This is a genomic window from Lacibacter sp. (genome assembly GCF_035299325.1).
Lineage (GTDB): Bacteria > Bacteroidota > Bacteroidia > Chitinophagales > Chitinophagaceae > Lacibacter.
The window spans coordinates 1-96136 of sequence record NZ_DATGWT010000020.1 but is presented as its reverse complement, the minus strand read 5'-3'; the positions used below and the strand labels follow the sequence as shown (position 1 = coordinate 96136).

The 96136-nt window shown below is 40.8% G+C and carries 72 protein-coding genes, 1 tRNA gene and 1 riboswitch; of the genes, 51 read left to right on the top strand and 22 right to left on the bottom strand.

Annotated elements, in window-relative coordinates; genetic code table 11:
- The coding region (locus VK159_RS11940) for a DUF5703 domain-containing protein (RefSeq protein ID WP_324230366.1) at positions 1 to 2052 on the top strand (2052 nt) is incomplete at its 5' end.
- Between the two features lie 220 nt (positions 2053 to 2272).
- Here the strand turns inward: VK159_RS11940 and VK159_RS11935 are convergent.
- Entirely contained in the window at positions 2273 to 3706 is a 1434-nt protein-coding gene (locus VK159_RS11935; RefSeq protein ID WP_324230365.1) for a sialate O-acetylesterase, read from the bottom strand.
- A gap of 143 nt (positions 3707 to 3849) precedes the next feature.
- Here VK159_RS11935 and VK159_RS11930 point away from each other — a divergent pair, with 143 nt between their 5' ends.
- Positions 3850 to 4785 carry an AraC family transcriptional regulator gene (locus tag VK159_RS11930; protein ID WP_324230364.1) on the top strand — a complete coding sequence of 312 codons (936 nt, stop codon included), beginning with the start codon at positions 3850 to 3852 and terminating at the stop codon, positions 4783 to 4785.
- A 9-nt stretch (positions 4786 to 4794) separates the two neighbouring features.
- On the opposite strand, the gene recN is transcribed toward VK159_RS11930, so the two are convergent.
- Positions 4795 to 6441, bottom strand: a complete 1647-nt coding sequence (gene recN, locus VK159_RS11925) for a DNA repair protein RecN (RefSeq protein WP_324230363.1) — start codon at positions 6439 to 6441, stop codon at positions 4795 to 4797.
- 615 nt (positions 6442 to 7056) lie between these two features.
- On the opposite strand from recN, the gene VK159_RS11920 reads away from it, so the two are divergent.
- From VK159_RS11920 to VK159_RS11870, 11 genes are read left to right on the top strand one after another with little or no spacing between them, the layout of a single operon-like run.
- Positions 7057 to 9963 (top strand): SusC/RagA family TonB-linked outer membrane protein, encoded by a 2907-nt coding sequence (locus tag VK159_RS11920; RefSeq protein WP_324230362.1) that lies wholly within the window; start codon positions 7057 to 7059, stop codon positions 9961 to 9963.
- Between the two features lie 30 nt (positions 9964 to 9993).
- Positions 9994 to 11571, top strand: coding sequence for a RagB/SusD family nutrient uptake outer membrane protein (locus VK159_RS11915; protein WP_324230361.1), 1578 nt, complete (start codon positions 9994 to 9996; stop codon positions 11569 to 11571).
- 52 nt (positions 11572 to 11623) lie between these two features.
- Positions 11624 to 12310 carry a hypothetical protein gene (locus tag VK159_RS11910; protein WP_324230360.1) on the top strand — a complete coding sequence of 229 codons (687 nt, stop codon included), beginning with the start codon at positions 11624 to 11626 and terminating at the stop codon, positions 12308 to 12310.
- Positions 12311 to 12350: 40 nt separating this feature from the next.
- A complete protein-coding gene (locus tag VK159_RS11905) occupies positions 12351 to 13403 on the top strand; it encodes a DUF5007 domain-containing protein (RefSeq protein ID WP_324230359.1) in 1053 nt (350 codons plus the stop codon).
- Between the two features lie 44 nt (positions 13404 to 13447).
- Complete coding sequence (locus tag VK159_RS11900) at positions 13448 to 16618, top strand: SusC/RagA family TonB-linked outer membrane protein (protein WP_324230358.1); 3171 nt, start codon at positions 13448 to 13450, stop codon at positions 16616 to 16618.
- A 24-nt stretch (positions 16619 to 16642) separates the two neighbouring features.
- A complete protein-coding gene (locus VK159_RS11895; protein WP_324230357.1) occupies positions 16643 to 18199 on the top strand; it encodes a RagB/SusD family nutrient uptake outer membrane protein in 1557 nt (518 codons plus the stop codon).
- A 19-nt stretch (positions 18200 to 18218) separates the two neighbouring features.
- The gene (locus VK159_RS11890) at positions 18219 to 18932 is read left to right on the top strand and encodes a hypothetical protein (RefSeq protein ID WP_324230356.1); all 714 of its coding nucleotides are present in this window, start codon (positions 18219 to 18221) and stop codon (positions 18930 to 18932) included.
- 57 nt (positions 18933 to 18989) lie between these two features.
- Positions 18990 to 20657, top strand: a complete 1668-nt coding sequence (locus VK159_RS11885; protein WP_324230355.1) for a DUF5008 domain-containing protein — start codon at positions 18990 to 18992, stop codon at positions 20655 to 20657.
- Positions 20658 to 20688: 31 nt separating this feature from the next.
- Complete coding sequence (locus VK159_RS11880) at positions 20689 to 22446, top strand: DUF4983 domain-containing protein (RefSeq protein WP_324230354.1); 1758 nt, start codon at positions 20689 to 20691, stop codon at positions 22444 to 22446.
- A 47-nt stretch (positions 22447 to 22493) separates the two neighbouring features.
- The gene (locus tag VK159_RS11875) at positions 22494 to 24521 is read left to right on the top strand and encodes a M60 family metallopeptidase (protein WP_324230353.1); all 2028 of its coding nucleotides are present in this window, start codon (positions 22494 to 22496) and stop codon (positions 24519 to 24521) included.
- A 26-nt stretch (positions 24522 to 24547) separates the two neighbouring features.
- Positions 24548 to 26272: an alkaline phosphatase family protein gene (locus tag VK159_RS11870; protein ID WP_324230352.1), complete on the top strand. Its 1725-nt coding sequence runs from the start codon at positions 24548 to 24550 to the stop codon at positions 26270 to 26272.
- Positions 26273 to 26395: 123 nt separating this feature from the next.
- On the opposite strand, the gene VK159_RS11865 is transcribed toward VK159_RS11870, so the two are convergent.
- Positions 26396 to 27148 (bottom strand): zinc ribbon domain-containing protein, encoded by a 753-nt coding sequence (locus VK159_RS11865; RefSeq protein WP_182805032.1) that lies wholly within the window; start codon positions 27146 to 27148, stop codon positions 26396 to 26398.
- Positions 27149 to 27239: 91 nt separating this feature from the next.
- Positions 27240 to 28337: a Nif3-like dinuclear metal center hexameric protein gene (locus VK159_RS11860; protein WP_324230351.1), complete on the bottom strand. Its 1098-nt coding sequence runs from the start codon at positions 28335 to 28337 to the stop codon at positions 27240 to 27242.
- Between the two features lie 144 nt (positions 28338 to 28481).
- On the opposite strand from VK159_RS11860, the gene VK159_RS11855 reads away from it, so the two are divergent.
- Positions 28482 to 28907 (top strand): hypothetical protein, encoded by a 426-nt coding sequence (locus VK159_RS11855; RefSeq protein ID WP_324230350.1) that lies wholly within the window; start codon positions 28482 to 28484, stop codon positions 28905 to 28907.
- 78 nt (positions 28908 to 28985) lie between these two features.
- Here VK159_RS11855 and VK159_RS11850 read toward each other — a convergent pair whose 3' ends face one another.
- Positions 28986 to 29861: a LysR substrate-binding domain-containing protein gene (locus tag VK159_RS11850; protein WP_324230349.1), complete on the bottom strand. Its 876-nt coding sequence runs from the start codon at positions 29859 to 29861 to the stop codon at positions 28986 to 28988.
- Between the two features lie 150 nt (positions 29862 to 30011).
- Here VK159_RS11850 and leuC point away from each other — a divergent pair, with 150 nt between their 5' ends.
- The 6 genes from leuC to VK159_RS11820 all read left to right on the top strand — a co-directional run bounded on the left by leuC (position 30012) and on the right by VK159_RS11820 (position 35844).
- Complete coding sequence (leuC, locus tag VK159_RS11845; protein WP_324230348.1) at positions 30012 to 31418, top strand: 3-isopropylmalate dehydratase large subunit; 1407 nt, start codon at positions 30012 to 30014, stop codon at positions 31416 to 31418.
- Between the two features lie 113 nt (positions 31419 to 31531).
- Positions 31532 to 32128: a 3-isopropylmalate dehydratase small subunit gene (gene leuD / locus VK159_RS11840; protein WP_324230347.1), complete on the top strand. Its 597-nt coding sequence runs from the start codon at positions 31532 to 31534 to the stop codon at positions 32126 to 32128.
- A gap of 15 nt (positions 32129 to 32143) precedes the next feature.
- Positions 32144 to 33667, top strand: a complete 1524-nt coding sequence (locus VK159_RS11835) for an alpha-isopropylmalate synthase regulatory domain-containing protein (RefSeq protein ID WP_324230346.1) — start codon at positions 32144 to 32146, stop codon at positions 33665 to 33667.
- A 70-nt stretch (positions 33668 to 33737) separates the two neighbouring features.
- Positions 33738 to 34811, top strand: a complete 1074-nt coding sequence (gene leuB / locus VK159_RS11830) for a 3-isopropylmalate dehydrogenase (RefSeq protein ID WP_324230345.1) — start codon at positions 33738 to 33740, stop codon at positions 34809 to 34811.
- 106 nt (positions 34812 to 34917) lie between these two features.
- Positions 34918 to 35388, top strand: coding sequence for a redoxin domain-containing protein (locus tag VK159_RS11825; RefSeq protein ID WP_324230344.1), 471 nt, complete (start codon positions 34918 to 34920; stop codon positions 35386 to 35388).
- A gap of 204 nt (positions 35389 to 35592) precedes the next feature.
- Positions 35593 to 35844 carry a T9SS type A sorting domain-containing protein gene (locus VK159_RS11820; protein WP_324230343.1) on the top strand — a complete coding sequence of 84 codons (252 nt, stop codon included), beginning with the start codon at positions 35593 to 35595 and terminating at the stop codon, positions 35842 to 35844.
- A 159-nt stretch (positions 35845 to 36003) separates the two neighbouring features.
- On the opposite strand, the gene VK159_RS11815 is transcribed toward VK159_RS11820, so the two are convergent.
- A complete protein-coding gene (locus tag VK159_RS11815) occupies positions 36004 to 37176 on the bottom strand; it encodes a class I SAM-dependent rRNA methyltransferase (protein ID WP_324230342.1) in 1173 nt (390 codons plus the stop codon).
- A gap of 52 nt (positions 37177 to 37228) precedes the next feature.
- Between VK159_RS11815 and VK159_RS11810 the strand changes: the two genes are divergently transcribed.
- The 12 genes from VK159_RS11810 (at position 37229) to VK159_RS11755 (ending at position 48473) form a co-directional block, all read left to right on the top strand.
- Entirely contained in the window at positions 37229 to 37618 is a 390-nt protein-coding gene (locus VK159_RS11810) for a hypothetical protein (protein WP_324230341.1), read from the top strand.
- A gap of 151 nt (positions 37619 to 37769) precedes the next feature.
- Complete coding sequence (locus VK159_RS11805) at positions 37770 to 38339, top strand: nucleotide exchange factor GrpE (protein ID WP_324230340.1); 570 nt, start codon at positions 37770 to 37772, stop codon at positions 38337 to 38339.
- 78 nt (positions 38340 to 38417) lie between these two features.
- A complete protein-coding gene (gene dnaJ / locus VK159_RS11800) occupies positions 38418 to 39590 on the top strand; it encodes a molecular chaperone DnaJ (protein WP_324230339.1) in 1173 nt (390 codons plus the stop codon).
- A gap of 220 nt (positions 39591 to 39810) precedes the next feature.
- Entirely contained in the window at positions 39811 to 40257 is a 447-nt protein-coding gene (locus VK159_RS11795; RefSeq protein WP_324230338.1) for a hypothetical protein, read from the top strand.
- A 121-nt stretch (positions 40258 to 40378) separates the two neighbouring features.
- Complete coding sequence (gene aspS / locus VK159_RS11790; RefSeq protein ID WP_324230337.1) at positions 40379 to 42223, top strand: aspartate--tRNA ligase; 1845 nt, start codon at positions 40379 to 40381, stop codon at positions 42221 to 42223.
- The gene (locus VK159_RS11785) at positions 42224 to 42748 is read left to right on the top strand and encodes a hypothetical protein (RefSeq protein WP_324230336.1); all 525 of its coding nucleotides are present in this window, start codon (positions 42224 to 42226) and stop codon (positions 42746 to 42748) included.
- A gap of 1 nt (position 42749) precedes the next feature.
- Positions 42750 to 43274 (top strand): hypothetical protein, encoded by a 525-nt coding sequence (locus tag VK159_RS11780; RefSeq protein WP_324230335.1) that lies wholly within the window; start codon positions 42750 to 42752, stop codon positions 43272 to 43274.
- 46 nt (positions 43275 to 43320) lie between these two features.
- The gene (locus tag VK159_RS11775) at positions 43321 to 44166 is read left to right on the top strand and encodes an alpha/beta hydrolase (protein WP_324230334.1); all 846 of its coding nucleotides are present in this window, start codon (positions 43321 to 43323) and stop codon (positions 44164 to 44166) included.
- Positions 44167 to 44229: 63 nt separating this feature from the next.
- Entirely contained in the window at positions 44230 to 45492 is a 1263-nt protein-coding gene (locus tag VK159_RS11770) for a replication-associated recombination protein A (RefSeq protein WP_324230333.1), read from the top strand.
- Positions 45493 to 45504: 12 nt separating this feature from the next.
- Positions 45505 to 46857 carry a M28 family metallopeptidase gene (locus VK159_RS11765; protein ID WP_324230332.1) on the top strand — a complete coding sequence of 451 codons (1353 nt, stop codon included), beginning with the start codon at positions 45505 to 45507 and terminating at the stop codon, positions 46855 to 46857.
- Positions 46857 to 47321, top strand: a complete 465-nt coding sequence (locus VK159_RS11760; protein WP_324230331.1) for a GNAT family N-acetyltransferase — start codon at positions 46857 to 46859, stop codon at positions 47319 to 47321. Before VK159_RS11765 ends, VK159_RS11760 begins: the two co-directional genes overlap by 1 nt.
- Positions 47322 to 47477: 156 nt before the next feature.
- On the top strand, positions 47478 to 48473 hold the full coding sequence (locus tag VK159_RS11755) for a hypothetical protein (protein WP_324230330.1): 996 nt from the start codon (positions 47478 to 47480) through the stop codon (positions 48471 to 48473).
- Positions 48474 to 49127: 654 nt separating this feature from the next.
- On the opposite strand, the gene uvrA is transcribed toward VK159_RS11755, so the two are convergent.
- Complete coding sequence (uvrA, locus tag VK159_RS11750) at positions 49128 to 51962, bottom strand: excinuclease ABC subunit UvrA (protein WP_324230329.1); 2835 nt, start codon at positions 51960 to 51962, stop codon at positions 49128 to 49130.
- Positions 51963 to 52247: 285 nt separating this feature from the next.
- On the opposite strand from uvrA, the gene VK159_RS11745 reads away from it, so the two are divergent.
- Positions 52248 to 52706 carry a hypothetical protein gene (locus VK159_RS11745; RefSeq protein ID WP_324230328.1) on the top strand — a complete coding sequence of 153 codons (459 nt, stop codon included), beginning with the start codon at positions 52248 to 52250 and terminating at the stop codon, positions 52704 to 52706.
- A gap of 88 nt (positions 52707 to 52794) precedes the next feature.
- Positions 52795 to 52908, top strand: a riboswitch (SAM riboswitch).
- A 21-nt stretch (positions 52909 to 52929) separates the two neighbouring features.
- On the opposite strand, the gene VK159_RS11740 is transcribed toward VK159_RS11745, so the two are convergent.
- The gene (locus VK159_RS11740) at positions 52930 to 53211 is read right to left on the bottom strand and encodes a hypothetical protein (protein WP_324230327.1); all 282 of its coding nucleotides are present in this window, start codon (positions 53209 to 53211) and stop codon (positions 52930 to 52932) included.
- A gap of 121 nt (positions 53212 to 53332) precedes the next feature.
- Here VK159_RS11740 and VK159_RS11735 point away from each other — a divergent pair, with 121 nt between their 5' ends.
- The 15 genes from VK159_RS11735 to VK159_RS11665 all read left to right on the top strand — a co-directional run bounded on the left by VK159_RS11735 (position 53333) and on the right by VK159_RS11665 (position 71906).
- Positions 53333 to 54658: an O-acetylhomoserine aminocarboxypropyltransferase/cysteine synthase gene (locus tag VK159_RS11735; RefSeq protein WP_324230326.1), complete on the top strand. Its 1326-nt coding sequence runs from the start codon at positions 53333 to 53335 to the stop codon at positions 54656 to 54658.
- A 151-nt stretch (positions 54659 to 54809) separates the two neighbouring features.
- Positions 54810 to 55862 (top strand): homoserine O-acetyltransferase family protein, encoded by a 1053-nt coding sequence (locus VK159_RS11730; protein ID WP_324230325.1) that lies wholly within the window; start codon positions 54810 to 54812, stop codon positions 55860 to 55862.
- A 1-nt stretch (position 55863) separates the two neighbouring features.
- On the top strand, positions 55864 to 57126 hold the full coding sequence (locus VK159_RS11725) for a homoserine dehydrogenase (protein ID WP_324230324.1): 1263 nt from the start codon (positions 55864 to 55866) through the stop codon (positions 57124 to 57126).
- Positions 57127 to 57128: 2 nt separating this feature from the next.
- A complete protein-coding gene (locus VK159_RS11720; protein WP_324230323.1) occupies positions 57129 to 57863 on the top strand; it encodes a phosphoadenylyl-sulfate reductase in 735 nt (244 codons plus the stop codon).
- A gap of 99 nt (positions 57864 to 57962) precedes the next feature.
- Positions 57963 to 58871, top strand: a complete 909-nt coding sequence (cysD, locus tag VK159_RS11715; RefSeq protein ID WP_324230322.1) for a sulfate adenylyltransferase subunit CysD — start codon at positions 57963 to 57965, stop codon at positions 58869 to 58871.
- Positions 58872 to 58962: 91 nt separating this feature from the next.
- Positions 58963 to 60204 carry a sulfate adenylyltransferase subunit 1 gene (locus VK159_RS11710; protein ID WP_324230321.1) on the top strand — a complete coding sequence of 414 codons (1242 nt, stop codon included), beginning with the start codon at positions 58963 to 58965 and terminating at the stop codon, positions 60202 to 60204.
- Between the two features lie 70 nt (positions 60205 to 60274).
- Positions 60275 to 61084 (top strand): uroporphyrinogen-III C-methyltransferase, encoded by an 810-nt coding sequence (cobA, locus tag VK159_RS11705; RefSeq protein ID WP_324230320.1) that lies wholly within the window; start codon positions 60275 to 60277, stop codon positions 61082 to 61084.
- A gap of 8 nt (positions 61085 to 61092) precedes the next feature.
- Entirely contained in the window at positions 61093 to 62811 is a 1719-nt protein-coding gene (locus VK159_RS11700) for a diflavin oxidoreductase (RefSeq protein WP_324230319.1), read from the top strand.
- Positions 62812 to 63019: 208 nt separating this feature from the next.
- Entirely contained in the window at positions 63020 to 64702 is a 1683-nt protein-coding gene (gene cysI / locus VK159_RS11695) for an assimilatory sulfite reductase (NADPH) hemoprotein subunit (protein WP_324230318.1), read from the top strand.
- Between the two features lie 4 nt (positions 64703 to 64706).
- Positions 64707 to 65387, top strand: a complete 681-nt coding sequence (locus VK159_RS11690) for a DUF2490 domain-containing protein (RefSeq protein ID WP_324230317.1) — start codon at positions 64707 to 64709, stop codon at positions 65385 to 65387.
- Positions 65371 to 66858 (top strand): TSUP family transporter, encoded by a 1488-nt coding sequence (locus VK159_RS11685; RefSeq protein WP_324230316.1) that lies wholly within the window; start codon positions 65371 to 65373, stop codon positions 66856 to 66858. Before VK159_RS11690 ends, VK159_RS11685 begins: the two co-directional genes overlap by 17 nt.
- A gap of 229 nt (positions 66859 to 67087) precedes the next feature.
- On the top strand, positions 67088 to 69670 hold the full coding sequence (locus VK159_RS11680; protein ID WP_324230315.1) for a TonB-dependent receptor: 2583 nt from the start codon (positions 67088 to 67090) through the stop codon (positions 69668 to 69670).
- Positions 69671 to 69758: 88 nt separating this feature from the next.
- Positions 69759 to 69829 (top strand) — tRNA-Cys (locus VK159_RS11675).
- 19 nt (positions 69830 to 69848) lie between these two features.
- Positions 69849 to 70604 carry a DUF2490 domain-containing protein gene (locus VK159_RS11670; protein WP_324230314.1) on the top strand — a complete coding sequence of 252 codons (756 nt, stop codon included), beginning with the start codon at positions 69849 to 69851 and terminating at the stop codon, positions 70602 to 70604.
- A gap of 126 nt (positions 70605 to 70730) precedes the next feature.
- Positions 70731 to 71906, top strand: coding sequence for an O-succinylhomoserine sulfhydrylase (locus VK159_RS11665; protein WP_324230313.1), 1176 nt, complete (start codon positions 70731 to 70733; stop codon positions 71904 to 71906).
- A gap of 134 nt (positions 71907 to 72040) precedes the next feature.
- Here the strand turns inward: VK159_RS11665 and VK159_RS11660 are convergent, their stop codons facing one another.
- From VK159_RS11660 to VK159_RS11595, 14 genes are all read right to left on the bottom strand, one after another.
- Positions 72041 to 72529: a hypothetical protein gene (locus tag VK159_RS11660; protein ID WP_324230312.1), complete on the bottom strand. Its 489-nt coding sequence runs from the start codon at positions 72527 to 72529 to the stop codon at positions 72041 to 72043.
- Between the two features lie 190 nt (positions 72530 to 72719).
- Complete coding sequence (locus VK159_RS11655) at positions 72720 to 73481, bottom strand: SDR family NAD(P)-dependent oxidoreductase (RefSeq protein WP_324230311.1); 762 nt, start codon at positions 73479 to 73481, stop codon at positions 72720 to 72722.
- Positions 73482 to 73533: 52 nt separating this feature from the next.
- A complete protein-coding gene (locus VK159_RS11650; protein ID WP_324230310.1) occupies positions 73534 to 74910 on the bottom strand; it encodes a Gfo/Idh/MocA family oxidoreductase in 1377 nt (458 codons plus the stop codon).
- A gap of 86 nt (positions 74911 to 74996) precedes the next feature.
- Positions 74997 to 76304 carry a glycerate kinase type-2 family protein gene (locus VK159_RS11645; protein ID WP_324230309.1) on the bottom strand — a complete coding sequence of 436 codons (1308 nt, stop codon included), beginning with the start codon at positions 76302 to 76304 and terminating at the stop codon, positions 74997 to 74999.
- A gap of 128 nt (positions 76305 to 76432) precedes the next feature.
- Positions 76433 to 77764 carry a Gfo/Idh/MocA family oxidoreductase gene (locus tag VK159_RS11640; protein WP_324230308.1) on the bottom strand — a complete coding sequence of 444 codons (1332 nt, stop codon included), beginning with the start codon at positions 77762 to 77764 and terminating at the stop codon, positions 76433 to 76435.
- Between the two features lie 506 nt (positions 77765 to 78270).
- Positions 78271 to 78801 carry a hypothetical protein gene (locus VK159_RS11635; RefSeq protein ID WP_324230307.1) on the bottom strand — a complete coding sequence of 177 codons (531 nt, stop codon included), beginning with the start codon at positions 78799 to 78801 and terminating at the stop codon, positions 78271 to 78273.
- 120 nt (positions 78802 to 78921) lie between these two features.
- Complete coding sequence (locus tag VK159_RS11630) at positions 78922 to 81570, bottom strand: PKD domain-containing protein (RefSeq protein ID WP_324230306.1); 2649 nt, start codon at positions 81568 to 81570, stop codon at positions 78922 to 78924.
- Positions 81567 to 82397 (bottom strand): alpha/beta hydrolase, encoded by an 831-nt coding sequence (locus VK159_RS11625; RefSeq protein WP_324230305.1) that lies wholly within the window; start codon positions 82395 to 82397, stop codon positions 81567 to 81569. The genes VK159_RS11630 and VK159_RS11625 overlap by 4 nt, the downstream gene beginning before the upstream one ends.
- A gap of 72 nt (positions 82398 to 82469) precedes the next feature.
- Complete coding sequence (gene lnt, locus VK159_RS11620; RefSeq protein WP_324230304.1) at positions 82470 to 84098, bottom strand: apolipoprotein N-acyltransferase; 1629 nt, start codon at positions 84096 to 84098, stop codon at positions 82470 to 82472.
- Positions 84099 to 84389: 291 nt separating this feature from the next.
- A complete protein-coding gene (gene guaB, locus VK159_RS11615) occupies positions 84390 to 85886 on the bottom strand; it encodes an IMP dehydrogenase (RefSeq protein ID WP_324230303.1) in 1497 nt (498 codons plus the stop codon).
- A gap of 47 nt (positions 85887 to 85933) precedes the next feature.
- Complete coding sequence (gene dprA, locus VK159_RS11610) at positions 85934 to 87034, bottom strand: DNA-processing protein DprA (protein ID WP_324230302.1); 1101 nt, start codon at positions 87032 to 87034, stop codon at positions 85934 to 85936.
- 24 nt (positions 87035 to 87058) lie between these two features.
- On the bottom strand, positions 87059 to 88981 hold the full coding sequence (locus VK159_RS11605) for an OmpA family protein (RefSeq protein WP_324230301.1): 1923 nt from the start codon (positions 88979 to 88981) through the stop codon (positions 87059 to 87061).
- Positions 88982 to 89067: 86 nt separating this feature from the next.
- Entirely contained in the window at positions 89068 to 89748 is a 681-nt protein-coding gene (locus VK159_RS11600; protein ID WP_324230300.1) for a 7-carboxy-7-deazaguanine synthase QueE, read from the bottom strand.
- Between the two features lie 22 nt (positions 89749 to 89770).
- Positions 89771 to 90646, bottom strand: coding sequence for a bifunctional 5,10-methylenetetrahydrofolate dehydrogenase/5,10-methenyltetrahydrofolate cyclohydrolase (locus VK159_RS11595; protein ID WP_324230299.1), 876 nt, complete (start codon positions 90644 to 90646; stop codon positions 89771 to 89773).
- Between the two features lie 113 nt (positions 90647 to 90759).
- On the opposite strand from VK159_RS11595, the gene VK159_RS11590 reads away from it, so the two are divergent.
- The 3 genes from VK159_RS11590 to VK159_RS11580 all read left to right on the top strand — a co-directional run.
- Positions 90760 to 91590 carry a hypothetical protein gene (locus VK159_RS11590; protein ID WP_324230298.1) on the top strand — a complete coding sequence of 277 codons (831 nt, stop codon included), beginning with the start codon at positions 90760 to 90762 and terminating at the stop codon, positions 91588 to 91590.
- Complete coding sequence (locus tag VK159_RS11585; RefSeq protein ID WP_324230297.1) at positions 91587 to 93635, top strand: helix-hairpin-helix domain-containing protein; 2049 nt, start codon at positions 91587 to 91589, stop codon at positions 93633 to 93635. The genes VK159_RS11590 and VK159_RS11585 overlap by 4 nt, the downstream gene beginning before the upstream one ends.
- Before the next feature lie 137 nt (positions 93636 to 93772).
- A partial coding sequence (locus VK159_RS11580; protein WP_324230296.1) for a SusC/RagA family TonB-linked outer membrane protein occupies positions 93773 to 96136 on the top strand: 2364 nt, incomplete at its 3' end.

The following is a 96136-nucleotide window of genomic DNA, read 5'->3' as shown; positions in this document are numbered from 1 at the left end:
TTTCCCAATCCGTTAACAGGTAAAAATTTTAAACAACAGCTCCATGTCGATAAAGGTTATGTAAGTATTGAGGCACGGGATAATGGCATTAATACATCTATAAAAATATGGGCCGATGTTTATAAGCCGGTCGCTCATATCAATATCAGCAGTAAGCAAATCATCAACGTTGAGGCTTCGTACGAAAGCTGGCGCTATCGTGATCGTACCGTAACCACTCGTGAAAATTGGGGCAACTCATGGAAGTGGGGAGCACCGAAAAACAATGTGTACAAAAAAGATGTGATCGATTTTCACAACAATGAAGTATTTTTTTATCATCACAACAGCAGCGAAACAATTTTTGATGCAGTGGTGAAGCAGCAGGGAATGCAAGCTGTGAAAGAGCAATTGTACAATCCCATTAAGCAGTTGGCATTCGGTGGTTTATTCAGCGGAAAGAATTATATCTCAGCCGGAACAGATACAGGCAAATATGCACAAACCGATTTCAAATCATGGAAACTGAAAAGCAAAACAGCAGCAAAGCAACATGCGCTGCAATTAACATTGCATAATGCACAGGTAAATGACATTACTGTATGGAAGCAATCGCTTGATTCCTTGCAGCAAAAAGTAAAAGCAGATAAAACAGCTTTTCAACAAACACAGCAATGGTGGAAACAATTCTGGAGCAGAAGTTTTATTGTTGTTGACCCGTTACAAAAAGATAAACGTTCATGGGAAGTTGGCCGTAATTATCAACTCTTCCGTTACATGCTCGCCTGTAATGCAAAAGGCGATTGGCCAACGAAATTTAACGGTGGATTGTTTACGGTTGATCCGATCTATACCGATACCATCAACAAAGGTCTTACACCTGATTACCGCAATTGGGGTGGTGGTTTACATACTGCACAAAACCAACGTTTGGTTTATTTTCCTATGATCAAGAACGGTGATTGGGATCTGTTGCAACCACAACTCAATTTTTATTTACGTCTTCAAAAAAATGCTGAGTTAAGAACGAAAGTTTACTGGAATCACAACGGTGCCTGTTTTACGGAGCAGATGGAAAATTTTGGTCTGCCCAATTATGCTGAGTACGGCACCAAGCGTCCCGACTATTTTGATAAAGGTGTTGAGTACAACGCCTGGCTTGAATACGAATGGGATACAGTTTTTGAATTTTGTTTGATGATGTTGCAGGAAGCTGAATATACAAGTAAAGACATTAGCGATAAAATTCCTTTCATCATCAGTTGTCTGCAGTTTTTTGATGAACATTATCAATATCTCGCCAGACAAAGAGGAGTAAAGGCATTGGATGGAAATGGTCAACTGGTATTGTTTCCCGGCAGTGCAGCAGAAACATTTAAGATGGCGACTAACTCAGTAACAACAGTTGCCGCAATGCAAACCATCATCAAACAAATACTTTCAACAAAAACTTCAAATCTTACTGTCGAACAAAAACAATATGTTGAATCATTGTTGAAACGTGTTCCCTCTTTAAGCTATCAGCAATTCAATGGTCACACAAGCATTGCTCCTGCAAAAACATGGGAACGTATCAACAATACAGAATCACCACAATTATATCCTGTATTTCCTTGGGGGATATTTGGCGTTGGTAAACCCAGGTTGGATACAGCACTTAACACATGGCATTACGACACATCTGTAATCAAATTCCGCAGTCATGTTGGCTGGAAGCAGGATAATATCTGGGCTGCTCGGTTAGGCCTATCAGAAGAAGCATGGCGCTTAACTTCTCTAAAATTACAAAACAGCGAACGTCGTTTCCCTGCTTTCTGGGGACCGGGTTTCGATTGGGTACCCGATCATAACTGGGGCGGTAGTGGCATGATCGGCTTGCAGGAAATGTTATTGCAGACAGATGGGCAACGCATTCTTTTATTTCCTGCATGGCCAAAAGAAAAAGATGTACACTTTAAATTACATGCACCATCTAATACAGCTGTTGAAGCTGAGTTGAAAGATGGGAAGCTGGTAAAGTTGATTGTATTGCCGGAAGAGCGGAAGAAAGATGTAGAGTTGATGCTGAAATGAAAGCAGCAACTGACACCCTCGTTTGATTCGTTGTTATAAATAAAAAACGCTGACAAGTTTAGAAATCTGTCGGCGTTTTATTTTATTCGTCAGACTAGGAAGGGAAGACCTGACAGGTTGAGCAAACAGGTTGAGCAAAATTATTCTGTCAGTCTTTAATCAAACCTATAACATATATAGGCTTAACCTGTCAGGTCAAAAAAGTTTCTCCCTGCTCAACTCACCAATCATCACTTCTAAAACTACTCACCGGAAACCCTTCCGTACTAAATAAGTCACCAATTACAAAATCCTTAAACGCATAACGAACAGCAACAGGCTCTTTCACATCAGGCGATGAAACAATAATTGTTCCTCCACTGATCAATGCTTTTGCCGGACGAAAAATTTTATTGGCACCTGCAACTTCAAACAACGATAATGTTTTGCCGTACGCAGTTAAACCGTTTGGTGCACCACTGAATTTAATGGTAACTGTACTCCCACTTACCGTCATAGATTCATAAGCCGGGCTTTCGTAACCAAAACCTTTCAGCCCATAGGTTTTTGCCAATGCCATATATGCTAAGCGTTTGCTGCCGGTTAATTTATCCATCGGGTGAATACCAAACTCTTCGCCAATATCCATCAATACAACCATGCCGCTGTTTGGAATTTTTGCTAATGCTTTTCGTTGTGCATCTCTTAAATAAGCCGAGTTGTTATTCACCACATTTACCGCTGCGTTGTTGTTATAGTTATAGGGAGCTATCTGGCAATAGTAAAATGGAAAATCACCTTGTCCGCTCTCATCACGAATTTGTTTTACAAACGCAGGGAACAATGTTTCATATTGTGCCGGACGATCATTGTTGCTTTCTCCCTGGTACCAAAGACAACCTTTAATAGCATAACCAAGAAAAGGTTTCAGCATGCCGTTGTATAATACAGTTGGCGTACGGTTATTCAATCGTGCAGTGTCGGTTGGTGATGGCACTTTTAATTCTGGAAATTGTTTTAATGTTTCTGCATCCATAAATGCTTCAACCGGTGATCCGCCATAGCTGATGTTTATCAAGCCAATTGGCACTTTTAATTTTTCATAAAGCATCTTCCCAAAATAATAAGCAGTTGCGCTGAAGTTGTTTACAGCTTCAGGTTCTGCCAATTTCCAGGGAGAAGCTTTTGTTGTATCCTGTGGGGTACGTTGTACTGAACGTGGTACAGTATACAAACGTATCTGGTCATTTGCTGAATTAAAAACAGCATCATTAGCGCCAAGTATAGGTTGGTCACGGAAACCTTTCATCGGCATTTCCATATTACTCTGTCCGCTGCATAACCACACTTCGCCTAGTAATACATTCTTCAATGTAACAGTTTCGCCATCACTGATGGTAATAGTATATGGTCCGCCGGCCTGGATCGTTTTTACTTTTACTTTCCATTTTCCATTGGCATCTGCCTTTGTATTATAGCTGGCTTTATTCCACGAAGTGTTCACTTTTACTGTACTTCCTGCTTTTGCCCAACCCCATATAGCTGCATCGGTTTGTTGCTGCAAAACCATGTTATCGCTAAAGAAATAAGGAAGTTTAATAGTGGCATTAGCGAAGGATTGCAACAATACTATTGCTGCAAAAACAAAGGCAAAACGAAGGATATTTTTTATCATGGCAAATAGAAGATTAAGGAAAACGAATATACTGTTTTCGATTCTTTGCCCATCATGCACTTACATGATAATCGTTAGCTTTATAAACGGTTGTTGCGGAACCTATCTTTTTTAGTAATTTCCCTTCCAGTTACAGCTTGCACATGAAGGAGATCAAGGAAAATAAAGAAGGCTCACATAAGAATATCTGGTACGGTCTTGGCCGTCAGCGTATTGAAATCCCCAAAACCATTCTAAAGTCGAGGGTGCTGGGTAATTCCCTGCTCAAGCATTTACATGTTTGTTCCATTGGTTATTATCCTAAAGCAAAAGATCATTATACCTACAGGAAGAAAGGATTGCCTGAGAACTTTTTATTTTACTGTGTTGATGGGCATGGCTTTTTCCAGATCGGGAAGCAACGACATGAAGTTGGCCCAAATGAATTTTTTATTCTTCCACAGAATGTTGAACATTCTTACGGCAGCAGTGCCGATCATCCATGGACCATATACTGGATCCATTTTGGAGGAGATTCATTGCCGCAGTTTAATGAGGTGCAGGAAGTGCAGAAACATTTTAAACCGGTGTATGTAAAAAACAACGGCGACATCCTTCCCATCTTCACTAAAATTTACAAAACACTTGAGTTAGGTTACAGTATCGATAACCTGTTGTTTGCAAATATGTGCTTATCACATTTTCTAACCTTGTTTGTTTACAATTCAAGACACTATGCAGGTACAAATACTGATAAGATCGATTGTGTAGATAGCGCCATCCTCTTCATGCAGGAGCATATCAACAATAATATTTCGCTGAACGATCTGAGCAAGCAATACAATTATTCTGTATCGAGATTTTCAAACCTGTTCAAACAGAAAACAGGGTATGCGCCAATCGATTATTTTTTGCAGATGAAAATGCAGAAGGCTTGTCAGCAGTTAGATTTCAGTGATCGTTCCATCAAGGATATTGCATTCAGTATGGGTTTTGATGATCCGTATTATTTCTCGAAGCGTTTTCGTACCATCATTGGTATGTCGCCCAAGAAATACCGTACAAGAAGGATTGATGAAGCAAAGGCAGATATGCAATAGAAGATCAGTTTAGCCCATCACCATTTCTTTTGCTGTAACCAACGATGAGTCAGTTGGTTTTTCGCCGCTCAGCATTTTTGCAACGGTTTCAATTTGCTCTTCTTTATTCAGCAAACGGATCTTTGTTTTGATCACCGATTTCTCTTCCTGTTTGTATACAAAATAATGCGCCGTTGCTTTCGCAGCAATTTGCGGCAGATGTGTGATAGTGATTACCTGCTGACGATCTGCTAACTCCTTCAATAAAATACCCACTTGTTTGGCGGCTTCACCACTAATGCCCGTATCAATTTCATCAAACAACATGGTTGATAAAGAAATTTTCTCTGCTACCAGTGATTTAATACAAAGCATCAACCGGCTTAATTCACCACCACTGGCAACTTTACTGATCGGTTCAAAACGGTTGCTCTTATTCGCATCAAACAAAAAGTTGATACTGTCCGTGCCGTAGTGATAAAGCGAAGTTGTTGTAAGTTCAACTTTCAGTCTTGCATTGGGCATACCCACACGGCTGAGCAATTCATTTACCTGGCGTGTAAAAGGTTCAATATGTTTTTTGCGCTGTTCATGAATAACAGCAGCTTCTTTATTTAACTGTTGCTGTTGTGCCGTTGCTTCTTTTTCTTTTGCTGCAATACTGTTGCCAAGGTCGGCAACTGATTGCTGTTGCAGTTGCAGTTGTTCCAGTAGTTGCAGTAATTCACTCGTGGAATGCAATCCATGTTTCTTCTGCAGCTTATAACCCAGCTCTAAACGTTCATTCAACTGCTGCATTCTTGCTTCATCAACACTGATGCTGTTTTGTAAATGATCAAGTTCCGAAGCAATATCGCTCAATTCAATTTGTACCGATTGTAAGCGGTCGCTGATGGCCGAAAGATCAGCATGCATATCCTTATACTGCTGCAAACGCTGCAACACAATTTTCAACTGTTGCACCACAGGTGTTTCACCTTCTTTTAAGAATTGTACCGATTCTGAAAGTACAGTGGCAATATTCTCTGCCTTGCTCAACAGTTTTAATTCCTGATCGGCATCTTCCAGTTCATTTTCTTTGAAAGAAGCCTGCTCTAATTCATCCAGTAAAAATTGTCGGTAATCCTGTTCTTTCTGTTGCTGCTGTTGTTGTTCTTTCAGCTGCTGTAATTCACGCTGCAGTTTTGCATAGCGTACATATTGCTGGCGGTATTGCTCCACACGGGCTGTGTTGCCAGCCAATGCATCCAATACTTCACGTTGAAAATCTTCTTCGCCCAGTTCCAATGTATCAAACTGCAGATGAAGGTCAACAAGTGCAGAGGTTAATGCTTTTAATTGAGCGAGATTTACCGGCGTGTCGTTAATGAATGCCCTTGATTTTCCATTGGGTGAAATTTCACGACGCAGGATCAATTCATCTTCTTCATCAATTTCGTTTTGCTGCAACCAATCTTTGATATGTTGATTCGATCGTCCGAAAAAAGCCTCCACCACGCATTTCTTATCAGCAGTTCGTAGTACGCTGCTGTCGGCCCGGTTGCCCAACACTAATCCTAAAGCGCCTAAAAGAATGGATTTACCGGCACCTGTTTCACCGGTAATAATATTTAACCCCTGTTGAAATTCAACAGTTAATTGATCAATAATGGCAAAGTTTTGTATGGAGAGTTTCATCAGCATATACGTTTCAAAACTAAATGAATTAATGCAAACAGGAATGGGTTGTTTATAGCTTTAAAAACAACCGGCAGCCAGGCAAAAAATCAAGATAAAAGCGACAGAGACTGCTACCTGTCTCACTCGCTTTTCTGCAAAAAGTAGCGGAAAGGGTTGTTTTGATTTGAAATCAAAAAAATGAACAACCGTTTGCGCAGAGTTTTCAACCGTTTGCGCAGAATTTGTACAGTTTGGCGGTTTGGAGAGACAGTATCTCAACTCTAAATTTGGTAACAACAAAGAATTAATAGAAACATCATAAATCATTTTTCAAAAATCGTTTGTGATGTATAAAGAAGATAAAACGATTAACGACGATTGCATCATTTTCAGACGAATGAACAACAACAGATCCATTTCCTGTAATTAACAGCTATCCTGCAAACACCGTGTATAGTTAACGGCAACTGAAAAGAGATAATGCGCATGGAGGCTTGCCCGATTTTCGAAAACTGACATAACATGATCTTTTGCATGATGAATGTAAAAGACAATTAGAATGAGATAAAAGGAGTGGTTGCCCGTAACACAGGTAATTGTTCAACGGATATTAACCTAACTAACTGTTTAATTATGAATAAGCGAGTGATTCTGGCTGCAAATGCCCGGAAGTGTATACTTACTGTTTTTACTTTCCTTACTTCATTGGGTGCAATTGCCCAAACCGATACCGCTTCTGTTCTAAAAGACTCCATTGTTGTGGTGGTTACCAACGGGGTAAAACTACAACACGAAGTAAATCTTGTTCCGCTTAAATATATTCAGAAGCAACCGGTTCTTTCGCTGCAACAAATGATGAAAGGAAATGCCGCCGGTGTATATGTGCAGGAGCCCAGCGGTGAACCCGGAACTGAACAGAACATTTTTGTACGTGGTATTTCATCACCCCTTTTAAGTAAGCGTGAGTTGTTCGATCAGCAGGCTGCTGTATTTCTCAATGGAATTCCACTTGTGCAGGATAATCCCTTTGCATATGAAATACAGAAGTACGATTTCAACCGCATTGGCCCTGCAACCAATTTACTTGCTGCTGTTAATCTGGATAACATTGAATCGATTGAAGTAATAAAAGATCCCGTTGTGCTTGCAAAGCTGGGGCCAGTTGCAACAAATGGTGCTATCTGGATCACTACAAAGAATGCTCATTCAGGTTACAGAGAAATTTCCATCAACAGTTATTATGGTTTTGCACAAACTCCTTCTATTACACCTGTAAACGCAGCTTACGAAAATAATTTCCGTAAACCTTTTTACGATCGCTTTGGTACACTGGCCGACAGACTTAATTATCCTCCTTATTTACGTGATTCAACCAACGTGGATTATTACGGTCCTGCAAACTGGATCGATAACTATTATAAAAATACACCGCTGTACAATGTTGATCTGAGTTTAACCGGTGGATCGGAAAGAGCCAACTTCCGTTTTTTTGGCGGAGCCACGAAAAATGCATCAAGTGCTGATGAAACAGCCATCAACCGCTACACTGGTTCATTCTTTATTAATGCAGCGCCTATTAAGTGGTTAATGGTGTCGAGTATGATCACGTATAACCGCATGGAACGTACACGTAACCGTAACATACGTGACCGTTTGGCTGAACAACGTTATAATCCTGATCTTACAAACCCACTTACGCCCAATAAAAATCTTTACAGTTCTTACCTCAATGAATTTAACAAGGCTATTGACGATAATATTTCGAACGTAATACAGGGATATTTTGCTCTATCGGCCAATCTCAACAAATTCAGCTATAACGGGCGCATTGCTTTCGATTATAACGAAGGTATCCGTGATGCATTCTGGCCAACTACATTATTAGAGAAGAACAATTTTGTATCGAATTATTTCGGTTACAATCAACGTGTGGTGATCAGCAACACGGTTTCTTATAAAATAAACGTGAACAAAAGGCAGAAGTTATTGCTTGAAGCCGGACAAAATTTTATGGCCGATACCTACAAGTATGATTATGCATATGCCTACAATGGTCCTAACGATTTCGTAAAGATCAACGTAGTCAATGGTGATCCTAATGCTTCTGATTATCTGTTGCCCACTGCTTTCAGGGTGTATTATTTCCCGGGTAAAATGCGTTCGGCATTAGCATCTTTTTCAGGCAATGCTACTTATTCGTTTAATGATGTGTTGAAGTTACATGCAGTAGTCAGCAGAGATGGTTCATCGAACATGCAACCCGATAACCGCTGGACCACTAATTTCTCGAGTGGTGCAGAATGGGATATCAAAAAACAATTTGAAACAAAACTAAAGCGCATTAACGCATTTACTTTAACTGCATCATGGGCACGTTTGGGTAGATTGTTGAGCGACGACAGGTTTAATGCAGGAGCACAATATCGTGTAGATATGGGATGGGGTAATGAACCAACACTTGGTTCTTATGTTGGCATGCCCGGTATTTCAAGACCATATACAAGCGGATGGATCGGCTATGGTATTCCATGGGCTTACAGCGATCAGTTGAATATCGGTTTCCGTTTGGCAACACTCAGCAATCGTTTAAAACTTGCACTTGATATTTATAACAGGGATGATAAGCAAATGTTGCTGCCGGTTCCGGTTCCTGTTGAATGGGGTTATACCAGTGCTTATAAAAACGGTATGCATGTTCGTAACAATGGAATTGATCTTACGGTTTCTGCTGATTTACTTCCTGAAGAAACAAATACAGTCAGCTGGAATTTTGCACTCAACCTCAACTACAATAACAATAAACTCATTGCATTACCCGGCGGTTTGCAGGAAGTGATCATTGGTAATAATAAACTCGAAGTAGGAAAACGTATTGATGCCTTTTGGGTATTATTAAACAACAGGAGTGGATCAGCTTATCCTCCTACAGGATTGGCAACGAGCTACAGAGGAGTTCCTTTTACTGCAGGTGATCCACGTTGGGTAGATGTTATTAATGATGATGTGATTAACGATGAAGACAAAGTATTAAAGGGTAATTATATTCCCAAAGTAAGTGGTGGTTTCAGTAACTCGGTAGGGTTTAAATCCTTTACACTTGATGCACAGTTTTATTTCGCAATTGGCCGCAAAGTATTAAACCAGTATGCATCATCACGTCTCAATTTTATAAATGTTGAAGCAAGTAACAACATCAACTCAGTAAAAGAAATTACGTTCTGGGAAAAGAAAATGGATCTGTCATCTTATCCCATGTACAATCCCTGGAGTGCAGTTGTTCCTTACCGTCTTGAACAGGATCTGTTTCTCGATGATGCATCATTCCTGAAACTTCGTTCACTTTCACTCAGCTATAATTTAAAAGCAGATAAAAAGAAAACATTCACCAGTTGTGTGTTTTATGTAACAGGTACAAACCTGTTCACACTCACGCCATTCAAAGGTGATGATCCGGAGCTTGTGAATTACAACGGTATTTATACAGGCTATGGTTTGCCGCTTTCACGCACATTCATTACCGGTGTAAGAGTAGGATTATAAAAAAGAAATTATTCAAACTAATCAGGAAACATGAAGATTATGTCAGTAACAACAAACAAGGTGATGAGCATTGGAAAAAAACTGGTGCTTGCAACAGGGTTGGTGCTTTTCATGGGAGCTTGTAATAAACAACTGGACATTCAATCGTCCCGCCAGGCAGATGAAAAAGGGCATTGGGATTCTTATGAAGATGCAAGAAGCGGGCTCATTGGTTTATATGGATTGCTGCGTGCAGCTGTTGCAGATAACAATGCGCATTGGATGTGGGGCGAATTAAGGAACGGCGATTTTCAATCAGTATATCGTCCCGATCTGAAAGCAGTGATTGAAGGAAACCTCAATGCATCGTTCCCGACAATTGAAGCTGTTACAAACTGGCGTCGTTTTTATGCAGTGATCAATGCAAGTAATTTGTTTATTGAACGTGTGGCAGGTTGCAAAGCAGATCAACGTTATACCGAATCGTATTATAAGCTTGATGTGGCGCAGGCAAGAGCTATCCGTGCATTCACTTATTTCTATATGGCAAGGATATGGGGCGATGTTCCGCTCATCATCAATACAAAAGAAGGAAGCTTCGATGAACTGCCACGCACAAGTCAGGCCACAGTTCTTTCTTTTGCAGAGCAGGAACTGATCGCTGTTGCACCTAATCTTCCTTTCCTGTATTCAGGTATTGATCCTGCACAGATATTTCCCAATAATTATTACGGCTATAATTCTTCACAATGGTTAAATGCACCAATCACAAGACTGGCTGCTTATGCAATGCTGGCACATATTGCTGCATGGCAGGGCCGTTATATTGATGTAGCAGTTTATACAGAGTTTGTGGTAAACAATGCAACAAAAAGTAATCTTTCGCTGGTTACAACCACAAATCTTGTAACAACATTATTTAACAGCGGTGTAAATAATAACTACAACCAGCTTGTTGGTTTCAGCTTTAACCGCAACATGGGTGAAACAACTTCAGAAGGCCATATAGAACAACTCACGTTGGCAACAACAACGCTTTATCCCATGTCGAAGCAGTTGCCTGAAATATATGTTTCAAAAGATTCTATTGCTGCAGCATTTCCACGTAGCAACGGTGGTACCGATCAGCGCTTTGGTGTTGATCCCCTTTCTGTGCAGCAAACAATTTATACCAATTACTTTGAAAACTATAGTGCAGCAGTTCCTGTGTTCAAGAAGATAAGAGTGGTGGATGGTAACGTGGGTAACGCAGGACAGTTTGCAGTATTCAATTCATCCATTGTATTTACACGCCTTGAAGAAATAAAATTACTGCGTGCGGAGGCGTTGGCTGTATTAGGACAAACAGATGCTTCGTACCAGGAGTTAAATGGTATCAGAAGTATCAGGGGGCTTGCATCCATTTCTCCGGTGCCATCAAGAGATCTGTTAACAGAAGTGTTTGCAGAAAGAAGAAGAGAGTTAATGGGCGAGGGCTGGAGATGGTACGACCTCGTAAGATTTAACAGGTTAAAACGTACAAATCCTGCTTTTAATGAGTTGATCGATAAGGGTGGAGTTTATTGGCCAATAGCACAGGAAGTATTGAACAGGAATTCAAAGATCACGCAAAACAGTTATTGGCAATAACCGGGTTGTTTAAGCAAAAGAAACTTTTTCAATAAAAGTAAAAACGCACAAAATGAGTTTTATCAGAAAAAATTATTTGTTGATCGCTGCGGGTTTGTTGATAGTGATAGCACTAACCAGCTGCAGCAAGACCGACAAAACCTATTACGATTATAATAACACGGCTGGCACCTTCAAAGGCACAACGTATGAATACCTTACTGCGCAAACAGGCTTGTATGATTCGCTCTTGTTTGTTGCAAACCGTTTAACAGGTTTATCTGATGCATTAAAGAGCGGCAACATAACCTTGTTTGCTGCGAATAACAGAAGTTTTGAACTGGCGTTGTTCAATATAAACCAGGCACGTAAAGATTCTATTCCTGCAATGGCACAGGTATCTCTGGCTACAATTGATTCTGCTTTGCTTGATACGTTTGTTTGCCGATATATTATTCCGGGATTACAACATACCGATAGTTTAAAAGGATTTACAGATGGCAAACTGTATGCATCGTATCGCTACGATTACAACATGCAATTGCAGTATGTTGCTACTAATGCATCGGGTTATTTAGGTGGTGGCCCCAAGGCCATTACATTCAGCGATCCTCGTAATTCCATCTTCACACGTAACTGGGTAAGAGTAAATACAATTACGGTTGATATTAAAACATCAAACGGTATGCTGCACTTGTTACCCGCAGGACACGACTTTGGTTTCGGAAACGATTTTATTAAACGAGTGAATAAACGATAGGTTATACCAATCTCTCATTTTCTATAAAAAGAAGATAACGATGAATAAGAGCATAAAAAATTCAGTACATAGCCGCCGTTATTACCTGGTTGCAGTTGTAGTAGTGCTGGCAGTAAGTGCCTGCAAAAAATACCTGCCGAAAGAACGGGAAACGGTTGGTGCCGATTCGCAATACACCATTGATACTTATCAACCGGTTTTAGGCCGCACCACTTTCTTTACTGATAATTTTTACCAGGGCAGTACAACTTATCCATCTGATTTTAAGATCGTGAACCCACGCAGAAGAAACGGTGATCCTGCACCGGAACTCACAGATGTATTTCCGGTGATGGTTTGGAAACAGGCATACGATGGAAATGAAAAATCAGTTGCAGAGATTGAAGCGAAACGTGAAAAGCAATACCGTCCGTTATTTGAAATAGGACCGCACTCAGGTGCATTCACAATGTGGACGGAAGCAAAATCAGCTTTTGTCAGATCACAACCCGATTCAGGTTATTTATTTGATGTGGAGCTTTCAAACTCCGGTGGTCGCAGATTTTACCGCAACCTGAAGCTGATGCCATTGAAAGAACGTCCGTATGAACCATCTAACTACAATGCATCAACAGGTCAGCCAACAACAAACGGAGTATATGCTTCTGCTATAATTAATATAAAGGGAGCTAATACAAACCGCTATCTCTCTTACAATGATATTGATGTGTACATACGCAAGATTGTAAAAGTTGGAGTTCCTTCAACCAATACGTTAACCTTCCGTTTCCTGGATACATTATACAATCCAATTGATCCTGCAAAGTTTGCAGAAACTGATTGGAACAATCTTGTTCATGGGTTTGAAAAAGTGATGACAGCAACAGGGGTTACTTACAAAATGGTTTATCCGATTCCTGCTGTTGAAATACCTACACGCTTTACATCATCTGACGGACGCCGTGCCAGAGTACGTTTCGGTTACTCACGCCTTGGTTATAATGGTTCAAGAGAAGATGCATTGCTGGGGCTCGACTTCGCCATTTATGAACCCGGCGATTGGGAAATAGTGTTTGCGTTCAAAAACGATAATCCAAAATTTACCAACGATTAACACAGGCACACATGTTTAGTATAAATACACAAAAACTAATTGCAATGAGATTGTCACCCTGTATCGCCATACTGGCCTTCACCCTTCTTTTTTCTGTGCATGCCAATGCACAAAACAAGATAACAGTGAAAGGGGTTGTTAAAGATAATGCACAGCAAACTGCTATGCAGGGTGTAACAGTATCAACCGCCAAGCCTTCTAAAACCATTGCAACAACAGACGCAAACGGTGCATTTACGGTAACTATTGATGCAGGAACTGAACTTGTGTTTACACACTCAGGATACGCTGCTATGCGTAAAACATTTCTTTCCAGTACTACATCTGTAACAATATCACTTTCTGTTAAGGATAATACCATGCAGGAAGTAGTGATACAGGGGTTTCGTCAAAAAACGAAAGAAACAGCAACAGGTTCAAGCACTGTTGTAAGTGGTAAAGCATTACAGGATGTGCCTGTATCAAACGTGGTGGAACTGTTGCAAGGTAAAGTGGCAGGGTTAAACGTACAGAATAACTCGGGTTCACCCGGCGGCATGGGCACTATTAACTTACGTGGTATATCAAGCATCAATATCAGCAGTGATGGTTTCTTAACACCAACATCACCATTGTTTGTGATCGATGGTGTGCCCGTTGATGTAAATACAAATTATGAATATGGATTTCAAAGTGGTGGTGCCGGTATCAATCCATTAGCCTTAATACCACCTGAAGATATTGAGCAGATGGAAGTGTTGCGTGATGCAGCAGCAACGTCGGTTTATGGAGCAAGAGCCGCCTATGGTGTGATCATTGTTACAACGAGAAGAGGTAAATCAAAAGTGCCCATTGTACAGTACTCATCTAATTTCTTTGTAAAAGCGCCACCACGTTTGCGTGAAGTACTTGGCGGTAAGGAGGAACGTTTGTTCCGTATACGTACCATTCTTGATTATGATACTTCTGCTGCGGCAGCACAGGCGCTGATCAATCAAACCCCGTTTTTATCCGATAGCCTTAATCCTTATTTCAACAACTCAACAAACTGGCAGGATTATTTTTACCGTACAACATATAATCAGCAGCATAACGTAAGCATCCGTGGTGGTGATGACAGGTTCAATTACAAAACCAATCTTAACTATTACCAGGAAAACGGTATAGTGCAGAACACGGGCTTTAAACGTTATTCGCTTAGTATGAATGCACAGTATGCGCCTACTAATCAATTGCGGATGCTTGTAAGTCTTTCAAGTTCACTTGGCCAAAAACAAAACGGCAGTGGTGTTGGTTTAATACAAACAGGTGTGGCAAGTGGCGGATCTTCTTCATCGTTACTGCCTTCACCATCACTGTTCTCTGAAAATAACAGCGCTCTTGCTGCTGCAAGAGTTACCAATAATAACAAGACAGCGAATATTTCTTCCAGCCTCGATCTTTCATATGAGCCATTAAAAGGTTTACGTATTGGTAACCTTCTTAGTTACAATTTTAATTCAGGTACAGCCGATCGGTTTACCCCTTCGTTTCTCAGTAACGGCTCTTCAGAATCGTACAGTTATAATGACAGGACGTACACGTTATACAACCGTTCTAATATCAATTTCACAAAAACATTATACAACCTGCATAATTTTAATGCGTTTGTTTTTAATGAGATCAATTCTTACGGTTATCGTGCAAACGCTGTTCGTTTAGATCGTACTGCAAATGATCAGATAACAGGTCCCATAGGTTATGGATGGGGAAGTTCACGTGGCGGTACATTGAATAATATCAGAGAAACAAGACAACATGGTTATGGCGGTTCTGTTTCATACAACTTCGATCGTAAGTATGTGATTGATTTCAATATCCGTTTTGATGGGTTATCAACCACCGGTTCAAAACAACCTTATTCACAAAATCCTTCTGTGAGTGCGAGATGGAATTTTAACCGTGAAAAATGGCTGGAGAAAGTTATGTGGTTAAGTTATGGATCTGCGAGAGCATCATGGGGACGTAACATTAAACCTACCGGAACTATATTTGATACATATGGTCGCTACATTGTTGGTTTGCCTTACAACAATAACCCAACTGTAACGATTGATTATGCAACAATCCCAAATGAGAACTTCCTCCCTGAAACACAAACATCAACAAATGCAGGTATTGAATTAGGGTTATTCAACAATGCGTTGCAGCTTACATACGAATCTTATTACAGGTCGATCGATAACCAGATCATGAAAATTAAACTGGCCAACACCAGTGGGTTTGCAGAATTGCAAACAAATGCAGTTAGTCTTGTGAACTACGGCATGGAATGGTCAGCTACAGTACGAATGTTTAAACAAAGCAAGCCATTCCAATGGACGCTCTCTGTAAACGGTGCATTTAACCGTGAAATACTTACCAAGCTTCCTGATAATCTTCGCCAATTGCGGCAGGAAGTAAGAGATAACGGCAGTGACGTTCCGGTTATTTACAGGATAGGACGTAACGCTATATCAAACCTCATTTATCATACGCAGGGTGTTTATGCCGGCACGTCAGATGTACCGGTGAATATTGCAACAGGAAGACGTCAACAGTTGGGTTCAGGTACAGGTTATTATTTCCAGGGAGGTGATCCACGTTGGACCGATGTGAACGGTGATTACATTATTGATGAAAAAGATCTGTTGCCCATTGGTAATCCTATACCAAAAGTGAATGGCGGTATTCTTTCGCAAATGCAGTTCAGAAACTTCCAGTTAAACATTAATGCATCATACACACTGTTTCGTGATCTGTTGAATGCTTCATTGTCGAGAACAATGCAAAACTTTGGTAACCCTGCTTCAATTGGTGTGGCACCGGGAGCATTGGTTCCTATTGATCAATACAATTACTGGAAACCATCTCCATCAGATAAAGGAAGCGGTACTGTAAATGCGCAATATCCAAATCCTTTCGATTTCAGAAGAGCAGGTGTAATGCAACCATTCCGTAGTAACCAAACCTTGTTCCTTGAAGATGGTTCTTACTGGAAAATAAACAACATCGTATTGGCTTACAACCTCGATAGAAAACTCATCAGCAGATTTAAGATGACCTCATGCAGACTTACGTTAACTGCCAATAATGTATTTACATTTTCAAATTACAGCGGCCCCGATCCTGAATTGGTTACACAGTTAGGAAGAGATAATTCCGGTGGTTATCCCAATGCACGGAGCTATGCAGTTGGTGTAAATGTTCAGTTTTAATTGTAAAAGAAAAACAAAAATCAGATGAAACGTATTATCAGCATACTTGCAATTACCACATTACTTCTGTTTGGCAGTGGTTGCAAAAAATATTTAAGTCTTGATCCGCCCAATGCGCTTTCAGGAAATAATTTCTGGAAAACAAGAACCGACCTGGAGAACTATACCAATGGCATGTATGAGTTGTTGCGCAAATCTGTTGCAAGACTTGATATGAAAGCAAGTGCAGGTGAATACAACTTTCCCTTCTTCGCTTTTTCAGGCGACCTGAGAGGTGGTATGGCAAAAGAGAATACGGAGATCGGTTGGGGACGTACGTATGTTGCCAACTTATCAAACAATAATATCAAGGCACTTTTTGTTGATGCGCCAAGTGGTGGTAATAACTGGTATCGTGTGTTTAACATGATCCGTTTCAGCCAGTGGGATAATTTTTATAAAGTGATCGCTGCGGCTAATATTGCTGTTGATCGTGTTGATGGTGTACCCGATCCTTCATTAACAGACGCAGATAAAAAGCAATACAAAGCAGAAGCCATCTTTATCCGCAACATGGCTTATTTCCTGATGGTACGCCAATGGGGTGATGTTGCTTATTACACAGATGCCTATCATAGTGCACCATTGAAGCGTATGCCAATGGTTGAAGTATTAAAAAATTGCCGTGAAGATATGATGGCAGTAAAAGATGATCTGCCATGGACCTATAAAGATCCCGTGTTTGTTGCTGTACGTGGAATGAGAGGATCGGCTATTGCATTGTTAATGCATATCAACATGTGGCTTGCTGCTTTTGATACAGGTAATGAAAAAGGATATTATGAAGCAGTAGATGCATTGGGTGATGAATTGTATAACGAAAACGGTGGAGCCTACGCACTACTTCCATTGGAACGCAATGGTGAAATTTTTAAAGGCCGTTCAAAAGAAGGTTTGTTTGAAGTGCCGCAGAATGCCAACTATGGTGAATCGTTTGGCTGGTCTTACTACTATGATCTTGTTTACTATAACCGTCTTGCTCCCGATCCTACACATCCCTATATCAGTTACGATACAAAATTCATGGAAACGATTTACCCCGTGGGACAGGCTGATAAAAGAACTGATTATTGGTTTGATGTATCAACCATGTACAGCGGTAACAGGAGTTTTAAAATGCTGAAGTTTTTTGTGAACCGTGATCCTAATTCTGTTGATGGTACTTCGTTTGATGCAAGCCAGATCATTTTCCGCTATACTGATGCAATTCTGTTACACGCAGAAGCATTAGCAAATCTTGGTAACGATGTTAAGGCAAAAGAGAAAGTAAATATTGTACGTGACAGAGCTGCGGCTGCTCCTTTAACAAGCGCAGGCGCTGAATTAAAAACAGATATTTTTTATGAGCGCTGCAGGGAATTATTGGGTGAAGGGCACTATTGGTTTGATGTGGTACGGACAAAACGCATCATCGATCCTTCATACAAGTTCGGTTACCATTGCACGGTAGAGCAATTTAAAGCAGGTGCATGGACATGGCCTATTCATCAATCAGCATTGGTGAATAATCCGGGCATGACATTAAACACTTACTGGCAATAACAAACAAAAAATTAAGCAGATGAACTATATGAATCGATCCATCATCATCGCTTTTCTCATAACAACCATCTCCTTTGGTTGTCAGAAAAAAGATTACTTCACCGATACGGGGAGGCATACACCCAATTACCAGGGCACTGTACTTGATTATTTAAAATCAAAACCGCAGATGTGGGATTCGCTGTTGAAAGTGATCCGCATTGCTGGTATGGAAGATGTGTTCAAAAATGAAAAGATCACCTTCTTTGCACCTGCCGATTCATGCATTACACTTTCGATGCGTGTTTTAAATCTGTACCTGGATGCAAAGGGAAAACCACGTGTAACAAGGCTTGATCAAATTAAGCCGGAGGTATGGAAAAAGCAATTGTGCCGTTACCTGTTTAAAGATGCCCGTTCAATGAACGATTATCCGCAGCTCGATCCAGGTAATTTATCAGCTTATCCCGGACAGATCTATAGTTCCTATCTCGGCGACATTATGAACATAGGTGTGATCTATAATGATGCCGGTGGCGTAAAGTATGCAGGTTACAGGCAGTTGATGATCTCATTCATCCCATCCGTTTCAGCACCGAGAGATTATAACAGTTGGTTCCCTGCTATCGTGGCTTCTGTAAATGTTGCACCCACAAACGGGTATGTGCATGTATTGAATTATCAATATCACTTTTTCGGATTTGGAACAGGCCAGTTTGTTGAAGATGTAATTGACAAAGGCATTATTTACTGAGTATAAAAAGCGTAAGCGTTTTTCATGATAAAGCAAACGATTAAAAATTTTTCAGCAATGACAAGAAAGAACAGACAAATATTCCTGGGAGCAATCAGTTGTTTTTTGGTAGCTGTACTTTTAGGTTCATGCTCAAAACAGAAGGTTGAGCCCGTAGATATTTATCCCGATCCTCCTGCTGTGTTGGTGAAATTCCTTGAAGGTGGCCCTTATCCTGCAATTGGCAGCGAAGGTTCTGTTGTAAAGTTTAATGTAACAGGTTTAAAAGGCAAGGAAGGACAGTTTAAATTCTTTGTTCATCTTACCGAAGCAGAAATAATATCAGTTGAAGAAAATGCAATTACTGTAAAGGTTCCTTTGGGAGCAAGCACAGGTGCAGCAAACGTACTCATTAACGGACAGTATTATTTTGGTCCAACGTTTACCATTAAAGGAAAGCTTTCAATTGATGCTTCTTTTAATACAGATGCGTATGTTTCAAATGGCGAGATCAATGGCATCTTCCTGCGTTCTGACAATACTTCTTATTTCCTTTATGGCCGTTTCAGTAATTACCAGAACAGCGCCACAGCAGCTAACCCCATTACAGGTATGGCAATTGTTGACCTCAACTGTGCTTACAAAGCAGTAGCTGATCAAATGAAGGTTGGTAAAACGGGAGTATCAGGAAGTTTAACCAGTGTTATTCAGCAGCCCGGTGGTCAATACCTGCTTGCAGGTTCGTTTGGCAGTTACGATACCACAAGTAACATTAATAATATTACCCGTTTAACATCAGCTGGTGTATTGGAAACTCAGGTTGTTGATTTGATTAATCCAGACCCTGTTAATTTTCCCAATGACGGACAGGCAACAGTGCCCTCATTAAATGGAGGAACAACGGGAGGAATTACCAGAATGTTTCTTAATTCATCTACAGGTGATATTACATTGGTTGGAAACTTCTCAAGCCATGTTAGTACGTTTTATGAACGATCAACAAAGACAGGTCCTTTTGTTGATATTGTAAAAGTCCGCCAGTTGATACGCATGAAATCTACCGGTGCATTTGATTCTTCTTTCAACTTCAACTATGCAACCAAAGAAGGTTATGAAGGTGGCAACGGTTTTATTTATGATGCAGTGCAACTGAACGATGGTAAGATCATTGTTGTTGGAAACTTTACAACATATAACGGAACAACCACAAACTATATCACCCGCATTAATCCAACTAACGGTTTGGTTGATGCCACGTTTAATCCCGGTGGAGTTGGAGCTGATGGACCCATCAATAAAGTGAGGTATAATGCAACCACCAATAAACTTTTGCTTGTTGGTGATTTCAAAAAATATAACGGTCAGGATGCTAACGGTGTTGTTATGATCAATCCTGATGGATCAGCTGATACAAATTTCCGTTTTGGAAAAGCAACAGGTGGTATTCCAACGTTTGCCGCACAATTGAATAATGGAAAAATTATTGTTGCAGGCAGCTTTAGTCATTACAACTACAATTATATCACCACACCAGATAAGTCTATTGTTCGCCCCGGTTTTATGGTACTTGAAAGCAATGGTGCTTTAGCACTTGGCTATAACAATACAGGTTTATTCAGGGGTACCATTAATGACCTTGTACAGATCGTTATTAACGGAACACCGGGTGTAATTCTCGTTGGTGATTTCGACAGGTTCGATGGTAAAACCGTTGCAGATATTGTAAAACTCCGAATGGAAAACTAACAGGTTACTTAACAAATTAATTGATAAGATTATGATACGTTTGAAATATCTAAATGCTTTATTCCTCGTTGCGGCGGCAGGGTTCATTGCAGCAAGCTGTAATAAATCATTTCCAAATCCATTGGAAGCAAATGCAGGTGCTGGAAATTCTACAGCAGTCATTAATCCAAAAACATTGGTAATAGTGGTTGATGGTGCAGTAGGTACGCAAGTGCAGGTATCGAACCCACCCGTGCTTAACAGCCTTGTAGATTATTCCATTTTTTCCTGGGATGCATTGAACGATTATGATAACGTGAATGTTACAAATACATTGGGTTGGTCAAACTTACTCACAGGTGTAAAGGTGAATAAACACAATGTTACGGGTGCAGATTTCAGCGGTAACCGTTTTGCAGATTATCCTTCTTTGTTTACACGTCTCAAACAACAAAGGCCAGGTATGAGAACAACTGCATTCTTCTCATCAAACAATATTGCTGCTGAACTTGCAGCAGATGCTACAAAAAGCGAATCGTTCAATGAAAATGATGCAGCGGTAAAAGAAGCGGTAAAAGCCGAATTAACTACACAAAACCCCGACCTGGTGCTGGCACAATTTCATGATGTTGATAAAGCAGGTGCAGCTTCATCTTACACAGTTGGTTCAACAACTTATAAAGATGCGATACTGAGAACCGATGCATACATTGGTGAACTGTTAACTGCATTAAAAAACCGTCCTGCATTTAAAACAGAAAACTGGATGGTGATCATTACTTCAAACAAAGGAAGCAATACGGTTTATAATCCATCAGGTTCATGGTCGGCGTTTGAAGACACAAGACACAACACATTTTTCTTTTGTTTTAATCCACGGTTTAACAGTAAGGCTTTAACAAAACCCGGTGCACTTATTCCGTATACAGGAACTGCTCCGCTTTACTCAGGTGCAGTAGCACAAAACCGCAGAGCTAAAGTGTTGGGTGGCGGAACAGCATTTGATATTGGAACAACAGGTGAAATGACTGTTTCATGTAAAGTGAAGATACCTGCCGGTAATTATTATTATCCGGCAATCGTATCAAAGCGTGCATCTTTTTCAGGTGGTGTTGTTGGTTGGGTATTTTTCCTGGAAGCTAACTATTGGATGGTCAATTTCGGTCAAACAGGTTTAGGTAACCGACAGATACGTGGACATGTAATTGCCGATGGTCAGTGGCATACACTTACTGTTGTAGTAAGAAAAGAAGGAGCTGCAAGGAATGTTTATACTTATACGGATGGAATAATGTATCCCGGTATTGCTGCTGCTACAAGAGATATTACAAGTTATGGAAACCTCAACAGCCCTCAACCACTTACAATAGGTAATCTTCCTCCTGATAATGTAACGGGTCTCAATAATTACCATATAACTGATATCAGGTATTATAATGTGGCGTTGCCTGATAATTATATTGCTAATACCTATTGCACAACAAGCATCGAACCATCTAACCAGTATTATAACAACCTGGTTGGTTTTTGGCCCGGCTTCCCGGTAATAAATGACAATGCTGTATTTAAAATGCGTGACCTGTCTCCTTTTGGCCGTGATTTCACACTTGAAGCATATTCACCCGGAAGCTTTAATGATCTTAATGCAAATGTTTGTCCTCCTGTTAGTGAACCTGTTTACAAAACAGTTCCTAATTCAGTAGATGTTGCGGTGCAGGTTTTTGCATGGTTTGGTATTACTGTTCCTGCTTCATGGGGGTTAGATGGTAAAAACTGGATACCTACCTATAGCGATGTAAGCGGAGGTTGATAAAATAAGAACGATTAATGAAACTAGTTACAATAAAACGAACAAACATGAATTCTGTTATTCTTGTTAAACGATTATCGGTTTGCCTGCTGTTGCTTTCAGTAATAGTAACAGCATGCAGAAAAAAATATGCATACGATTTTGAAGATGGTACGCCGGGCAACGGTGCAAATGCAGGAAGCATTACTATTGATACGAGTATTAAAAATGTTGATGCTAGTAAGTATGCACAGGCAAGAGTATTCCCCGGTTTGGTTTGCGCATCGGAGCCAAGAACCAAGGTTGATCTTGCAATGAATTTAAACTACAATCATGTGCAGGATGAGTTGCGTATCTCTGTTCCGCCAAGTCCTCAATTCAGCACGGGTTTGTATGCTGCTCCCGGTGAGTTGGTGATCATTGATGTGCCGCAGAATGAATATTCACTTTCTGTACAAATTGGTGCATGGACTGATAATCTTTCTGTTATTCAAAATGCACCACGTGATCCTGTGATTTATACACGCAGCCAGTTAAATCCCGGCAGAAACTATTTAAGGAATTTGTACGGTGGTCATATTTATATTTTCGCAGGTCGCCCAATTACAACGCCGGTAAACTTGTCTTTCACCAATGTGGTGAAGTCGCCTGATTTTGTATTGGGTGTTACAGATAAGAACGAATGGCAAACGCAGATACGTTCGTCATGCGTGCCATGGCTGGAATTGAGAAGCGCTAATATGGTCTTTGTAGTACCTCGTCAGTATTGCATCGACAGACCATTTGCTGATATTCAAAAAGCAATGCAGGATTGGGATGATATTGTAAATCTTGATTATTACCAATGGGAAGGGTTAAGCGAAAATCCTGTTGAATCGATTGACAAATCACCACTTCTTCCATGGAGAGTTGTAATGGATATTAAACCTGTGGTTGGTTATGGTCACTCGGGATTCCCCATCGTTGTACAAAATGATTACAGTTGGTTCGATGGCATTGGTAATGTAAGTGCCATTAATGGTGGTGGTAACTGGGGGGTGTTTCATGAGTTAGGACATAACAACCAACAGGGTACATACTGGAGCTGGAGTACATTAGGAGAAACAACCTGTAACTTCTTCTCCTTTAAAGTTGCAAACCGCTTGAGTGCAGTCAACCCATCATCATGGCCTCCGAAACATCCTGCATTGGCAACAGCAATACCTGCTGCTATTACATGGGCTTCTTCAGCTGTTGGTACAAGAAATTTTGATGGAACAGATGCAGCCATCAATGATCCGTTTGCACGTTTAACACCATTCGTTCAGATCATGAGTAAGATTCCTGCTAACTGGGGTTATCCTGGTCAGCCAGATGGATGGAGTTTTATAACAGAGCTATACAAAAAAGCTAGACGTTCAAACAGGATCTCATTAACCGATCAGAACAAACGTGATTTTGTGTATGAAACATTGTGTGAGTTTACACGCAAAGATATGCGTGCATTTTTCAGGGCATGGGGTATAACAATCAGTACTATTTCTTTAAATAAAATGGGAGCTATTTATCCTCTGTCGTTTCAGGAAATATGGAAATACAATCCGCTAACAAAAACCGGTGGTGATACACAGGCTGATCCAAGAAGCGTTTGGGTGCCCACTGTTAATTCATGGGCAACAAACGAGGGATCAAGCGGAGGCGTTATTACGCATGCGTTTGATGGTTCATTCACAACTTACTGGCATAGTAATTATGGAACCGGTACAGGACCGACAGCGCCGCAGTACACCATAACTGTTGATATGGCAACAGCAACAACCATCAAAGGATTTTCGGCAGCGTTGAGGCAAAGTGGTGCAAACACAGCAACACGTGTTAAAAATATACGAGTACAGGTTAGTGATGATAACATTAACTGGACGCCTGTAACGTTTGCACCCGGTGCAAGCACAATTACCGGAGCCATGACATTATTGAACCAGCAAGGATTGCAGAGTTTTAATTTAACTGCGAATGTTACGGCCAGGTATTTCCGGTATATAATAGCAGCTACTTCCGATAACGATCCAACGGGTAACAGCTCAGCACTTTCAGAAATTAATATTGTAAGACCTTAATCTTCCATCAGCGACAAACACGTAATATGAAAAAGAACAAACTGCATATTGGTCTCTTACTTACTACAGCAGGAATCATGATCATGCTGTTTGCATCCTGTAAACGTTATGCTGATCCTCCACCGTATTTTGAAGAACCTGGAGATACAACAAAGCCGGCAGCAAGAAAAGTATTGCTGATTGGTATTGATGGTGCTGTAGCAACTGAATACAAAAAAATGAGTTTGCCCATATTGCAAAGTATGTTGGCAAAAAGTAAGTATACATGGGAAGGTGTTTCCGATGAAGTAAGTACAGATGCTGCCTCATGGAAAACATTGATGACTGGTGTTTCTTATTCAAGACATAAAATTAAAGACAGCACGTTTATCTATTCGCAAAGTATTAATGATCCGCAGCATTCATCTGTTCCAAATTTTCCATCTATCTTTTCATACATCTTGTCTTCTCCAAGAAGTGATATGCGAACTGCAGTTATCTCACCTTGGCGTACAATGGTTGAAAAGCTGGTGCCCGAAGCACTTGATCCGGTAGTTGCTGCCGATGATGTTGCTGTAAAAGATTCTGCACTCAAACGTATCAAAACTGGTAACCCGGATTTTATGGTGGTGAATTTTAATTCAGTTGCCATTGCGGGTAAAGCCGGCGCATTCCTTGCTGATAATGTTGGTTATAAAGATGCAGCACTCAGAATTGATGCATATATCGGTGAACTGCTAACAGCACTCAAGGCTCGTCCGGGATACGATAAAAATGAAGAGTGGCTGATAATTGTTACAAGCACACATGGCGGTGTGGGTAACAGTTACGGAGGACCAACTGCAAGTGAAGTAAACAGCTTTTCTGTATTCTATCACGAAAAGTTTAAACCATTAGAATTTGTGCGTTCCGGTTTTTCAGGTGTAGCAATGAAAGGAACCGGCAGCTCTGTCATTCGTGCAAGCATACCTGATGATGGTGGACTTTATAATCCCGGCCTGGCGCAACAAACAGTGTCAGTTAAAATGAAATCTCCCACACGTACACAATACCCGCATTTCTTTTCAAAAATGGAACGGTTTGCGAGTACTACAGGTTGGTCATTATTCACCAACTCAAGCGGTATATGGTGCCTCAGTGTAAGAGGGTCAGGTGAATCACGTATTCAAGGGACAACACCTTTAGTATTTGACGACAAATGGCACACAGTTACATTTAAGTTTATGGATAGTGCTAGTAAGCGCTGGGCAGTTCGCTATACAGATGGTTTGCGTATCGATCATACAGATATTACAGCACGAGGTACAGTTACCAGTCCTTCGCCACTTACGATGGGATGGGGAACAGATCCCGGCATGGGTGCTGTTACGGTAAGCTTTGCAGATTGTATGATCTTTAATACAGCTCTTTCCGATGCTGAAGTTGCATCATTGCAATGTTCAAAAGATATTACACAACATCCCCGTTACGCTAATCTTATTGGTTACTGGCCTTGCGGCGATGGATTTGGCGGCCGCTTCCTGAACAAAGCTCCTGGCGCAGTCAATAAGGATTTTGTTTTGCAAGGGTCTTTTACATGGGATAATTATTCTGAAGTTCCATGCAGTGTAACTCCTTTTCAACCTACAACAGGGAAAGCTGCTTTGTTTTTAAAGTCGGTTGATGTTACAGTAACAAGTTTGTACTGGTTAAAACTGAATATCCTGCCTTCATGGGGATTGGAAGGAAGCAAGTGGCTTGAGCAATACGAGCAAGAGTTTGTAAAACTGTAAGCAACCAAATAGAAAATTACAGCAAGGCCTTTCGTAAGAAAGGCTTTGTTGTTTCGTGCAGGGTGCTAAACAAAAAAGCAGCAATGAATTACATTGCTGCTTTTACTTATTTAAACAGGTCAATTATGGTTCAACTGAATCATTCAGGTCTGCATCCACAAGAATGCGACCGCAGTTTTCACACACAATGATCTTTTTGTGTTGTTTAATTTCACTCTGACGTTGTGGAGGAATGGTATTGAAACAACCACCACAGCTTTCACGCTCAATAGGCACTACTGATAAACCATTGCGGTAGCTGTTACGGATACGATCGAAGCTTGCGATCAAACGGTCTTCAACCGCTTCTCTAGCACCATTTACCAAAGAACGTAATTGATCTTCTTCTTTTTGAGTATCAGCAACAATCTTATCTAATTCACCTTTCTTGTGTTCAAGGTTTTTTTCTTTTACTGCAATTGCCTTCTTTGCTTTTTCAAGCACTTCACTCTTTTCAATCAACTCTTCGTTTGCATCTCTGATATGCTTTTCAGAAAGTTTGATCTCGAGACCCTGCATCTCAATTTCTTTATTGATGGCTTCAAACTCACGGTTATTCTTTACGTTCTCACTTTGCTTTTCGTATTTAACAAGCAACGCCTGCGATTCAAGGATCGCATCTTTCTTACTCTGAATAAATTCCTGGATACCGTTGATCTCTTCTTCAATGCGGTTCTTACGTGCATTCAAACCTTCAATTTCATCTTCAAGGTCTTTTACTTCCATCGGCAATTCACCTTTCAGGATCTGGATCTCATCCAGTTTGCTTTCGATCTTTTGCACACGAATGAGTGCCTTCAGTTTTTCTTCTACAGAATACTCTTTTGTAGTAGCCATATTTGTGTTTGAAGTTTTTTGTTTTTGGTACCGGCGGTAAGGCCTTGCTCATCACTTGTTGTGTCACTCTCTTGTACGTTTGTATTTCTAATCATCTGAAATACTCGACAGGATTCGTTTTCACAGCAGTTTTGAGGACGGCAAAGGTAGGGAATTTCCCGCTCAAATGATCGGCCAGTAAATCGATTGTAAACTGTTCACTTTCCCAATGCCCGATGTCGGCCAGCAATAGCCTGCTTTCGGCATCAAAAAACTCGTGGTACTTCACATCACCGGTTACAAAAGCCTGGGCCCCCGCAGCAAGTGCTGTTTTAGTCAAAAAACTCCCGGCACCTCCGCAAAGCGCCACTTTATGAATGGCATGGGCAGGAGGAACAGTATGTCGGATCACACTAAGTTGAAATTGATCCTTAAGCAGTTGGAGAAAATCGGTTGGCGTCATGCTGGCGGGTAAATCACCTATGAGTCCACTTCCCACAGCGTTCCATTCATTTGAAAGCTGAACAATATCGTAAGCTGGTTCTTCGTAAGGGTGATGTTTCAGCATGGCTGCAACAATATTTCTCTCCAGCCAGGCCGGGAAGATCGCTTCGATCTTCAATTCTTCTTCTTCATGTCTTCGGCCTGGTTCGCCAACAAATGGAGTTGTTCCTTCGCCACCTTTAAACGTTCCTTTGCCCGGCGCATTAAAACTGCATTCGCTGTAATCACCAATGTGTCCGCCACCTGCCTCAAAAATAGCCGTACGAACGATCTCAGCATGCGAAACGGGTACAAAGCTGAACAACTTGCGAAGCAGGGCTGTCTTTGGCTGGAGTATTTTACAATTCACCAAACCAAGACGCTCGGCCATTTTCGCATTTACACCTGCAATCACATTATCAAGATTGGTGTGGATGGCATAAATAGAAATATCATATTTAATAGAAGCGATCACAGCACGCTCCACATACGTTTTACCGTTGATCTTTTTTAATCCGCTGAATACAATGGGGTGGTGGGCCACTACCATGTTGAGCCCTTTCTCTTTTGCCTCGAGGATCACTTCTTCTGTTGCGTCAAGGCTTACTAATATGCCTGTGCATTCCCAGGCAGGTGAACCGGTAAGAAGTCCCGCATTATCATAGCCTTCCTGTAAGGATGGCGGGGCCAGTGATTCCAGAAAACGAACGATGTCTCCAATTTGCATGTAGTAAAAATAAGATAATTCAGAATGAAGCGTTGTAAGAGGAGGTTAACCGGTTGAAAACCCGATGCTTGAGTTTTGCGTACTTATACTGTTGCCAAATCAGCAAAACAAATTGTATTTTTAAACCCCGTTAACTTGAAATCTATGAAGCAGTTATTGATTCTTTCTTTCAGTTTTTTAATGCTTGTCGGCTGTAAAAAAGCCATTAAGCGTACCCAGGAACAAATAGCCGAAACATTAATTGTAAAAGCAATGACCGATGGTCGTTGGACCGTAACTGTCTATACCGATGGCACTACAGATTACAAACCTGAGTTTGATGGTTACGAGTTTCAGTTTAAAACCGACCGTAAAGTTGATGCAATTAAAAATGCAACCACTGAATCAACCGGCACATGGAATGAAGATCGGGTGAACATTGCCATCATGGCCGATTACCCTGACAATGCAACCTCCACTTTACAACGCTTAGATGGTGTTTGGAAAATGAAGGACAGTAACTGGACTTGGGTGAAAGCCGAACAAATCATCAATGGTAAACTGGTAAAATTAGAATTAACTAAGAAATAAAAATCATAATTAATAAACGAAAAGCGCTTTCAATTGGAAGCGCTTTTCGTTTGACAGATAGTTTTGTGCAGATCGTCATCACTTCACCTGCTTCTGTATCATCTCTGTAAATACCAATGCAGCTTTTTTTCGATAGCTGTCTTTCGGCCATGTAATAGAGGCCTGGCTGATGATGTTTAATCCTTTAATAGGAATGGTTTTTAAAGTCTGTCTTCCTTTAGCTGCAGCAACCGTCATGATGGTGCAAAAATTCCCCGTCTCCACTAATTGCAGCAGTGTATTAATATCATTCAACTCCATTTTAATATTTGGCTGCACATTATTTTTCGCCAGCTCTTCATTTAAAAAATGACGGGTATGAAATCCTTTTGCCGGCAGCACCAGCGGAATATCTTTCAAGTCTTTTATTGATACCGTTTTTTTATCAGCGATCGGGTTCGATGGATGCACTACCAACGTTAGCGGTGATTCATACAAGCGTTGCGAAATAAACATATCATTATCCTGCAACTCCAAAAAAGAAAGCAGGAAATCAACTCTTGTCGATTTGAGTTTATCCAGCAAATCTTCTGACGTGCCAAACTCAACAATGATCTTTACATCGGGGTATTGTGCAGAAAACTGGATGAGCACCGGCGTGAGCAATGCCGACAAACCATAGGTAACGCCAATCCGCAGTTCACCGGTCTTAATTCCTTTCAAGTCATTAATTACAAAGCGACCGCTTTCTGAATCGGCAATCGTTTGCCGGGCATAGGGTAAAAACAAGCTCCCGGCCTCGGTAATACGCACCCGCTTACCGATACGGTCGAATAAAGGCATCCCCAATTCATCTTCCAATTGCTTGATCTGCTGGCTCAAAGTACTCTGACTGATATACAAAGCATGAGCCGCTTCAGTAAAATTGAGCAGTTCTGCTGACCTGATAAAATAACGTAGTTGGCGAAGCTCCATAATGATCGATCGGTTTTACCGATTGAAGTGATAGAAAAATACAGTTATACAAATTTAGGATTTAAAAATACATTTGGGCTGTAATAAGCGATTGATTGTAACATATTGCTGATCTGGTCGCAAATTTTCATCCTTCTAATACAAAAGAATATGAGTCATACGCCAACAACTTTGTTCGATAAGGTTTGGGATTCCCATGTTGTACGCAGCATTCCGGATGGTCCTGATGTGTTTTTTATTGATCGTCATTTTATTCATGAAGTAACAAGTCCTGTTGCATTTTTAGGACTTGAAAATCGTGGACTGAAAGTGATGTTCGCTGAAAAAACATTTGCGACAGCCGACCATAACACTCCAACCATCAACCAGCATTTACCGGTGCAGGATCCACTTTCTGCGAATCAGTTGAAAGCGTTGGAAACAAACTCGGCGAAGTATGGTATTTCGCATTGGGGATTGGGAAATCCAAAGAATGGAATTGTGCACGTAGTTGGTCCTGAAAATGGGATCACACTTCCGGGTATGACGATTGTGTGTGGTGATTCTCATACATCAACACACGGTGCATTTGGTGCTATTGCATTTGGTATTGGTACTTCAGAAGTTGAGATGGTGTTGTCTTCTCAATGTATTATGCAGCCGAAGCCAAAGAAAATGCGCATTACTATCAATGGCAAATTAGGTAAAGGTGTTGTTCCGAAAGATGTGCCTTTGTTTATTCTTTCGCAAATTTCTGCAAGCGGTGCAACCGGATATTTTATTGAGTTTGCAGGAGAAGTGTTTGAGAACATGAGTATGGAAGGACGTATGACAGTTTGTAACCTTTCAATTGAAATGGGTGCACGTGGAGGTATGGTTGCTCCTGATGAAACAACGTTCAATTATTTAAAAGGAAGAGATCTTGCACCAAAAGGGGAAGCATGGGATAAAGCATTGGCTTACTGGAAAACATTAAAAACAGATGCGGATGCAAAGTTTGATCTGGAGTTGAATTTCACCGCAGATCAAATTGAACCGCAAATTACTTACGGTACAAATCCTGGCTTGGGTACAGGTATTACACATTCTATTCCCGTAGCTTCTGAAGTAAAAGATGGGGAAGCTTCTTACAAAAAATCACTCGCTTATATGGGCTTTGCTGAAAATGAAAAAATCATTGGCAAGCAGGTTGATTATGTGTTCTTAGGAAGTTGTACCAACGGACGCATTGAAGATTTCAGAGCATTTGCAAGTATTGTAAAAGGAAGGAAGAAAGCAGATAATATTACCGCATGGTTAGTACCGGGTTCACATATTGTGGAGCAACAAATTAAAGAAGAAGGTATTCTTGATGTATTAATTGAAGCAGGTTTCCAGTTACGTCAGCCCGGTTGTTCTGCATGTTTGGCGATGAACGATGATAAAATTCCTGCAGGTAAATATGCAGTAAGTACAAGTAACAGAAACTTCGAAGGTCGTCAGGGTCCCGGTGCAAGAACATTGCTTGCAAGCCCGTTGGTAGCTGCCGCTGCTGCTGTTACAGGCGTAGTAACTGATCCGAGAGAGTTGATGAACTAATGGCTGATGTCGGATGTAGGATGTCTGATTTATGATGTCTGAATTCCGATAATGCACTACAACTCACAGAATCAAAAAATCATAAATCATACATCCTAAATCAGAAATTAAAAATGGCTTACGATAAATTTACAGTCCTCAAAAGTACAGCGGTTCCAATGCCGATCGAGAATGTGGACACCGATCAAATTATTCCTGCACGTTTCTTAAAGGCAACCAAGCGTGAAGGTTTTGGCGATAATCTCTTCCGTGACTGGCGTTATAACAGTGACGGTACACCGAAACAGGATTTCGTGTTGAACAATCCTATCTACTCCGGTAAAATTTTGGTGGGTGGTAAAAACTTCGGCAGCGGTAGTAGCCGTGAACATGCTGCCTGGGCTATTTACGATTATGGTTTCCGTTGCGTGGTGTCAAGTTTCTTTGCTGATATCTTCAAAGGAAATGCACTCAACATTGGTATTTTGCCTGTAACAGTCAGTCCTGAATTTTTAGATAAAATTTTCAAAGCAATTGAAGCCGATCCAAAAGCAGAACTGGAAGTAAATCTTCCGGAGCAAACGATCAGCATTGTTGCAACAGGTGAAAAAGAATCGTTCGACATCAACGGTTATAAAAAACATAACATGATCAATGGTTTCGATGATATTGATTACCTGCAATCGATGAAAGATGAGATCAAAGGTTTCGCATCAAAGAGTTTATACTAAGCACCCAAAACGAACATGCCCCAGAACAAGCGTTACATTGAAATAATGGATACAACACTTCGTGATGGTGAACAAACCAGCGGAGTATCCTTTTCTGCATCGGAGAAATTAACGATCGCACAACTGCTGTTAACAGAAGTGAAAGTGGATCGTATTGAAATTGCATCGGCTCGTGTATCGGAAGGAGAATTTGATGCAGTGAAAAAAATCACGAAATGGGCGAAGGCAAATGGTTTGTTGAACAGGGTAGAAGTGCTCACGTTTGTTGATGGAACTGTTTCTGTTGACTGGATGATCAAAGCAGGTGCAAAAGTGGCCAACTTGTTAACCAAAGGTTCGCTCAATCATCTTACACATCAGCTCAAGAAAAAACCGGAGCAACACTTTGCTGAAATTGCTGAGGTGATCAAGCTGGCAAAAAAGAAAGGCATTGAAAGCAATGTATATCTCGAAGATTGGAGTAATGGAATGCGTCATTCAAAAGAATACGTTTTTCAATACCTCGATTTTATTGTAAAGCAACCGGTGAAGCGTGTGATGTTGCCCGATACACTCGGCATCTTAACACCATCTGAGGTGTTTGATTTTGTTTCTGAAATTGTACAACGTTATCCCGATACGCATTTTGATTTTCATGGTCATAATGATTATGATCTTGGGACAGCGAATGTGCTCGAGGCAATGAAAGCAGGGGCACATGGTTTACATCTTACGGTAAATGGTATGGGCGAACGTGCAGGTAATGCACCATTAGCCAGTGCTATTGCAGTGATGCACGATTTTATGCCTAACATTAAGTCATCAGTAGTTGAAAAATCACTGTACGGAGTAAGTAAGTTGGTGGAAACATTCTCAGGTGTTCGTATTCCTTCAAATAAACCAGTTGTTGGAGAAAATGTGTTTACACAAACGGCGGGCATACATGCAGATGGTGACAAAAAGAATAAACTATATTTCAGTGATCTGATGCCGGAACGTTTTGGTCGGCAACGGAAATATGCATTGGGCAAAACAAGCGGTAAAGCAAATATTGAAAATAATCTTGCACAGTTAGGCATTCAGCTTGGCGATGAAGATTTGAAAAAAGTAACACAGCGTATCATTGAACTTGGCGATCGAAAAGAAGTGGTAACACCAGCTGATTTGCCCTACATTCTTTCGGATGTGCTCGACAGTAATTCCATTCAGGATAAAGTAAAGGTTGAGAATTATGTATTGACACATTCAAAGAATCTTCGTCCTTCAGTTACACTTCATCTGAATATTAATGGAGAAACATTTGAAGAACATGCACAAGGCGATGGACAGTACGATGCGTTCATGAATGCGTTGAAGAAAATTTACACGCAAAAGAAAATAGAACTACCACAGCTCACTGATTATGCTGTGCGTATTCCTCCCGGCGGCAAGAGTGACGCTTTGTGCGAAACCATTATTACCTGGAGTCATAACAGTAAGGAATTTAAAACAAGAGGTCTTGACAGCGATCAAACAGTTTCTGCGATCAAGGCTACACAAAAAATGTTGAATATTATTTAATGAGTGATGAGTAATGAGTAAACCTCGTCAGGCGGATTAATCTCACATCTCACGAAAAACAAAACAAACAATGGCAACAAAACACATTTTAATTGTTCCGGGCGATGGTATCGGACAGGAAGTAACAGCAGTTGGTAAAAAAGTATTGGATAAAATAGCGGCAAAGTTTGGTCATACATTTACCTATGATGAAGCATTGATCGGTCATGTGGCCATTGAAGCAACAGGTGTTCCTTTACCTGATGAATCATTGGAGAAAATGCGCAACTCAGATGCTGTGTTGTTTGGTGCCGTTGGTCATCCTAAATACGATAACGATCCTTCTGCAAAAGTTCGTCCGGAGCAAGGTTTGCTGAAGATGCGCAAAGAACTTGGATTGTATGCCAATCTTCGTCCTATTAAATTGTTTGATGAGTTGTTAGGTGCATCAAGCATCAAACCTGAGATTTTAAAAGGTGCTGATATTTTATTCTTCCGTGAATTGACAGGTGACATTTACTTCGGCGAAAAAGGACGTAAAAACAATGGTGATACAGCTTACGATATTGCTGAGTACAGTCGTTACGAAGTAGAGCGTATTGCACGCAAAGCATTTGAAGCAGCACGCACACGTAAAAAGAAACTATGTTCTGTTGATAAAGCGAATGTTATTGAAACATCAAGATTGTGGAGAGAAGTGGTGCAGAAAGTTGCATTGGAATATCCAGATGTGGAAGTGGAACATCAGTTTGTTGATGCAACTGCCATGTTGCTGATCAAAGACCCACGCCGTTTTGATGTGGTGGTAACAGCTAATTTATTTGGTGATATCCTTACAGATGAAGCTTCGCAGATTGCCGGTTCAATGGGTATGTTGGCGAGTGCTTCAATTGGTGATGGTACAGGTGTATATGAACCCATCCACGGATCTGCACATGATATTACCGGTAAAGGAGTAGCTAATCCGTTAGCTTCTGTTTTATCCGCAGCATTGTTATTAGATATTTCATTTGGCATGAAAGAGGAATCCGAAGCAGTGATCAATGCGGTTGATAAAGTATTAAAAGATGGTTACCGGTCAAGAGATATTGCCGATGCAACCACACCGGCCGATAAAATTCTTGGAACGGACGCTATGGGAGAGCAGGTTCTGCTCCATATTTAAAAGGAAACTGAACAGGTAAAAGGGAAGCATTTTTTAAAATGCTTCCCTTTTCATTTAACAAATTGCACGAATTGTTGTTATACACAGATTAAAATAATTAACAGGCATGAATATTAAAATTGGACAAAAAGCCCCGGATTTCACGTTATTCGATAGTGAAAGAAATAAAGTAAGCCTTGCTGACTTTAAAGGAAAGAATGTATTGATCCTTTTCTACCCACAGGCATTCTCAAGTACTTGTACCGAAGAATTGTGTACAGTTCGGGACGATATTGCCCGCTACAGCAATGCCAATGCGCAGGTATTGGGTGTTTCTGTTGATTCGGTTTTTACGCTGAAAAGATACAGGGATGAGCAAGGCTATAACTTCCCGTTGTTGAGCGATTTCAATAAGGAAGTGTCTGCTGCTTACGATTCGTTGTACGAAAACTGGATTTTCGACATGAAAGGGGTATCAAAGCGGAGTGCTTTTATTGTTGATAAAGAAGGCATCATTCAGTATGTTGAGTTAGTGGAAACGAAAGATGGCGTACCTGATTTTGAAGCCATTAACAAAAAACTCGAATCACTCAACTGATTCATTGTCTGCGGAATAAGAGGGTAAACCAACTAAGGGTTTGCCCTTTCTTTTTTAAGAAATGTGAGAAAAAGCTTGTAAATTGCAGATAATAAAACTAAGTTTGTTTCGTTGAAACGGATTTTTACCATATTCGCCTGTATCCTTTTGATAACCACAGCAACCGCCCAGACGGACAGAACACCCGCTGGAAACGCTGAAAATGTGGTTAAGGTTGTCCGTTTCTATCCCAATCCTGCTTCTTCCTTTATTAATTTTGAATTCAAACAAACACGACTTTCAGATTATTCTTTCAAGGTATTCAACTTTATAGGCAAGAAGGTTTTAGAGATCAATAATCTTACTCCACGTACCGTTGTAAATCTCAACGACTATTTCCGTGGTGTTTATATTTTCCAGTTAACCGACCGCAGCGGTAAAGTGGTAGAGAGCGGTAAGTTCCAGGTAGTGAAATAATTTCAATCTGTTTTTTGAATAATTGTGAAGGCTCAGATGAGTCTTTTTTTATTTATAAACCATTCTGACAGGCCATATAACTTCCTTCAAAAATAAACCGCCGTCACTTTTATAAAGTGACGGCGGTTTGGTAGTTCCAACTTTGTACATCGTACTTCATCAAAGCACTTGCACAATCAAAAACTTCAAATAATGTGTGTTCTCCCAACCCCAAATGATCGGGTGGTCGGAGCTTTGTGTTTGAAATGTAACCTGGCGTAATTGTCTGCGTGCATCTTTCGCTGCCATTTGTATGATCTCTAAAAACAGATCAGGCTGAACCAGGTTGGTACAGGAAGATGTAACAAGAAAACCTCCCGGCTTTACGAGTTTCATACCACGCAAATTGATCTCTTTATAACCGGTGATCGCTTTTTGAATTGTTGCTCTCGACTTTGTGAATGATGGGGGATCAAGCATCACCACATCATATTGCTTTCCTTCCTTCACCCATGTTTTTAATACGTCAAACGCATTCACACATTCAAATTTGCATTTGTCAGCAACGCCGTTGAGCTCAGCATTTTTGTTACACATGGCGATAGCACTTTCAGATATATCAAGCCCATGCACACTCTTTGCACCGTACTTTGCTGCATGAATTTCGAATGTACCGGTGTAGGTAAAGGCACCTAACACTTCCGCATCTTTTACAATATGCTCAATGTGCCTGCGGTTATCCTGTTGATCGAGGAAGTAGCCTGTCTTTTGTCCATTGGCAATATCAACATGAAACTTAAATCCATTTTCATTGATGATGATACTGGTATCGAATGGTTCACTCAAGAAACCCTTCTTCTGCTCCATACCTTCCAGTTCACGGATAGGAACATCATTACGTTCGTAAATACCTTTCGGTTGAAATATCTGGTTGATCGCTTTTACAATAGCATCCTTCCACATATCAATACCCAGTGCCAGTGTCTGGATAACAAAATAATCATTGAATTTATCAATGATCAGTTGTGGTAAGCCATCAGCTTCACCAAAGATCAAACGACAGTTCTCGATATATCCCATTTGCTGACGTTGCTTCCACGCTTCGCTCAGTTTGCGTAAAAAGAAATCATCATTGATCTCTTCATTCTTTTTTCTTGTAAGTATGCGAACAAGTATCTGTGATTTAGGATTGATATAACCCCGGCCTAAAAACTTATCGTCATGCGTATGCACATCTACAATAGCTCCTGCTTCTGCATTTCCATCCACACGGTTCACTTCATTTGCAAAAACCCATGGATGCCCGTTTGCTACACGTTGAGAGATCTTTCTGTTGAGCGTCACTTTTGTCATAGCCGGCAAAGGTATTTTTAAAAAATGAGTTTCGTGCAACGAAATCAATTGCATGGAGGTCAACCAAGCAAAAGGACTTATGAAACCTTATCATCTTTTAATATTCGTCACTCTGTTTTTATTATCTGCGTGCAGCAAACCGTATCCACCTGAGGGAAGTTTTAAAGCAAAATTGCTGGCATCGTTCTGTGCCTTCCACATTGTACAGATAGAAGATGTTGATGGGAAAGGACGGGGTATGGACTGGACCGATCCTTCAGGGAAGCAATACAAGAATGTATTTACTGTAAAAAACCATTGCGATTTTGCAAAAGCAGGATTGAAAGTTGGTGACAGGTTTACTGCCGTAATTGTGCAGGAAGCCCAGGAAGTGAATTGTGCTGTATGCATGGGCTTTATGGAAACGCCACCACTGCAATGGAATATTATAGTGGCTGAATAATTTTCTGTTTTATGTTTAGGTTAAGGCATCCGGAAACGGGTGCTTTTTTGTTTCCAGTCAAATCGATTTTCAGGCAGCAGGACAATTTGTCCCAATTCAGCCATTGGCAATATTCTTGACCAGCTTACCTTTGCCGACAATTTTACGTTTTATGGAAGAAAAGACGAACGAAATGACAGAACAAAATGCAACAGAGGTGAATAACACCGCCTTTAGTGCCGACATTAATACGGATGAAAACATTGCAGGTGTGAACCACCTCAATGAGCAAATTGCTGAAGAAACTGAACTGGAGAAGTTGAAAGAAGCTGTGGAAGAAGAGAAGAAAAAGTATCTCTACCTCATGGCTGAATTCGACAATTTCCGCCGCCGCACCGCAAAAGAAAGGGTGGAGCAGATGCAAACTGCAGGGAAAGAGGTGATCGTTTCAATGCTGGAAGTGCTGGATGATACCGACCGTGCAGAAGCTGAACTGGCAAAAAATGGTGGAGTAGATGAAGGGGTGAAACTGGTGTTTCATAAACTCCGTTCCACTTTACAAAGCCGTGGCCTGAAAGCGATGGAAACAAAAGGACAGGACTTTGATGCCGATAAACACGAAGCCATTACTGAAATTCCTGCTCCCGAAGGAATGAAAGGGAAAGTGATCGATGAAATTGAAAAGGGCTATTTACTGAACGATAAGATCATCCGCTTTGCAAAAGTGGTGGTAGGAAAATAGTCTACCAGCCGCAAGCCACTAGCTGCAAGCTGGTTTGCGTTTTACTAAAAGCTTGCAGCTAAAAGCTAGTAGCTACATATGTCAACAAAAAGAGATTTTTATGAAATATTGGGGGTAGGTAAATCTGCTTCTGCGGACGAAATCAAAAAAGCGTACCGCAAAGTTGCCATGCAATACCACCCCGACCGTAATCCCGGAAACAAAGAAGCCGAAGAGAAATTTAAAGAAGCGGCGGAGGCTTACGAGATACTAAGTGATGCTGATAAAAAAGCACAGTACGATCGTTATGGACATGCCGGAGTAAGTGGTAATGGCCGTGGTGGATTCGGTGGAGGTCAGAATATGAATATGGATGATATCTTCAGCCAGTTTGGAGATATTTTCGGCGACGATGTATTTGGTAGTTTCTTTGGTGGCGGCGGTCAACGCAGAGGCGGTGGTGGCGGAAGAGCCAGAGGCGTAAGAGGAAGCAATCTTCGGGTCCGTATCAAATTGAATTACGAAGAGATCGCAAAAGGCGCCAGCAAAACAATCAAAGTAAAAAAATACGTTAGCTGTAACACCTGCGGCGGCACCGGTGCAAAAGATAAAAGCAGCATGCAAACCTGCGGAACCTGTGGTGGTAGCGGACAAGTGAGACGTGTACAAAATACTTTCCTCGGACAAATGCAGACGGTTACAACCTGTCCAACCTGTAACGGTGAAGGTTCAACCATCGCACACAAGTGTACATCATGTAAAGGGGAAGGCCGTGTTTATGGCGAAGAAAATATTACGATCGATATACCTGCAGGTGTACAGGAAGGAATGCAGTTGAATGTTAGTGGCAAAGGAAATATGGGTGAGCGTGGTGGCGCTCCCGGTGATCTGATCGTATTGATAGAAGAAGAAGCACATCCACAGTTGCACCGTGATGGTTTGAATGTGGCCTATGACCTTCATATCTCATTTCCTGATGCTGTGTTTGGAATACAAGCCGAAGTGCCAACAATCGACGGTCGTGCAAAGATCAAAATACCACCGGGTACGCAAAGTGGCAAAGTGTTTCGTTTAAAAGGTAAAGGTTTCCCTGCTGTGCAGAGTTATGAAAAAGGCGATCAACTTATTTATGTAAATGTGTGGACGCCGCAGCATCTGACCTCAGAAGAAAAAGCAATGTTGGAGAAATTACAACAAGGGCAAAACTTTCAACCCAAACCGGAAAAAGGTGAGAAGGGTTTCTTTGAACGGGTGAGGGAAATGTTTAGCTAAAAACAGCAAGCAGAAAATAGTAAGAGGCGAGTGGTAAAACTGCTCGCCTCTTTTTATGCTTCGTCAGACGCCCTCGTCCAACGGGGAAGTTGAGTTTTCCCATGTCAATCTCGACTATCGCTCGATTGACTACCCCGCCCTCGATTCTGAGCGAAGCCAAAGAACGCTCAGGGCTTCGTTCGATTCCTTATTTTTACGGCTTTTTAAATGCTTAGCAAACATGAGTAATAACCTGATCTATTCCATCCCTGCAAGGTTTCGACGTATTGAAAATCTGCACATCCTTTTCTGGCTTATTAAGGATGCGTGTTGGGCGTTGAACCTTCACATACCGGCGTTGATCATGATCGTTCCAACCATGTTGGCGGCATTAATTATTACCTGGCAAACAAGAAAAATATTCTCTGAACTGGTGCATAACCTGGCGGTGGTTTTCTGGATCACAGCCAACTGTACCTGGATGATCGGTGAGTTTTATGGTTGGGACGAGGGTAGGTTCGGGCTTCGTAACATGTCTTTGATCCCTTTCAGTATCGGCTTATTAATTCTTTTCGTGTATTACTTGTTGTATTTCGTGAACCGAAAATTCAGGGAAAAAGTGATTGTTCAAACTGAAGAGGCGTTGAAAGAAGAGCTGAGCCATCAAACAGAACGAAAAACAGCCTGAAACTGCTTCGGAAGGTTGCCGCTCAGTAGTTATCTTTGCGCACCTTAGCAAACCGTTTATGTTGAAACTGTAAAGCCCGGATCGGACTTTTCATTTTCAACTTTCAATTTTAAATTTTACTATGTATCGTTCTCATACCTGTGGCGAATTAAGAAGTAATCATGTTGGTAACACTGTAACCCTGGCTGGCTGGGTGCAAACCGTTCGTAAGTTCGGCAGCATTACGTTTGTTGATTTACGTGACCGGTATGGTATTACACAGTTGTTGTTTGGTGAAGAACTGAATAAAGTGCTGGATGAAAATCCGCTTGGTCGTGAGTTTGTATTGCAGGCAACCGGCACCGTTAGTGAGCGTAGTAACAAGAACGCCAATATTGCTACTGGTGATATTGAAATTCTTATTACTGAATTTAAGGTGCTGAATAAATCGGCAGTTCCTCCTTTTACTATCCAGGACGATACGGATGGTGGCGATGATCTGCGGATGAAATACCGTTTCCTCGATCTGCGTCGCAATGCAGTGAAACGAAATATTGAACTGCGTTATGCAGTAAACCGAGCTGCAAGAAATTATTTGCATGGGAATGGCTTCATGGATATTGAAACACCGTTCTTAATTAAATCTACACCCGAAGGCGCAAGAGATTTTGTGGTGCCGAGCCGTATGAACCCCGGACAGTTTTATGCATTACCACAGAGCCCGCAAACATTCAAGCAGTTGTTGATGGTGAGTGGTTATGATCGATACTACCAGGTGGTGAAATGTTTTCGTGATGAAGATCTGCGTGCCGATCGTCAACCGGAGTTTACACAGATCGATTGTGAAATGGCATTTGTTGAGCAGGAAGATATTCTCAACATGTTTGAAGGGATGATCAAGTCGATCTTCAAAGATGTAAAGAACATCGACTACACCGAAACTGTTGAACGCATGACTTGGGAAGAAGCCATGTGGCAATACGGAAACGACAAGCCGGATATTCGTTTTGAAATGAAGATCTGCAACCTCAAATTCCCTGCGCATACATTTCCAACAAAACAAAGTCAATCGGCTTTAATTGATGGTGCAGATTTTAAAGTGTTTGATGAAGCAGAAACAGTTGTTGCCATTGCATCTCCCGGTTGCAGTGAATATACACGCAAACAAACCGATGAGTTGACAGAGTGGGTGAAACGTCCGCAGATTGGTATGAAAGGATTGGTGTTTATCAAATGCAATGCTGACGGAACTTACAAAAGCAGTGTAGATAAATTCTATAGCGAAGAAAAATTAAAAGCAATAGCTGAAGCAACCAATGCAAAAGCAGGTGATTTGATTTTGATACTGGCAGGAGCAGAAGAACGCACACGAAAAGCCATCAGCGATCTGCGTATGTACATGGCTGATAAGTTAGGCTTACGTAAAGCGGATGATTTTAAATTGTTGTGGGTGCTCGACTTTCCTTTGTTTGAATTTGCATTGGAAGACCAGGATGGAGGCGGTGCCGGTCGTTGGGTGGCAAGGCATCATCCTTTTACAAGTCCAAAGCCGTCGCATATTGAAACAATGATCAATAACAGTCCGAAAGTGGATGATCTTGATAAATACCTGGAGCATCCGTATGCAGGCATCAAAGCCAATGCATATGATATGGTGTTGAATGGAAACGAAATTGGTGGCGGTTCAATCCGTATCTACCAACGTGAATTGCAGGAAAAAATGTTTGCAGCATTGGGGATGGATGCAGAAGAACAACAACACAAGTTTGGTTTCTTATTAGGCGCATTTGAATATGGCGCACCGCCGCATGGTGGTATTGCCTTTGGCTTCGATCGTTTGTGTGCCATCCTTGGCGGCAGCGAAAGCATCCGTGATTTCATTGCCTTCCCGAAAAACAATTCAGGAAGAGATGTGATGCTTGATGCACCAAGCGAAATTGCTGCAAAACAGTTTGATGAATTGCAGATAAAGCTGGATTTGAAATAAATGTCAAAACTTAAAGGCAAATGGAAAGCACTCTTGGTGTTGAACTATTTGAGTGCAGCGGTATGGGCGATAATGCTTCTGATATATATACTAGTGCTTTGGCAATCGAAACATGATTGGTCCGAAGTGAAAGCAAATGTTGTTACAATTACACTCGGAGGAATAGCTTTGATACTTTTTAATATTTTTTTCATCTACGTTTTAAAGCAATACTTCCCTTCAATTACATTAAAAGGGTTTGCCAAGTTTTTGTATGTTTCGGGGCTTGTTTTTATTGGAACATTGGCGCTTCTTTTTGTTTCGCTGGTTTTTATTAGTTCTTTTGATGGGTTCTCAAATCTAAGTGGGAGTATTGATGTTTATAGTCTTTTGACATTGATTTTTAGTTTCATTTTTGCAATCATTAATTCGTTACTTTTTATTTGGCATTTTCAATTAATAGATGTGTTAAATCGAAATAGTAAAGAAAAAATGGAGTCAGTTTTAAATTCTATTGGTATAAACGAAAACAATTCTGCTGTGTAATATGAATATCCTATATCGTATCTTCTCTTATTTCCTTTTAATCATTGCCGCAATCTTAGGCATTGCCGCATTGTTTGCACTATTGATCGCATTATCTAATCCTGCGTTGCTGCTTAGCGTGTTTGTGATAATTGCAGTCGTGATCTATAGTATTGCCAGTTTCCTGTTCCTGTTAAATGGTATTGATGGGAAACGTCAGCTTCAACCCAAACTGCGTGACTGGATAAAAGTAAATGCTTACGTTGCTCTTGTGTTTGTGATCATGAATATCTTTCAGTCAATTGCTGTGCTTCAAAACCCTGCCATTCTTTCCGATGCTGTTAAGCAGGTCTCTGATATGCAGCAATCCAACTCGCCGGTATCATCTGATTTGATGTTGCGTGTCATGAAGGCAGTTGTTTGGTTTCTGCTTTTTTATGCCGTTGTACTCGGCATTCATATCAGTTTTACCTTTCGCTACCTGAAACAATATGCTCACCTGTTTGGCGAAAAAAATAACAACACTCCGGTTGGCGGTTCTTTTTAACACAATTCATTTCCAGCTTCTTCGTTTCTTTATGCAAACGAAGTCTATGCGTATTCTACTCATTAGTTTGGTTGCAGCTATCAGCCTCTTTTCCTGTAAGAAAAAAGATAAAGATGCGAACGCTGCACAAACATTGCTTAATGTGAAATACGGAACTGATGCAAAACAAGCCATGGATATTTACCTGCCTTCAGGTAGAAGCACAACTGCAACTCCGGTACTTATTTTAATTCATGGTGGCGGCTGGACAGAAGGTAGCCGTGCCGATCTCAATGCATACGTTGATACACTTAAACGTCGCACTCCGCAGTATGCCATCTTCAACATCAGTTATCGTTTGGCAGCAAATGGACAAAATCTTTTTCCCTCTCAAGAGCAGGATGTAAAAGCAGCAATTGAATTTATTTACAACAAACGGGAGGAGTATAGGATATCTGATCGCTTTGGATTGATCGGTGCAAGTGCCGGCGCACACCTGGCTTTGTTGCATGCTTATAAATACACAACGCCTGTAAAAGCAAAAGCCGTTATTTCATTCTTTGGTCCCTCAGAATTGGTGCAGATGTATAATAATCCACCAAATCCCTTGGTGCCGTTGCTGCTTGCTTCGGTTACAGGTGCAACGCCAACTACTAATCTTACTATTTACCAGCAGTCATCGCCATTTAATTTTGTGGTGAGCAGCAGTGCGCCAACATTACTCCTGCATGGCAGTAACGATATCGTTGTGTCATCTTCACAATCGGCCATTTTGCAAGACAAGTTGAATGCAGTTGCTGTACCTAATCAATATGTGTTATATCCCGGTGGCGGTCATGGCGACTGGAGCCCTTCGGTTTACTATGATGCGTTCAATAAAATTGATGCCTTTTTAAAACTTTATCACCCATAAAAGAGGCATACCGTTTCTCATTTCTGCACTCTTAAATTTCCATAATTGCTATAACTTGCCTGCATGCAGGCTCCATTAGCAGAACGGTTACGTCCACAACAATTGCACGACCTTGTTGGTCAGCAACACCTCACGGGGCAGGGCGGCATTCTGCAAAAAGCAATTGCCAGCGGCAACATTCCCAGTATGATCTTGTGGGGACCTCCCGGTGTTGGGAAGACAACCATCGCCAATATTATTGCACATAATGTAAATGCTACGTATTACCAGTTAAGTGCCATCAGCAGTGGTGTGAAGGATGTACGTGAAGTAATTGAACAGGCGAAGCAGGAAACAAAAGCCATTTTATTTATTGATGAGATTCATCGTTTCAATAAAGGTCAACAGGATGCTTTGCTGGGTGCAGTTGAAAAGGGAATCATCACACTTATTGGTGCAACCACAGAAAATCCTTCATTTGAAGTGAATAGTGCCTTGCTCAGCCGTTGCCAGGTATTTGTATTGAAGGCATTGGATGAAAAAGATCTTGTTCAGTTATTGCAAAAGGCAATTACAGATGATGTTGTGTTGAAAGAAAAGAAGATCGAGTTAAAAGAAACTGAAGCACTCATTCGATTAAGTGGTGGCGATGCAAGGAAGTTGTTGAATTTATTGGAGATTGTGTCCGATGCTTCATCTTCGTCTGATGCATTAGTGATCACTGATGAATCCGTATTGCAAACTGTTCAGCAAAAAATGGCGTTGTATGATAAAAGCGGTGAGCAACACTACGATATCATTTCTGCTTTTATCAAATCCATTCGAGGCAGCGATCCCAACGCCGCTGTGTATTGGTTGGCAAGAATGATCGAAGGTGGTGAAGACGTAAAATTCATTGCACGTCGTTTATTGATCCTTGCCAGTGAAGACATCGGCAATGCAAATCCCAATGCATTGTTACTCGCCAACGCAACGTTCGAAGCTGTGAATAAGATCGGTTATCCTGAGTCGCAGCTTATTTTATCACAATGTGTCATCTATCTCGCCTCCAGTGCAAAAAGTAATACTGCAACAGTTGCTATTGGAAATGCAATGGCCGCCGTTAAACAATTTGGCGATTTATCTGTTCCGCTGCATATTCGTAATGCGCCAACAAAGCTCATCAAGAATATGGACTACGGGAAAGGGTATCAGTATTCTCATAGTTATGAAAACAATTTCTCTTCACAGGAGTATCTGCCCGAGAAGATCGTTGGAACAAAATTTTATGATCCGGGTAAAAATATAAGAGAAGAGGAGTTAAGAAGATTCCTGAAGCAACTCTGGAAAGAAAAATATAATTATTAATCGATCAACTTTATGAAGCAAGTTTCTTTATTCGTTTTTGTTTGCCTGTTCTTGTTAAAAGGAATCAATGCCCAAACCACTATTCAGCGTGACCCTGAAATTGAAAAAATGGTCACAGCAATTTCTCCTGATTCACTCAAAGCGTACATTTTGAAAATGGTGAGTTTCGGCACACGCCATACCATGAGTACGGTTACTGATCCTAAACAAGGCATCGGTGCAGCACGTGAATGGGTAGTGACAAAGTTTAAAGAGTTCGCCAAACAATCAAACGGAAGAATGACGGCCTTTGTTGATACAACAACATTGCATCCCGATGGAAGACGTATCAGCAAATCGGTGAATCTGGGTAATGCCATGGCTATCCTGAAAGGAACCAACCCTGCTGATCAACGTATCTTTGTGATCAGCGGCCATTTAGATAGCCGTGTTACTGATGTGATGAATGCAACAAGTGAAGCACCCGGTGCAAATGATGATGCAAGTGGTGTGGCTGCGGTCCTTGAGTGTGCACGCATAATGAGTAAGTATGAATTTTCTGCAACCATCATTTTTGTTGCGGTGAGTGGTGAAGAGCAGGGATTGTTAGGTGCCAATTTTATGGCTGGAAAAGCAAAAGATCAAAACTGGATCATTGAAGCTGTGTTGAACAACGATATCATGGGTTCGAATAACAGCAGTGAAACAAACATCATCAATAATACAAAAGTGCGTGTGTTCAGCGAAGGATTGCCTGCGTATGAATTAGATAAAGCTGCAGCAAACATCCGCAATCTTGGTTTGGAGAATGATGGCAAGTCAAGACAGTTGGCACGTTATGTAAAAGAAATCGGCGAGCGTTATGTTGATAATCTGGAAGTGGTGATGGTGTATCGCAACGATCGTTTTTTACGTGGAGGAGATCATACATCGTTCATTCAAAAAGGTTTTGCAGCTGTACGTATTACAGAGATGAATGAAAACTTTCATCATCAACACCAGGATCTGCGAACAGACAAAGGAATACAGTACGGCGATTTACCTGAGTTTATGGACTTCGTGTATTTGGCAAAGAACACAGGGATCAATCTTGCCTCCTTAGCAAATCTTGTAAAGGCACCATCAATGCCACTGGAAGTAAAGATTGAAACAAGAAGCCTTACAAACTATTCGCTCATCAACTGGAAGCAACCTGCCGTTGGAAAAGTAAAAGGTTATTATGTGTTGCTGCGTGAAACAACAAGTGCTGTTTGGCAAAAGAAAATCTTCACTACTGAAACTAATGTGAAACTACCTTACTCGAAAGACAATTATTTTTTCGCAGTGCAATCCGTTAACGAAAATGGTAATGAAAGTTTGCCTGTAGTACCAACACCCGGACGATAATGAAACTGAATTGGATCGTAAAAAAATTTGAAGCATTAACGCCATACGAGTTATACAATATCATGTGGTTGCGTAATGAAGTATTTGTTGTGGAGCAAAACTGTGTGTACCAGGATGCTGATTATAAAGATCAAAAAGGTTGGCATTTGATGGGCGTTGATGAAGAAGGCAAGCTGATGGCGTATGTTCGATTATTGCCGGTAGGTGTTTCGTATGAAAACGAGCCTTCCATTGGAAGAGTAGTTACAAATCCTGCTGCAAGAGGAACCGGAGTTGGGAGAGAGTTAATGCAGATCGCTATTCAACAATGCGAAGAGTTATTTGGAAAGACAGATATCAAAATCGGAGCACAGTATTACTTGTATAAGTTTTATTCATCACTCGGTTTTGAGCAAACAAGTGACATTTATCTGGAAGATGGAATAGAACATATTGAAATGATTCGTTTTTTTAAAAATGAATAAGTAATTTTACCAAACACCACAAGTAAAACTCCCTAAAAACCTATGCCAGTAAGGGTTTCCACCGATAATGCGAAAGAAAAAATTTTGAACTTCAGAATTTGTTCTCTAATATTGTCCTGTCGTATCCAATACAAGAAAAACCAAACATCCGATTCTATGAAATTACGTACAATGTACATCCCCCTGTACGCAATACTGTTCATTTTATGTAGCATTCAGGATCTGAATGCACAGGTTGGATTATCTACAGCAAATTCCCGTTTTGAAATTGGTTTAGATTTTGGCCCGATGAGTTTCCTTGGTGACCTTGGTGGTAACCGTGGACGAGGAGGCTATGGTCCTAAAGACAATAACCTGCCGGTAACAAATGCGATCATTGGTATTTCTGCTTCTTATTATCCTGCAGAGTGGATCGGGTTCCGTTTGTCAGGCAACTATGGTAAAATGGAAGGCGATGATAGACTGGTGAAGCAAAAGCAACCTGCTGATACATGGGAAGGTTCAAGAAAATACCGGAACCTTACATTCCGTTCGCCTTTATACGAAGCTTACGCCGCAATTGAAATATATCCAACAGCATTCATTGGTTTAAAGAACGGATCAGGATTACCACGTTTCCGTCCCTATGGTATTGTAGGTTTCGGTGTGTTTAAATTTAAACCACAGGGTTTATACAAAGATCCCGCTGGTAATGAATCATGGATCGATCTCAAACCACTTCGCCTGGAAGGACAAGGAATGGTTGAAACAGGAATTCCGGAATACAGCTTGGTTAATTATGCTATCCCCATGGGCGTAGGTATTAAATATGATATCACTGAACGAGTAACATTTGCAGTTGAACTCATCCATCGCAAAACAGGAAGTGATTATATTGATGATGTAAGTAATAAATTTATTGATCCGGCTTTGTTCGATCAATACTTAACACCAACCCAGGCAACGTATGCTAAATACCTGGCGAATCCAAGTTCATTTTATCCAAATTCTAATCCGGCTTATACTCCTTATCGTGCAGGTAAGAAAAGAGGTAATCCATTAAAAAACGATTCTTATTTCTCCAGTACATTCAGATTAACGTGGAAGATAGGCGATGTTTATGCCGACTGGTTCCGAAATAAGAACTCGATGAAATGCCCGCAATACTTTTAGCGAATAATTTTTATCCATACCCATACCCAAATCCCTGAAAAAATGAAAACTGAAATCCCCAAAACAAAAGCAAGAGCACTGTCTAACAATCCCGAGCTAACTATTTGGTTGCTTCGTGTAGGATTAGTTACACTCTATGTTGTGCTTTACATTTTTAAGAAAAAACTCTATCTATAACTTCTTAAGCAAAGTATGTAATAAACGTTTGTCCGTACCCTTCTCATAATGTTCCAATCCTGTGAAAATCCAGTGAGAACCAGCGACCGATATTTATTTCACCATGCTTTGCTTATTCTTTTAATTACATAATCTATCTATATGTAAACTCTTTGAACAAAGTATGCAATAAACGTTAATCCGTACCCCTTTTCTCAATTTTTTTTAATCTTGAGAAAATGAAAAAAAGAGAACCAGATCGATATTTATTTCACCATGCTTTGTTCATTTTTTCTTTTCCAGTGTAAACCAAGACAATCCTAATGATTTGGCAAAGTATGCAATAAACGTTAGTCCGTAACCTTTCTAAAGTTTCCAATCCTGTGAAAATCTGAAGAGAGAACCTGAGACCGATATTTATTTCACCATGCTTTGCTTTGTTTCTCTTGGTCCGTACTCTATCCTGTTGCCCCCCATTGGTTCGGGGGGCTTTTTTTTTTACAGTTCAACCTTTAAAAACTTTGCGGTGTGACTTTCTTTACAACTAAGTAGTTCTTCCGGTGTTCCTTCAAATAAAATTTGTCCGCCACCATCGCCACCTTCAGGTCCAAGGTCGATGATATGATCAGCAACTTTAATCACATCCATATTGTGTTCAATCACTAATACGGTGTTGCCCCTGTCTGTTAATTTATTCAAGACATCAAGCAAGTGCTGAATATCCTGGAAATGTAAACCTGTAGTGGGTTCATCGAGAATATAAAATGTTTTACCGGTATCTTTTTTTGCAAGTTCGGTTGATAGCTTTACACGTTGTGCTTCACCACCACTTAAAGTAACAGCACTTTGTCCGAGTGTGATATATCCAAGCCCCACATCTTCAAGTACTTTGATCTTGCGATAGAGATAAGGAACAGGTTGAAAAAACTCAACAGCTTCTTCAACCGTCATATCCAACACATCAGCAATTGATTTTCCTTTGTAACGAATTTCCAGTGTTTCCCGGTTATAACGTTTACCATTACATTTTTCGCAATGCACATACACATCTGGTAAGAAATTCATTTCAATTACACGCATGCCGCCACCTTCGCATACATCGCATCTTCCTGTCTTTACATTGAAGGAAAATCGCCCAGCATTGTAACCTCTGATCTTCGCTTCAGGCACTGCAGAAAACAATGTTCTGATCTCTGTAAAGAAACCACAATACGTTGCGGGATTGCTTCGTGGTGTACGACCAATAGGCGACTGATCAATTTCTATCACCTTATCAATGTGCTCTAATCCTTTGATGCTTTTATAAGGCATTGGATTGGCTTTTGAATCGTAGCAATATTTACTGAGGATAGGATAGAGGGTTTCGTTGATGAGCGTACTCTTGCCACTTCCACTAACACCCGTAACAACAATCAGTTTGCCCAATGGAAATTTTGCATTCACATTATTGAGATTGTTACCGCTTGCACCTTTTAATTCAATGGATTTTCCATTTCCTTTTCTACGCTCTTTCGGAACAGGGATTGATTTTTCGCCATTCAGGTATTTGGCAGTATCACTTGTTGATTCAAGCACATCTTTTGGTGAACCTGCAGATACAATTGTTCCGCCATGTTTCCCTGCCTGTGGCCCCACATCAATTAAATGATCAGCTGCCAGCATAATGTCTTTATCGTGTTCAACCACTAATACACTATTACCAACATCACGAAGATTTTTTAATGCCTCGATCAAACGATGGTTATCACGTTGATGCAAACCAATACTTGGTTCATCTAAAATATACGTGATGCCTTGCAGTTGAGAGCCGATTTGAGTAGCCAAACGTATACGCTGACTTTCACCTCCACTTAATGTTCTGCTTGAACGGTTGAGTGTGAGATAAGTTAAACCAACATTCAATAAAAACTGTAATCGTTCCCTGATCTCTTTCAACACATCTTTGGCGATGGCTGCCTGTTTATTGCTGATGCGTAATTCCAGTCCGTCAAACCAGGCAGCAAGATTATCAAGATTCAATTCACTTAATTCAGAAATATTTCGGTCTTCAATTTTAAACCATAAGCTTTCCTTTTTCAATCTGGCACCATTGCAGCTGCCGCATGTTTGTAATGTCATGAATTGTGTCACCCATTCACGCAACCCTTCTGTGCTTTGTGCAGAAACAAACCAACGCTTCAGCATTGGAATGATGCCTTCGTAACTGCCGGTATATTCATGCGGAACTGTTTCATCACTTGCATCAACTTCCAATGTTGCACTGATATTTTTATCACCGAATAATAACAGGTCCAGTTGTTCTTTTGGAAGATTCTTTACTGGCACATCTAATTTGATCTTATACTTTTTTGCAAAAGCAATCACTTGTTGAAACACACTGGCATCTCTTTCTTCACCCAGTGGAGCAATGCCACCTTCTTTTACAGTTAGTGTTTGATCAGGAAGTACTAACTCCATATCAATGGTATACACATTGCCTAATCCTTTGCAGGTAGGGCATGCGCCATAAGGAGAGTTGAATGAGAATGCATTGGGCGATGGTTCTTCATAACTCAGCCCGGTATCTTCACACATCAATTGTTTTGAATAAGAAACAACGCCACTCTTTTCTGTTTCAATAAACATAAGGTCTTTCCCGATCTTCAATGTTTGTTGCACACTCTGGCTGATACGCACCCGAAAATCATCACTCACTTTCAAACGATCAACCACTACTTCAATATCATGGATCTTATAACGATCGACCTGCATCTTTGGAGTAATATCCTGTATCTCACCATCAACCCTCACTTTTACATAACCTTTCTTACGGATGTCTTCAAACAATTCACGGTAATGACCTTTACGTCCTCTTACTAATGGCGCAAGCAATGAAACTTTTTGTCCGTCAAAACGATTGAAGATATTTTCAACAATTTCTTCTTCACTCCATTTCACCATTTTCTTACCGGTGTTGTAAGAGTAAGCTTCACTTGCTCTTGCATAAAGAAGGCGAAGGAAATCATACACTTCAGTAATAGTGCCTACTGTTGAGCGTGGATTTTTATTCGTTGTTTTTTGTTCAATGGAAATAACAGGAGAGAGGCCGGTGATCTTATCAACATCGGGCCGCTCCATATCACCCACAAACTGCCGGGCATAAGCACCAAATGTTTCCATGTAGCGGCGTTGGCCTTCAGCATAAATGGTATCGAATGCCAGCGATGATTTCCCGCTTCCGCTGATTCCGGTAATCACTACCAGTTTATTTTTTGGAATGCTTACATCAATATTCTTCAGGTTATGTACCCGTGCTCCCGATACTTCGATCTGATCATTAGTTGAGTCGCTCATAATTTTTCTCCTGCCGGTCGTTTACGACCGGACAGCGAATTTACCGTGAAATCCTTTACTAAAGTTATTAGGTTTTAGAATTGTCCTCCAATGGTTTTCAGAAGATTAGATGTTTAAACAAGCCAGGGGCTTGAAGTAAGATGCTTCAACGTAATGCGGTTAAGCCAATATTAATTAATTGTTATGTGGAAAACTAGGCCGTTTTGATATTTTGATTTGGCCTGCTTCATACTAACTTAAAGCTCAATTACGACCTGCCAATCATAAAAGCAAAAAACTTACACTATGGGTATAGCCGTTTACAACGCCGTTCCAATGATACTTCACGACGGTCAGAGAGAACATCGCTTCACCTTAAAATTAAGCCCCGCCACCGAGAGCTTCCGCCTTGAAAGTGGAATGATCAAACGCAGCATCTTCATTGGTAAACGCATGTTCAACCGTTTGTTCCAGTTTGTAAGGAATGAATATGGTTACACGTTGGGCCGCATTCAGTACGACGATGATCAAATGACAAAAGGATCAGCCATAACAGAACAGCACGATCAGTTCAGGTTTACAATCAATGAACAGGATGGAATTGAAGTAATGCTTGAAAATGAAGCAGTACCATTAAAAAAGGTATCGGCAACTATTCCGCTGCGTTACGAAAATGAAACGGAGAAAAAAGCACACCTGCGTGCACTCATCCCTTCAGTACTTGCAGCATTGATCCTTACAAGAGAAATGCAGCCTGCGCTTTAACAACTGTTAGCCAAAGAAATTTTGCAGTTTGCAGTTTTTGCCGCTAACTTTGCGGCAGTTCTTTTAACACCGGTATAAAATACTGGTCCGCTTATCAAGAAAGGCAGAGGGTAATGGCCCAATGAAGCCTTGGCAACCTCTCTCAATTGTTTTGCAATTGAAAGGAAGGTGCCAATTCCATCCTGAAAAGGGTAGATAAGTCAGATTTCAAGCTTAACAATGTTCAACTACATAGCAAAAGCTCATCTGATATTATCGGATGAGCTTTTTTGTTTTGAACAGGTTTGTTCTTACAAATGCTCTCTGGTAAAATGTTTCTTAGATAGGCAAAAGAGAAAGCGAAAAACAGAAAGCAGATGAAACAAACAATTGTTATTAAAAGCATTGACAAAACTTTTGCAAATGAGAATTTGTATAAATCAATAAAGCCAACTACTTTTGTTGGGTATACATACTTCATGTACAACAGCAACAACAACACAAACATTTCTTTAACTGCAGCCATGCAGTGTTGTTGTATTTGTTGTATGCCGTAAGGCATACATATCTTTTCCGACCCTGCCTGTCAGGGAGGTAACACACACTTCTTCTTTTTTACTTCATTCTTCAATCATTAAATCTTAATTATGAGCAACACTCTTCGTTTCGAAACATTGCAATTGCATGCCGGTCAACAAATTGATCCAACAACAAAAGCACGTGCAGTGCCTATTTACCAAACAACCTCTTATGGTTTTGATAACAGTGAACACGCTGCTGATCTGTTTGGCTTAAGAGCATTCGGTAATATCTACACACGAATTATGAACCCAACTACCGATGTGTTTGAACAACGCATTGCAGCCCTTGAAGGCGGTGTAGCTGCACTGGCAGTAGGTAGCGGGCAGGCTGCACAGTTTCTTGCACTCAATAATATTTTACAGGCGGGCGATAATTTTGTAACCACTACTTTTTTATATGGTGGAACCTACAATCAGTTTAAAGTTGCGTTCAAACGTTTAGGCATTGAAGCACGTTTTGCTGATGGTGATGATGCAGAAAGTTTCGTAAAGCATATCGATAAAAATACCAAGGCGATCTACCTTGAAACAATTGGTAATCCTCGTTTGAATATTCCTGATTTTAAAAAGTTTGCTGACTTAGCAAAAGAGTATGATCTGCCATTGATCGTAGATAACACATTTGGTGCAGGTGGTTATCTGTTCCGCCCAATTGAACACGGCGCAAACATTGTGGTTGAAAGTGCAACAAAATGGATCGGTGGACATGGAACTACTATCGGCGGTGTAATTGTTGACGGTGGTAATTACAATTGGGGCAACGGAAAATTCCCTCAGTTTACTGAACCGAGCGAAGGTTATCATGGTTTGAAATTCTGGGATGTATTTGGCGAGGGCAATCCGCTTGGTTTACCAAACATTGCATTTATCATTCGGGCAAGAGTTGAAGGCTTGCGTGATTTTGGTTCTGCACAAAGTCCGTTTAATTCATTTTTATTATTGCAGGGTTTGGAAACATTGTCGCTTAGAGTACAACGCCATGTTGATAATGCACAGAAATTAGCAGAGTGGTTGGAGCAACATCCTTCTGTTGAGTATGTATTATATCCCGGCTTGAAGAGTAATCCATACCATGAGCTGGCGAAAAAATATCTCACTAACGGATACGGTGGTGTATTGCAGGTAGCAATTAAAGGTGGAAAGGAAAATGCAGCGAAGTTTATCAATTCACTCAAACTGATCAGTCATTTGGCGAATGTGGGAGATGCAAAAACATTGGCGATTCATCCTGCAAGTACAACACACGAACAGTTAGGTGAAGCAGAACAGATTGCTGCAGGTGTTGCACCCAATCTTGTTCGTTTAAGTGTAGGTATTGAACACATTGATGATATTAAAGCAGACCTGGAACAGGCTTTTCAAAAAGTATTTGAAAAAGAATTGGTAGGATAATTTTTTGTGACAAACGCAGGTACTGCTATGTGCCTGCGTTGTGTCACTCACTTGTACGCTTTGTTCTTTGTTCTGCTGAATGAAATACAGAACGATGCAGTGAGTGACACAACAAGAGCTGATCTAGTATTCAAAACGATGATAACAAAAAATGTCTACACAAATTTTTACATACAATAAACCATTCAGACTTGAGTCGGGAGCTTTGCTCAATCAATATCATTTGGCATATACAACGCTGGGTGAATTGAATGAAACAAAAGACAATGCCGTTTGGATTTTTCATGCATTAACGGCCAACAGCGATCCATCAGAATGGTGGAGTGGTTTGGTTGGCGAAGGAAAGTTATTCGATCCTGCAAAACATTTTATTGTATGTGTGAACATGCCCGGCAGTGCATATGGCAGCATTGGTCCGCTGGATATTAATCCGTTAACCGATGAACCATACTACCACGATTTTCCGTGGTTTACCACAAGGGATATGATCCGTGCATACGATCCATTACGTAAAGAGCTGGGCATTGAAAAAATATATATTGGTATTGGTGGCAGCATGGGTGGTCAACAATTATTGGAGTGGGCAATTGAAGAGCCGCAGTTGTTCGAACATATTATTCCTATTGCAACCAATGCGTATCACTCAGCTTGGGGCATTGCATTCAATGCATCACAACGTTTGGCAATTGAAGCCGATTCAACATGGAAAAACAAAACAGAGGATGCAGGAACTGAAGGGTTGAAAGCTGCAAGAAGCATTGCCTTGCTTTCCTACCGTCACTATGATGCGTATGGCATCAGCCAGATCGAAGAAAGTAATGATGTGCTGGAATCATTCAAAAGTGAATCGTACCAACGTTACCAGGGCGATAAATTGGTAAAGCGCTACAATGCGTTCAGTTATTATTTCCTCAGCAAAGGAATGGACTCACACAATGTGGGCCGTAGCCGGGTTTCTATTGAAGGAGCGTTAAAAGAAATTACCGCCAAAACATTGGTGATCGGTATCAGCAATGATGTGTTGTTCCCTGTTAGTGAGCAGCAATTTCTGGCAAATATCATCAGCGGAGCAAGCTTTAAAAGTATTGAATCGTTTTATGGTCATGATGGATTCTTGTTAGAGTATGATCAGATCAGCAAAGCCATCAATCATTTTTTACAGCAAACACAGAAAATAGATTTAAAAAAACAATTAACAAGTTAATATGTCATCAGATAAACAATTGGTCATAGGACTGTTTGGATTTGGAGTAGTAGGAGAAGGTTTGTACAAAGTATTGCAGCAAACACCATCATTGAATGCACGCATTAAAAAAGTGTGTATCAAAAATGCGAATAAAAAGCGCAATGCCCCCGACGAGTTATTTACAACAGACAGAGATGTGTTGTTGAACGATCCTGAAATAAATGTGATCGTGGAAGTGATCAACGAAAGCGAACCGGCTTTTTATATCGTATCAACAGCATTAAAGAGCGGGAAAGAAGTTGTGAGTGCCAGCAAGAAAATGATCGCTGAGCATTTGCCTGAACTGTTGCGTTTGCAAACTGAAACAGGTATTTCATTCCTTTATGAAGCATCATCTTGCGCTTCTATTCCTGTGATCCGTAACCTGGAAGAGTATTACGATAATGATTTGCTACACGGCATACGTGGTATTGTAAATGGTAGTACTAACTATATTCTCACAAAAATGTTTGAGGAGAAACTCGATTTCAAACAGGCATTGTTGCAGGCACAACAATTAGGTTTTGCAGAAGCTGATCCCACATTAGATGTGGATGGGTGGGATGCAGTAAATAAATGGGTTATCCTGTTATTACATGCATACGGTATTGTATCGCATCCCAATGACATATTGTTCACCGGTATTCAGAATATCCAGGGTTCAGATGCTTCAGTAGGTCGTGAGAAAAACTTAGAGATTCGTTTGGTAGGCCAGGCTAAGAAATTGCAGAACGGAAAAGTAGCAGCGTTTGTGTTGCCACAGTTTGTAAAGCATGATGATCATTTAAGCTTTGTAAAAAACGAATACAACGGAGCTGTTGTAGAAAGTTCTTTTTCTGATAAACAATTCTTCTATGGCAAAGGTGCAGGCTCATTCCCGACAGCATCAGCTGTGTTGAGTGATATCTCTGCTTTGCGTTACGATTACAAATACGAGTACAAGAAATTGTATTATCATCAACCAAATGAACTCACCAATGATTATTACCTGAAAGTGTATTTGAGCTTTGACGATTGGAATTATATTCCAAAAGATAAGTTTGAGTGGATCGAAGAGTGGCATGCAGAAAGTGATCGTAAGTATTTAGTGGGTGTGCTACACGCAACTGAGTTAAAAGAAAATAACTGGTGGAGAGAAAACGGAACTTCACTTATTCTTTCTCCCGAACCCATCATTGAAGATGTGGAGGTTCGCAAATTGAAAAAAAAGAGTCTTGAATTAGCAGGTTTAAACTTTAACTGATCATGAGTTTACAACAACAAATAACTGAGCTGGAAAGTCAGCTGCAAGGCAAAAGCCCTGCAGCGGCTCTTCAGTTGTTAAGCGAACGGTTTAAAGGCAACATCGTTTTTTCAACCAGCTTTGGTTTGGAAGATCAGGCCATCAGCCATTTGATCTTTTCTGAAAAATTGCCGATTGATGTGTTTACCCTCGACACAGGTCGTATGTTCACCGAAACATATAGCACCTGGCGTTCAACACTGGAAACATACAATCAACCCATTCACGCCTATTATCCCAATGCCGAAAAGCTGCAGTTTTTTGTAACAGAGAAAGGTCCGAATTCCTTTTACGAATCACCTGATAACCGGAAAGAATGTTGCGGTATCCGTAAGGTTGAGCCATTGAAACGTGCATTAAAAGGCAAGCAGGTTTGGATCACAGGTTTACGGGCTGAACAAAGCCCTGATCGTCAGTCTACTTCTCAACTGGAGTGGGATGAAGGCAACCAGATCATCAAGTTTCACCCCATCCTGCACTGGACTTGGGACGAACTGAATAATTTCATTCGTGAAAATCATGTTCCATACAATTCCTTACACGATAAAGGCTTTGTAAGTATTGGTTGCGCTCCCTGTACAAGAGCCATCCGCCCGGGCGAAGATTTCCGTGCCGGCCGCTGGTGGTGGGAGGACAAAAGCAACAAAGAATGTGGGTTGCATGTACACGCCGAACCCGGTGTGGAAAATAATTCCTGATCACGGCAAACGTTTGCGTATTTAAAAACAACTGTTAGGCACTTTTGACCTTATATTTGCATACAAACCCTACCTGATAAGTAGGATAATAAATAAATCATGAGTCAGTATCATTTAAATTATTTGGAGCAGTTAGAAGCGGAGAGTATTCAGATCTTCCGTGAGGTGGCGGCGCAGTTTGAAAAACCGGCCCTTTTATTCAGTGGTGGAAAGGATTCTATCGTGATGGTTCATTTGGCAAAGAAGGCTTTTGCCCCCGGCAAAATCCCTTTTCCGTTAGTACATGTTGATACAGGACACAATTTCCCTGAAGCATTGGAATTCCGTGATTGGTTAGCAAATCAAGTGGGTGCTACGCTGGTTGTACGTAGGGTAGAAGATACCATCAAGCAACGCAGCCTAACCGAGCCAAAAGGAAAGTTCCCAAGCCGTAACTGGTTACAAACTTATACGTTGCTCGATACTATTGAAGAATTTGCATTTGATGCATGTATTGGTGGTGCACGCAGAGATGAAGAAAAGGCCCGTGCAAAAGAGCGCATCTTTTCTGTGCGTGATGAATTTGGGCAATGGAACCCCAAACTGCAACGTCCTGAATTATGGAACATTTACAACGGCCGTATTCATAAAGGTGAAAACGTTCGTGTGTTCCCGATCAGTAACTGGACAGAACTAGATATCTGGAATTATATCCGCAGTGAAAAAATTGATCTGCCTTCTATTTATTTCGCTCATGATCGTGAAGTGATTGAACATGAAGGCCAGTTGGTAGCAATGAGTGAGCATGTGCAAACAACTGCTGAAGATAAGATCATCACCAAACGTGTACGTTACCGTACTGTTGGTGATATGACCTGTACTGCAGCTGTTGAATCAAATGCTTCAAACTTAGATGAAGTAATTGAAGAAATCATTGCAACACGCATCAGCGAACGTGGTGAAACACGTATTGATGATAAAGTAACAGAAGCTGCAATGGAAGACAGGAAGAAGAATGGATATTTCTAAAAGGCGAGTGGAGAGTAGTAAGTGGCAAGTATCTATTCACAATTCACCATTGACCATTCATAAATTTTTGATTTAAACTTTTTAAGATAACATGGACTTATTACGTTTTATAACCGCAGGTAGCGTAGATGATGGTAAAAGCACATTGATCGGTCGTTTGCTGTACGATAGCAAAAACATCCTCATCGATCAATTGGAAGCGTTGGAGAAATCAACCAAGAACCGCACAGATGGGTCAGTTGATTTGGCGTTGTTAACTGATGGCTTACGTGCAGAAAGAGAACAAGGGATTACCATTGATGTGGCGTATCGTTATTTCACCACACCAAAGCGTAAGTTTATTATTGCTGATGCTCCCGGTCATGTGCAGTACACAAGAAACATGATCACCGGAGCAAGCAATGCCAACCTCATCATTATTCTGGTTGATGCAAGACAAGGTGTGGTTGAACAAACACGTCGTCATTCCATCATTGCTTCATTGCTGAAGATCAAGCATGTTGTAGTTGCCATCAATAAAATGGATTTGGTTGAATATTCTCAAGATGTATACAACAATATCGTAATTGATTATGCTGATGTAGCAAATCAATTAGGCTTAAAAGATGTTACTTATATTCCGATCAGTGCTTTGAATGGCGATAACATCGTTGATAAATCTGAAACAATTACCTGGTATGATGGCAAACCATTGCTTGAGTTCCTTGAAGCTGTAGAAATTGATAACGACATTAATTTAACTGATCCTCGTTTCCAGGTACAGTTGGTGATCCGTCCGCAAACAGAAGATCTGCACGATTACCGTGGCTATGCAGGCCAGGTAACAAGTGGTATTTATAAAGTAGGTGATAAAGTAACCGTATTGCCTGCAGGTATCGAAACAACTATCAGCACATTGGAAGTTGGTGGCAAATCGGTTGATGAAGTATTTGCTCCGCAAAGTGTAACCATTCAATTGGCAGATGATATTGATATCAGTCGTGGCGATTCAATTGTAAAATCAGATAATCTTCCGCAAGTAAGCAATGAGCTTGATGTGATCCTTTGCTGGATGGATGATAAGCCATTGATCCCCGGTAACAAATATTACCTGCAACATGGCAGTCGTTTGGTGCGCTCTGTTGTTAAGCAAGTGGAATATAAATTGGATGTAAACAGTTTACAGCAACAACCCGTTGAAGGTAATGTGAAATTGAATGAGGTAGTGAAAGCTGTAATCAAAACTGCTTCACCATTGGTGTTTGATTCATACGATCGTTTAAGCGAAAACGGCAGTGCCGTATTGATTGATGAAACAAGTAACAGCACAGTAGCTGCTGTTTTAATAAAATAAAAAAACCGAAAGGTTTTTTTATGATCAATAACCCTACTCACAGAGTAGAATAGTAAAGAGAAGAAAAGACATGTCAGACCAAACTCATACAACAAGCGGCCGAGTGATTATTGCAGGAGCAGGGCCCGGCGATGCCGACCTTATTACTGTAAAACTGCAACAGCGTTTGGCAGAAGCAGATGTAATTATTGTTGACCGACTGGTAAACCCTGAGATCACTGATTTGTATGCACGCCCTGATGCGTTGGTATTGATGACGGGTAAACAAGGTTACCATGATGGATCAGTTGCACAGGAAGATATCAATAAGCTCTTGGTTGGTCATGCAATGAATGGTAAAACAGTTTTACGTTTAAAAGGTGGTGATGTTGCTTTCTTCAGCAATGTGTTGGATGAATTGCAAAGTTTGCAGGAAGCAAATATTAAATTTGAAATTATTCCCGGTATTACCGCTGCATCAGGTGCATCTGCATATGCAGGTATCCCGTTAACAGCGAGAGGTTATGCCAAAGCTGTTCAGTTCATTACATTTAACCCTTGCAGTTTTTACAGTCGTGATCAATGGAAAGCATGGGCAACATCAACCGACACATTGGTTTTTTACATGGCTGCACGTAATCTCGATGGCTTAACAGAGTTGTTGCTGCGTCATTCTAAAAAACCCAACGCTCCGCTTGCAGTTATTGAGCAGGCCACAACAAAATTTCAACAGGTCCATATAACAACAGTTAGCGATTGCGCCATCGATTTTGCAACTAAGAAATTCAGTTCACCTTCATTGGTCATCATTGGCGATGTGGTGAAACTGCATGAGCAATTCAGCTGGTACGAAGCCAGTAAAGCAGGTTCTGTTTTTCATGAATTAGTGACTGTTAAATAAAGCATTTTATGATTGGTGATTTACGATTAAAAAAATTACACGAGTTTTTCGAAGGCTATTCCAAAGAAGAATTGATTTGGGTGAATGGTTATTTGTCCGGGCTTGTGAGCAATGGCAAAGTGAATGGTACTGCTGATGCAAATGGCCAGGATCATAAAGCCGTGTCAACAAAAAAGATCACACTTGCTTTTGGTACCGAAACAGGCAATTCAAAAAAACTCGCAACACAATTAGCTGCTGCCGGTAAGAAACATGGCGTGAATGTCAAACTTACTGATCTGAGTCAATACCGTATTACTGATCTTCCAAAAGAAGAATTCTTTTTTGTGGTGATCAGCACACAGGGAGAAGGTGAGCCTCCAATTCCAGCAAAGAAGTTTTACGATTATATTCATGAAAATGAATTGTCACTTCCCAATTTAAAATTCAGTGTGTTGGCATTAGGCGATACTTCCTACCCGATGTTTTGCAAAACAGGTGAAGATGTAGATGCTCGTTTCAAAGCCTTTGGTGCAAAAGAAGTAGTGCCTATTCAGAAATGTGATGTGGATTATGAAGAGGATGCACAGGCATGGTTTACTAAAGTATTACAGGTTGTAGAAAATCAAACTGCAGTTGCTCCGGCTGCTGCTGAAACTGCACCTGTTACCAAAAAGCCAACAGGTAAAAAGCATTACCACGGTAAGATTTTGACCAATATCAACTTAAACGATCGTGGATCGAAGAAAGCAACCTATCATATTGAAATAGGAACGGATGAGCCCATTGCTTATGAACCCGGCGATACAATTGGTATTGTTCCTAACAACAGAGCCGATGTCGTAGATCGTATTTTATCACTAACAGGAATAGCTGCTGATAAAGTAATTGTAACTGCAAAAGCAGAAGGCAAAGTGAAAGAACTGTTGTTGCATAATCTGAACATCTGCTACCTGTTAACTTCCACAATAAAAAAATACGCAACACTTACACAACAGGAAATTCCTGATACAAGGATGGATCTTGTTGATCTCCTGCGTATCTATCCTGTAAAAGATGCCGATCAATTTGAAGATGTTGTGAAAATACTGATGCCGATTGCTCCCCGTTTGTATTCGGTATCTTCTTCTCCTGCGGCACATGGCGAAAATGAAATTCATATCACGGTAGCGAAGAATGCATTTTTATCGCAGGATGAACAGCGTTATGGCTTATGCAGCGAGTTCCTGGGTGATCTGCCGGTAGGTTCATCAATTACTTTCTATGTGCACAAGGATAAAAATTTCAAATTACCTGCTGCTGATAAAGATGTGATCATGATCGGCCCCGGCACCGGTGTGGCACCTTTTCGTTCTTTCCTTGCAGAAAGAGATGCAACCGGTGCAAGCGGAAGAAACTGGTTTTTCTTTGGCGAACAACATTTCACAACTGACTTTCTCTATCAAACAGAAATGCAGAATTACGTAGAGACAGGTGTGTTAACGAATATTGATCTTGCTTTCTCGAGAGATCAACAGGAAAAAATATATGTACAACATCGCATTAAAGAAAAGGCCGCTGAGTTTTTTCAATGGATCGATGGTGGTGCTTCTGTTTACATCAGCGGAACAAAAGATCCAATGAGTAAAGATGTTGAGCACACATTATTGCAGGTGATCCAGGAACACGGAAAGAAAACAAGCGAAGAAGCACATCAATACCTGGAGCAGTTGAAGAAAGAAGGCAGATATGAAAAGGATGTATATTGATGAGTAATGAATAATGAGTGATGAGTAGTCCTGAGCGGAGTGCCTATCCCCTCCCTGGAGGGGTTGCAGAGTGTTACACAGGATGAAAGATGATTGGGGTGGGTTGATGAAGAATAAACTGAACGCACAAGTGAGTGACACAACGAAGTCGCCATGAAAAGAAAGAGCTGACAACAAAAAATAAAATCGAACTAAGTTATATACTGAAATGGCGGAGCAAGTAAAAAATAATGAGAAGGTGGCTTTGTCACCTGTTGAGCGGATCAAAACTGCAAGTGAAGGTTTAAGAGGAACGTTGAAAGAAAGTTTAACGAACCAACTCACAGGTGCATTGTATGAAGATGATCAATCGTTGATCAAGTTTCATGGCATGTACCAACAGGATGATCGTGACAGGAGAGAAGAGCGTACAGCCAAGAAATTAGAATGGTTGTTTTCGTACATGATCCGTTTGCGTTTGCCCGGTGGTTTTTTATCACCTGAGCAATGGGTGGCTTTGCATGAAGTAGCTGGTGAACATTCAACCGGTACCATTAAGATCACTACAAGACAAACAGTGCAGTTGCATGGTATCTTAAAATCACATATCAAACCAACGATTTCAGATTTCAATTTAGCTAAGCTGGATTCAATTGCAGCTTGTGGTGATGTGAATCGAAATGTTACCTGCAGTGCACATCCAAACGAATCAGAAATTCATGAGCAAGTATTTGCATTTGCTGATAAGATCAGTGTGATGGCTTTGCCAAAAACAAGATCGTATTACGAAATATGGCTCGATGAAGAAAAGCTGGCAGAGAAAACAGAAGATGATCCATTATACCAGGATCGCTACCTGCCACGTAAGTTCAAGATCGGTATTGCAATACCACCGAATAATGATGTTGATGTTCTTACAAATGATGTAGGATTGATCGCTGTAATTGAAAATAATAAACTCATTGGTTTCAATATTGCTGCTGGTGGTGGTTTAAGTTCAACACATGGAAACCCGAATACCTATGCACGTTTGGCAACTGTATTGGGTTTTGTTACTGTTGAGCAAACATTGAAAGCGGTATATGAAGTGATCACGATTCAACGTGATTATGGAAACAGAAGTGATCGCAAACTGGCACGTTTGAAATATACTATCGACCGATTAACAGTTGAAGGATTAAAAGAAGAACTTAAAAAGCGTTGCGGTTTTGAGCTTGGTGAAATAAAACCTTACAGCTTTACTTCACGTAAAGATCATTACGGTTGGAAAAAGAATCATCAGGGCAAATGGTATTTCACACTGTTTGTAGAAAATGGTCGTGTGTTAGATGATGAACAGGTAGCAATGAAAACAGCATTACTGGAAATTGCCAAAACAGGAAAAGCAAATTTCCGGTTTACCGGCAACCAGAATGTGATCATTGCAGATGTGCTGGAGGCAGATAAACCTACCATCGAAAAAATATTGAAAGAATTTAAACTGGATGAACATACTGCAAATGCCGGTGCACTTCGTAAGAATGCAATGGCATGTGTGGCGTTCAATACCTGTCCATTAGCATTGGCTGAAGCACAACGTTATTTACCAACATTGATTGATAAGATCGAACCAATACTTGCAAAGCATGGTTTGCAGGATGATGAAATTATTCTGCGTATGACCGGTTGCCCCAATGGGTGTGGTCGTTCACCAGCAGCGGAGATCGGGTTTGTGGGTACGGCGTATGGTCAATACAACTTACATATTGGGGGCGACAGGGAAGGCGAGCGTTTGAATACGAAATATAAAGACAGCTTAAACGAAGAAGAAATTCTTACAATACTCGACGAGTTGTTTGAAGTGTATTCCAAAGAGCGTAACAGCGGCGAAACGTTTGGCGATTTTTCACAGCGTAAATGGATATTGAATTAATCGCTTGAACAAATTGCTTACGATAGGATTAGTTGCGCTTTCAGCAAGAGCATACACACAAACACCGCCTGCTGAATTGTGGATTGGTGCGAATGTTACTTTTGCATTTCAAAATCAATGGCAATGGCATAATGATGCCGGCTACAGAACCAACGGGGTAAATCTTGTGCCGCATCAATATCTTTATCGTACAGGCATCCGTAAAATATTTTCATCGAAATGGAATGCTGCGGCTGGTGCTGCGTTTTTTTCAACAAGGATATCGTATAACAAAGCTGATCATGAATTTGGAAATGAATACCGGGCATGGCAGGAAGTAAACCACCAGCATGAATGGAAAAATGGTTTCAGCCTGCAGAACCGGTTCAGAGTTGAGGAACGTTTTTTTGAAGAGGTAAGTACGAGAGATGCCTTTAAGGCATTAAGGCTACGTTACCGGGTTGGTCTTACAAAACGGTTTGCAGAAAAATGGACAGTTCAGGTAGCAGATGAGTATATGCGCCAGCTTCAACAGAAGCATTTTTTACATAATCAAAACAGAACCTTGGTTTCGTTGGGGCATGATTTAAAAAAACACGTACAATTGCAGGTCGTTTATATCTGGCAGCAACGCCCAACGGGATCACAACATATTTTGGCACTCTTATTTCAAAAAACAATTACAGCAGATGGAAACAAGAATTGAGGCAGATAAAAAAAACAGGCTCTATCCTGTTTTCCTGAAGCTGGAGGAATTACGCATCCTGCTGGTTGGTGCAGGGAATGTGGGTTTAGAAAAACTGCATTCATTGCTGGCAAACTCACCGGAAGCAAGTATTACGATTGTTGCTCCGATTGTAAAAGATGAAGTAAGGAAGTTAGTATTTAAACATCCGGCATCAGTTATCGTTCAACGTGAGTTTGAAGCGGCTGACCTGGAAAATAAAGACATCGTTATTCTTGCAACCGATAACAGGAAACTGCATGAGGAAATAAGAGTATTAGCAAAAGAAAAAGGTCTCTTGGTGAACGTAGCAGATACTCCTGATCTTTGCGATTTTTATTTAGGCAGCATTGTGCAAAAGGGAAATCTGAAAGTAGCTATTTCAACAAATGGGAAATCACCCACCGTTGCGAAACGTATCAAGGAAGTTTTAAATGATGCATTGCCGGGTGAGTTGGACGAAGTGATCGAGAATCTTCATCATGTAAGAAATAAGTTGAATGGTAATTTTGAGTATAAGGTCAAGAAGCTTAATTCGCTCACAAAGGTATTGGTTGAAAAAGACCGCATTGGTACAGAACGCCAATGGAAAAAAATCGCTACCTATTCATTGATAGCCTTTGCGTTTATGTTGATCGGTCATTTTATTTTCTCGTATATACCATTCGGTCAAATTGCAACTGATACTGTTGCCTGGTATAAAACACTTGATAAGAATTTTCATTGGCTGGTGTTGGCGGGTTTTCTTGCCCAGTTGGTGGATGGTGCATTGGGTATGGGTTATGGTGTTACGAGTGCAACGGTATTATTATCTGCAGGTGTTAGTCCGGCAACGATCAGTGGTGCGGTGCACACAGCGGAAGTATTTTCAAGTGCAGCGTCGGGATACAGTCACTACAAATTTGGAAACGTCAATAAAAAATTATTTAAGGCCTTGGTAATACCGGGCGTTATTGGTGCTATACTCGGCGCCATTTTACTTACATGGTTAGGAAACGCAGATGCTGCTTGGTTGCGGGCAGTACTTGCCTGTTATACCATGTTTCTTGGTATCAAGTTTTTGATCAATGCATTTCGTGAACAACGTCAGCAAAAAAAATTCAAGCATTATAGTGCACTCGCAGGTGCCGGTGGTTTTCTCGATTCATTTGGCGGCGGCGGTTGGGGTCCTTTGGTAACTACTACACTCATCAATAAAGGACGTAGCCCGAAGTATGTGATTGGTTCTGTAAGTTTAACGGAGTTCTTTGTAACACTTGCAAGTGCCTTTACATTTTTTACACTGCTGGGCGTAAGCCATTGGCAGGTAATTGCAGCATTATTGATCGGTGGTTTTGTTGCTGCTCCTATTGCAGCAAAGCTTACAGGTAAAATGCCAAAGAAAACCGCTTATATCCTTTTAGGAATCCTTGTAATTATCTGGAGTCTCCGGATCTTGCTAAAAGCCTTTTAGGCTTTTTTTTAAAATAAAAGTCTATCTTTTTGGTAGATTAATAATACCCTACTAAATTTGTAGGGTAAATGAAAAAAATCAATCATCTCAACATTCACCTGATCATGCGATTTGCATCGGCTACACGATGTTGTCTGTGAAACTGTTGATCATTTGCTCCTCCATATAACTATTCATTTTTGTCGCTATTTACGGCGATGCAACTTTTTACTTCTAAAAACTAATCATGATGGGAAGGCGTTTTCTTTTTGTTTTATTGCTGACTGTACTTACGCAGGTTTCGTTTGGTCAAAGTGCATTAAAAGGAATTATTAAAGATGGTAAGGGACAGCCCGTTGAGGCTGCCAGTATCAAGGTAAAAGGAACAGCTATTAATGCTGTTGCTGATGGTAAAGGACAGTTTAGTATTCCTGCTCCAAAGGAATTGCCTTTTACTTTGCTTATTTCTTCAGCCGGGTATTACCCAAGCGAAGTAGAGATCACTGAGCTGAAGGAAACTGAATTAAATATTGTTTTGATTGACAATAATCAATTGTCGGAGGTAGTGATTACTTCACGTCGCCGTATTGAAACAGCACAGAATGTTCCTATTGCTATTTCAGTAGTAGGAGGTGCACAAATTGAAAATGCGGGTGCGTTTAACGTAAACCGTTTGAAAGAGTTAATACCAAGTGTACAGCTTTATACATCAAATCCACGTAACACCGGTATCAATATCCGTGGCCTTGGATCTCCATTCGGACTTACAAATGATGGTCTTGATCCGGGTGTAGGTTTTTATGTTGATGGTGTCTATTTTGCACGCCCTGCCGCAGCAACACTTGATTTTATCGACATCGAGCAAATTGAAGTATTGCGTGGTCCACAAGGAACACTGTTTGGTAAGAACACCACTTCAGGTGCATTCAACATTACAACACGTAAACCAAGTTTTAACCCCGGTGCAAATTTTGAAGTGAGTTATGGTAACTATGGATACATACAAGCCAAAAGCTCAATAACAGGAGCATTAACAAAGAAAATAGCAGGACGTCTTTCTTTCTCAGGTACACAACGTAATGGTTTAATTGAAAACGTAAAAACGGGAAAGTATACAAATGATATCAATAACCTCGGCTTACGTGGCCAGTTATTATTCAAACCTTCAGTAAATACTTCTATCACACTTGCAGGTGATCTGTCCCGTCAGCGTCCTGATGGTTATGCACAAGTGGTAGCAGGTGTGGTGCAAACAAAACGTGCTGCATACCGTCAGTTCAATGCAATCATTGCAGATCTGAATTATTCATTGCCCAGCCAAAATGCATTTGATCGAAAAATAGATCATGATGTTCCCTGGAATTCAGGCAACGATTTAGGTGGAGCATCATTGAATATTGAACAGAAATTAGGTGCCGGAACTCTTACTGCAACTACGGCTTGGCGTTATTGGAATTGGGATCCATCTAATGACAGAGACTTTACAGGTTTACAGGCATTGGCTAAATCTCAAAATCCTGCCAAGCATCAAAACTTTTCGCAGGAAGTTCGTTATGCAGGTCAGTTGTCTTCACGTTTGAGTGGTGTTATTGGTTTGTTTTATATTGATCAGGAAGTGAAGATCAATGGTACAGAAGAATCAGGTTCTGCTCAGTGGCGTTTTTCACAAAGCTCAACCAGCAACCTTTGGAAAACACCAGGTCTGTTCGAAGGTTTTGGGATCAACACAAAAGCTTCTATTAAATCGAAGAGTGCTGCCGTATTCACAAACATTGATTGGGAAGTTTTTGAAGGTTTTCACATATTACCAGGTTTACGTTACAACTACGACGAGAAAGATGTTGTTTACAACCGTATAGCGTATGGTGGTTTGGACACTGCTACTTATAATGGTTCTAAGGCAGATAAAACTACTTTGCAGGGATTTAAAAATGGCGTATACACCAGCCAGGCTTATGTAGCCGATGCTAGTGAAAATAATCTTACTTACCAACTCACACTTTCTTACAGGGCAAATAAGCACATCAATACGTTTGCAACTTATTCAACCAGCTTTAAACCTGTAGGTGTAAATGTTGCCGGTTTACCAACGGTTAACGGTGCCCCTGCAACCGATCTCGCAGTAATTAAACCAGAAGATGTAAGACATTTTGAGGTTGGTGTTAAGACAAATCCAACGGACAACTTTATTTTGAATGCCGTATTCCACAATACGAATATTAAAAACTATCAAACGAATGTTCAATCGGCAGAGTTAGGTGTTAACCGTGGTTACATTGCCAATGCAGAAGAAGTAAATGTAAAAGGAGTAGAGCTTGATGCAAACTATAAAATAAATAGTCACTTCTTATTCTATGGGGCGTTGGCTTATACTGATGCGAAATATGTGAAGTTTACAAATGCACCTCTTCCGCTTGAAGAAACAGGCTTAACAGAAAATGGTGTGCAGAAAGCATTCAAAGATATTTCAGGTGGCGAGCTCCCTGGAATTTCAAAATGGTCAGGATCATTGGGCGGTGAGTTTACAAAAGCATCTACTTTCTTGAATAAACCTGCAAAATTCTTTATTGCATTGGAAAGTTTTTATCGCTCATCTTTTTCTTCGAGTCCATCTCCATCAGCTTACCTGAACATTGATGGTTATACACTTGTGAATGGACGAGTAGGCTTCCGTTGCGTTAACACAGGCTTTTCTGCTTTTGTATGGGGTAGAAATATTTTCAATAAAAACTATTACGAACAACTTTTGCCTGCAGGTGGTAATGCAGGTCAGTATGGAGCTGTTCTTGGAGATCAGGCTACGTATGGTATAACATTGCGTTACTCATTGTAACAATGATAAAAGATTTTTGAATTTAGTTTTCCCAATAGCAATCGTAAAGAAAGCCACGCATCCCGATTCTTCGGGATGCATTTTACACAGCTGTATGGCCGAGTGGTTAGGTAGAAGTCTGCAAAACTTTTTACGTTGGTTCGAATCCGACTGCAGCGTCAAATAAAACCGAATGCAAATGAAACATAAATACTTTCCAATACTACTGACGTTGCTGAGTTCGCACTCGATCATGGCACAATCAAAAACTACAATTGATGTAAGGCAGATATGGACTGGCTATTTTAATCAAACACGTTTAACTGATAAATGGGGTTTTTGGGCTGATGTTCACTTGCGTACAAAAGACAACTACTTTAATAATCTTTCACAAGGCATCGTTCGGTTAGGTTTAACCTATTATCTCGCAGATGATGCGAAGTTGACGGCAGGGTACGCCTTTGTGAATCATTTTCCCTCCGATAATCATAAAAACATTTCACAGCCTGAGCATCGTCCCTGGCAACAAATTCAATGGCATACCAAATATCCTAAGCTGAAGCTGATGCAGTGGTTCAGGTTAGAAGAACGTTTCCGAAGGAAAATTAAAAATAATGATGAGTTGGCAGACGGATACAATTTCAACTTCAGACTCCGATATAATATTTTGTCGCAGTTTCCACTGAGCAAGAAACGCTTTCAGCCAAATACGTTTTCATTTGTGTTAAGCAATGAAGTATTTGTAAATTTTGGAAAACAGATCGTTTATAATGCGTACGATCAAAACAGGTTCTTCGCAGGGTTTCATTATCATGTAAACAAACACGATAATCTGCAATTCGGTTATATGAATGTATATCAGCAGCTGGCTTCGGGTAATCAATTCAGAAGTACACATGCGGCCCGGGTCTTCTATTTCCATAATCTTGATTTAAGAAAAAACACACAACACTGATGTTTTTTAATACTTCCGTTCGTTCGTAAGAAAATGGTAAAACCATTGCGCAGAATGCCATCTTTCTGATGTCTTAAAAGTCTTTCTGCCCTAACTTCGCAGCTCATTCAGAAGAACAATATAGATATGAGTAAGTATCATCCACAAACGGACGCCATCCGGTTACAAATGAGCCGTACCAACGAGAAAGAACACAGCACTCCTTTGTTTTTAACCAGCAGTTTTGTGTACGATAGTGCAGAAGATATGGCGGCTGCTTTTTCGGATGATAGTCTTGACGTAAATATCTACTCCCGTTTTTCAAATCCAACAGTTGATGAGTTTATCGATAAGATAGCAGCGCTTGAAGGTGCAGAAGATGGTATTGCTACAGGCACCGGCATGGCTGCAGTGTTTTCAACCTTCATGACATTTTTAAGTAAAGGAGATCATATCATTTCTGCATCAGCTGTATTTGGTTCAACACATACGATCCTTACAAAGTATTTGCCGAAATGGGGTTTTGAATCGAGTTACTTCGATATGAATGCGCCGGAAACAATTGAAGCATTGATCAAACCCAACACCAAGTTGTTGTATGTTGAAACGCCATCAAATCCCGGGCTTGACATTATCGATCTTGAATATGTAGCAGCTATTTGTAAGAAACATAATATTCTGTTTGTAGTTGATAACTGTTTTGCAACACCGGCTGTTCAACAACCAATAAAATTCGGTGCTGATCTTGTGCTACATTCAGCAACGAAATTTATTGACGGACAAGGAAGAGTATTAGGTGGAGTCGTGGTAGGACGAAAAGAACTGGTGCATGAAATGTATTTGTTTGTTCGTAACACCGGCCCATCTCTCAGTCCGTTTAACGCATGGGTGTTGACGAAGAGTTTAGAAACATTATTCATTCGAATGGATAAACATGCTGGTAATGCATTGAAGCTTGCACAACGGTTGGAAGGAAATCCAAAACTTAACTCGGTAAAATATCCGTTTCTCTCATCGCATCCGCAATACGAAATTGCGAAAAAGCAAATGAGTAACGGCGGTGGTATTGTTACGTTTGAATTAAAAGGCGGCATTGAAAGCGGTCGCAAGTTTTTAAATGCATTAGAGATGTTATCGATGACGAATAATCTTGGCGACAGCAGAAGCATCGCTTCGCATCCTGCCTCAACAACGCATTCCAAATTATCTGTTGATGAAAAGAAAGCAGTAGGTATAACAGATGGCTTGGTGCGTATCTCTGTTGGGCTGGAACATATTGTTGATATTATTGCAGACATTGAACAGGCATTGGAGAAATGTTGATGCAATAAACGAATGATAAAGAGAGCCACGCTTTGCGTGGCTCTCTTTATTTGTGTATACAGCATGCTTAAAATAAAAAAGCCCCGCCACCTAAAGGACGGGACCGTTATTACCTGATAAAACCAAAACACTCTTTAGCGTGTGGGCATAGTTTCGTTTGTGCCTTTTACTTTTTTGAGTAACAAAATATAACCGCAACACTCTTTATTCTTTTTGTTCACCTGTACCGGTTTGATCATGTGCCACTCACTGATCTTTGGCATATAACCATAGCTGATAATATTACCATCCAGTTCAGGTTTTAATTTTTTGTAGAATACCTGCTTCTCGTCATAATCGTACATACGCACTTCCTGGATCTTACTGCTTGGGTCGCCAATAAAAACAATATGGTACCAGGCGCCTTGTGTCATTGGAACAATAACCGGCATTTCAAATTCACTTTCCATGGTCATGCTGGCTTCTTTCAAAACCATAAACCCACTTTGTTCAAATGATTTCTTTAAACTATCTACTTGTAAACTGATTGATTGATTGGTGCAACTCCGTTGCCGGATAACATCCTGTGCGGAAGCAAATGTGCACAGTAACGCAAATGTGCAGATGAAAAATAAGTTTTTCATACTAGTACGGATTATTAGGGTTTTAATGCTGTTTTTCAGCAGGATTTGGTACGATTTACAGTACAAGATACTGTATATATTATGATATTGGAGCCTTTTCAATGCTATGTTTTACTACTACGTAGTTCCCCTTATGTTGATTTATGATTTTTACCTGATGAATATACCAAGAATTGTGCCTCGATGAGCCTTACGACCCCTTATAGGTATAAAAAGAATTGGCCTGGGCTGTGCAGGTGAGAACCAGGTCGTTTATGCACACATGGGCAGGTAAGGTAGCCGCATAAAAAATAACATCGGCCACATCTTTTGCCGAGAGGGGAGTATAGCCGGCGTAAACCAATGCCGCCTTATTTTCGTCACCCTTAAAACGCACCATGGAGAACTCTGTTTCGGCTGCGCCAGGGTGAATGGCTGTAACTTTTATTTGATGTTGCAGCAGGTCAATGCGCATGCCTTTGCTAATACTGTCAACCGCTGCTTTACTGGCACAATACACATTGCCGTTTTCATACGCTTCTTTACCTGCCGTTGATCCAAGATTGATCACATGTCCTGCTTTACGTTTGATCATGTACGGAAGTACCGCACGGCTCACATATAACAGCCCTTTCAGGTTGGTATCGATCATGATCTCCCAATCTTCCATATCAGCTACGTCAAAATGATCACGACCCAAAGCAAGACCGGCATTATTTACCAACACATCAATAGCTTGCCATTCTTCCGGTAAACTGTTAATGGCAACAAACACTTCGTCTTTCTGCTGCACATCAAAGGGCAACAGGAAAATGTTTACGCCATATTGTTCTTCTAATTGTGTTTTGATTTCCTGCAGGCGCTCGAGCCTGCGGCCATTCAGAATAATGTTCCAGTTGTTGGCTGCAAATACTTCTGCACAGGCTTTTCCAAAACCTGATGTGGCACCGGTAATAAAAACAAGTTTACTCATGCCGTGAATGTACAGAGAAACTGAATTGAGCGAACGGGATGTGATTGATTTTTTAAAGCTTAATATCTTCGATCGTCCGGTTCTGGCGGCTGCGTTCGGCACCAAAAGCCATGAGATGACTTTCAACCGAAACTTCAATGGAAGAACTGAGTAAGTCTTTGTTTTGTTGATATACAGCCTGCACCCAATCTTTCACCAGTCGATGATCCCCACCGCCATGTGCATCTGTTTTGAGACTCCAGGAAGTTTGTTTACGGGTTTTAAAATCGGTAAGCACAAAACTTTCCATATCGCCGATTATATCACCCTTTGATCCCATGATCCTTGTCTTTCTTCCTTCATACGATACATGTGCTTCCATAGAGAAGGCAGCAGTAGTTCCGTTTTCAAACAACATGTTAACGGTAAGATGATCTGGCTGATCATTATCCATCCTGTACACACACCGTCCGTAGTCACTTGTTTTTAATTGCTCTAAAATAAACGGACCTTGCTCATCTTCATCTTCGGGCAGATCAAACACATAAGTGCGTTTACGGTCACGGTAATAGATCTGCAAGGCAGAATAAGCACAACTGTCTTCCACTTTGCAACCATCGGTACAACGTTCAGTGCTTCCTTCGGGTGCATTCGCATTTTTAAACCAACGAAGATTACCAAAGCAATGCACATCGTGAACCGGGCTGTTTACCAGCCAGCGGATAATATCTGTATCGTGTGATGATTTTGCAAGAATGATGGGCGCCGCCATTTTACTGTTGCGCCATTTGCCACGGACATACGAATGACTCATGTGCACATGTTCGATCGGTTCCATGTGTTGGATGCTGATGATCTCACCAATAAGCCCTGCATTGATCACTTCTTTCAGTTCACGGAAATAAGGCGAGTAACGCAACACATGACAAACACCCACAATGCGGCCGGTCTCTTTTGCTCGTTTTAAAATCAATCTGCATTCTTCCTCAGTAGGAGCAATTGGTTTTTCAAGCAGTATATCATAACCTGCATCTAATGCAGCCAGGCAAGGTGCTGTGTGCAATTGATCAGGCGTGGCAATGATCACCGCATCTGCAAACTTTTCTTTAATGAAAACATCTTTCCAGTCTTTATAGCATTGGTCGGCTGCTATTTTATGTTTGCGTGCTGTACGTTTTCTCCGTTCAGGATTATTATCTGCTACAGCAACAATTTGTAATTCATCGGTATTGAGTGAAGCATAGTCGGCATAGATGGTGCCACGATGGCCTGCTCCAATAAGAATTGCAGTTACAGGTTTTTCAATTTTCCTGTGCTGCGGATTATAGAATACATCATCATTCAGCCCAAGTAGATCTGCAACCTCTTTCCAGCCAAGTGTGGCAATATTGGTAAGCGATTCAACGTGACGTAAAAATTTTCGAGAGGCAATAAACTGGCGTAACGACATAGCTAAACAATTCTTCTTTTGGTAATTGATTCCTTTCTCACAACAACAGATCTTTGGTTACGACAGGTTAAAGTTAAAACAAGAATTTATTTATCAAGCAATACAATGACAATATCCATCACATTTGTCTGCGTAGCTCCGGTTTTTAGTAAACCATTCACGTTTTCAAAGAAATGATATGCATCATTTTGGTTGATAGCATCCTTAATGGATAGTTGTTGTTCATCTGCTGCTTTCAACAACGCATGATCTGCAAAAGCACCTGCAGCATCTGTTGGTCCATCTGTACCATCTGTTCCTGCTGACAGAAGTGTAATATTATTGGGATTATTTCTTAACTGCTGTAGAGCACACAAAGCAAGCTGTTGGTTGCGTCCTCCTTTGCCATTGCCGGTTACGGTAACAGTTGTTTCGCCACCAAACAATAAACAGCCAGGTTTGTTTGGAAAATGCTCCGTTGCTTCTTGTATGATGTGGGATGCTGCCTCTGCTGTTTCTCCTGTCAATAATTCTTCCTGAATAACAACGTTGTAACCTAATTGCCCTGCTTTTTGTTTGGCAGCTGCAATGGCTGTTTTGTTGCTGCCGATGATTATATTACTTACTTGTTTTAATAATTGATCACCGGGTTTAGTGCTGTCTGCAAGTTCTCCATTCATTCCTTTTTGCAGATACTTTAAAACAGATACAGGCAATTGCTGTTGCAATTTGTATTTGTTGATGACATTCATCGCATCAGCAAAAGTTGTTGCATCTGCACTTGTTGGCCCGCTGGCAATATCCTGTAATTGATCACCGGGTACATCAGAGATGATGAATGTAAACCAATTTGCTTCAGGTGCATACCGTAATAACTGTCCGCCTTTTATTTGTGAGAGATGGCGGCGTACACAATTCATATCATCAATAGATGCACCGCTGCGGAGCAGGAGTTGAAATGTTTGTTGAAGCTCTTGCAAACTAAGACCATCAGGAGCATCAGCCCAAAGAGAAGATGCACCACCGCTGAGCAAACAAATGATCACATCATTTGGCTTTGTTTGTTTCAGTAAGTTGATGGTTTGTTCAACAGCTTCTACACTGTTTTCATCAGGCACCGGATGTGCAGCTTCAATAAAGGTTATTGTTTCGAGTGGTAATGCATGCTCGTATTTGGTTGTAACAATTCCTGCTTTGATGTGATCGCCAAGAATTGATTCAACAGTTTTTGCCATGGCAGCTGAAGCTTTTCCTGCGCCGATCACATACAGATTGCTGTTTGCTAAAGGAATTGTTTGGGTGCCGATCTGTAATACATGACCATTCAGTTGCAGGTATTGAGGCAACAACGCAGCCGGTTGAACTGCTGCCACTGCTGCACGATAAATAGCTTCTGCATGAATTCTGTTTTGCATGATTAATGTTGATAGAATAAACTTACGTAATGATATTGGATGCCTGTAATTGAAACCCCGATGCTCCCTTTATTTGTCGGAGGCATCGGGGCAAATAGTAATAATCATCAGCCGTAGAGATATGCTGCCTACAGTTTTATTCCCCACTCATTTAACATGGGTCTGCCAAGAAGCGCATTTGCCTCTGCATCGTTTTTAAATTTTTCTTTTTTCGGATTCCATTTTAAAGGGCGTTTCAGTTGGTAGGCAATGTTAGCAATATTACATACCGAGGCTGTACGATGCCCGATTTCAACATCAGATATTGGTTTCACACGTGTGCGCATCGCATTCAGGAAATCTTTGTAATGATTTTCGCTTTTGTACACATGCTTTTGAGCATCACCAATGACCTGACTTTTTAATGATGCAGGTGTGGTTTCAAGTTTGCCACGTCCAATTCGCAGTTCACCTTCAGTACCGGTAAATAACAAAGCATTATTCCATTCCCACTTTTCATGGGTCATGATAACACCGTTTTTATACTTAAACGTGAGAACGGGATGGTCAGCATCAGGAGCAAAAATTTCCACCGGGCCGCTCTTATCCATATCCAAAGCCCATTGAGCAATATCAAACATATGTGCACCAAAGTCTGTTACCATGCCGCCACCAAATTCTTTGTATAGTCTCCAGTTGGGATAAACATCTTTTGTTATGGGTGGAGCCAGTTCAGCATTAAAGGGTTTGTATTCATTCGGGCCAAGCCATTTCTGCCAGTCTAAACCGGCGGGTACAACCTCTTCCGGTAAATTATACGGAACCGGTGGTGTGCCGATATTTACTTTAATACTTTTTATTTCACCGATATAACCATTGCGGATCAATTCAACAGCCTGCCTGAATTCGGGCCATGAGCGTTGCATATTGCCTGTTTGAAAAATGCGATTGTGTTTACGTGTAGCATTCACCATTGCCCTACCTTCTTTTACCGTAAGTGATAATGGTTTTTCGCAATAAATATCTTTACCTGCTTCAGCTGCCTTTACAGCCATGGCAGCATGCCAATGATCGGGTGTGGCAATTACAACCGCATCAATATCTTTTCTTGAAAGCAATTCCCTGTAATCAGTATAAACTCCAATATCGTTTTGGTTACCCGTTTGCTTGTACTTTTCCTGGTTCGCTTTTACTGTTTTCAGCATCAGTTCGGTCTTGTCTTTATACACCTCACTCAATGCCAGTATCCTGATCTCGTTTGTTGCTAAAAAATAATTACTGAGGATACGCCCTTGTTTTCCGCAGCCAATAAAACCAAGTGAGATCATATCGCTTGGAGCGATGTATTTCGAACCATCGGGACGATTGCCCCCCAACACATAACGGGGCACAATAATAAACCCTGCAAGAGCGGTAGCTGAATGTTTGATGAAATCTCTGCGGCTGTTGTTTGATGGGGTTTCGTTTTTCTTATCGATCATTGGTTGTAGGTTTTTATTGGTAAGACAATCGGTTGTTTAAAACGCAACTGAAAATACGAAGATTAGGTCAATGGGAATTACATCAATTTTTACAGGAACCTGTTTTTTTAACGCTACCGGGAATGGCGAATAATTCTACCTCAATGGTTCACTTGCTGTCGTTATGGAGATGATATTTAAAACGCTGCTTTTACTGAAGCAGTGTGAGTGTGTGGAGATTTCTCATCCCTTCTTAACACTACAAGTTCAGTTCTGATAACAACGGGATTCGAAATGACGCACCTCGATTAAGTACAAGCTAACCATTACTCAAACTTTTACCCCGTCATGTCGACGACAGGAGACATCTCTAAAGTTTTAGTGGGCTACGAAGATTGAACGGCTGTAATTGTTGATTGTGCAATTGTGCTGTTGAAATCCCCGATACAATCGGGGCTGATTTAGATGGTCTCAAGTAATCCTGCGGAACACTTGAGGCGGCAGTTTATGTAATTTGCTAATACAAATTACTCCTTAATAATGCTTATGACAGGTAATTTAGGATAGTATAGTACGGCGATAGTGTCTTGTTCCTTATACTTTTTCGGTCTATTGAATATTTGTACCTGATAAAACTTGTCGTTGACAGCGTACTGATAGAGGCAATACTCACCTCGTTTATTTTGCCTGCAGTCTTTGATGACAGCATTTGCTAATTTTCCAGAGGTGCTTAAGAGATAGTTATTAAACTTTATGGTTCCGAAAGACACTAATGCCATGTGAATAATTCCTAAGGTCAATGCAATAACAACTCCTCCTAGATTATTGGCGGAAGGATATTGATTAATTTTCTGTCTGGCATTTTTTAATACGGGTACTTGTTTAACCAACACCCAGAAATAGCCAAAAGCACTGAATATCAAAATTGCCCTTGCTGCACCGAATACAAAACTGTATACCATAGGTTTATCGATAAGAACTATTTGCCAATAATATAACGCAGAAAGGAAAACAAACCCAACGCATAATGCGAAAGGATTAATAGCTCGTTTTGTCATTTACAGAATATTGTACACAGCATTAAATTATGCGTCACTCCTTATAAAACCAAATTTCTCAAGTGAATGGTTTTCATAGGGAGAAATGTCCTCGTTAATTGTTTTAGTTAATCCATTTTCTTACCGTATCAACACCACCGTCCCTTTTTTACTAATTCTTCTTCCCAAATAATCAGTACCACTCACCATCCACACATAAGCACCGGGATCTTGTTGTATGCTTTTGAATGTGCCATCCCAACCTTCATTGGTTTTTGTGGTAGCAAAAATTTCCTGTCCCCACCTGTTAAACACACGGAAGTAATGGAACTGTGCAATACCTACAGGATACGGTGTCAACACATCATTCAGGTCATTACCATCGGGTGTAAAACCGGTAGGCACTAAAATATCGGGTGAAATTTTAAAGATGCGGATATTGATGGTATCAAATGCAAAACAACCTTCAGGCGTTTCTGTACGCATGATGTAACTGAAGTTTTCTCTTGATGCATCAAAAATGGCGAGAGGATCAGATATGAACGGATCATTTAAAAAGTCAGGAGGTATCCATTGATAAATGGTCCCTCCACTTCCATTCAATTGTAATGGCTGACCAACAACAACGGCTGTATCATTTCCTGCAAACGCAGGAACAGGTGGCACTACTCTTACCTGCACAGTATCAAACACCGGTTTGGGACAACCTAAACTTGAAGTGCCTCTTACAATATAATTCGTTGTTGTTAAAGGAAACGCTGTGGTAACTGCACTTGTTGGCGAACCCAATGTTGAAGCAGGCGACCATAACCAATTCTCTGCATCACCAACGGCGGTGAGTGTTAATGTATCATCATAACAAATCGCATCATCTGGTCCTGCATTTACCAGGGGATATGGAACAGTGTTAACGGTTACAGTTCTTGTTTGGTTACACTTACCAATGGTTGATACAACGGTAAACACCGTTGAAGGCGCAGTTGGTATCGCAACTGCATCACGAACATTTGGATCAATGAATAAATTCGGCGGACTCCATGCATACTGCAAACCATCGGTGCTCGGTTTCAATACAACTGTATCGCCACGACAAATGGTTGTATCGTTTGGTGCACGCAGTGTTACAAAATCAACCACATTCACTAATACCGAATCAGTATTAAAACAACCCGGCGCCAATGTAAGTGTTACATAATATTTTGTCGGCACATCCGGACTCACCAATGGGTTTGCAACTGTTTGATTGTTGATATTATAAGCCGGCGACCATTGGAATGTTCCTTGTCCGAATGCATTTAACTGCAACGTATCAATCGAACAAATGAGTGTATCATTCGTAAGTTGCAGTGTTGGTTTATCCGTTATGTTGATCGGTTTCGTTATCGTATCCAAACAGCCTTTACTGCTGCCTGCAATGAGTTGCACATTATACGTTCCGTTTAATGGATACGTGTATTGCGGATTTCGTAGCCTCGACGTATCTGCTAAGGTTGCAGGGTTACCGAAATTCCATTTCCATGAATTGGGGACACCATACACAGAAGTGGTGTTATCTGTAAATTGTATTGGAACGTCTTTGCAACCATCATAACTATTGAAATCAGGGAAAAAACCGGGGAACACATAAATATCAGAATAGGAAGTATCGGTACAAATTTCACCACGGTTAACGATGAGCATTACTTTGTACACACCGGTATCAGCATACGTAAAAGTGGGAACGCTTTGTGTTGATGTATCAGTTGTTGCACCCGTTACGCCAAAATCCCAAAACCAGTTTCGTATTTCGGTGCTGGGTGTAAGGTTTCGAAATGTTTGTGTAAAACCATCGCAGGTGCGGTTCTCCAATGGTAATTCAGCATCAGCAAAATCACAATCAGAAATACGGATGGTAAAATCTTTGCGGTGTGTTGAAATGGGTACGCCTCTGCGCCATTCAGTAATACACACATTCACTACAAAGAATGAAGCGCCGCTTGGGTTTACAACACCTGTTGGTGCAACACCGGATATAACGCCTGTTACAGGATGAATAGTAACACCTGAACCGAGTGGTGATGCACCGCTGTAACCACCGGTGTAACCAACCGAATTATAAGGAGGGGGCAGTGGTTTGCGATTGGTTGAATTAGGCAGACCATCGGTATCGTATGCTTCACAAAAACTATAGCTTAATGAATCCCCAGGATCGGGATCAGTTGCACTGAAGGGTAATACAAAACGTTTATTACGACATACCAACGCCGTATCTTTTGTATCAAAAACAGGGCTTGAATTTTTTTCAGCACCTAACAGAGCTGTGCCTGGAATATTCGCAACATAAGTTGAGCCGGTAGCTGCTCCACTCACATTTGATAAACCATTAATACGGCAGCAGGTTTCAAAGGCTATGGTATAACCCTGTGCACTGTTGGGTAATTCTATTGTGGTTGAAAACAGTCCTACTTCATAACAAACAGGGGGTGCATTAATGATGCAGGAAAAAGGGCTTTGCAAGCTGAGCGTTCTGAAATCAGTTCGACTTACAGAAATACTATCACGAAAAGCTGTATTTGTTCCCCTGTTAAAAACGCCCAACGTAACCACCGATGGTAAGGGGGCAATTTGAGCACCTCCGGTATTGTTCAGGGGATTGCAATCACGAAACAAACGCAGGGTAACACGAAAAATATTGCCGCCATTTGGACCAGGGCCAACATAGCTGTAATACATTTCGCCACCGGAAATATGACCGGCATAAGTGTCTTGTAAAACCAATAAGGTAAAAACAATCAGTATAATTCGTTTCATTTGGTAGTGGTGGTTACAGTAGTTAAGTCGTTTACTGTTTTACAAAATTCTCCAATGGTAAGGTTCAGTTCTGTTGTTGCTTCAAGCATACCCATATGTGCAATGCCGGGAGCAAGTTTGGCCATGCATACAGTTGGTAAAGCTGTTTGTGCCAATGCATCCGCAGGGTTAACGGCTTTATCTTCTTCGCCAATAAAAAACAAAACAGGTACTGTTGTTTTTTGCAGGATATGTGATCGGTTGGGCCGGTTGATCATTGCCCTGTAATAAGCTATTAACGTGTCGGCAGTAAATTGATTGCCTTGGGCAATGAGTTCATCCACCACATCTTTGTGCTCCCTGTTGAAGCGCTGAGAAAAAAGATTGGGAATGGTTGTTTTCATAAACTCAGCTGCACCATGTTCTTTGATAAACAGTATAGATTTCTCTCTTGCTGCTTTTTTCTCTTCATTATCTGCATAAGCCGTTGAATGGATCAACCCATATGCTGTTAAACGTTCAGGATACAATTCAGCAAAAGCTAATGTTACATAACCACCCATTGAATGACCAAGCATCATGCATTCATCGATCTTTTCTTCATCCATCATTTGTTTGATCACTTCAGCCATTGATTCAATTGACAATTCACTTTTACCAATTGCCGATTGTCCTGTGCCGGGCAGATCGGGGACGAACAGACGATAATCGTTTTCAAGAAAACTGATCTGCTGTTTCCAGATACGGCTGTCTTCACCAAACCCATGAATCAATACGATTGGTTGATTGCCTTTTCCTGTAATAGAATAAGATAGCGAATGATTGCCCTCCAGCCTCTTTTGTAGCATGCGGGTAAATTACAAAAAATAACAGGGTGGCAAAACCGTTGTGGAGCAATTGGCCGAATTTTACCAGATGTTTTACATCTTTTTCTTCTGTTTGCCTGCAATGGTTTGGTAAATAGCGAACAGGAGGAGGAAGCCTGTCAATATCAGTGCAAGTTTACTGAGCAGATCGCCAAAGCGTACAAAAAATGTTTGTTGATTATTAACCGGTATATGCATTTTGGTAGCAGTTGCTGTCCACCAGGGTTGTGGTTGAAATACATTTCCAATGGGGTCAATAAAACAACTGATGCCGGTATTAGCACTACGTAACACCCATTTTCTTGTTTCGATGGCACGCAGTTTTCCATACAGCATATGATGCTTATAGCCGGGTGTGTTGCCCCACCATCCATCGTTGGTGATCACAGCAATAATGTTGGCACCACTGCGAACATACTTACTCATGTACTCGCCATAAATACTTTCGTAGCAGATTGCAGGCGCAATTACATACCCATTGGTTGTATTGACAGGTGTCCGTTCATCCTGCTTGGCATAACCACCTGCAGTACCACCAAATTTTTCAAACACAGGTGCAAGAAATTTTAAAAAGCCGGGCAGTGTTTCTACACCGGGAACCAGCATTGATTTATGATAGAATTGTTTGGGGCCGGTACTGTCGAACAATACACTGCCGTTATACACTTCGTAAAAATTGGAAGTGCCCTCGATTGGGCGTGCATCGTTTGAAATACGTTCGCTGAATACACGATAACTTTCAATACCTGTAAATAAGTTGAGTTTCGGATACCGTTTTAAAAATGCAAACAAAGGGTTCAAAAAGAAATTCTGTTGCAGTGAAGCTTCATCAAAACCATTGGGTGCATACAATGCCGTTTCGGGCCATACTAATAATGTTGTGTTGCTGTCGATCTGTTGTTCGCTTAAGCGGATGAGTTGTTGCAGTTGAGCTTCAAAAGTTCCGGTAGATAATTTTTCGTAAGGATCAATGTTTGGTTGAACGATGACGATGTTGGAAGATGTCGGATTTTTGATGTCTGATGTTGGATATGATGTGCTTCGGTTATTATTGATGAGTAGTGATACAATGATCGGTAGTGCAAGCAGTGCTGAAATAAGCAGGAGTGATGACATTCGTACATCGTACTTCGTACCTCGTATATTATCTTTCCCACTTCTAACACGAATTAGCTGAAACAACAATACATTCACCAACAACACCCACAATGTTCCGCCACTTGTTCCTGTGTATTCATACCATTGAATCCAGTTCGTTCGTCCGGCAAATACATTTCCTAGTGTGAGCCAGGGCCAGCTAAGTCCCCAATCCTGCAAGTGCAGGTATTCAAAGCTCATCCAGAAAATGATGAATGATGCGTAACCGATGAGTGAACCAAAACGTTTGTTCATGAAGCGGAAACCCATCAACGGTATGCACATCAATAAACTGTTGACGATAATAGCTAACCATGCGCCTAACATATCTGCATTCCAGATCCACCAGGTGGTGCTGATGTTCCAGGTGAAAAGGGCGAGATACATCAACCCGAAAAATTTAATGCCTGAATAGTTCTTTTGTTCAATGATGAATAATGGAATGAATGCAACGAACACTGCAACAGTGATATTGATCATGGGCCATGCAACAAAGAACAACAAGCCGGAGAGAAGCGAAAGCAGAATGGGTTGGAACTTTTTCAAGTAACTGATTTTTGTAAAAATAAGCGAAAGAATAACTGTCAGGTGAATGATTTCTGTTGAAATAACTTAACAATAACTGAATCTGGCGGCTGAATAAAAACACTTTTGTATCTGCCTAATGATTTGATGTGGTACAAGAGTGCGACGCAACATGCGATCCTATGAAATGCAAAAGCCGGTATCAAAAAAATAAGCCGGGAAGACGGCAAGGCGGAAAGTTTTTCTTCCAGTCTTATCGTCTTTCCGGCAACACATTATGGTCTGACGGCCTAAGGGCCGTACCGACCAATGTTATCTTGAATAGTTGGGGCTTTCTTTTGTAATGATCACATCATGTGCATGGCTTTCTTTCATCCCTGCATTACTGATCTTGATGAATTGTGCGCCTTGCAGATCTTTGATGGTTTGTGCACCGCAGTAACCCATGCCTGCACGAAGACCACCTGTGAACTGGTGAACAATCTCACTCACATTCCCTTTGAATGGTACACGACCTTCAATTCCTTCAGGTACTAATTTCTTGATGCCATCTTCCACATCCTGGAAATAACGATCGCCACTTCCTTGCTGCATAGCACCAATAGATCCCATTCCACGGTATTGTTTGAATTTTCTTCCTTCGTAAATAATGGTTTCACCAGGGCTTTCTTCAGTTCCTGCAAACACACTACCCATCATTACAGTTGATGCGCCTGCAGCTAATGCTTTCACAAGATCACCTGTATAACGGATACCACCATCTGCAATTACAGGAACTCCTTTTGTTTTTAATGCAAACGCAGCTTCCATAATAGCCGTTAGTTGAGGGACACCTGTACCGGCAACGATACGTGTTGTACAAATAGAACCGGGTCCGATACCAATTTTCACTGCATCAGCGCCAGCATCAGCTAAAGCTTTTGCACCAGTGCCTGTTCCTGCATTACCTGCAATGACTTGTAATTTTTTGAAATTCTTTTTCAGATTTTTTAATGCATCGATCACTCCTTTGCTATGACCATGGGCACTGTCGAGCGTTACTATATCAACACCCACATGTTGCAATGCAGCTGCACGATCAAGCATGTCGCCTGTAATACCAAGGGCAGCGCCAACGAGTAAACGTCCATATGAATCTTTTACTGCATTAGGGTGACTTTGCACCTGCAGCATATCACGGTAAGTAATAAGCCCAGCAAGCGTACCGTCTTTTTTTACAACCGGGAGCTTTTCAATTTTATGATGACTGAGAATGGTTTGTGCTTTTTTGAGATCTGTTCCTTCAGGTGCTGTAATGAGATTTGTTGAGGTCATTACTTCACTTACTTTCTTCTTCGTGTTTGTTTCAAACCTGAGATCACGGTTGGTGAGGATGCCAACCAGTTTATTTTTCATGTCAACAATAGGAATGCCACCGATCTTGTTTTCTTTCATCAGTTGCAAGGCATCAGCCAAAGTAGCATCAACATGTAATGTAATTGGATCGATGATGAGGCCGCTTTCACTACGCTTTACCTTGCGCACCTGCGCCGCTTGTTCTTCAATACTCATATTCTTGTGCAGGATGCCGATACCGCCTTCACGTGCCAGGGCAATGGCCAAACCTGCTTCGGTAACGGTATCCATTGCTGCAGAAAGCATGGGAATATTAAGCCGTAGTGATTTTGTGAGATTTGTGCTGATATTGGTTTCTCTCGGGAGAACCTGTGAATAGGACGGCATGAGTAAAACATCATCAAATGTGTAACCTTCGCCGAAAAATTTGTTGAGAACCGCTTTGCTGAGTGGGGAATTATTTCTTGTTGCCATGTGCAAAGATAAGGGAGCGGATATATTGCTTCCAAATCGGGGAGAGATCAGCTCAATTTATAGATTTTTCCAGGTAGGCTTTTTACCAGTCCGTTCATTTCCATCATTAGTAAAGCCGTTGATACAGCGCTGCTGTTGATGTTGCTTTGCAGGTTGATCTCGTCAATGTGCATCTGTTCCTGTTTTTGTAAGAGTTGGGCAATCATCTTTTCATCTTCTGTCAAATCAACAAACAACTGTTTTTGAATTGTTTTTTTCTTTTGTTTTTCTTCCCAATTCATTTGCTCAATAATATCTTCTCCGTTTCTGATCAACACTGCTTTATTACTTTGAATTAAATAATTGCAGCCTTCACTTTTGCTATCGGTTGTTTTGCCGGGTATGGCAAATACATCACGGTTATAACTGTAAGCAAGATTGGCAGTGATCATGCTGCCGCCTTTTATTCCGGTTTCAATCACAATGGTTGCATCGCACATACCTGCTACTATCCTGTTTCGTTCAGGAAAGTTGTGACGATCAGGTTTGGTATCTTTTCTGAATTCAGTTAGAATGCCACCGCCTTCAGCAATCATTTCTTTTGCGAGTGCCGTGTGTTGGGGCGGATAAATTTTATCTAAGCCATGTGCTAATACTGCAACGGTGGGTAGTTGTTGTTTCACACTGTATTTGTGTGCAATGGCATCGATGCCATAAGCAAGTCCGCTTACAACTAAAGGTTGATGTGGTGCAAGTGATGCAAGAATCTTTTCCGTCATCATCTTTCCATAATCAGAATTACTACGTGTGCCGATGATGGAAATAATTTTTGATGTATTGAGATTAGCTGTGCCCCGGTAAAATAAGAGAGTAGGAGGATCGTAACAATGCAGTAACCGTTTGGGATAATCATCTGCCGTTAAGAACAGTGGCTTGATCTTGTACTTTTCAATAAAGCTGATCTCTTGTTCCTGTTCTGCAAAGCCATCAAATTTTTTAATGCTGCTGGCACGCACTTCACCAATGCCTTCAATTTTTTCCAGCGTTGATTTTTTTGCTTTGAAGATCGCTTCTGCCGTGCCAAATTCTTCGGCAAGCAGTTTCGCCTGTACATTGCCGATATACGGCACCTGTGTTAATGCAAGTTGGTAGATCAGGTCGGTGTTCATCTTATTTCTAAGATAACACAAAAATTATTTTGCGATCACCTTCAATTCCGTTCTCCTGTTTTTTGCACGGCCTTCCTCGCTTTTATTGTCAGCCAACGGTTTTGTCTCGCCAAATCCCTTGCTCGATAACCGGTCGGGGGTAACGCCTTTATACAGGAAATAATTGATCACCGCTTTTGCACGGTTATTCGAGAGTGTTAAGTTGTCGGCAGGTTTACCCACATTATCTGTGTGGCCTTCAATCTCGATCTTCAAGGTTGGATTTTCTTTCATCAGTTGCACTACTTTATCCAGCTCGATCATCGACTCCGGTTTTACTTCTGCTTTATTTACGTCAAAGAAAATATTCTTCAACACAATACTTGCATTTACTTCAATCGGTGTAAGCGGAATATCGATGGTGTAAGTAGTATCGGTGCTGGATGCTTTCAGGAAAAAGTTTTCAGAGTAAAAGAGATAACCTTTGCGGTTTACATTAAATGCATAATCGTTGCCAACAGGTAAAGTGATGAGGTAGTTGCCTGTTTCATCGGTCTGCACTTTGCTGATGGTTTGTGCAGTAGAAAAATTGATCAGTTCAACTGCAGATGGTAAACCTTGTTTTGTTTTTGCATCAAACACATTTCCTTTTACCCATAATGTTTTGAAGGGACGCACATGATCGGGCATTTCAAAACTGTAAATATCCAATCCACCTCTGCTGTCGGCACCATCACTTGCATAATAAGCTGTTTTACCATCGCTGGTAATTACAAGTGAACCTTCTTCATCAATGGTATTTACAGGGTAACCAAGATTAACTGGTTTACCCCAACTGCCATCGGGTTGTTTCCGACTCATAAACAGATCGGCTTCGCCATAACCGGGATGACCTTTTGATTTAAAGTACAATGTTTGATTGTCGGGATGAATAAACGGGCAACCTTCATCCGCACTTGTATTAATAACTGCCCCAAGATTACGTGCTGCTCCCCATTGTCCGTTTGGTTGCAATGTGCTTACGTAAATATCACTGCCACCTAAACCTGAAGGATCACTCGCAGTAAAATACAACGTGCGTTTATCTGGCGAGAGTGATGGTTGTGTTTCCCAATATTCAGTATTGATAGCACGACCAAGATTTATTTTTGGTCCCCAACCTGTTTTGTTGAGGTTCGACATGTAGAGATCAAAATTTCCTTCCCCTTCATTGCCATAGTTTGCTGCAAAGAACAGCAACTTGCCATCAATGGAAATATTCTGTGCGCCTTCGTTCGATTCGGTATTTAATTCACCGGGCAAAGCTGTTGCATTACCCCAAATACCATTCTTACGTTCACTCACATAAAAATCTTCGTTCAAATGCGAACCGCCTGTTTTTACTCTGCGTGTGAAGATGATGGTATTGGCATCAAGTGTTAACGAGGGTAAATATTCTGATAGATTAGAATTGATACTATCGCCCATGTTTTGTGGCTTGAACACATAACTGCCAACAGGAAATTGTTTTTGATAGCCTACTGCAAACTCGTAACAGCTCTTACGGTACAACGCTGATTTCGCAATACGTTCATTAAGATTTGGCTTCTGTAAAAAACGATCAATTGACGAAAGTGCTTCATCAAATTCACCATTGCCTGCTAATGCAATAGAGTAGGGCAATAAGAAATTACTGAAATAAACAGAATCAAGATTTTTACCGATACGATAGATTTCAACTGACTGTTTGTATTTCTTCTGTTCAGAATAAATGCCTGCTTTACTTAAATATGCATCTACAAATCTTGCATCAGTTTTAATGCATTCATCAAGCAGACTAATTGCTTTTGGATAATTTCTGTACCTGGCTTCGTTTAATGCCTCTGCATATTTATAGCCAAGCTTTACTTCAACTTTTTGGGGATTGTACCATTGAGCGGTTGAGAAAAAACCGAGGAGTAAACAAAAGATGGTAAGATGCGTTTTCATCTGTATTGAATTTGAGGTTCAATATACAAATGAATTGACAAAGCAGTGGCCGGATGGCTGATAAAATGCTGCTAAAGTACAAACGGTCAGGGTACGTTGATGTATTTATGCAGCTGAAGACTCAGTTCCCACTGCGGATTTGCTTTGATATAATCGATAATGAGCGGGGTCATTTGTGCGGCTTTATCCCACTCTGGTTGCAAATACAGTTTGCATGTTGGTGACACTAATGCTGCATATTCTTCGGCCCAACCGAAATCGCTTTTGTTAAAGATCACCACTTTCAATTCATTTGCATGTGGCACTACTTCCGGTAACGGCGCTTTGAATTTTTTAGGCGATAAACAGATCCAATCCCATTCACCGCTCAACGGAGATGAACCCGATGTTTCGATATTGGTTTCAAATCCTGCTGCATGAATTGCTTTTGTGAGTTCAGTAAGATCATGCATCAATGGTTCGCCGCCTGTAACAACAACAATGGGTTTAAGGTTTAAGGTTGTAGGATGAAGGTTGTTACCCAATTCCGAATTCCTAATTCCTGTTTCAGCATAAAGTTTATTTACGATGGCATCGATACTATAACTTGGATGCTTGCTTGCATCCCAACTTTCTTTCACATCACACCAAACACAACCCACATCACATCCGCCAAGACGAATGAAATAGGCAGCACGTCCCTGATGGTATCCTTCACCTTGTAAAGTGTAGAACGATTCCATTACAGGTAATACCTGTTGTGTTGTTTCAATTAATGTTTCACTCATGAAATGCAAAGATAACGAAGGCTTACTGCTTCTTCATATAAGCATTGTAGGTATTCATCAACAAACCGGCAATGGTCATTGGGCCTACACCACCGGGCACGGGTGTGATGGCACTGCTTTTCGGAGCAACTTCATCAAACTTTACATCGCCTTTTAATGAAAAACCACTTTTCTTGCTTGCATCTGCCACACGTGTAATACCCACGTCAACAATCACAGCACCTTCTTTCACCATATCAGCAGTTAAAAATTCAGCCTGACCCAATGCGGCTACGATAATGTCGCCTTGCAAACAGATCTCTTTAAGATTAGTCGTAGCGGAATGACAAATAGTAACGGTGCAATTGCCGGGATATGCTTTACGGCTTAACAAAATACTCATGGGTGTGCCCACAATATGACTGCGGCCGATCACCACCGCATGTTTTCCTTTTGTTTCAACTTTGAAATGTTCTAACAGCAAGAGAATGCCATAAGGCGTTGCAGGAATAAAAGTTGGTGTTCCGCTCACCATATTACCCACACTCACGGGATGAAAACCATCCACATCTTTCGATGGGTCAATTGCGTTGATCACTTTATCATCGCTGATATGTTTTGGCAACGGCAATTGCACAAGAATGCCATCCACGTCTGAATTGTTATTCAACTCTTCAATTTCACGCAACAATTCCTCTTCGCTGATGGTAGAAGGAAAGCGTTTTAAGGTTGATTCAAAACCGATCTCGGCACAGGTTTTTACTTTTGATGCAACATAGGTTTCACTGGCACCATCGGTACCAACCAAGATCGCTGCTAAATGAGGCGAACGTTTTCCCTGTTCCTGTAATGCTGCTGTTTTTTTCTTGAGATCTTCCTTAATGGCTTGGGCCGCCAGTTTACCGTCGAGTAGTTGCATGGCGCAAAAATAACGCAGTCGGCCATTGTTTCAAGAGAGTCGCAAAAAAATTAAATCGCAGCTATTTTACCCGGAAGAATAAATTATTAAATTTCAGTCTCAAAACCTTCTGCTTGAAAACATCTATACTATTCCTTTCTTTTATTTCCTGTTACTTTCTGTCTGCCCAAACGGTGCGGCAACCTTTGGTAAGTAGCTATCCCGGACTTGGAGCGTATAGCAAAAATGCGGCTGATGCATTTTCATTTATGGTAAATCCGGCGGCTTTGGCCAATATTCAACAAACAGGTGCAGGGGTTTACAGCGAAAGGCGTTTTCTGCTGAATGCGTTAAGTCAATACACAGCCGTTGCAGGTTTTCAAACCAACTCAGGATCCTTTGGCTTGCAGGCCGATTATTTTGGGTACAGCAATTACAACGAAACACAGATCGGTCTTGGTTACGCAAGATCATTGGGAAAGAGAATAAATGTTGGAGTAAAATTCAACTACTATAATCTGCGGATACCGGCTTACACTTCTGCTTCCACATTTCATTTTGAAGCAGGCGTGTTGATTCATTTGAGTGATAAGCTACATGCCGGTTTTAGTATTTTCAATCCGGTTGGCGGAGAGTTGAATAAAGCAGCCAATGAAAAAATTGCTTCGGTTTATCGTGGAGGATTGGGCTATGAAGTAAGTGATCGTTTCTTCATCAGTGCTGAATTGATTAAAGAAGAAAACAAGAATACAGGTGTGAATGCGGTGTTTCAATACGAATTGGTGAAACAGTTATTGCTCCGTGCAGGTATCAACACAGTCAATACGCAGCCGTTTGTTGGTGTAGGTTTAAAGTTTAGTGCATTCAGAGTTGATGTGGCAACAGCTTATCATCCGCAGTTAGGTATTTCACCAGCGGTAATGATTTTATTTAACGGGAAAAAGAAGGAGAAGAACGACGAGTGAAAAAGGAAATCATTATACTCGTCTTTTGTTTTTGTTATGTTACAGCCATAGCACAGGAAACACAAACCACTGAACAGCAGATCGAAAATATAACTGAGGTAAATGAATCTGAAACGGAAGACGATTCTTATTTACAATCACTAAGGCATTATCAACGGAATAAACTTAATCTCAATATTGCTTCCGAAACTGAATTAAAAGAATTTATTTTTTTATCGCCTTTACAAATAGCAAATTTTCTTAACTACCGGCGCCTGTTTGGAAAGTTCATCAGCATTTATGAATTGCAGTCAATACCAACATGGGACAATGAACTAATTCAAAAAATATTGCCGTTTGTAATGGTTGGCCCCGCTATATCGATAAGAGAAGATGTTGGCCGAAGGTTGCGTGAGGGTGAGTATACCATTCTTTCACGCATCACATATGTACTGGAAGAATCAGAAGGATTCAGACGAAGAAAAGATACAGCAGCAACAAGTTATTATCCCGGAAGCAGGGAACGTTTTTTGTTGCGCTACAAATATGTTTACCGGAATTTGTTGCAATATGGTACTACCGCAGAAAAAGATCCGGGTGAGCAGTGGTTTAAAGGTGCGCAACGAAATGGGTTTGATTATTATTCCGCTCATTTGTTTGTTCGCAATATTGGCATCATAAAAAATCTTGCTGTTGGTGATTACACTGTGAACATGGGTCAGGGGTTGATTCAATGGCAATCATTAGCATTCAGGAAAAGTGTTGATGTGATCAATACAAAACGACAGGCATCTATTCTTCGTCCGTTTAATTCTACCAATGAATATTTCTTTAATCGTGGTGCAGCAATCACGTTGGAAAAGAACCGTTTTCAGGTAACAGGCTTCGCATCTGTTCGAAAGGTGAGTGGCAATCTTACTGTTGATACATTGAATGCAGAAGATTATTTTTCTTCACTCGTTACATCAGGCCTGCATCGCACACCTAATGAACAAGCTGATAAGAATGCTGTGCAAATGAATTCTTTTGGCGGAAACATCAGCTACAATGATGGCAATCTGCACATCAGTACAAATGCTGTGTATTTTCAATTTAATAAACCACTGCAGCGAGATGATCAGCCGTATAACAATTTTGCATTTAGCGGAAAACAGCTTACCAACATGAGTATTGATTGGAGTTACACCTGGCGAAATATGCATTGGTTTGGCGAAGTGGCAAATCACAACAGCAATAATTATGGTATGATGAGTGGTTTACTTGTTAGTGCTGATTCAAAAGTTGATCTGTCATTTGTCTATCGGAATATTCAGAAAGGGTATCAATCCATTTTCGGAAATGCATTTACCGAAGGCACTTTCCCCACCAACGAAAGGGGATTATTTGCAGGAGCTTCCATCAAACCAAATGCAAAATGGAAACTTGATGCGTACATGGATTTTTATCGTTTTCCTTATTTACGTTTTCGTATTGATGCGCCATCAAATGGTCAGGATTATCTTGTACAGTTAACTCATCGCCCAAGCAAGCTAATTGAAATTAATACACGTTTCCGGCAGGAAAGCAAGGCACTTAATTATACCGATGATGGCGAGTTGATAATGTCATTGGTAGAACCGGTAACCCGTAAAAACTGGCGTACACAAATTCAGTACAAGCTGAATCCGTCCTTAACAATTCGTCAAAGGCTTGATGCAATTTGGTTTGATTTAGGCGGCCCCCTCGAAAGCCGTGGTTTTCTGGCATTTTTTGACGTGTTTTATAAACCACAACTGAAGCCATTTTCAGCTAACATCCGCCTTCAATACTTCGAAACCGATGATTTCAACAGCCGCATTTATGCCTATGAAAATGATGTGCTGTATGGTTTTTCCATTCCTCCCTTCTCAAATAAGGGCTACCGCTATTACCTGAATGTGAATTACGACATATCAGAGAAACTGGCACTTTGGGTACGGTGGGCACAGTTTATCTACCGAAACAGAACTGTAATTGGCTCCGGACTTGATGAAATTGCTGGTAATCAACGAAGCGAAGTAAAGATTCAGGTCTTATGGAGGTTATGATTTTTATGCAGCCAAAGCAGCTATCCGGGATATAGACTTGTCAAAGCAGTAATAAGCCTTTAATAAAAATTAACAATTTTTTGTTAGTTTAAAAGAAGCCTTATATTTGAAACGTCTTTTTAACTAAATCAATCAACATGAGAAAAATTGCAACAGTCTTAGTCCTGCTGTTAAGTTGTGGGCTGACCTTTGCCCAACAAAGGACTGTAACCGGAAAAGTTACATCTGAAGACGGATCTCCACTTGCTGGAGCTACTGTCTCTGCGAAAGGTGGAAATTCATCCACAACTACAGATGTGGCCGGACGCTTCAGTCTGGCTGTCGGTCCCAAAGTCAAAACTTTAATTTTCAGTTATGTAGGTTTAGCTACAACTGAAGTTGACATTGAAGGAGGGGAAGTGAACGTCTCCTTAAAAAATCAAAGTGCCGAGATCAGTGAAGTCATTGTTACCGGTGTTGCAGGTGCCACATCAAGAAAAAAGATGACAGTATCTGTAACCAAAGTAGGTGCAGAACAATTGCAAACTGTGCCCGCTTCTTCAGCAGCCAATGCATTGGCAGGTAAAGTGGCCGGTTTAAAAACTTCTTCAGTGAACGGTAATCCTGGACAGGGTGCCGATTTGTTGTTAAGAGGTGATAATAACCTGAGCACAAGCTCTGCTCCGCTTATCTTGGTGGATGGTGTGATCATGTCAGGTAGCTTGGCAGATATTAACATTGATGACGTTGAATCAATGGAAGTGGTGAAAGGTGCGGCAGCGTCAGCGTTATATGGTTCCAGAGCTGGTAATGGTGTAATCTCTGTTATTACAAAAAGAGGTAAAGGGCTTGGTCTTAATAAACCAGCTATTACAGTGAGAAATGAAATAGGAATGCAGGATTTGTCTCACTACCTGAAAACATCTGAATCTCATTACTATGCTTTAGCACCTGATTGGCAAACAGCCCAGGGAAAATATACCAAGTATGCAGGTGTTACATATCCTGCTAATTACATCGGTGCCGGTTTCAACCCCGGAATCAGTGGTTCAAGAGGTATTGATGCTGATGGTTATATGGATAATCCTTATGGAGTTTACCGTAACCCCCAAGCTGAATTTTTCAGAACAGGTATGAATATGGTAAACTTCATTTCTGTAGCAAACCGTACAGAAAAGAACAACGTTTATCTTTCTTTTGAAAATAATAAGCAGGAAGGTGTTGTTAAACTCACTGACGGTTATGAAAGACAAAACTTCAGGTTTAATATTGATCAGAACATTACTCCATGGTTACGTTTCAGTGCATCGAACTTGTTTATTAACAGGTCTTCCAGTACTGCAGGAGCTGCAAGCGGATTGTTTTACAATATTGCCCGTATGGAAAAGGATGTTAATCTGAGTGCTCCAAACCCAGACGGACAACCTTACTATTTACGTGTTAATAATTTTAATGCGGAAATTACAAACCCTCTGTATCCTTTGTACAAACAGAAAAACAGCTCTAAATCACGCAGATGGTTGGCAAATTATAATGCTAATATCCGTTTTACAAGCTGGGCTGATTTGGATGTAACGCAAACAATGGAGATTCAGAACGACAGATCACAAAGTATTAATCCAAAAGATACGTGGACAAGATCAGGGGGTACGGCTGCAACCATGGGTATGTCTTATACACAAGGTGGAATGTCTCAGTCAACAAGCGAGTCTAAAGTGAGCAACACGCAATTAACGCTTAACCTGGGTCATAAATTCGGAGACTTTTCTACCAGAGGTAAATTATCATACCTCTACGAGAACAGGCACTACGAAAGCAATTCTATCAGCGCTTCTCAATTCATTGTTTCAGGCATGGAGAATTTTGAAAACTTTACATCCATCAATGATGCTTCTTCCTACTTAGAGAACGAGAGAGCGCAGAATTACTTTGCAATCTTAGGTATGGATTGGAAAGAAAAAATATTATTTGATGGCATGTTCCGTTACGATGGTTCTTCTTTGTTCGGTCCAAAAGCTCGTTGGAATCCATATTACAGGGCATCTGCTGCTTATCGTATCTCTGAAGATTTTAAGATTAAAGGTATAGATGAGTTAAAGATAAGAGCTGCTTATGGTACTGCAGGTATTCGCCCAGGATTTAGCTGGCAATATGAGTTTTATGATTTGAGTAATGGTGCAATACCGGGAGCACAACAATTAGGAAATGAATTCTTGAGTCCCACAACGACTGAAGAAAGGGAGATTGGCTTAAATGTTGATTTCCTGAAAAAATTCACTTTTGAATTTACATATGCTTCATCAATAACAAAAAATCAGTTTTTAAATGTACCCCAGATTACATTTTTAAATATAATCGGAGCCCCGAACCAGTGGCAAAACGCTGGTACAATTAAGTCTAACACGTTTGAGTTCACACTTGGAGCAAACTGGTTTAAGAAAAAGGATTTCTCCTGGAAAACCAACATTGTGTTTTCAAGGGTACAGCAGAGAATTACTGAGTTGCCGATTGCTCCTTACTTA

What these genes read in the sequence shown, in the direction of transcription:
- VK159_RS11935 (WP_324230365.1), bottom strand. Translation starts at nt 3,706, where the DNA reads ATGATAAAAAATATCCTTCGTTTTGCCTTTGTTTTTGCAGCAATAGTA.
- VK159_RS11930 (WP_324230364.1), top strand. Translation starts at nt 3,850, where the DNA reads ATGAAGGAGATCAAGGAAAATAAAGAAGGCTCACATAAGAATATCTGG.
- recN (WP_324230363.1), bottom strand. Translation starts at nt 6,441, where the DNA reads ATGAAACTCTCCATACAAAACTTTGCCATTATTGATCAATTAACTGTT.
- VK159_RS11920 (WP_324230362.1), top strand. Translation starts at nt 7,057, where the DNA reads ATGAATAAGCGAGTGATTCTGGCTGCAAATGCCCGGAAGTGTATACTT.
- VK159_RS11915 (WP_324230361.1), top strand. Translation starts at nt 9,994, where the DNA reads ATGAAGATTATGTCAGTAACAACAAACAAGGTGATGAGCATTGGAAAA.
- VK159_RS11910 (WP_324230360.1), top strand. Translation starts at nt 11,624, where the DNA reads ATGAGTTTTATCAGAAAAAATTATTTGTTGATCGCTGCGGGTTTGTTG.
- VK159_RS11905 (WP_324230359.1), top strand. Translation starts at nt 12,351, where the DNA reads ATGAATAAGAGCATAAAAAATTCAGTACATAGCCGCCGTTATTACCTG.
- VK159_RS11900 (WP_324230358.1), top strand. Translation starts at nt 13,448, where the DNA reads ATGAGATTGTCACCCTGTATCGCCATACTGGCCTTCACCCTTCTTTTT.
- VK159_RS11895 (WP_324230357.1), top strand. Translation starts at nt 16,643, where the DNA reads ATGAAACGTATTATCAGCATACTTGCAATTACCACATTACTTCTGTTT.
- VK159_RS11890 (WP_324230356.1), top strand. Translation starts at nt 18,219, where the DNA reads ATGAACTATATGAATCGATCCATCATCATCGCTTTTCTCATAACAACC.
- VK159_RS11885 (WP_324230355.1), top strand. Translation starts at nt 18,990, where the DNA reads ATGACAAGAAAGAACAGACAAATATTCCTGGGAGCAATCAGTTGTTTT.
- VK159_RS11880 (WP_324230354.1), top strand. Translation starts at nt 20,689, where the DNA reads ATGATACGTTTGAAATATCTAAATGCTTTATTCCTCGTTGCGGCGGCA.
- VK159_RS11875 (WP_324230353.1), top strand. Translation starts at nt 22,494, where the DNA reads ATGAATTCTGTTATTCTTGTTAAACGATTATCGGTTTGCCTGCTGTTG.
- VK159_RS11870 (WP_324230352.1), top strand. Translation starts at nt 24,548, where the DNA reads ATGAAAAAGAACAAACTGCATATTGGTCTCTTACTTACTACAGCAGGA.
- VK159_RS11865 (WP_182805032.1), bottom strand. Translation starts at nt 27,148, where the DNA reads ATGGCTACTACAAAAGAGTATTCTGTAGAAGAAAAACTGAAGGCACTC.
- VK159_RS11860 (WP_324230351.1), bottom strand. Translation starts at nt 28,337, where the DNA reads ATGCAAATTGGAGACATCGTTCGTTTTCTGGAATCACTGGCCCCGCCA.
- VK159_RS11855 (WP_324230350.1), top strand. Translation starts at nt 28,482, where the DNA reads ATGAAGCAGTTATTGATTCTTTCTTTCAGTTTTTTAATGCTTGTCGGC.
- VK159_RS11850 (WP_324230349.1), bottom strand. Translation starts at nt 29,861, where the DNA reads ATGGAGCTTCGCCAACTACGTTATTTTATCAGGTCAGCAGAACTGCTC.
- leuC (WP_324230348.1), top strand. Translation starts at nt 30,012, where the DNA reads ATGAGTCATACGCCAACAACTTTGTTCGATAAGGTTTGGGATTCCCAT.
- leuD (WP_324230347.1), top strand. Translation starts at nt 31,532, where the DNA reads ATGGCTTACGATAAATTTACAGTCCTCAAAAGTACAGCGGTTCCAATG.
- VK159_RS11835 (WP_324230346.1), top strand. Translation starts at nt 32,144, where the DNA reads ATGCCCCAGAACAAGCGTTACATTGAAATAATGGATACAACACTTCGT.
- leuB (WP_324230345.1), top strand. Translation starts at nt 33,738, where the DNA reads ATGGCAACAAAACACATTTTAATTGTTCCGGGCGATGGTATCGGACAG.
- VK159_RS11825 (WP_324230344.1), top strand. Translation starts at nt 34,918, where the DNA reads ATGAATATTAAAATTGGACAAAAAGCCCCGGATTTCACGTTATTCGAT.
- VK159_RS11815 (WP_324230342.1), bottom strand. Translation starts at nt 37,176, where the DNA reads ATGACAAAAGTGACGCTCAACAGAAAGATCTCTCAACGTGTAGCAAAC.
- VK159_RS11810 (WP_324230341.1), top strand. Translation starts at nt 37,229, where the DNA reads ATGGAGGTCAACCAAGCAAAAGGACTTATGAAACCTTATCATCTTTTA.
- VK159_RS11805 (WP_324230340.1), top strand. Translation starts at nt 37,770, where the DNA reads ATGGAAGAAAAGACGAACGAAATGACAGAACAAAATGCAACAGAGGTG.
- dnaJ (WP_324230339.1), top strand. Translation starts at nt 38,418, where the DNA reads ATGTCAACAAAAAGAGATTTTTATGAAATATTGGGGGTAGGTAAATCT.
- VK159_RS11795 (WP_324230338.1), top strand. Translation starts at nt 39,811, where the DNA reads ATGAGTAATAACCTGATCTATTCCATCCCTGCAAGGTTTCGACGTATT.
- aspS (WP_324230337.1), top strand. Translation starts at nt 40,379, where the DNA reads ATGTATCGTTCTCATACCTGTGGCGAATTAAGAAGTAATCATGTTGGT.
- VK159_RS11785 (WP_324230336.1), top strand. Translation starts at nt 42,224, where the DNA reads ATGTCAAAACTTAAAGGCAAATGGAAAGCACTCTTGGTGTTGAACTAT.
- VK159_RS11780 (WP_324230335.1), top strand. Translation starts at nt 42,750, where the DNA reads ATGAATATCCTATATCGTATCTTCTCTTATTTCCTTTTAATCATTGCC.
- VK159_RS11775 (WP_324230334.1), top strand. Translation starts at nt 43,321, where the DNA reads ATGCGTATTCTACTCATTAGTTTGGTTGCAGCTATCAGCCTCTTTTCC.
- VK159_RS11770 (WP_324230333.1), top strand. Translation starts at nt 44,230, where the DNA reads ATGCAGGCTCCATTAGCAGAACGGTTACGTCCACAACAATTGCACGAC.
- VK159_RS11765 (WP_324230332.1), top strand. Translation starts at nt 45,505, where the DNA reads ATGAAGCAAGTTTCTTTATTCGTTTTTGTTTGCCTGTTCTTGTTAAAA.
- VK159_RS11760 (WP_324230331.1), top strand. Translation starts at nt 46,857, where the DNA reads ATGAAACTGAATTGGATCGTAAAAAAATTTGAAGCATTAACGCCATAC.
- VK159_RS11755 (WP_324230330.1), top strand. Translation starts at nt 47,478, where the DNA reads ATGAAATTACGTACAATGTACATCCCCCTGTACGCAATACTGTTCATT.
- uvrA (WP_324230329.1), bottom strand. Translation starts at nt 51,962, where the DNA reads ATGAGCGACTCAACTAATGATCAGATCGAAGTATCGGGAGCACGGGTA.
- VK159_RS11745 (WP_324230328.1), top strand. Translation starts at nt 52,248, where the DNA reads ATGGGTATAGCCGTTTACAACGCCGTTCCAATGATACTTCACGACGGT.
- VK159_RS11740 (WP_324230327.1), bottom strand. Translation starts at nt 53,211, where the DNA reads ATGGCTGCAGTTAAAGAAATGTTTGTGTTGTTGTTGCTGTTGTACATG.
- VK159_RS11735 (WP_324230326.1), top strand. Translation starts at nt 53,333, where the DNA reads ATGAGCAACACTCTTCGTTTCGAAACATTGCAATTGCATGCCGGTCAA.
- VK159_RS11730 (WP_324230325.1), top strand. Translation starts at nt 54,810, where the DNA reads ATGTCTACACAAATTTTTACATACAATAAACCATTCAGACTTGAGTCG.
- VK159_RS11725 (WP_324230324.1), top strand. Translation starts at nt 55,864, where the DNA reads ATGTCATCAGATAAACAATTGGTCATAGGACTGTTTGGATTTGGAGTA.
- VK159_RS11720 (WP_324230323.1), top strand. Translation starts at nt 57,129, where the DNA reads ATGAGTTTACAACAACAAATAACTGAGCTGGAAAGTCAGCTGCAAGGC.
- cysD (WP_324230322.1), top strand. Translation starts at nt 57,963, where the DNA reads ATGAGTCAGTATCATTTAAATTATTTGGAGCAGTTAGAAGCGGAGAGT.
- VK159_RS11710 (WP_324230321.1), top strand. Translation starts at nt 58,963, where the DNA reads ATGGACTTATTACGTTTTATAACCGCAGGTAGCGTAGATGATGGTAAA.
- cobA (WP_324230320.1), top strand. Translation starts at nt 60,275, where the DNA reads ATGTCAGACCAAACTCATACAACAAGCGGCCGAGTGATTATTGCAGGA.
- VK159_RS11700 (WP_324230319.1), top strand. Translation starts at nt 61,093, where the DNA reads ATGATTGGTGATTTACGATTAAAAAAATTACACGAGTTTTTCGAAGGC.
- cysI (WP_324230318.1), top strand. Translation starts at nt 63,020, where the DNA reads ATGGCGGAGCAAGTAAAAAATAATGAGAAGGTGGCTTTGTCACCTGTT.
- VK159_RS11685 (WP_324230316.1), top strand. Translation starts at nt 65,371, where the DNA reads ATGGAAACAAGAATTGAGGCAGATAAAAAAAACAGGCTCTATCCTGTT.
- VK159_RS11680 (WP_324230315.1), top strand. Translation starts at nt 67,088, where the DNA reads ATGGGAAGGCGTTTTCTTTTTGTTTTATTGCTGACTGTACTTACGCAG.
- VK159_RS11670 (WP_324230314.1), top strand. Translation starts at nt 69,849, where the DNA reads ATGAAACATAAATACTTTCCAATACTACTGACGTTGCTGAGTTCGCAC.
- VK159_RS11665 (WP_324230313.1), top strand. Translation starts at nt 70,731, where the DNA reads ATGAGTAAGTATCATCCACAAACGGACGCCATCCGGTTACAAATGAGC.
- VK159_RS11660 (WP_324230312.1), bottom strand. Translation starts at nt 72,529, where the DNA reads ATGAAAAACTTATTTTTCATCTGCACATTTGCGTTACTGTGCACATTT.
- VK159_RS11655 (WP_324230311.1), bottom strand. Translation starts at nt 73,481, where the DNA reads ATGAGTAAACTTGTTTTTATTACCGGTGCCACATCAGGTTTTGGAAAA.
- VK159_RS11650 (WP_324230310.1), bottom strand. Translation starts at nt 74,910, where the DNA reads ATGTCGTTACGCCAGTTTATTGCCTCTCGAAAATTTTTACGTCACGTT.
- VK159_RS11645 (WP_324230309.1), bottom strand. Translation starts at nt 76,304, where the DNA reads ATGCAAAACAGAATTCATGCAGAAGCTATTTATCGTGCAGCAGTGGCA.
- VK159_RS11640 (WP_324230308.1), bottom strand. Translation starts at nt 77,764, where the DNA reads ATGATCGATAAGAAAAACGAAACCCCATCAAACAACAGCCGCAGAGAT.
- VK159_RS11635 (WP_324230307.1), bottom strand. Translation starts at nt 78,801, where the DNA reads ATGACAAAACGAGCTATTAATCCTTTCGCATTATGCGTTGGGTTTGTT.
- VK159_RS11630 (WP_324230306.1), bottom strand. Translation starts at nt 81,570, where the DNA reads ATGAAACGAATTATACTGATTGTTTTTACCTTATTGGTTTTACAAGAC.
- VK159_RS11625 (WP_324230305.1), bottom strand. Translation starts at nt 82,397, where the DNA reads ATGCTACAAAAGAGGCTGGAGGGCAATCATTCGCTATCTTATTCTATT.
- guaB (WP_324230303.1), bottom strand. Translation starts at nt 85,886, where the DNA reads ATGGCAACAAGAAATAATTCCCCACTCAGCAAAGCGGTTCTCAACAAA.
- dprA (WP_324230302.1), bottom strand. Translation starts at nt 87,034, where the DNA reads ATGAACACCGACCTGATCTACCAACTTGCATTAACACAGGTGCCGTAT.
- VK159_RS11605 (WP_324230301.1), bottom strand. Translation starts at nt 88,981, where the DNA reads ATGAAAACGCATCTTACCATCTTTTGTTTACTCCTCGGTTTTTTCTCA.
- VK159_RS11600 (WP_324230300.1), bottom strand. Translation starts at nt 89,748, where the DNA reads ATGAGTGAAACATTAATTGAAACAACACAACAGGTATTACCTGTAATG.
- VK159_RS11595 (WP_324230299.1), bottom strand. Translation starts at nt 90,646, where the DNA reads ATGCAACTACTCGACGGTAAACTGGCGGCCCAAGCCATTAAGGAAGAT.